Origin of the sequence: Pseudomonas sp. JS425 (assembly GCF_018223845.1) — a bacterium.
Lineage (GTDB): Bacteria > Pseudomonadota > Gammaproteobacteria > Pseudomonadales > Pseudomonadaceae > Aquipseudomonas > Aquipseudomonas asiatica.
The window spans coordinates 2,841,181-2,952,332 of record NZ_CP073661.1; the positions used below are offsets into that span (position 1 = coordinate 2,841,181).

At 62.6% G+C, this 111,152-nt stretch carries 113 protein-coding genes, 2 pseudogenes and 1 riboswitch (2 of these 116 only partly in view); of the genes and pseudogenes, 75 read left to right on the forward strand and 40 right to left on the reverse strand.

Annotated elements, in window-relative coordinates; all coding sequences use genetic code 11:
- From KDB76_RS13160 to KDB76_RS29790, 15 genes are all read left to right on the forward strand, one after another.
- On the forward strand, window positions 1-25 hold the 3' portion of the coding sequence (locus tag KDB76_RS13160) for a phage holin family protein (protein WP_029886756.1). The gene continues 257 nt to the left of window position 1, outside the view; only the last 25 of its 282 coding nucleotides appear in the window; its start codon lies off the left edge, out of view; its stop codon occupies window positions 23-25.
- An 86-nt stretch (window positions 26-111) separates the two neighbouring features.
- Complete coding sequence (locus KDB76_RS13165; protein WP_038409520.1) at window positions 112-657, forward strand: terminase small subunit; 546 nt, start codon at window positions 112-114, stop codon at window positions 655-657.
- Complete coding sequence (locus KDB76_RS13170) at window positions 644-1,945, forward strand: terminase family protein (RefSeq protein ID WP_038409522.1); 1,302 nt, start codon at window positions 644-646, stop codon at window positions 1,943-1,945. The genes KDB76_RS13165 and KDB76_RS13170 overlap by 14 nt, the downstream gene beginning before the upstream one ends.
- Window positions 1,946-1,953: 8 nt before the next feature.
- Window positions 1,954-3,378 carry a DUF4055 domain-containing protein gene (locus KDB76_RS13175; RefSeq protein WP_038409524.1) on the forward strand — a complete coding sequence of 475 codons (1,425 nt, stop codon included), beginning with the start codon at window positions 1,954-1,956 and terminating at the stop codon, window positions 3,376-3,378.
- On the forward strand, window positions 3,368-4,414 hold the full coding sequence (locus tag KDB76_RS13180; RefSeq protein WP_038409525.1) for a minor capsid protein: 1,047 nt from the start codon (window positions 3,368-3,370) through the stop codon (window positions 4,412-4,414). Before KDB76_RS13175 ends, KDB76_RS13180 begins: the two co-directional genes overlap by 11 nt.
- Before the next feature lie 117 nt (window positions 4,415-4,531).
- Window positions 4,532-5,251, forward strand: a complete 720-nt coding sequence (locus KDB76_RS13185) for a hypothetical protein (RefSeq protein WP_038409527.1) — start codon at window positions 4,532-4,534, stop codon at window positions 5,249-5,251.
- Window positions 5,252-5,261: 10 nt separating this feature from the next.
- A complete protein-coding gene (locus KDB76_RS13190) occupies window positions 5,262-6,209 on the forward strand; it encodes a major capsid protein (RefSeq protein ID WP_038409528.1) in 948 nt (315 codons plus the stop codon).
- A 49-nt stretch (window positions 6,210-6,258) separates the two neighbouring features.
- The gene (locus tag KDB76_RS13195; protein WP_038409530.1) at window positions 6,259-6,864 is read left to right on the forward strand and encodes a hypothetical protein; all 606 of its coding nucleotides are present in this window, start codon (window positions 6,259-6,261) and stop codon (window positions 6,862-6,864) included.
- A gap of 39 nt (window positions 6,865-6,903) precedes the next feature.
- On the forward strand, window positions 6,904-7,296 hold the full coding sequence (locus KDB76_RS13200) for a hypothetical protein (RefSeq protein ID WP_038409532.1): 393 nt from the start codon (window positions 6,904-6,906) through the stop codon (window positions 7,294-7,296).
- A gap of 2 nt (window positions 7,297-7,298) precedes the next feature.
- A complete protein-coding gene (locus KDB76_RS13205) occupies window positions 7,299-7,679 on the forward strand; it encodes a hypothetical protein (protein WP_038409534.1) in 381 nt (126 codons plus the stop codon).
- 2 nt (window positions 7,680-7,681) lie between these two features.
- Window positions 7,682-8,071, forward strand: a complete 390-nt coding sequence (locus tag KDB76_RS13210) for a hypothetical protein (protein ID WP_038409537.1) — start codon at window positions 7,682-7,684, stop codon at window positions 8,069-8,071.
- Complete coding sequence (locus tag KDB76_RS13215) at window positions 8,068-8,490, forward strand: phage tail terminator-like protein (RefSeq protein ID WP_038409540.1); 423 nt, start codon at window positions 8,068-8,070, stop codon at window positions 8,488-8,490. Before KDB76_RS13210 ends, KDB76_RS13215 begins: the two co-directional genes overlap by 4 nt.
- A 67-nt stretch (window positions 8,491-8,557) precedes the next feature.
- Window positions 8,558-9,721, forward strand: a complete 1,164-nt coding sequence (locus KDB76_RS13220; RefSeq protein WP_038409542.1) for a phage tail tube protein — start codon at window positions 8,558-8,560, stop codon at window positions 9,719-9,721.
- 79 nt (window positions 9,722-9,800) lie between these two features.
- The gene (locus tag KDB76_RS13225; RefSeq protein ID WP_038409545.1) at window positions 9,801-10,289 is read left to right on the forward strand and encodes a hypothetical protein; all 489 of its coding nucleotides are present in this window, start codon (window positions 9,801-9,803) and stop codon (window positions 10,287-10,289) included.
- On the forward strand, window positions 10,286-10,534 hold the full coding sequence (locus KDB76_RS29790; protein ID WP_049870851.1) for a hypothetical protein: 249 nt from the start codon (window positions 10,286-10,288) through the stop codon (window positions 10,532-10,534). Before KDB76_RS13225 ends, KDB76_RS29790 begins: the two co-directional genes overlap by 4 nt.
- On the opposite strand, the gene KDB76_RS13230 is transcribed toward KDB76_RS29790, so the two are convergent.
- Window positions 10,531-11,139 carry a hypothetical protein gene (locus KDB76_RS13230; RefSeq protein WP_038409547.1) on the reverse strand — a complete coding sequence of 203 codons (609 nt, stop codon included), beginning with the start codon at window positions 11,137-11,139 and terminating at the stop codon, window positions 10,531-10,533. The two genes, KDB76_RS29790 and KDB76_RS13230, sit on opposite strands and share 4 nt — an antisense overlap.
- Window positions 11,140-11,354: 215 nt before the next feature.
- Here KDB76_RS13230 and KDB76_RS13235 point away from each other — a divergent pair, with 215 nt between their 5' ends.
- The 8 genes from KDB76_RS13235 (at window position 11,355) to KDB76_RS13270 (ending at window position 20,242) form a co-directional block, all read left to right on the forward strand.
- The gene (locus KDB76_RS13235; RefSeq protein WP_038410427.1) at window positions 11,355-11,717 is read left to right on the forward strand and encodes a DUF2513 domain-containing protein; all 363 of its coding nucleotides are present in this window, start codon (window positions 11,355-11,357) and stop codon (window positions 11,715-11,717) included.
- Between the two features lie 89 nt (window positions 11,718-11,806).
- Window positions 11,807-12,610, forward strand: coding sequence for a hypothetical protein (locus KDB76_RS13240; protein WP_038409549.1), 804 nt, complete (start codon window positions 11,807-11,809; stop codon window positions 12,608-12,610).
- Window positions 12,594-12,983, forward strand: a complete 390-nt coding sequence (locus tag KDB76_RS13245) for a hypothetical protein (RefSeq protein ID WP_038409554.1) — start codon at window positions 12,594-12,596, stop codon at window positions 12,981-12,983. Before KDB76_RS13240 ends, KDB76_RS13245 begins: the two co-directional genes overlap by 17 nt.
- Before the next feature lie 61 nt (window positions 12,984-13,044).
- The gene (locus KDB76_RS13250; RefSeq protein WP_038409556.1) at window positions 13,045-13,341 is read left to right on the forward strand and encodes a hypothetical protein; all 297 of its coding nucleotides are present in this window, start codon (window positions 13,045-13,047) and stop codon (window positions 13,339-13,341) included.
- A 58-nt stretch (window positions 13,342-13,399) separates the two neighbouring features.
- Window positions 13,400-18,190 carry a phage tail tape measure protein gene (locus KDB76_RS13255; RefSeq protein WP_049870819.1) on the forward strand — a complete coding sequence of 1,597 codons (4,791 nt, stop codon included), beginning with the start codon at window positions 13,400-13,402 and terminating at the stop codon, window positions 18,188-18,190.
- Entirely contained in the window at window positions 18,187-19,152 is a 966-nt protein-coding gene (locus tag KDB76_RS13260; RefSeq protein ID WP_038409558.1) for a hypothetical protein, read from the forward strand. The genes KDB76_RS13255 and KDB76_RS13260 overlap by 4 nt, the downstream gene beginning before the upstream one ends.
- Complete coding sequence (locus tag KDB76_RS13265; RefSeq protein ID WP_049870820.1) at window positions 19,152-19,880, forward strand: hypothetical protein; 729 nt, start codon at window positions 19,152-19,154, stop codon at window positions 19,878-19,880. The genes KDB76_RS13260 and KDB76_RS13265 overlap by 1 nt, the downstream gene beginning before the upstream one ends.
- Window positions 19,877-20,242, forward strand: coding sequence for a hypothetical protein (locus tag KDB76_RS13270; protein WP_212632273.1), 366 nt, complete (start codon window positions 19,877-19,879; stop codon window positions 20,240-20,242). The genes KDB76_RS13265 and KDB76_RS13270 overlap by 4 nt, the downstream gene beginning before the upstream one ends.
- Window positions 20,243-20,387: 145 nt before the next feature.
- Here KDB76_RS13270 and KDB76_RS13275 read toward each other — a convergent pair whose 3' ends face one another.
- Window positions 20,388-21,692 carry an IS1380-like element ISPa33 family transposase gene (locus KDB76_RS13275; protein WP_038409882.1) on the reverse strand — a complete coding sequence of 435 codons (1,305 nt, stop codon included), beginning with the start codon at window positions 21,690-21,692 and terminating at the stop codon, window positions 20,388-20,390.
- Window positions 21,693-22,121: 429 nt separating this feature from the next.
- Here KDB76_RS13275 and KDB76_RS13280 point away from each other — a divergent pair, with 429 nt between their 5' ends.
- The 15 genes and pseudogenes from KDB76_RS13280 to KDB76_RS13345 all read left to right on the forward strand — a co-directional run bounded on the left by KDB76_RS13280 (window position 22,122) and on the right by KDB76_RS13345 (window position 38,605).
- The gene (locus tag KDB76_RS13280; protein ID WP_038409561.1) at window positions 22,122-24,725 is read left to right on the forward strand and encodes an SGNH/GDSL hydrolase family protein; all 2,604 of its coding nucleotides are present in this window, start codon (window positions 22,122-22,124) and stop codon (window positions 24,723-24,725) included.
- Window positions 24,726-24,899: 174 nt separating this feature from the next.
- A complete protein-coding gene (locus tag KDB76_RS13285) occupies window positions 24,900-25,733 on the forward strand; it encodes a hypothetical protein (protein WP_038409563.1) in 834 nt (277 codons plus the stop codon).
- A 50-nt stretch (window positions 25,734-25,783) separates the two neighbouring features.
- A complete protein-coding gene (locus KDB76_RS13290) occupies window positions 25,784-26,230 on the forward strand; it encodes a structural protein P5 (protein WP_038409564.1) in 447 nt (148 codons plus the stop codon).
- A complete protein-coding gene (locus KDB76_RS13295) occupies window positions 26,227-26,589 on the forward strand; it encodes a hypothetical protein (RefSeq protein ID WP_038409566.1) in 363 nt (120 codons plus the stop codon). The genes KDB76_RS13290 and KDB76_RS13295 overlap by 4 nt, the downstream gene beginning before the upstream one ends.
- A gap of 179 nt (window positions 26,590-26,768) precedes the next feature.
- Complete coding sequence (locus KDB76_RS29795; RefSeq protein WP_049870852.1) at window positions 26,769-27,032, forward strand: hypothetical protein; 264 nt, start codon at window positions 26,769-26,771, stop codon at window positions 27,030-27,032.
- Window positions 27,033-27,065: 33 nt separating this feature from the next.
- Window positions 27,066-27,290: a hypothetical protein gene (locus KDB76_RS13300; protein ID WP_038409568.1), complete on the forward strand. Its 225-nt coding sequence runs from the start codon at window positions 27,066-27,068 to the stop codon at window positions 27,288-27,290.
- Between the two features lie 75 nt (window positions 27,291-27,365).
- The gene (locus KDB76_RS13305; protein WP_038409570.1) at window positions 27,366-27,674 is read left to right on the forward strand and encodes a hypothetical protein; all 309 of its coding nucleotides are present in this window, start codon (window positions 27,366-27,368) and stop codon (window positions 27,672-27,674) included.
- A pseudogene (locus KDB76_RS13310) lies at window positions 27,664-27,852 on the forward strand (hypothetical protein); the annotation flags it as partial. The gene KDB76_RS13305 and the pseudogene KDB76_RS13310, both read left to right, overlap by 11 nt.
- Window positions 27,853-27,982: 130 nt before the next feature.
- A pseudogene (locus KDB76_RS13315) lies at window positions 27,983-28,969 on the forward strand (LysR family transcriptional regulator).
- Window positions 28,970-29,273: 304 nt separating this feature from the next.
- The gene (locus tag KDB76_RS13320; RefSeq protein ID WP_013972439.1) at window positions 29,274-30,815 is read left to right on the forward strand and encodes an altronate dehydratase family protein; all 1,542 of its coding nucleotides are present in this window, start codon (window positions 29,274-29,276) and stop codon (window positions 30,813-30,815) included.
- A gap of 34 nt (window positions 30,816-30,849) precedes the next feature.
- Window positions 30,850-31,908, forward strand: coding sequence for an Ldh family oxidoreductase (locus KDB76_RS13325; protein WP_013972440.1), 1,059 nt, complete (start codon window positions 30,850-30,852; stop codon window positions 31,906-31,908).
- Window positions 31,909-31,928: 20 nt separating this feature from the next.
- Window positions 31,929-33,146, forward strand: coding sequence for a fumarylacetoacetate hydrolase family protein (locus KDB76_RS13330; RefSeq protein WP_038409573.1), 1,218 nt, complete (start codon window positions 31,929-31,931; stop codon window positions 33,144-33,146).
- 98 nt (window positions 33,147-33,244) lie between these two features.
- Window positions 33,245-34,552, forward strand: a complete 1,308-nt coding sequence (locus KDB76_RS13335; RefSeq protein ID WP_013972442.1) for an MFS transporter — start codon at window positions 33,245-33,247, stop codon at window positions 34,550-34,552.
- A gap of 145 nt (window positions 34,553-34,697) precedes the next feature.
- Window positions 34,698-36,347: a VRR-NUC domain-containing protein gene (locus KDB76_RS13340; protein ID WP_038409575.1), complete on the forward strand. Its 1,650-nt coding sequence runs from the start codon at window positions 34,698-34,700 to the stop codon at window positions 36,345-36,347.
- Window positions 36,344-38,605, forward strand: coding sequence for an ATP-dependent DNA helicase (locus KDB76_RS13345; RefSeq protein ID WP_038409577.1), 2,262 nt, complete (start codon window positions 36,344-36,346; stop codon window positions 38,603-38,605). The genes KDB76_RS13340 and KDB76_RS13345 overlap by 4 nt, the downstream gene beginning before the upstream one ends.
- Before the next feature lie 49 nt (window positions 38,606-38,654).
- Here KDB76_RS13345 and KDB76_RS13350 read toward each other — a convergent pair whose 3' ends face one another.
- Window positions 38,655-39,836, reverse strand: a complete 1,182-nt coding sequence (locus KDB76_RS13350) for an NnrS family protein (protein WP_038409578.1) — start codon at window positions 39,834-39,836, stop codon at window positions 38,655-38,657.
- A 213-nt stretch (window positions 39,837-40,049) separates the two neighbouring features.
- Between KDB76_RS13350 and KDB76_RS13355 the strand changes: the two genes are divergently transcribed.
- Entirely contained in the window at window positions 40,050-40,964 is a 915-nt protein-coding gene (locus KDB76_RS13355) for a tyrosine-type recombinase/integrase (protein WP_038409584.1), read from the forward strand.
- Window positions 40,965-41,212: 248 nt separating this feature from the next.
- On the opposite strand, the gene KDB76_RS13360 is transcribed toward KDB76_RS13355, so the two are convergent.
- Window positions 41,213-42,166 carry an IS110 family transposase gene (locus KDB76_RS13360; protein ID WP_013970314.1) on the reverse strand — a complete coding sequence of 318 codons (954 nt, stop codon included), beginning with the start codon at window positions 42,164-42,166 and terminating at the stop codon, window positions 41,213-41,215.
- 556 nt (window positions 42,167-42,722) lie between these two features.
- Here KDB76_RS13360 and KDB76_RS13365 point away from each other — a divergent pair.
- From KDB76_RS13365 to ureG, 8 genes are read left to right on the forward strand one after another with little or no spacing between them, the layout of a single operon-like run.
- Window positions 42,723-43,556 carry an urease accessory protein UreD gene (locus KDB76_RS13365; RefSeq protein WP_013972447.1) on the forward strand — a complete coding sequence of 278 codons (834 nt, stop codon included), beginning with the start codon at window positions 42,723-42,725 and terminating at the stop codon, window positions 43,554-43,556.
- Between the two features lie 9 nt (window positions 43,557-43,565).
- On the forward strand, window positions 43,566-43,868 hold the full coding sequence (locus KDB76_RS13370; RefSeq protein ID WP_003256923.1) for an urease subunit gamma: 303 nt from the start codon (window positions 43,566-43,568) through the stop codon (window positions 43,866-43,868).
- Between the two features lie 19 nt (window positions 43,869-43,887).
- Entirely contained in the window at window positions 43,888-44,205 is a 318-nt protein-coding gene (locus tag KDB76_RS13375; RefSeq protein WP_015270155.1) for an urease subunit beta, read from the forward strand.
- Window positions 44,202-45,905 (forward strand): urease subunit alpha, encoded by a 1,704-nt coding sequence (gene ureC / locus KDB76_RS13380; protein WP_038409585.1) that lies wholly within the window; start codon window positions 44,202-44,204, stop codon window positions 45,903-45,905. The genes KDB76_RS13375 and ureC overlap by 4 nt, the downstream gene beginning before the upstream one ends.
- 10 nt (window positions 45,906-45,915) lie before the next feature.
- Window positions 45,916-46,419, forward strand: coding sequence for an urease accessory protein UreE (gene ureE, locus KDB76_RS13385; protein WP_024087024.1), 504 nt, complete (start codon window positions 45,916-45,918; stop codon window positions 46,417-46,419).
- Between the two features lie 17 nt (window positions 46,420-46,436).
- Window positions 46,437-46,982 carry a HupE/UreJ family protein gene (locus KDB76_RS13390; protein WP_023663411.1) on the forward strand — a complete coding sequence of 182 codons (546 nt, stop codon included), beginning with the start codon at window positions 46,437-46,439 and terminating at the stop codon, window positions 46,980-46,982.
- Complete coding sequence (locus KDB76_RS13395; RefSeq protein WP_013972452.1) at window positions 46,982-47,656, forward strand: urease accessory UreF family protein; 675 nt, start codon at window positions 46,982-46,984, stop codon at window positions 47,654-47,656. Before KDB76_RS13390 ends, KDB76_RS13395 begins: the two co-directional genes overlap by 1 nt.
- 11 nt (window positions 47,657-47,667) lie before the next feature.
- Window positions 47,668-48,291, forward strand: a complete 624-nt coding sequence (gene ureG, locus KDB76_RS13400; protein WP_010953755.1) for an urease accessory protein UreG — start codon at window positions 47,668-47,670, stop codon at window positions 48,289-48,291.
- 145 nt (window positions 48,292-48,436) lie between these two features.
- Here the strand turns inward: ureG and KDB76_RS13405 are convergent, their stop codons facing one another.
- From KDB76_RS13405 to mcpP, 11 genes are all read right to left on the reverse strand, one after another.
- Window positions 48,437-49,165: a thioredoxin family protein gene (locus KDB76_RS13405; protein ID WP_023660795.1), complete on the reverse strand. Its 729-nt coding sequence runs from the start codon at window positions 49,163-49,165 to the stop codon at window positions 48,437-48,439.
- A 94-nt stretch (window positions 49,166-49,259) separates the two neighbouring features.
- Window positions 49,260-51,461 carry an LTA synthase family protein gene (locus KDB76_RS13410; RefSeq protein ID WP_024087026.1) on the reverse strand — a complete coding sequence of 734 codons (2,202 nt, stop codon included), beginning with the start codon at window positions 51,459-51,461 and terminating at the stop codon, window positions 49,260-49,262.
- Between the two features lie 135 nt (window positions 51,462-51,596).
- Window positions 51,597-52,877, reverse strand: coding sequence for a transporter (locus tag KDB76_RS13415; protein ID WP_024087027.1), 1,281 nt, complete (start codon window positions 52,875-52,877; stop codon window positions 51,597-51,599).
- Between the two features lie 46 nt (window positions 52,878-52,923).
- Window positions 52,924-53,676, reverse strand: coding sequence for a hypothetical protein (locus KDB76_RS13420; RefSeq protein WP_023660798.1), 753 nt, complete (start codon window positions 53,674-53,676; stop codon window positions 52,924-52,926).
- 46 nt (window positions 53,677-53,722) lie between these two features.
- Window positions 53,723-54,403 carry a C39 family peptidase gene (locus KDB76_RS13425; RefSeq protein WP_013972457.1) on the reverse strand — a complete coding sequence of 227 codons (681 nt, stop codon included), beginning with the start codon at window positions 54,401-54,403 and terminating at the stop codon, window positions 53,723-53,725.
- A gap of 62 nt (window positions 54,404-54,465) precedes the next feature.
- Window positions 54,466-55,917, reverse strand: a complete 1,452-nt coding sequence (locus KDB76_RS13430; protein ID WP_024087028.1) for a hypothetical protein — start codon at window positions 55,915-55,917, stop codon at window positions 54,466-54,468.
- Window positions 55,918-55,965: 48 nt separating this feature from the next.
- Complete coding sequence (locus KDB76_RS13435; protein WP_013972459.1) at window positions 55,966-56,544, reverse strand: hypothetical protein; 579 nt, start codon at window positions 56,542-56,544, stop codon at window positions 55,966-55,968.
- A gap of 1 nt (window position 56,545) precedes the next feature.
- Window positions 56,546-56,980 carry a hypothetical protein gene (locus KDB76_RS13440; protein WP_013972460.1) on the reverse strand — a complete coding sequence of 145 codons (435 nt, stop codon included), beginning with the start codon at window positions 56,978-56,980 and terminating at the stop codon, window positions 56,546-56,548.
- A gap of 298 nt (window positions 56,981-57,278) precedes the next feature.
- Entirely contained in the window at window positions 57,279-57,848 is a 570-nt protein-coding gene (locus KDB76_RS13445; RefSeq protein WP_013972461.1) for an AAA family ATPase, read from the reverse strand.
- The gene (gene pnuC / locus KDB76_RS13450; RefSeq protein ID WP_013972462.1) at window positions 57,845-58,411 is read right to left on the reverse strand and encodes a nicotinamide riboside transporter PnuC; all 567 of its coding nucleotides are present in this window, start codon (window positions 58,409-58,411) and stop codon (window positions 57,845-57,847) included. Before pnuC ends, KDB76_RS13445 begins: the two co-directional genes overlap by 4 nt.
- A gap of 294 nt (window positions 58,412-58,705) precedes the next feature.
- Window positions 58,706-60,340 (reverse strand): methyl-accepting chemotaxis protein McpP, encoded by a 1,635-nt coding sequence (gene mcpP / locus KDB76_RS13455; RefSeq protein WP_013972463.1) that lies wholly within the window; start codon window positions 60,338-60,340, stop codon window positions 58,706-58,708.
- Window positions 60,341-60,639: 299 nt separating this feature from the next.
- On the opposite strand from mcpP, the gene KDB76_RS13460 reads away from it, so the two are divergent.
- Both KDB76_RS13460 and KDB76_RS13465 read left to right on the forward strand, forming a co-directional pair.
- Window positions 60,640-61,470, forward strand: coding sequence for an undecaprenyl-diphosphate phosphatase (locus KDB76_RS13460; protein WP_003258998.1), 831 nt, complete (start codon window positions 60,640-60,642; stop codon window positions 61,468-61,470).
- Window positions 61,463-61,876 carry a DUF1294 domain-containing protein gene (locus KDB76_RS13465; protein WP_023660800.1) on the forward strand — a complete coding sequence of 138 codons (414 nt, stop codon included), beginning with the start codon at window positions 61,463-61,465 and terminating at the stop codon, window positions 61,874-61,876. Before KDB76_RS13460 ends, KDB76_RS13465 begins: the two co-directional genes overlap by 8 nt.
- A gap of 121 nt (window positions 61,877-61,997) precedes the next feature.
- Here KDB76_RS13465 and KDB76_RS13470 read toward each other — a convergent pair whose 3' ends face one another.
- Both KDB76_RS13470 and KDB76_RS13475 read right to left on the reverse strand, forming a co-directional pair.
- Window positions 61,998-62,357 (reverse strand): MmcQ/YjbR family DNA-binding protein, encoded by a 360-nt coding sequence (locus KDB76_RS13470; RefSeq protein WP_038409588.1) that lies wholly within the window; start codon window positions 62,355-62,357, stop codon window positions 61,998-62,000.
- Entirely contained in the window at window positions 62,350-63,252 is a 903-nt protein-coding gene (locus KDB76_RS13475) for a LysR substrate-binding domain-containing protein (RefSeq protein ID WP_013972466.1), read from the reverse strand. The genes KDB76_RS13470 and KDB76_RS13475 overlap by 8 nt, the downstream gene beginning before the upstream one ends.
- Window positions 63,253-63,385: 133 nt before the next feature.
- Between KDB76_RS13475 and KDB76_RS13480 the strand changes: the two genes are divergently transcribed.
- A complete protein-coding gene (locus tag KDB76_RS13480) occupies window positions 63,386-63,997 on the forward strand; it encodes an FMN-dependent NADH-azoreductase (protein ID WP_003258995.1) in 612 nt (203 codons plus the stop codon).
- Window positions 63,998-64,162: 165 nt separating this feature from the next.
- On the opposite strand, the gene KDB76_RS13485 is transcribed toward KDB76_RS13480, so the two are convergent.
- The 3 genes from KDB76_RS13485 to KDB76_RS13495 all read right to left on the reverse strand — a co-directional run bounded on the left by KDB76_RS13485 (window position 64,163) and on the right by KDB76_RS13495 (window position 68,026).
- Entirely contained in the window at window positions 64,163-65,365 is a 1,203-nt protein-coding gene (locus KDB76_RS13485; RefSeq protein WP_038409590.1) for an NAD(P)/FAD-dependent oxidoreductase, read from the reverse strand.
- 69 nt (window positions 65,366-65,434) lie between these two features.
- A complete protein-coding gene (locus KDB76_RS13490; RefSeq protein WP_015270174.1) occupies window positions 65,435-66,034 on the reverse strand; it encodes a cupin domain-containing protein in 600 nt (199 codons plus the stop codon).
- Window positions 66,035-66,073: 39 nt separating this feature from the next.
- On the reverse strand, window positions 66,074-68,026 hold the full coding sequence (locus KDB76_RS13495) for an FAD-dependent oxidoreductase (protein WP_013972469.1): 1,953 nt from the start codon (window positions 68,024-68,026) through the stop codon (window positions 66,074-66,076).
- Between the two features lie 176 nt (window positions 68,027-68,202).
- Here KDB76_RS13495 and KDB76_RS13500 point away from each other — a divergent pair, with 176 nt between their 5' ends.
- The 6 genes from KDB76_RS13500 (at window position 68,203) to KDB76_RS13525 (ending at window position 72,235) form a co-directional block, all read left to right on the forward strand.
- Window positions 68,203-69,246 carry an ABC transporter substrate-binding protein gene (locus KDB76_RS13500; RefSeq protein WP_038409592.1) on the forward strand — a complete coding sequence of 348 codons (1,044 nt, stop codon included), beginning with the start codon at window positions 68,203-68,205 and terminating at the stop codon, window positions 69,244-69,246.
- 23 nt (window positions 69,247-69,269) lie between these two features.
- The gene (locus KDB76_RS13505) at window positions 69,270-70,025 is read left to right on the forward strand and encodes a class II aldolase/adducin family protein (protein WP_038410432.1); all 756 of its coding nucleotides are present in this window, start codon (window positions 69,270-69,272) and stop codon (window positions 70,023-70,025) included.
- A gap of 146 nt (window positions 70,026-70,171) precedes the next feature.
- Window positions 70,172-71,056 carry an EamA family transporter gene (locus tag KDB76_RS13510; RefSeq protein ID WP_023663280.1) on the forward strand — a complete coding sequence of 295 codons (885 nt, stop codon included), beginning with the start codon at window positions 70,172-70,174 and terminating at the stop codon, window positions 71,054-71,056.
- A 79-nt stretch (window positions 71,057-71,135) separates the two neighbouring features.
- Window positions 71,136-71,456: a YbjQ family protein gene (locus KDB76_RS13515; RefSeq protein WP_038409594.1), complete on the forward strand. Its 321-nt coding sequence runs from the start codon at window positions 71,136-71,138 to the stop codon at window positions 71,454-71,456.
- A gap of 138 nt (window positions 71,457-71,594) precedes the next feature.
- A complete protein-coding gene (locus tag KDB76_RS13520; RefSeq protein ID WP_023663279.1) occupies window positions 71,595-71,783 on the forward strand; it encodes a hypothetical protein in 189 nt (62 codons plus the stop codon).
- 140 nt (window positions 71,784-71,923) lie between these two features.
- Complete coding sequence (locus KDB76_RS13525) at window positions 71,924-72,235, forward strand: hypothetical protein (protein ID WP_023663278.1); 312 nt, start codon at window positions 71,924-71,926, stop codon at window positions 72,233-72,235.
- A gap of 46 nt (window positions 72,236-72,281) precedes the next feature.
- Here KDB76_RS13525 and KDB76_RS13530 read toward each other — a convergent pair whose 3' ends face one another.
- Both KDB76_RS13530 and ampC read right to left on the reverse strand, forming a co-directional pair.
- The gene (locus KDB76_RS13530) at window positions 72,282-72,614 is read right to left on the reverse strand and encodes a hypothetical protein (protein WP_013972474.1); all 333 of its coding nucleotides are present in this window, start codon (window positions 72,612-72,614) and stop codon (window positions 72,282-72,284) included.
- Window positions 72,615-72,915: 301 nt separating this feature from the next.
- Window positions 72,916-74,058, reverse strand: coding sequence for a class C beta-lactamase (ampC, locus tag KDB76_RS13535; protein WP_038409596.1), 1,143 nt, complete (start codon window positions 74,056-74,058; stop codon window positions 72,916-72,918).
- A gap of 119 nt (window positions 74,059-74,177) precedes the next feature.
- Here ampC and KDB76_RS13540 point away from each other — a divergent pair, with 119 nt between their 5' ends.
- Window positions 74,178-75,170: a bile acid:sodium symporter family protein gene (locus KDB76_RS13540; protein WP_023663275.1), complete on the forward strand. Its 993-nt coding sequence runs from the start codon at window positions 74,178-74,180 to the stop codon at window positions 75,168-75,170.
- A 62-nt stretch (window positions 75,171-75,232) separates the two neighbouring features.
- Here KDB76_RS13540 and KDB76_RS13545 read toward each other — a convergent pair whose 3' ends face one another.
- Both KDB76_RS13545 and KDB76_RS13550 read right to left on the reverse strand, forming a co-directional pair.
- Window positions 75,233-75,826 carry a DUF4157 domain-containing protein gene (locus KDB76_RS13545; RefSeq protein ID WP_024087033.1) on the reverse strand — a complete coding sequence of 198 codons (594 nt, stop codon included), beginning with the start codon at window positions 75,824-75,826 and terminating at the stop codon, window positions 75,233-75,235.
- On the reverse strand, window positions 75,813-76,376 hold the full coding sequence (locus tag KDB76_RS13550; protein WP_038409597.1) for a TetR/AcrR family transcriptional regulator: 564 nt from the start codon (window positions 76,374-76,376) through the stop codon (window positions 75,813-75,815). The genes KDB76_RS13545 and KDB76_RS13550 overlap by 14 nt, the downstream gene beginning before the upstream one ends.
- A gap of 89 nt (window positions 76,377-76,465) precedes the next feature.
- Between KDB76_RS13550 and KDB76_RS13555 the strand changes: the two genes are divergently transcribed.
- Together KDB76_RS13555 and KDB76_RS13560 are read left to right on the forward strand one after the other, a co-directional pair.
- Window positions 76,466-77,197 carry an SDR family oxidoreductase gene (locus tag KDB76_RS13555; RefSeq protein WP_038409598.1) on the forward strand — a complete coding sequence of 244 codons (732 nt, stop codon included), beginning with the start codon at window positions 76,466-76,468 and terminating at the stop codon, window positions 77,195-77,197.
- A 31-nt stretch (window positions 77,198-77,228) separates the two neighbouring features.
- Window positions 77,229-77,840, forward strand: a complete 612-nt coding sequence (locus KDB76_RS13560; RefSeq protein ID WP_038409603.1) for a 2-hydroxychromene-2-carboxylate isomerase — start codon at window positions 77,229-77,231, stop codon at window positions 77,838-77,840.
- A gap of 94 nt (window positions 77,841-77,934) precedes the next feature.
- Here KDB76_RS13560 and KDB76_RS13565 read toward each other — a convergent pair whose 3' ends face one another.
- The 4 genes from KDB76_RS13565 to KDB76_RS13580 form a co-directional block, all read right to left on the reverse strand.
- Window positions 77,935-78,480, reverse strand: coding sequence for a cupin domain-containing protein (locus KDB76_RS13565; RefSeq protein WP_003248033.1), 546 nt, complete (start codon window positions 78,478-78,480; stop codon window positions 77,935-77,937).
- 81 nt (window positions 78,481-78,561) lie between these two features.
- Window positions 78,562-79,767 carry an MFS transporter gene (locus tag KDB76_RS13570; RefSeq protein ID WP_038409604.1) on the reverse strand — a complete coding sequence of 402 codons (1,206 nt, stop codon included), beginning with the start codon at window positions 79,765-79,767 and terminating at the stop codon, window positions 78,562-78,564.
- An 84-nt stretch (window positions 79,768-79,851) separates the two neighbouring features.
- Window positions 79,852-80,385, reverse strand: coding sequence for a cytochrome b (locus tag KDB76_RS13575; RefSeq protein WP_013972482.1), 534 nt, complete (start codon window positions 80,383-80,385; stop codon window positions 79,852-79,854).
- Window positions 80,382-81,434 carry a catalase family peroxidase gene (locus tag KDB76_RS13580; protein WP_038409605.1) on the reverse strand — a complete coding sequence of 351 codons (1,053 nt, stop codon included), beginning with the start codon at window positions 81,432-81,434 and terminating at the stop codon, window positions 80,382-80,384. The genes KDB76_RS13575 and KDB76_RS13580 overlap by 4 nt, the downstream gene beginning before the upstream one ends.
- 124 nt (window positions 81,435-81,558) lie before the next feature.
- Between KDB76_RS13580 and KDB76_RS13585 the strand changes: the two genes are divergently transcribed.
- Together KDB76_RS13585 and KDB76_RS13590 are read left to right on the forward strand one after the other, a co-directional pair.
- Window positions 81,559-82,080: a sigma-70 family RNA polymerase sigma factor gene (locus tag KDB76_RS13585; RefSeq protein ID WP_013972484.1), complete on the forward strand. Its 522-nt coding sequence runs from the start codon at window positions 81,559-81,561 to the stop codon at window positions 82,078-82,080.
- Window positions 82,077-82,823, forward strand: a complete 747-nt coding sequence (locus tag KDB76_RS13590; protein WP_038409606.1) for an anti-sigma factor — start codon at window positions 82,077-82,079, stop codon at window positions 82,821-82,823. Before KDB76_RS13585 ends, KDB76_RS13590 begins: the two co-directional genes overlap by 4 nt.
- Window positions 82,824-82,930: 107 nt before the next feature.
- Here KDB76_RS13590 and KDB76_RS13595 read toward each other — a convergent pair whose 3' ends face one another.
- On the reverse strand, window positions 82,931-83,938 hold the full coding sequence (locus tag KDB76_RS13595) for a GlxA family transcriptional regulator (protein WP_013972486.1): 1,008 nt from the start codon (window positions 83,936-83,938) through the stop codon (window positions 82,931-82,933).
- A gap of 160 nt (window positions 83,939-84,098) precedes the next feature.
- On the opposite strand from KDB76_RS13595, the gene KDB76_RS13600 reads away from it, so the two are divergent.
- Entirely contained in the window at window positions 84,099-84,569 is a 471-nt protein-coding gene (locus KDB76_RS13600) for a hypothetical protein (RefSeq protein WP_013972487.1), read from the forward strand.
- A 110-nt stretch (window positions 84,570-84,679) separates the two neighbouring features.
- A complete protein-coding gene (locus KDB76_RS13605; protein WP_013972488.1) occupies window positions 84,680-84,892 on the forward strand; it encodes a PLDc N-terminal domain-containing protein in 213 nt (70 codons plus the stop codon).
- Between the two features lie 44 nt (window positions 84,893-84,936).
- Here KDB76_RS13605 and KDB76_RS13610 read toward each other — a convergent pair whose 3' ends face one another.
- Window positions 84,937-85,260 carry a hypothetical protein gene (locus tag KDB76_RS13610; protein WP_015270192.1) on the reverse strand — a complete coding sequence of 108 codons (324 nt, stop codon included), beginning with the start codon at window positions 85,258-85,260 and terminating at the stop codon, window positions 84,937-84,939.
- 211 nt (window positions 85,261-85,471) lie between these two features.
- Here KDB76_RS13610 and KDB76_RS13615 point away from each other — a divergent pair, with 211 nt between their 5' ends.
- On the forward strand, window positions 85,472-85,882 hold the full coding sequence (locus KDB76_RS13615; protein WP_023663024.1) for a RidA family protein: 411 nt from the start codon (window positions 85,472-85,474) through the stop codon (window positions 85,880-85,882).
- 108 nt (window positions 85,883-85,990) lie between these two features.
- Window positions 85,991-86,863: a DMT family transporter gene (locus tag KDB76_RS13620; protein ID WP_038409607.1), complete on the forward strand. Its 873-nt coding sequence runs from the start codon at window positions 85,991-85,993 to the stop codon at window positions 86,861-86,863.
- Here the strand turns inward: KDB76_RS13620 and KDB76_RS13625 are convergent.
- A complete protein-coding gene (locus tag KDB76_RS13625; protein WP_023663023.1) occupies window positions 86,860-87,579 on the reverse strand; it encodes a TorF family putative porin in 720 nt (239 codons plus the stop codon). The two genes, KDB76_RS13620 and KDB76_RS13625, sit on opposite strands and share 4 nt — an antisense overlap.
- A gap of 81 nt (window positions 87,580-87,660) precedes the next feature.
- Entirely contained in the window at window positions 87,661-87,912 is a 252-nt protein-coding gene (locus tag KDB76_RS13630) for a hypothetical protein (protein WP_013972493.1), read from the reverse strand.
- Between the two features lie 122 nt (window positions 87,913-88,034).
- On the opposite strand from KDB76_RS13630, the gene KDB76_RS13635 reads away from it, so the two are divergent.
- The 3 genes from KDB76_RS13635 to KDB76_RS13645 all read left to right on the forward strand — a co-directional run bounded on the left by KDB76_RS13635 (window position 88,035) and on the right by KDB76_RS13645 (window position 91,368).
- Window positions 88,035-88,694 carry a VIT1/CCC1 transporter family protein gene (locus tag KDB76_RS13635; protein WP_013972494.1) on the forward strand — a complete coding sequence of 220 codons (660 nt, stop codon included), beginning with the start codon at window positions 88,035-88,037 and terminating at the stop codon, window positions 88,692-88,694.
- A gap of 326 nt (window positions 88,695-89,020) precedes the next feature.
- Window positions 89,021-90,478, forward strand: a complete 1,458-nt coding sequence (locus KDB76_RS13640) for a DUF3300 domain-containing protein (RefSeq protein WP_013972495.1) — start codon at window positions 89,021-89,023, stop codon at window positions 90,476-90,478.
- On the forward strand, window positions 90,475-91,368 hold the full coding sequence (locus KDB76_RS13645) for a DUF2950 domain-containing protein (RefSeq protein ID WP_023660937.1): 894 nt from the start codon (window positions 90,475-90,477) through the stop codon (window positions 91,366-91,368). The genes KDB76_RS13640 and KDB76_RS13645 overlap by 4 nt, the downstream gene beginning before the upstream one ends.
- Window positions 91,369-91,392: 24 nt before the next feature.
- Here the strand turns inward: KDB76_RS13645 and KDB76_RS29800 are convergent, their stop codons facing one another.
- From KDB76_RS29800 to KDB76_RS13660, 3 genes are all read right to left on the reverse strand, one after another.
- The gene (locus KDB76_RS29800) at window positions 91,393-92,163 is read right to left on the reverse strand and encodes a DUF6708 domain-containing protein (protein WP_230397110.1); all 771 of its coding nucleotides are present in this window, start codon (window positions 92,161-92,163) and stop codon (window positions 91,393-91,395) included.
- On the reverse strand, window positions 92,160-95,345 hold the full coding sequence (locus tag KDB76_RS13655) for a T6SS effector BTH_I2691 family protein (RefSeq protein WP_038409608.1): 3,186 nt from the start codon (window positions 95,343-95,345) through the stop codon (window positions 92,160-92,162). The genes KDB76_RS29800 and KDB76_RS13655 overlap by 4 nt, the downstream gene beginning before the upstream one ends.
- A 179-nt stretch (window positions 95,346-95,524) precedes the next feature.
- On the reverse strand, window positions 95,525-96,379 hold the full coding sequence (locus KDB76_RS13660; RefSeq protein WP_013972498.1) for a LysR family transcriptional regulator: 855 nt from the start codon (window positions 96,377-96,379) through the stop codon (window positions 95,525-95,527).
- Window positions 96,380-96,471: 92 nt separating this feature from the next.
- On the opposite strand from KDB76_RS13660, the gene KDB76_RS13665 reads away from it, so the two are divergent.
- On the forward strand, window positions 96,472-96,900 hold the full coding sequence (locus KDB76_RS13665; protein ID WP_024087038.1) for a multidrug/biocide efflux PACE transporter: 429 nt from the start codon (window positions 96,472-96,474) through the stop codon (window positions 96,898-96,900).
- 254 nt (window positions 96,901-97,154) lie between these two features.
- Here the strand turns inward: KDB76_RS13665 and KDB76_RS13670 are convergent, their stop codons facing one another.
- The 3 genes from KDB76_RS13670 to KDB76_RS13680 form a co-directional block, all read right to left on the reverse strand.
- The gene (locus KDB76_RS13670) at window positions 97,155-98,174 is read right to left on the reverse strand and encodes a branched-chain amino acid aminotransferase (RefSeq protein WP_013972500.1); all 1,020 of its coding nucleotides are present in this window, start codon (window positions 98,172-98,174) and stop codon (window positions 97,155-97,157) included.
- Between the two features lie 136 nt (window positions 98,175-98,310).
- On the reverse strand, window positions 98,311-99,888 hold the full coding sequence (locus KDB76_RS13675; protein ID WP_038409609.1) for an ATP-binding cassette domain-containing protein: 1,578 nt from the start codon (window positions 99,886-99,888) through the stop codon (window positions 98,311-98,313).
- A gap of 325 nt (window positions 99,889-100,213) precedes the next feature.
- Window positions 100,214-100,573, reverse strand: a complete 360-nt coding sequence (locus tag KDB76_RS13680) for a hypothetical protein (RefSeq protein ID WP_038410433.1) — start codon at window positions 100,571-100,573, stop codon at window positions 100,214-100,216.
- Between the two features lie 98 nt (window positions 100,574-100,671).
- Window positions 100,672-100,884, forward strand: a riboswitch (cobalamin riboswitch).
- 99 nt (window positions 100,885-100,983) lie between these two features.
- On the opposite strand from KDB76_RS13680, the gene cobW reads away from it, so the two are divergent.
- The 4 genes from cobW (at window position 100,984) to KDB76_RS13700 (ending at window position 107,508) form a co-directional block, all read left to right on the forward strand.
- Complete coding sequence (gene cobW, locus KDB76_RS13685; RefSeq protein ID WP_013972502.1) at window positions 100,984-102,051, forward strand: cobalamin biosynthesis protein CobW; 1,068 nt, start codon at window positions 100,984-100,986, stop codon at window positions 102,049-102,051.
- 3 nt (window positions 102,052-102,054) lie between these two features.
- The gene (gene cobN / locus KDB76_RS13690; protein WP_013972503.1) at window positions 102,055-105,816 is read left to right on the forward strand and encodes a cobaltochelatase subunit CobN; all 3,762 of its coding nucleotides are present in this window, start codon (window positions 102,055-102,057) and stop codon (window positions 105,814-105,816) included.
- 1 nt (window position 105,817) lies between these two features.
- Window positions 105,818-106,840 carry an AAA family ATPase gene (locus tag KDB76_RS13695; RefSeq protein WP_015270206.1) on the forward strand — a complete coding sequence of 341 codons (1,023 nt, stop codon included), beginning with the start codon at window positions 105,818-105,820 and terminating at the stop codon, window positions 106,838-106,840.
- A gap of 101 nt (window positions 106,841-106,941) precedes the next feature.
- Window positions 106,942-107,508 carry a VWA domain-containing protein gene (locus KDB76_RS13700; RefSeq protein ID WP_038409610.1) on the forward strand — a complete coding sequence of 189 codons (567 nt, stop codon included), beginning with the start codon at window positions 106,942-106,944 and terminating at the stop codon, window positions 107,506-107,508.
- A 108-nt stretch (window positions 107,509-107,616) separates the two neighbouring features.
- On the opposite strand, the gene KDB76_RS13705 is transcribed toward KDB76_RS13700, so the two are convergent.
- Complete coding sequence (locus KDB76_RS13705) at window positions 107,617-107,883, reverse strand: hypothetical protein (RefSeq protein WP_013972506.1); 267 nt, start codon at window positions 107,881-107,883, stop codon at window positions 107,617-107,619.
- A 342-nt stretch (window positions 107,884-108,225) separates the two neighbouring features.
- On the opposite strand from KDB76_RS13705, the gene KDB76_RS13710 reads away from it, so the two are divergent.
- Window positions 108,226-109,551 carry a sigma-54 dependent transcriptional regulator gene (locus KDB76_RS13710; RefSeq protein ID WP_013972507.1) on the forward strand — a complete coding sequence of 442 codons (1,326 nt, stop codon included), beginning with the start codon at window positions 108,226-108,228 and terminating at the stop codon, window positions 109,549-109,551.
- A 123-nt stretch (window positions 109,552-109,674) separates the two neighbouring features.
- Here the strand turns inward: KDB76_RS13710 and yghU are convergent, their stop codons facing one another.
- Complete coding sequence (gene yghU / locus KDB76_RS13715; protein ID WP_013972508.1) at window positions 109,675-110,517, reverse strand: glutathione-dependent disulfide-bond oxidoreductase; 843 nt, start codon at window positions 110,515-110,517, stop codon at window positions 109,675-109,677.
- Window positions 110,518-110,717: 200 nt separating this feature from the next.
- Here yghU and KDB76_RS13720 point away from each other — a divergent pair, with 200 nt between their 5' ends.
- On the forward strand, window positions 110,718-111,152 hold the start of the coding sequence (locus KDB76_RS13720; RefSeq protein ID WP_024087042.1) for a dienelactone hydrolase. The gene runs 612 nt beyond the window's last position; the window shows 435 of its 1,047 coding nt (coding positions 1-435); the start codon lies at window positions 110,718-110,720; its stop codon lies beyond the right edge, outside the window.

The window sequence follows — 111,152 nt, forward strand, 5'->3', positions numbered from 1 at the left end:
GGCCAAGATCGTGCGCGTTGACTGACCCGCGCCACAAATTCGAGATGCGCTGTTTTGTGGCGCGCAAATTCATGACCCTCATAGCGAGGCATCAAGTCTCAAGGATTCTCTATGGCGCTGACAGCAAAACAGCAGCGCTTCGTCGACGAATACCTGAAAGACCTGAATGCCACGCAGGCCGCTATCCGCGCCGGGTACAGCAAAAAGACAGCCGCTTCCATCGGGCAGGAGAACCTGAGAAAACCTGAGATTGAAAAGGCTCTCAGGTCGGCCACGCAGGAGCGCTCAAAACGAACGGCGATAACGCAGGATTATGTGCTGTCCGGGATCGTCGAGGTCGTTGAGCGTTGCCGCCAGGTCGCCCCGGTGCTCGACAGGTCAGGCGAACAGATCCTGGTGGAGACGCCCACTGGCGAACTTGCTCCGGCATTCGAGTTCGATGCCAAGAACGTGCTAAAGGGCCTTGAGTTGCTTGGCAAGCACCTGAACCTCTTCGCTGAGAAGGATGCGCTGGATATTGAGCTCAAGCGGCTTGAAGTCGAAAAGCGCAAGGCAGAGATCAAGCGCCTGCAGGATGGTGGCGGTGATGATGGCCTAACCCCGCAGCGGGTAGAGGTGATTGTCCGGGACGCGAGGAAGCCAGATGCCGACGCTTAACGTCCCGCAGTCCAAATTCATCAACATGCCGCATAAGTTCCGTGGCTTCGTGGCTGGCTTCGGCTCAGGAAAGACCTGGGTGGGCTGCGCAGGCATCTGCAAGCACGTATGGGAGTGGCCTCGGATCAACTCCGGCTACTTCGCCCCGACGTACCCGCAGATTCGCGACATCTTCTTCCCGACCATCGAGGAGGTCGCCTTCGACTGGGGCCTTAAGGTCAAGACGAAGGAGAGCGACAAGGAGGTCGAGTTCTACAGCGGCGGCCAATACCGCAGCACAACCATCTGCCGCTCGATGGAGAAGCCGCAGACCATCGTGGGCTTCAAGATCGGGCACGCCCTGGTCGACGAGCTCGATGTTCTGCCCGCGCTCAAGGCCGAGCACGCCTGGCGCAAGATCATTGCCCGGATGCGCTACAACGTGCCTGGGCTGAAGAACGGCGTGGATGTGACGACTACCCCCGAGGGGTTCAAGTTCGTCTATCAGCAGTTCGTGAAGCAGCTGCGCGAGAAACCGGCCCTGCAGGGCATGTACGGCCTGGTGCAGGCCAGCACGTTCGACAACGAGCTGAACCTGCCGCCCGACTACATCCCGTCGCTGATGGAGTCCTATCCGGCCCAGCTCATCCTAGCCTACCTCAACGGCCAGTTCGTCAACCTGAACTCCGGGTCGATCTACCACGCCTACGACCGGAAGCTGAATTCCTGCTTCGACACCGTAGAGCCTGGAGAACCCCTGTTCATCGGCATGGACTTCAACGTCGGCAAGATGGCGGCGATCGTCCATGTGAAACGGCCTGACGGAAAGCCAAGGGCCGTGGATGAGCTGATCGACGGCTTCGACACCCCGGACATGATCCGGCGCATCAAGGAGCGCTACTGGCGGCACAACGGCAGGGACTATGAGAAGACCTGCGAGATCAGGATCTATCCCGATGCCTCGGGAGGATCGCGCAAGTCGGTGAACGCCAGCGAGACGGACATCGCCATCCTGCGCCAGGCCGGGTTCAGCGTCATCGCGCCCGACGCCAACCCGCCAGTGAAAGACCGGATCAACGCCATGAACGCGATGTTCTGCAACGCGAATGGCGAGCGGCGTTACCTGATCAACCCGCTGCGCTGCCCGACCTACGCAGATGGCCTGGAGCAGCAAGTGTGGGCGGCCAACGGTGAGCCCGACAAGAAATCTGGCGTGGACCACGCGAACGACGCGGGTGGCTACTTCATCCACCACGACTACCCGATCAGCAGGCCGGTTACCCACGTACCAATCACGTTCACTTTCTGAGGCCACCCATGCCGAACTTCATTCCCCGGGCAGAGTACTCGGAGGCCTTGCCCGGCTGGCTGCTGGTCAAGCGCTGCGTGGCCGGCGCCCGTGAGGTGCGCAAGCACGACGAATACCTGCCGATGCCGGACCCGGAGAACAAGTCTCCCGAGAACCTGGCGCGGTACAAGCAGTACAAAAAGCGGGCGATGTTCCTGAACGTCACCGGGCGTACGCGTACCGGTCTGTTGGGCGCGGTGTTCCGCAAAACTGCTGAGCTGACCCTTCCGACCGGCGTGGAATACCTGAAAGAGAACGCCAGTGGCGATGGCACGAGCCTGGAGCAGCTTTCCAAGGATGCCGTTGGCGAATGCCTGGATGCCGGTCGGGGTGGGTTCCTCGTGGACTTCCCTGCGGTTGAGGGTGTGTCCTCGATGGCAGACATGCAGGGCCGCAGTGCGCTGATCCATCACTACGGCGCCGAGTCGATCATCGACTGGGACGAGCAGGTGGTCGATGGCGTGAAGCGCCTGGTCTACGTGTGCCTACTGGAGTGCGTGTCGGTGTTCAGCCCAGAAAGCCTGGAGCGAACCACGGACACCCAGTACCGGGTCCTGCTGCTGGTTGATGGCCGCTATGTCCAGCGCATCTACGGCAAGGACGGCATCAACTACACCGAATTCTCGCCGCTCGACAAGAACGGCCAGGCCTTCGATCACATCCTTTTCAGCTTCTACGGCGCGCAGAACAACGACGCCAGCGTCGACAAATCGCCTCTTGAAGACCTGGCCGACGTGAACATCCTCCACTATGGCAACAGCGCCACGGTGGAGGAGAGCGGGTTTATCAGTTCGCAGCCCACGCTGTTCATCACCACCGACATCAGTGCCGACGAGTTCGCCAAGGTGAACCCGAACGGCATGCACATCGGTTCGACCCGGGGCTACAACCTCGGAAAGGCCGGTACTGCAACCCTCGTCCAGGCAACCGAGAGCCAGCTGGCTCGAACGCTGCTGAAGGACAAGGAAGAGCAGATGCTGATGATCGGCGCCCGCATCGTCCAGAAGGCAGGAGGCGCCGAGACGGCTGAGGCCGTTCGCATCCGCTACAGCTCGGACAATAGCGTACTGGGCACCATCGCCGGCAACGTGTCTGAGGCCCTGAAACGAGCCATCCTCGACGCTGAGCGCTTCATGATGGGCGAGCCGGACGAGGACGGGACTGTCTTCTGGCTCAACCAGTCGTTCTTCGACGAGACCATGACCGCCCAGGACATCCTGGCCCAGATCCAGCTGTGGCAGCAGGGCTTCATCGCCAAGCGGGATGTTCGGGTCAATCTTCGTCAGGGTGGCGTGCTGGAGGCGGACCGCAGTGACGAGAAAATCGACGATGACCTTGCCCAGCAACCGCCGGTGACCGGCAACGACACCGGAGGCGGCGAGGATGAGCAGTGACGGCTACCTGTCCGACGCAGCGACTCGCCACCAGGTGCACGTGCAGCGCTACGCTGGGGGCAGCCTCAAGCGCCTGGCCAAGTTCATCACGAAGGCAATCAGCACCGCCAAATCGCGCGTATCAGGGGGATTGAGCCGCTACGGCACCCAACGGTACGAAAAGCAGATCCAAGAGCTGCAGGGCGAGCTGGCGGGCGTATACGGCGAGATGAAGCAGCAGGCCGTGCTCGACCTGACGGAATTCGCCGGGTATGAGGCCGAGTTCAACATGACCCTGCTGGGCAAGGTCGTGAAAACGGTGGTCCAGCTGAACAAGCCCAGCATCGAGCAGGTGGCCGCCGCAGCGCTGGCCGATCCGCTTGATCTGGAGGTCGGCAAGGGGCGACAGCGCATCAGCATCGCCGGCGCGCTCGACCAGTACGGCACCAAGAAAAGCGCCGAGATCATCAGCGAGATTCGCATGGGGTCGGCGCTGGGCGAAACGACTGGCCAGATTACCCGCCGGCTCACATCGCTCGGCGTGCAGCAGCGCGACCAGGCTGGCGCACTGGTGCGGACCATGACCAACCATATCGCCAGTTCGGCGAGGTCGCAGGTCATGGCCGACAACGACGACATCCTGAAGGGTAAGCGCCGGGTCGCCACGCTGGACGGCAGGACCACGCCGCTCTGCCGGGCTCTGGACGGCACGGTGGTGCCGATGTCCGCGCCGTCGCCGCCGTTCCACTGGAACTGCCGGACCACCGAGATCCCAGTCCTCAAGGATGAGTTTGCCCGAGATATCCCTGGCTCAACTCGCCCAGCGGTAGGCCCGGACGGTGCCGAGCAGGTCAGCAGCAAGACCACCTACGGCGAATGGCTTGCACGCCAGCCGGCAGCGTTCCAAGAGGATGTGCTCGGCCCGGCTCGCTACAAGCTGTTCAGCAAGGGCCAGCTCACCATCGACCGGTTTGTCGACGATGACGGCCGCACCCTGACCCTCAAGCAGCTGCGCGAGCGTGAGCCGATGGCATTCGAGCGGGCCGGCCTGAACTGATCCGCGCCACAAAACACGGCGCCTCTATTTCGTGGCGCGAAATTTCCAAGCCCTGGCTGAGCCGGGGCTTTTTTGTATCCGCAGGCAGGGCCTGCTCAACGTCTCTGGGAGACAGCAATGACCTTGAAATTCCAACTGGACAGCCTCGAAGGCGTCGAAGAATCGGTAGCAGCCCTGTACGTCGAGAAGGACGGCAAGTTTGTCCTGGGCATCGATGGCCTTCCGCAGCAGGAAGACGTCACCGGCCTGAAGGCCAAGGTGGAGGAGCTCCTGGGCGAGAAGAAGGCCGCCGAGAAAGCCCGCCGCGAGGCCGAAGAAAAGGCGCGCGCCGAGGCTGAGGAGGCCGCCCGCAAGTCTGGCAACGTCGAGGAGCTCGAAAAGTCCTGGTCCGAAAAGTACAACCGCCGCGAAGCTGAGCTGACCGGCACCCTCGAAAGCGAGCGCGCCACCCTGCAAGGCCAGATCCGGGATCTGACCGTGGGCCGCACCGCTACCGAGATCGCGACCGCCCTGGCCGTTCCTGGCAGCGCCAAGGCATTGCTTCCCCATATCGAACGCCGACTGAGCGTCGAGCAGCGCGACGGTAAACCCACCGTTGTCGTGCTGGACGCCGCCGGCAAGCTCTCGGCGGCAACGCTGGACGAGCTGAAAGCAGAATTCACCAACGATCCGGCCTTTGGCCCGCTGATCGCTGGCAGCAAGGCATCTGGCGGCGGGGCCGGCGGACACCAAAAAGGCGGCGGGGCCGGCCTGAAACGATCCGAAATGTCCCCCGTGGCCAAGCGCGAGTACATCCAGGCGCATGGGCAGGACGCTTTCCTCAAATTGCCAAAATAGGGAGTAGCCCATGGCGACCACCGTTAACTCGGACCTGATCATCTACAACGATCTGGCCCAAACCGCCTACCTGGAGCGTATCCAGGATGTCATCGACGTGTTCAACGCATCGTCGAATGGCGCCATCATCTTCGACAACGAACTGATCGAAGGCGACCTGCGTAAACGCTCGTTCTACAAGATCGGCGGCGCCATGGAACACCGTGATGTGAACTCCAGCTCGACAGTGACTGGCAAAAAGATCGGCGCTGCTGAGATGGTTGGCGTGAAAGTGCCGTTCAAGTACGGCCCGTACGAGACCACCGAGGAGGCGTTCAAGCGCCGTGCCCGCTCTCCGGAGGAGTTCTCCGAGCTGCTCGGCCAGGACTATGCCGACGCGGTGCTGGAAGGTTACGTGCAGTACGCCATGGCCGCCTTGATGGCGTCCATTGGCTCCAATGCCGACATGGTAGCTGCTGCCAGCTTCGCGACCGACGGCAAGAAGGCGCTCACCAAGGGCATGCGCAAGTTCGGCGACCGATTCGGCCGTATCGCCCTGTGGACCATGGACTCGGCCACCTACTTCGACATGGTCGATCAGGCGATCACCGAAAAGATCTACGAAGAAGCGGGGGTCGTCATCTACGGCGGCCAGCCGGGCACGATGGGTAAGCCAGTGCTGGTGGCCGACTCGATGCCAGCAGAAACCATCTTCGGCCTGCAGTCCGGTGCCGTGAAGGTCACCGAGTCCCAGGCACCGGGCTTCCGCTCGTACAACATCGACAACCAGGAGAACTTGGCGATCGGCTTCCGTGCTGAGGGCACTTTCAACCTGGACGTCATGGGTTACAGCTGGAAGGACTCGACTGGTGGGGTCAACCCGAACCTGGCCGCGGTTGGCGCTGCTGCCAACTGGAACAAGTACGCCACCAGCAACAAGGCTACCGCTGGCGTCCTGATCGACCTGTCCGCGCCGTAATCGGCTCACTGCAAAGGCGGGCCCTTAGGGCCTGCCCTGGAGGCATTCGATGGAACTGATTTATACAACCCAACGGAGCGGCTTCGACCCGGGCAAGCGCTACCGCAATCCGCTGCACTTCCAGCACGCCGAAGATGGCGTCGAGGAAGTTGTCGTGATTGGCGACTGGCCGAAGGTAGTGGAGGCCTATGAAGCGGTAGGTGTCGAGGTTACCGTGGTTGAGGCGCTGAAGCGTGCTGCTGTGGTTGTAGGCCCGGACTCTGCGGCTTTTGAGCGTCTGGTCGCCGAGCTGGCCATGGTAGGCGTGATCGTCGAGTCCTTCGCATCGCGGAGCCTGGAGCGTCCTGAGGGGGAACTTGGCGAGACCGCTGGCCGGCTCTTCCAGGTGCTGGATGCGGTCAATGCTGGCATCGTCAGCCTGCAGCGTGAGCGCGACGGCGAAGCTCAGAAGGTTTCCGGCCTGGAGCAGGAGAAGGCAGACCTGCTGAAGCAGAATGCCGAACTGCTCAAGCAAATCGAATCCCTCAAGCCAGCAAACGCTGACCCCGAGGTCGAGGCCCTGAAAGCCAAGCTCGACGCCGCGAACGTCTCCTACCGCTCCAATGCCTCGAAAGAAGCTCTGCAGAAGCAGGTCGCTGACCTCGACAAGCAGTAATCCCGGGGCTGAGGCCCCAATCATTCAAGCGGAGGCCGGATGGCTACCTACATCACTGTGGCCGACGTAGACGCCATCCTTGGGCCTGACTGGGCAGCTCCAGAGCTGAAGGACGAGGCGGTCTTCGAGGCGAATGCCTACCTCACTGCGCTCAACCTGGTCGGCATCGACATGGACAACATCCCTGACGATGTGAAACAGGCAGGCGCGCGGCTGGCCAAGTGCGCTTCCCAAGGAAAGCTTTACCAGCAGCAGACCGAGGGCTCGCTCGAGGCGAAGACGGTCAAGGCCGGATCGGTATCGACCAGCAAGACCTTCGGCTCGATCGACAAGACCAGCACTGTAGCCCAGCCAGCCTGCGTACAGCTGGCCCTGGCGCTGCTTACGCCATGGCGCAGCAATCCGTTCGCCTTTGCTGTGAAGAGGGGATAGCCATGGGGCTCCGCGACGACATCCAGGCAGACCTGGCCGAGGCCTTCGACGAAGACCTGGCCGACGCGGTATCGACGTTCGCCGGTACCTACATGGGGCCCGGCGTCTGGGACCCGGTAAACGAGACCACCACGGCGCAGCCAGTGACCTACACCGGGCGCGGCGTGCTCGACAGCTACGACAGCCGGCGCATCGACGGCCTGAACATCCTGGTGGGCGACGTACTGCTGATCTGCCTGGCCAACGAAGTCACCGACAGGCCGGCCGTCGGGCACCAGATAACGGTCACGGACCTGATGACAGGGCAGCCTGCTGTATATCGCGTGGTCAGCCCGGCGCCTGATCCAGCAAAGGCGCACTACGAAGTCCAGCTGAGGAAGTAGCCATGGCCAACGGAAGAGGGTGGAGCACACCGCCGAGCCTGTTCGCGGGCGTGGTTGAGGAGGAGCTCACCCAGCGCGTCCGGGTTATCGCTCTAGCAATGCTCAACGAAATCGTACTGCGGTCGCCGGTCGATACTGGTCGGTTCCGGGGCAACAACATCGTGAGCGTCGGGGCGCCGGTCTACACATCCATCAACAGCGTAGACAAGAACGGAAACGAGACGATCCAGCGAGGCTTGTCCGTCATGAGTGGACTTGAGCCGTTCACGCAGGTGTTCATCCAGAACAACCTCCCATATGCAGAGCGTCTCGAGAACGGCCACTCCAAGCAGGCTCCGGATGGCGTATTCGGCTTGGCCTTCACCGGCGTGGCAGAGGCGTATTCGTCATGACTTACGAGCAGATTCGGCAGGCTGTAGTGGCCCGAATGGTGTCGTTCACCGGTATCGAGCAGGCGAGAATTCTTTATCCGAACGCTCAGATTCCTTCAACAAGCCAAGACACCTCTGGCGCGTTCAAGCCGCCCGCAACCGGCCTCTGGTGCCGGCTGCATATCGGCCACGCTACGGCCTTCATGGCAGGCATGGCGGACCGCCCGCATACCCGTAAGCCCGGAATCATCACCGTGCAGTGCTTTGCGCGACTGCAGGCCGGCATCAAGGGCTTGAATGAGCTTGCAGACGCGCTGGAGGCGCACTTCGCCTACTGGAGCACAGGAGATCTTGAGTGCATCGAGACCAGTCAAGTCGATGCAGGAGAATTCGAGGGCTTCTACCAGATCAACGTGAATACCCGGTTCCGCGCCGGCTGAATGCAAGACCCCACTGAACCTGCCCGCCGCGAGCGGGTTTTTTAATGCCCGCAGATAGGAGACTCAAATGAGTTCTGGCGCCCGGCAAACAACGTACTTGATCCCGGAAGTCACTCCGGGCGTAACCCCAACAACCGGCGCATGGGATACGCTGCGCCTCACTGGAAACACCCTGTCGCCCACCGTCAACACCCAGGCAAGTGACGAGATCACCGACCAACGTATCAGTCAGGGATCGGTTGCAACCAGTGTCGACATCCAGGGCGACCTGTCTGCCGAATTGTCCTACGGGACCTTCGATAAGCTGCTGGAGGCGGCCTTCTACGGCACTTGGGCTGGCAACGTGCTGACGGTTGGCAGCACTCGCCGGACCTTCACTCTCGCCAAGAACTTCGATGACGTGAGCGTATTTACCCTGTTCAAGGGCATGCACGTCTCGACCTTCGGCCTGGATATCCCGTCCGACGGAAAGATCACCGCAACCTTCAACCTGATGGGCCTGGACTACGCTGACGGCGACGCCAGCACCGTAGGCACCATCAACCCGCCGACCACCACGCCGTTCATGTCGAACGCCAACGTCGGCACCCTGCTGGTGGACGGACAATCGCTGGAAGGCCAGGCCTGCGTCTCGGCACTGTCGATCAACCTCGACAACACCCTGCAAACGCAGCGCTGCCTTGGAACCAACCGTCTCGGCCCTGGCGCGCACATCGCCACCGAGGCCGCGATCACCGGAAGCATCACCCTGGCATGGTCGCAGCGAGCTTGGTCGATCTGGAAAAATTCGTTCACTCGAAAACCGGTGGCTGTGCAATTCCCGATTACCGACTCGCTTGGCAACCAGTACGTTCTGAGCTTCCCGGCTGTGGAGGTCGACGGCGACCTGCCGAATGGCGGGAAGCGCGACCTGATCGAAGTCACGCTGAACTACACCGTCGCTAAGCAGGCCCCAACCATCACTCGCGTGCCAGTCGTTCCGGTCAACAGTGTTGCGGTGACTCCGACTACTGCGTCAATTGTCGTGGCAGCAACCCGCCAACTGACCGCGTCTGCGCTGCCATCTGGCGCCGCCCAGAACGTAACGTGGAGCAGCTCGGCTCCGTCGATTGCCACAGTCAACTCGTCCGGCCTGGTCACTGGAGTAGCCGCTGGGTCGGCAGTCATCACCGCCACCAGCGTATCGGACCCAACCAAGACCGCTACCTCGGCGATCACGGTCACCGCATAACCTACATCACTTTTGGTCGCCCCGGTTTCAACGCCGGCCGGGGCGGCCTTTTTATTGGCGTGGCGTAAGGAATTCAAAAATGGCCCTGAAGCTGAGCAAGAAACCGGAAGCTGTAGGCGCAACCAAGTGGCTCGACTACGACAAAGACACCAAGGTCGAGGTCGCCGGCCTCGACAATCCCGAATACCAGGTCGCCTTGGAGCGTGCTCGTCGCCGCCTGCGTAAGAACGACGAACAGTTCGAGCAGGGTGACGTAGGCGTGGTGAGTGGTGAGAAGACCGAGCACAGCACCCAGTGCATGCTTCTGGCTCACTTCATCCTCAAGGACTGGAGTGGCGCTCAGGACGAGAACGGAAACCCTCTGAAGTACTCGCCAGATGTAGGGGCGCAGATGCTCGAGGGCGATGTCGAATTCTTCCTGTTCGTGCTCAGGGGCGCCGCCGAATTCTCAGCAGAGAGCAAACAGGAGCTCGACGAGATCGTGGGAAAGCCGTCGACCGCTTCGGGTGGGAGCGGGAGTTCGGCGGCGAGAACCCGGAAAAGCGCGCAGAAACCTACCGGCGACTGAAGCTACCTGTCCCGATAGAGCCGGATCGCGATCCGATCACGGCTTACCTGCTCAGTACCTTCCGTAACGTCTGTCGTGGCCGACGATACCTGTCCACGATGACTGGTGCGCATCCGCTCCGGTTGTCGGCTCGGGAGATCAGCGACTGGCTGGAAGCTCACCCTGCGCCCATGCCAAGGCACGAGGTTGATGAGGTGATGTTTGCGCTGGATGAATTGGTCATGAGCGAGAAGGACGAGGGCTAGCCATCAAAATCATACAGCTTCATTGATGCGGAGAAGTTCCGCATAAGCTGAATGCCCACAATCTGACCGCCGATATATAGTCGCCCGTCTTCATGGCTGATTTCATCTTGTAGCTTTCGCTGCTGCAGCATAAGCGTTATCGCTCGGGAGATCGGTTCCATGCCGTCAGGATAGGGGCCAGATCTGGGTTTGCGAATGATTGCGTCCGGCAGTTGTTCAGCAACGAACCCGGCTCCGGAGTGGAGCTGGTAGCCCTTTAGCAAGTCATCACATTCGGAGAATCCGACGTGGAAAATAGTTGTGGTCTGGAGATCAGCGCTGGCACCCCACCTTGCAAGTTCAGACTCAAAGATACGCTTGAGGCGATGTGGGGCTTCAGCGTTGAGCCCCTCAATGCCGAGGGGACTCAATTCCTCATTGATACATCCAAGCCAGGCAGAAAGTATTCCGGCTACCCCCGTCCCGGCCACAACAAGGTTCAAGTGCGGGATGCAAAATGCCTTCGATGTGGTTCCGACTGCTTGGCCTGCCATATTGACGACAAGGGTGTCAGTTGCGATCAGGGCCTGATCGGGATCGCTCAGATCAATAATGATGGCTGACACTTGGTCTCTCCCTAGCAAAAGGCATAACGCTACTACGCCGCCGCCAGAGCCTGCCACTGGCTTTGCATCCACGATGGATGGATGGTCAGCAGGTCGATGGCCAGGAGGAGTATGGCGCCAAACCCAGGCAGGAGCCGAGCCCTGCCCACGCGGGGCTTTGGCTCTTCCTAGCTGCCAGTCGTAGAATGTCATCATCCAAATATACCGAGGGCAGCATGAAGAGAGATTGGGAGCTGGTCAGGAAGATTCTGATAGCTGTTGAAGGGCTGGAGGGGCACGGCCAGGCCGTAGAGGGCTCCAGCATTGCCGGGCACGACGCCGTCCTGGTCTCGTATCACATATTCCTGATGAAGGAGGCCGGGTTGGTTAGAGCCGTTTGCTCAAGCCCTCTCAGCGAGCCTCGCCAATGCTTCGCGCAAGAGATGACTTGGGCAGGGCATGAGTTCCTCGACCAAATCCGATCGCAGACGGTTTGGAACAAGACCGTTGGCTTGCTTCGGGAGAAAGGACTGGATCTGTCGTTCGATACGATCAAAGCGGCGGCGGCCGCAGTTGCCGCGGGCTTGCTCAGCTTCTAGTGGTTTTGGCGCTGACTGGATAACTGTCCAGCTCAAAGACATGCTGGCTACGTGCTACAGTCGTGGCATATCGAGCTAGTGAGAATGCCATGGCGGGCCCAGTCAAAAAAACGATCGCTCAGGAAGTCGCTGAGGCGCGTATATTGGTCGAAGAAGATCTCTATAAGACCTACATCGTCGACGAATTTTCCATTGAGCGGATCAAACGAAAAGCCAGAGTGTCGCTTGGATCGAATAATACTCCTGGCAAGGTCAGACTGGTCATGCACCACGAATTGGCCTATCTCCTCGGGCTCCAAGGCAGATATCAGGAGTCGATGGAGAACCTAGATTTGTCCGAGGCCTGGGGTCTTGATCCGATCGCGAAGGTTTTTTCTGCCGCGCACATTTCGATTCTGAATGGGCAAATGTTGAGAGCCAGGGAGTTTGTGGAAGGACAGAACTTCACCGCTCAGATCAAGCCAGAATCGAAGTCGCTGCTAGCGTCTATACAGGTGAACCTTGGGATTATGGAGAAAGCTTTGATCGCCACCACTCCAAACAAGTCAGAGTTCAAGCACGTTCAGGCTGCAGCACGAGTCCTTGAGTCCATTGGCGTATCAGACCTCGAGCTCACTAAGCGGCTTGATACAGCTTGCCGAGTAATCAGAGAAAGCATCACTCATCCCATCCTGGGATTCAAAGTTTTCGCAATGGAAGGCGAGGGCATTCTCTACCGCTTTCTGGTTCGAGCCTCAATCGATGAAGTAGTTGAGCTGAATGATAAGGTTCTTGACGCCCTTATAGATAATCATGATGGCCCTCTTGACCGGGAGCTTTCGATTCGCGTAACGCCATGGACCGTAGACGACAAGCCTGATCGCGAGGAAGCGTACTATGTCGGTATCGCCTGATGAATTTCACGATCAGGCCGTCCGCCTGGTAAGCCAAAAATCCGAGATAGACAGCCGCTCGGCCATCAGTCGCAGTTACTATTCCATATTCCACCGCGCTATTGAGGCTGCCGCGAGTTTAGGGCTGCCAGAATGCGAGAAGCGTGATGCGGGTGCTCATGAGCGTCTTTTCTGGAGGTTTGAGTCCCAGGGCAAGGCACTCAAGAAAATTGCAAGGCGGCTTCGAGATAAAAAGCGCATGAGAAGCATGGCCGACTATGATCTCGATGAGGACGTTCCTGTCAGCGATGCTGAAACATTCATTCGGGAGGCCAAGCTGCTAGCGGCAGATCTGCAGAGTCTCGGCTCGGGCCAGCACGAAGCCCGCCAATAGAACAACTTTGGCGCTTCCTGCTGATGGTGGTAGATTGCTGCCATCATGTTGGAGGATTGCCATGGAGATGTTGATTGTCTGGCTTGCTGTAGCTGCAGTTACGGCTTATTTCGCGAAACAAAAAGGGCGCAGCGCTGGCGCGTGGTTTGCTCTGGGCTTTCTGTTCTCGATTTTCGCGCTTATAGCAATTTGGCTGGTTAATCCTATTGGCGTTGACGACGCCAAGAGCATAGAGATCGCTAGGAAATATGGATCATCCTCAAGGTATCGAAAGTGCCCTTATTGCGCCGAGGTGGTGCAGCGCGAAGCCATAAAATGCAAACACTGCTCATCTGATCTACAACCGGTTCCCGACTGAGCTGAAATTAAATAGAAGCCCGCCTAGCGCGGGCTTTTTTGTGCCCGGAGAAAAGGCGATGAACCAAACGTCCCGCCTGTCGATTGAGATCGATAGCCGAAATGCAGAGCAGAAGGCCTCGGATGTAAAGAAAGCGCTAAATGCGCTGGAAGACGCCGGACTCAGCATTAAGCCAGCCATGGATCGGGCGGGTGACGCCATGGGCAAGGCGGGCGAAAGCGCAAAAGGCTCGTCCCTCAATGTCGCGGCGATGGAGCGTCAGGTAAAGTCGCTATCTGGAGTGCTGATTGGGCTGGCAGGTCCGCTGGCGGCTGCGTTCAGCGTGCAAAAGATCGCCGCTGCCGCACAGCAGTACGCCGACCTTACCAACCGCCTGCGATTGGTGACTGACGGCACGGCACAGTTGGCACAAGCGCAGAATGATGTGCTTCGGGTGGCGCAGGCCTCGCGCCAGTCGCTGGAGTCCACGTCGACCATTTACCAGCGTATTGCCCAAAACGGCAGGGCGCTGGGGTTGAGCTTCGCCGATGTGGCCAAGGTGACTGAAACCGTAGCAAAGTCTGTAGCCATGAGTGGGGCTTCAGCTGCCTCGGCTGATGCTGCGCTGGTCCAGTTCGGTCAGGCGCTCGCGTCTGGTGTGCTGCGCGGCGAAGAACTGAATTCGATCCTTGAGCAGACCCCGGCGCTTGCGCAGACCATTGCGCGCGGTTTGGGCGTCACGGTTGGACAGCTTCGCGCCATGGGTGCCGAGGGTCAGCTTACTTCTGAAAAGGTCATCAAGGCCATTGAAAATCAGAAGGACGCCGTCGACAAACTCGCAGCAAGCATGCAGGTCACAGTCAGCCAGGCGATGACTGCCTTCACCAATTCACTTACAACGACCATCGGGAAGCTGGATGAGGCTACCGGGGCCAGCAGCAGGCTGGCGGCCGGTATTCTCGGGATTTCCGAAGCCATGGATCGCTATCGATCTGGCGAGTTCATGGACTTCTTCACGGCAGATAAAAAGACCGTTGAGGGCTTCAATAACGAGATAAGCACATCTCTGGCAAGGCTTCGCGACCTGGATCAGGTCCGCTCGAAGCTTAATAAGAGCGACCCGTCAGACACCGTATTTTTCAACTTCAAGTTCTACAACAAGCAGGAGCTGGATGCCGAGATCGCCGGCCTGAACAGCAATATTGGCAAGGCACAAGCGGCCATCAAGATCTTGCAGAAAAGCTCTGCTGACCTCAGTGCGCAGGCCCCGAAAGGCGAGGCGGCAGCCGCAGGACTTTCCGCGGCAGCAAAAAGCTACACCGACTCCCAGCAGAAGGCTCTCGCCAAGCTGCAGGACAACAGTGATGCGGTCAAGGAGGCTAACCGCTACATTTCTGAGCACACAGAGCTGACCGAGGCCGACAAGGCTGCGATCCTATCTAATGCTTACGCCGCTGAGGCGCAGAAGAAGGCCAACAAGGCGGCGGCGGCGGCAACCCGCGAGGCGAATAAGGCCTACCAAGAAAACGCCGGGCAAAAGATGCTCGACGACGCCCGCCAACGTTACGCGGTCCTGATGCAGCAGAAATCGGCCATTGATGACCAGGGGAAGGGGGCGCGTACGCTTGGCGTGGAAGCCAAAAAGCTGATCGAACTCGAAACCGAGATCGCCCAGCTCAAGGAGAAGAAGACGCTGACGGCAGCGCAGAAGCAGGTGCTGGCCATGGCCGACCTGAACCTGGCGCAGCAGAAGCAGAACGCGGCGCTCGAGCAGGCGAACAAGCTGGACCAGCAGCGACTGGAGAACGCCGCCAAGCTGCTGTCGTTCCAGGATCAGCTGAATGACTCTCTCGAAACCGAGCAGCAGGGCCTGGACTCGCAGATAGCCGGCCTTGGCTCCGGCAGCAAACTTCAGGCTCGGATTCGAGAAGACCTGAAGATCCGCCAGGACTACCAGAAGCAGCTTGCCAAGCTGCAGCGCGACTACCAGCGCATCGTCAATCCTACCGCTGAACAGACCGACCTGTACGAAAAGGAGACCAAGGCGGTAAAGGATGCGCTTGGTCAGCGCCTTTCCATGCAGGAGGACTACTACAAGCGCCTTGATGCGGCCCAGTCGGATTGGGCCGTAGGGGCAAATGACGCATGGTACGACTACCTAGATGAGGCCTCTGACATCTCTGGTCAGACCTACGATCTGTTCTCCAACACCTTCCATGGCATCGAAGATGCGATCGCAGAGGCGGCCAGGTCTGGAAAGCTTTCGTTCAAAGACCTGGCTGATTCGATCATTGCGGATCTGGCGCGTATGGCTGCCAGGGCATATGTCACCATTCCATTGCTCAGTGCCCTTGGTCTTGGCGGATCATCTGCTGCCGGCCTGGCCGGCTCCGTATTGTCTGGAGGCGGCGGTGGCGGCATGAGCCTGTCGAGCCTATGGAATGCTGGAAGCGGCGCATATAGCGCTGCTACGTCCGGATTTGGCAGCGCGGTGACGGCTGGCTGGAATGCTGGTCAGGGCTTCTTAGGGGGGATGCAGGGTGCAATCAGTGGCGGCTACAACTACATAAGCAATGGCCTGAGCGGGCTGTTCAGTAGCGGGGCAGCAGCTGGCAGTGGCTCGACCATAGCTGGCTATACCAGCCCGGCATTCCAGAACTGGGTCGGTGCACAGCAGGCTGCAGCTTATCAGGTTAGCGGCTTGACGCAGGCGATGGCTGGCATTGGTGGCGCGATATACGGCTACGGCCAGTCTGGGTTAAAAGGCGCGGTGACGGGCGGGCTCGGGGGCTGGGGTGGTTCGTTGGCGGGCGCCGCTGCAGGCACCGCAGCCGGTACCTATATCGGCGGCACGCTCGGGTCGGTGCTGCCGGGGATCGGCACTGCCATTGGGGCTGCATTGGGCAGCTACCTCGGCGGATCGCTGTTCGGTGGTAGCTGGCAGACCAAAGACGTAGGCCTTTCGCTTGGCGTCACTGATGGCGAGTTCATCGGGCGGCAGTTCGAGTACCAGAAGAAGAAGGGCGGGCTTTTCGGCAAGAACAAGAAGCGGACTCGATACTCCGCGCTTGATCCGGAGACACAAGAGGTGCTCGATAACACTTACGACGCCACGATTGGCGGAGTTGAGTCCCTTTTCGAGCAGCTGAACGTTTCCCTGAATGACGGCGTTCTCGACGGCCTTGATATTTCCGATGTGAAAATCAGCACCAAGGACAAGACCACTGAAGAGATCCAGAAGGAGCTGGATACGTTCTTTGGCGATGTTGCACAGAAGGCGCTGAATGCCATATCTGATGCCACGGGTTCTGGTATCAGCGGCGTAACCGTAGAGCAGCTCACTGCGTTCGTGAACAATCTGTACGCGGTGAATGGCGCCATCAAGCACCTCAACATCGGGCTTTATGAAACCTCGATTGCAGGCGGCAAGCTGGCCGAACAGCTGGCAGCAGCGGCTGGCGGGCTTGACGTGCTCACTGCATCGGCAGCCACCTACTACGATGCGTTCTACACCGACACGGAGAAGGCGGGGAACATTCTCTCCGACGTTCGCGAGCAATTCGCCAAGCTCAATCTGGCCCTGCCAGAGACGCGTGAGGGCTATCGAGGCTTGATAGAGAGCCTGGACAAGTCTACGGAGTCAGGGCGCAATGCAATCGCGGCATACCTAAACCTCTCCGGCGCCGCTGATCAGATGTACGACATTCTCGAGGCGAGCGCAGCTGCGGCTAAAGCCGCGTTCGCGACCGCTCTCAGTGATGCGGTAAGCGGTGCGATGGCTGGCGTACAACGCGCTGTAGCGGCTCAGCGTGATGCGATTTCCAAGGCCTACACGGCCAGAACGGAATCTCTGAACGACATGCTGTCCACTGCTCAGCGATCAGTAACTGATCTTAATGGCGTCAGCAGCACGCTTGAGGGGGCGCTGAAGTCGTTGCGAGGCACCTCCGACGATGCCGTCAAAATGCTGCGCAGCCAGGCGCAGGCAACGCTGGAATATGCCCTGACCGTCGCCCGCAAGGGCGGATCAATCTCCGGTATCGACGGGCTCAGCGATGCCATCAGCACGATCAGCAGCAACAACACGGATCGATACGCCTCGCTTGAGGAGTATCTGCGTGACCAGGGGCGGGCGACCAATCTGCTCGGCGAGCTAGAGGCGATCAATGGCAAACAACTGAGCAATGCTGAAAAGACTGTAAAGGCATTGGAGAGCCAGCTCGAGACTACGAAGAAGCTATACGATTCCCAGATCAGCGCGCTGGATGATCAACTGGCACTGGCTCAAGGGCAGATCGATGCTATCAATGGCGTCGACAACTCAGTTAAGAGCGTTGCAGACGCCGTATTGACAATGAGTGATTCGATCTTGGCAACGCTGTCTCTGCAGAATCCTGGCGCGGCAGCAGTCAACACGTACGAGAACAACGAAGCCATCGTGAAGGCGGTCTATCGGTCCGTTCTCGGTCGTGATGCTGAGGCCAAGGGCCTGGCAGATTGGGCTGGCGCCTTGAGTGGCGGGCTAGTGAGCTATCAGAACCTGGTCGAAAGCATCACTCGTGAGGCCAGGGCGAACGGTGAGAAAACGATCCGAGTTCCTGGGTTTGCTAGCGGCGGTGATTTCGGCGGTGGAATTCGTCTCGTCGGGGAGCGCGGGCCTGAGCTTGAGCTCACCGGGCGCAGCCGGATCTTCAATGCCCAGAAGACGGCAGACATGCTGATGGGGTCGGGCGGCGGCGCGGCGAGCGAGATTCGCGCCTTGCGCGAGGAGATGAAGGCAGCGCTGTTTGCCATTGCCAAAAACACCTTTAAGGCCGCGAAAAACACGGATCTCCTGCCAAGAAAACTCGAAGAGGAACTGTTCGCGTGAGAATCATCGAGCCCATCGAGATCACGCCTGACCACGCCGAGCTCGCCGTCATGGGACCTCTGCTGGTGGAGCCTGATTCAGATCCGTTCATTGTCCAGGTTGGTCAGCAGTTCCAAGTGGCCAGCCTGGTAACCAATGTGCCCGTGGACAACTACCCGGTGTGGGTGGCTGGCACCTACGCGCTTGGCGCAAAGGTGATCTACCAGAACCACATCTATGAGTCGCAGGCAGAGAGCAACACCGCTGCGACAACCGATAAAACCAAGTGGCTGGATCTGGGAGCGACCAATCCATGGAGGATGTTCGACGGAAAGACTGGGGTAGCAACGACAAACCCGGACTCGATCGTCCTCAAGATCGTGCCCGGGCGGCCTGTCGATGCGCTGGCATTCTTCGGGGTTGACGCGGCCAGCGTTTCGGTCCGCGCGGTTGACCCGTACCTGGGCATTGTCTACGAGAGCAGTCTTTCGCCGGTCTCAAACGACGATGTGCACGACTGGTATTCCTACTTTTTCAGCGAAGTGCAGGTCGTCGAGGATTTCGTGGTTCTGGACATCCCGGCCGGCAGCTATGGATCAATCGAGATTACTGTGTCGAAGCCCGGCGGTATCGCCAAAGTTTCGGAATTGATCATCGGCAAAATGGCCGTTCTCGGGGTGGCGCTCTTCGGCACTTCCGTGGGAATCACCGACTACAGCCGGAAGGACCGGGACGAGTTCGGGAATCCAGAGGTCATTGAGCGTGGCTACTCCAAGCGGGCGGAGTTCGACGTCTCGGTGCCAACCCCAAGGCTTAGCTTCGTGCAGCGCACGCTGGCCAAGTACCGGGCCAAGCCGATCGTCTGGATAGGCGCCGAAACACACGACACCACCATCATTTACGGCTACTACCGGGAGTTCAGTCTGGTGATAAGTAACGTCGCAGTCTCCGATTGCTCTATTTCTGTGGAGGGTCTTGTCTGATGGCTGCTCCTACTATTACTCAACTGCCGGCTGCTCCTAACCGTCAGAATGCTGCTGGCACATTCTCCGCTATGGCGGATGAATTTCTAGGTGCGCTGCCGGCCTTCGGGGCTCAGGCGAATGCTGTTGCTGACTTTGCTGAGCGGTGCGCCTCGGATGCCGAGGCTAGCGCCTCTAAAGCGACAGAAAACGGAAAGGTGCAGGCTGACAATGCAGCTAGCAGTGCTCAGTCGGCTCGGCTGTCTGCAGAATCAGCCGCCACCCAGGCCGGGAATGCCAAAAGTAGCGCTGACACGAGCAAGGTCTATCGCGACTCCGCTCAGGCCGCGGCTGCGGCTGCACAGGATAGCGCTGGGCTTCCCGCGCTTACTGGCAAGGGAGGCCTACCACTGGTGGCCAAGCAGGATGGAACGGGTGTCGAGTACTCGTCTAGCCTGAAGCGCTACGACCTGGACATCTCTACTTCCACGACAACCCTAAACATGGCCTCGGCCCAGGTGTTTCAAGTCGATGCCAGCACGCCGCGCACCCTTTCCATCAGCAATGCGCCGCTCGCAACCCGGGCAATGACTGCCATCATCAATATCACAGGAGCTGCAACGATTACTTGGCCATCCAGTATCAAGTGGGACGCCGGGCGATTGCCGCTGTTGGGGCCACTATGGACGGTGGTCGTGTTGATTTGGGTAGGAGATGGCTGGGTTGGGAAGGTGGGGGCGAGCTCATGATTGAGGCTGCAATGCTTCTCGGAAAGTCATCCAACTCGCTTTCAATGTGGGAGTACATAGACTCAACAGAGCTGCTCACTACATCATCAGCTATCGCCGTCCTGCAGATCCCTGCCGGGGCACAGGTGGGTGATTTGCTAGTTGCGGTTATTTCCCCGGGCAATGAGTCGATCAAGACGGAGATGATCTCTGGCGGCTGGCAGCGCTTAACGAGTGGAGACCAGGATTACGTCTGCGTTACAAGGCTGACCAGCTTCACTGAAAGGCCGTCCTACAGGAAGGCTGCGGCCAATGCGGTGTACGCTACGCTGGCTGCATTCAGATCCTCAGGGTGGTCCTCGGTTAGCCCGGATTTCTCATGAGGCCGGCAGGCGTGGCCGGTGAAGCCTCGGTGTATCAACAACCTGCCTTCCACCGCTAAAAATTGATCGTTTTTTATTCAATTCCCGCGTATGGGGCGCACTGCCCCCTTTCCCCCATTGAGCCGGGCCGGGGGCGCCCGCCTGTTCAGGTCGGCTTGAGGCGGGCAACCAGCCCCGCAAAGAGTTCCTGATGCGGATAGGCCTCGCTGATCAGCACGCGGATGCGCCGGCTGTTGCGAATGATCACCGCACCGATCTTGAGCAGTTTCAAGCGCAGGTTATGGATGCTCATGCGCGCCAATGCGGTGCCCTGGAGATGATCGCGTAGCCGTTCGAACAGCACATAGGCAAAGGCCGACAGCATCAGCCGCCACTGGTTGGTCCACCAGCGTGGGCTGGAGGTGCGGTCGGCGAACAGATCCAACTGTTGGTCCTTGATCCGATTCTCCATGTCGCCACGGCCGCAGTAGTCTTCGTAGTACTGCTGGGCAGCATCCTCGGCAAAGCGGGACACGACGATGAAGCGTGGATTGGCACCCTGCTCGCCATGTTCCAGGCGCGACACGACCAGGCGGCGCCTACGCCAACTACCGGCCTGATAGAGGAAGCGATACACGCCGGACATCTTCTGCCCGGTTTCTTGGTAGGCCTCGGCGACAGCTTGCATGGCCGGCGCCGCCATCCGCTGCAGGCGGGTGTTGCGGGCCAGACCCACCACATAATCCACCTGCTTGCGGTCACACCAGTCGAGCATGCGATGTCGGCAAAAACCGCCGTCACCGCGGAACACGATGCGGGTCTCTGGCCAGAAGCGGCGAATGAACTTGACCAGCAGTGCCAGGATGGCCCAACTGTGTCGGGCGCCATCGATGTTGCTCGGGCGCAAATAGCTCACCAGCAGATGGCGACCACAGAACACATAGAGCGGCAGGAAGCAGTAATGGTCGTAATAGCCATGGAAGAAGCGCCCTTCCTGATCACCATGCACCGGCACATCGGTCGCATCGAAGTCGAGCACGATCTCAGCCGGCGCCTGGTCATGCTGGGCGATGAAGTGCTCCCACAGCAGGCGATGGGCTTGCACCACCGTTTCGCGATCGGCTTGCTGTTCCAGGCGCCCCAGAGTGGATTTGCCGGCCAGCGGTTGCAGGCGGTTGACCGCAGTCTGCAGCGCGTAGTCATGGCGCAGGCCGTCATGATCGTTGAGATCCTCGTAGCCGGCGGCCAGTGCATAGATACGCTGGGCGAGCAGTGTCTGCAGTCCGTGCTGGACACGCCCAGGATCACGCCGATCGGGAACGATTTTGGCCAGGCGGCGGGTCAAGCCATGTTGCTGGTCGACCTCGCGCAGCAGCAACAAGCCCGCATCCGAGGTGATGTGACCACCGGTGAAAGAGGCCTCGACGAGGCGGCGAGAGAGGGGTGAAAAGTGGAGTTTTTCTGGTAGCATTTTGTGCGCGGCTGAAGACTTATGGGGCTTTGTTTGGCGACAAGAATCATAAGGCTTTCAGCCGTTTTTGTTTATGCGGTCATGAGAAATCCGGGTTAGCCTTGTCGCACATAACTCCCCATACAAATCCGAGTCGGTTGAAACCGTTAGCAATAACAACCTGATTCTAAGCATCGCAACCACGCCAGGATTTGCTGGCTCGTGGACTGCTCGCATGAATGGAGGCTCGCAGGTCCCTAGGCGACTTAGGGTGAATTCACCAGCCATGGCTATCTACTCAGCAAACATATCTCAACAGTCCCTTGTAACTAATATTTCGGTGGATGCTCGAGATGGAAGTGAGCGTAACATCATTCTGACTGTTTCCTGACTTCGCATAATTCACCCAAACCGGCGCAAGCCGGTTTTTTTGTGCTCGGAGAAAAGTTCATGGCTTACAACAGCGCCCATACCGGCCCAGAAATCGACGCCGCAGTTCAAATGCTGGGCCAGATCCAAGAGGCCCGCGACTCTACTAAGGAGGACCTGACCGAAGTCAAATTCCTAGCCTCTCAGGTAGCCTCGAATGCCATCCAGGTTCAGGATGACAGTGACAAAGCCAGGGATGATGCCGAGAGCGCCAGGAACAGCGCCAATGCCGCAGCTCTACTGATCGAAGGCTATGGGAATAAGCGCTACGCGACTTACGCTGAAATGGTGGCCGACGCCCAAACCCGTAACGCCATTGTTGGTATCGTAGACGCTGATTCGAATGCAAGCTTGAACGGTTGGTATTCTTGGGACAACACAGCAAAGCTATGGAGTCGCTTAGTAGAGCAGCCCGCACGCGATGTTGAAGCGCGCTTCGGTCTACTTCCAGTTCTTTCGTACGATGCCAGGAACCCCGATTTCTTCGGTAACGTCTCGGGGTTCGTGCGGACTGTAGTCGATGGAAAGATCCAGTTCACGCCGAATGGGTCAACTACCTCTGTCGGCTACTTTTCAAAAAGCCTGCTCTCTTCAGAACGCATTGACCCAGTAGCAAGCAGTCGCCTGCGCTACAGGATCCGGAGGACTACTGGCGACCTCAGTCGGCTGTACGTCGTCCAGGTCAGGGATAGTACGGGGGCCTCCTCGATCTACTATCCGTATTCCGCCACGCCGAACAACCTGGTGGATGGCAGCGGATGGACCACCTACGAAGTTGATCTATCAAGAAAGCCGGATGGCGCCGCATGGGCGGCCGGCGTGCTTTTGGACCAGATCTTGGTTCCACTTTCCCTTGGGAACGGCAACAGTGCCTGGCAGCTCGACTGGCTCGCTGTGGGTTCGGCCAGGTCGGACGCCGTATACAGCGCCGAACTCAAGCGCCAAATCGCTGTCATCGACTCCAACGCGACAAAGCGCAACGCTTATGGATTCATTCCGGTCGTGGAAGCCCTTGGTGGGGTGACCTCATTTTGGACCGGCCTGTCAGGGTTTACCGTCTCGGCAGTCGGAGGCTATACGGTCTTTACCCCAGACGGCACTACAACTAGCGTCGGTTATGTCAGTCGCACGCTGTCTGCCGGTGAGAAGTTTGATCCATCCGTCAACTCATCGCTCAAATACAGAATCAAAAAATCCGGCGGAGCAGCGCAGCGAACGTATCTGGTATACCTCCGTGACTCCTCGGGTGCGGGTCATTACTACCTCGCCAGTGCGAATCCGAAATACAGCCTTGTAGACCGCGCGGATTGGGTTACCTATGAGGTGAGCATCGGCACAAAACCAGATGGCTCGGCCTGGGCTGGTGAGCTTATCGAGCAGGTGTGGCTGTCTCTCACCAAGGGTACCGAGGGCATCACCTGGACAGTGGACTGGCTGGCCGTAGGCAAGCCAGTGAATAACCAGGTTGCAAACAGCGATCTTCTTCGGATCACAGAAAAGGTCGATGAGATAATCGGGCAGCAAAAGTCAAACTTGAATGCCCTGATCAGGCTGAAGGCTGCGCTGCACCATCCGCTGCACTCGATCTACATTGGGCTAATCGGTGACTCCATCACGTTTGGGGTTGGTGCAGAAACCCCGAGCAAGACCTGGGCGAATCTTCTTCACCGCTGGTTGGGGGAGAGCTTCGCAGATGGCGTGGTAACTCAGGACGGCCAAGTATCAACCTATTCGACAGACCTGTTTGTCCCGCTTGAAAATCCGTTTATTCCAGGTGATGGACCAATCTTCCATATCACCAACAACGGTGAGCGGATCACACCGGCGAGCCGGTATAACGTGTCTGCTTACACCAGCTACTACTACGCGTTCGATAAAACTTCAGCGGGGGCGACAGGCAACTACAACCAGCCCGTAACGTTCGAGCTGACCGGCGATAACTTGACCGTGATGTACTGTGCGATTAATACCGCCGACCCCGATGGCTCAATTGTCGAACTTCGTGGCAATGGAACGCTTCTTGGAAGCTTTTCCTACTACGGGCCCGAGTCTTTCTCGAAGCTCGCCGAAATCACCTTCCCGTTCGGCAAGTACCAGATGACCCTGACGAACAAGTCGCTGACTAACCAGTTCAGGCTTGAGGGGTTCAGGTTCAAGAAAAAGGTCATTGTCGCGAACGACGGCATCAGCGGCAGCGGCACCGGGTCTTGGCTGCCAGGTTCAACGCCTCTGAATAACGCAATCGCAAGGAAGAGCGAATTTGTGACGGTGATGCTCGGGACGAACGATCGCGTGGGCAAGTCATCGTTCATCGTCTACTTCTACCTGGCGAGGATCGTGAAGGCGCTCACGGACGCAGGCAAGGACGTGATCCTGATGGCGGCCAACGCAACTACGGCTGCGGTAGAGGCGCCAAATGGTGGTCGTGGTTTCGGTCAGCGAGAGGTTGCAGCGGTTACCAAGCTGCTGGCAGACGAGCGTGGTTTAGCCTTCATCGACAACCACCAGGCAACCGTGATGGCAAAGGTCAAGGGCGAGACATGGACGGCGGATGGCTTGCACCCCAACGACTATGGCTACGGGCTGATGTTCGAAAACATTAGATCGGCAATTCTGGGGGAGTGATTTCCACTGGATAGCGTAGATCGAATAATCCTGCCCGCTTAGTGCGGGCGGGCTAATTGTATAGCCTGCGGTCTCTTTCGAATCAGTCTTGGTGATTGTAGTAGGTGAAAGGTGTATTTCTCTCAGCGATGGGGTATGGTAATTTTTCTAACGGGATAGGGTTCTTTATTAAAAATGGAATATTTCAAAGTGTCTTACTCTGCGCTGGCTATTGTGTCTGGTTTGGTCTTTTTGCTGTTGGTGTACTTTGCGTATTCATGTTTTTTGAAAGGCAAAGGAAAGGAAATCCGGCTTTATGGGGAGAATAAAGTAATATTTTCATCTGGTGTTATATGTATTTTTGTTGTGGCGATGTTTCTATTTTTTAAGGAGAATGCGCTGGAGATACCTGATGGACTAGGTCAGGTAGGAGATTTTATTGGTGGTTTAACAAATCCAATTTTAAGTTTTGTAGCCCTCATTGTTCTGCTTAGGTCATCCGCCATACAAACTAATGTCATAAAGAGTCAAGAGGAAACTCAGATTTTGGAAAGTTTCCTTTCTGAGTTTTATAGGTTGTTGGATAATATCTTTAAAAGTTCTGAGAGAATGAATAAAGATGATGGGTATGTAAATGGGTTGTTTAATCAGTTTCGAAGTGAAAGGGCTGTGCTTGCGGAATTGGCTACGAATAGTGTTGTCTATGAAGTTATGGCTAAGAATTATGTCTTAGAGGCCATAAAGTTTAAAGGTTTTTCTCGGTTTGCCTTGACTGTCAGGATGGCAATGCATCATTTGGTGGTTTCGAAGCCAAAGCAGATGTATCGATACGCGACAATGATCAAGGATTCCATGAGTGATCAAGAGAGAGTCATCTTTTTGACCTGGATTTATTACGGTTGGCCGATCGCTCGTGATTGGTTCAGAGAGTACGTGGGGGAAAGCGGGCAAATACATAACTACGGATACACCGAAGGACTCGAAGCTAAAGACTTTATCAGCGATGAGGTCTATAAGTTCTTCTCATAACAGACTCTCATGGCCCGCCCAGCGCGGGCTTTTTTTCGCCTGGAGAAACCATGTCTGCACCACGAGGCATCCGCAACAACAACCCCGGCAACATCGACTATAACCCCCGCAACGCCTGGCAGGGCCAGCTCGGTCTAGAAGTGGGCGTGGCCAAGCCCCGCTTCGCCCGGTTCGACACCCCTGAGAACGGCATCCGCGCCCTGGCCAAGCTGCTGCTCAACTACCGAGGCAAGGACGGCATGCCCGGCGTGGGCGGGAAGGGCATCGATACCGTACTCGAAACCATCAACCGCTGGGCGCCGAGCAACGAGAACAACACCAAGGCCTATGCCGAGGCCGTGGCCAAGCGCATAGGCGTGCGCACCACGGACCCGATCAACATCAAGGACCCGGGCACGCTACGCGGAATGGTGATCAGCATCATCATCCATGAGAACGGCGGCAATCCGTACACCCCGGCGATCATCGACGAAGGCGTGCGGAGGGCGCTGGCGTGAATGCTTGGTTGCTGCGGGCCGCTGGCGCCGGCCTGCTGATTCTGTTCGGCATGGTGGCGGGAACCTGGTTCACCACCAGCCACTTCCGGCCGGTTCTCGACGAGGAGCAGGCCCGGGTGGCGGCGTGCACCGCGGCGCGCGACAACCTAGCAGGCCTGGCTCAGGAACAGGGCAAGGCCCTGGGCGATCTCACCCTGGCGGCGAATGCTCGCCAGGCCGGGGCCGAGCAGGCGGTGGGCGAAGCCAAGGCCAGCGCCGATCTCGACTACGCCGCGGCGAACCGCTTGCAGCAGGAGCGCACCGGTGGCGACCAGTGCTCGGCCGCCAACTCGGTTATCGATAAGGAGCTTGGCCTATGACGCTGGTGGTGAACTCGCACCGCTGTGGGAGCGGAATGGGCCTATTTCTGACTGCAAGCCGCGCAATCCGTGGCTTTGCCTGTGGGAGCGGGGCGGTGGTGGCCTGGCCCTGCAGGAGCAGCAAAAAGGTGCAGGTCTTCCGGAAAAGTGCAGGATGTGCAGGGGGTGTTTGTCGAAACCTGCGAGCGGTGGGGGGGCTCGCAGGCATTGCGCTGCTGGCCGCCTGCGCGGGGAGGGTCGAACCCCAGATCCAATACGTCCGCGTTGAGGCGCCCGTGCAGGTGCCGTGCCGCGCGCCGGAGGTTGCGGTACCTCCGTGGGCGGCTGCCGGCCTGCGCAAGTCCGACAGCTTGGAGGTGAAGGTGAGGGCGCTGCTGGCTGAGCGCAGGCAGCGAATCGGTTATGAGAAGCAGCTTGAGGCGGCGGTACGGGCGTGTCGCTGACTATACTTTCCCATCTGAGCATCGGAGTGGGACATGGACAAGCGGACCTTCATTGGGATGGTCGAGGCAGGCGAACCGCTGATTCAGCAAGCTGTCGACGCCGTGCGTGACTATCACCAAGCTCAGGATCGTTGTGCGCCGCCTGAAGAGGTCGAGCGCCTACGCTTGATGGCTGAGTCGCTATTCCAAGCTGTCTCCGATTACCAGCTTCGCGTAATTGCCACGATGCGCGGCAAGGAACTGCCCCCGCTGCACTGATCCGCTGACCGGCAGTTGCCCAGGTGCTGCCTTGGTGGATACGATACTGTATCGATATACAGTATTTGGTGCAGCATGTACTTTCTCCTCGTTCGCCGCCGCGTGAATGGCGTGGCCATCCCTTCCGATCAGCTGCGGAAGGTCCAGCCCCTGCGGGCCGACATCCACATCGGTGACCATCACAGTGAGCCGCTGGGCCGGGTTTCGACCCAGGCGTGGGTGTTCAACCCATCACCTGGACCCGACATCATCCCCCGGCTGCATGACGCCAAGCTCAATGGCATGGCCCAGCTCGGCCTCAACATCAACGGGGTTGAAGAAATCGACGGTGCCCTTTACGCCCAGTCATGGTGGTGCAGGGCGGTGGGCGATTATGGCAACTGAGCTTCCGCAGGCCTGGCTGTCCGAGCTGAACGACCAGGTTGCCCTGGTGGCTGATCCTGATGGGCGCGCAGCGGTGCTCGATGAGATGGCTTATGCCGCGCGCCGGCGGCGAGAGGTCGATGATGGCGACCTGGTCGACATGCTGGAGATCGTCGAGTCGGCCAGGCTGTGGGCGCTGGAAGGCGCCGATCTGTGAGTAGCTATATAAAGGAAGGGGAATCGGTCGGCAGAACGCCGGGGGCTGGAATAGTTGCGTTGTCATAAAGCTGGCATTATCGAGCCATTCAGGCCCCAATAGGACCTAAAGGATGACTTTCCGAAACGATGCAGCCCCCGTGGTTAAAGGGCTGCAACTTAGTCACGCAAGCTTTTGCAACTGGATCCGCTACAAGCACCTGGTGCTGATCGACACCTTGGCGCGCACCCGCAACATGCACGCCACCGCCACGCGCATGAACCTGAGCCAGCCGGCACTGAGCAAGATGTTGCGTGACCTTGAGGAGCAGTTCGGCTTCGCCCTGTTCGAGCGCCTGCCGCGGAGCATGCCACCCACCGAACTGGGTGAATATGTGGTGCGTTATGCCCAAGGCGCGCTGGCCGAGTCGCAACAGTTCGTCGACCAGGTAAACCGCCTGCGCAATGGCGGGCACGGCTTTATCCGCGTTGGCGGGATCTTTGCCGCCACCGCGCTGGTGTTGCCGCAGGCCATCGCCGCGATCAAGGCGCGCAGCCCGTTGCTGTCGATCGAAGTGGTGGAGCATTCCAGCGATCACTTGTTGACCATGCTGGAGCAGAACAAGCTCGACATCATGATTGGCCGCTTCACCGAAGAACGCTTCAGCCAGCTGTTCGACTTTCAGCCCCTTGAGCCGGAACCGTTCAGCCTGGTGGTCAACAGCGAGCACCCGCTCAACCAGCTGGAAAGCACGCCGCTGACAGCGCTGGGCGACTGGCCGTGGGTGCTGTAGCCGGTGGGCACGCCGATCCGCAACCGCCTGGAGCAGGCCTTCCGGATTGCCGGCATTGCCACGCCTGCCGACAGCGTTGAAACCATCTCCATGCCGATGTTCCTGCAATTGCTGCAGGCGGCGCCGATGATCGCCATGTTGCCGCGCTCGATGGTTGCCGCGCAGTTGGCCAGCGGCCAACTGAAAGAATTGCGCAGCCCCTTGCACCTGGCGGCGCTGGAGTACGGCGTAGTTACCCGCAAGGACGAGCCGCTGAGCGCTTCGGCCCGTGCGTTTGTCGAGATTTTGCTGGAGGGCGCGCGGCGCCGTCAGCAGGAACAGAGATAAAGCCCATGGGGCCGCTCCCACAGCGATCGCGCCAGCTTGTGGAATTTGAGCAAGACAGTTGCTCCCGCAGGGACAGCGCATGGCTTGATGTCAATGCAGTCGGTGTGGGAGCTGGCTTGCCTGCGAAGGGCTGCGCAGCGGCCCCAATGGCCCTCAAAGTGATTGATAAACGCGCTCTGATACCTACTTTTGATAACCCAAGGTTATCGCACGATCGGATCATCTCATTGGGAATGTTGCCCAAGGCTTCTTACAGTGGTCGCAGCCATAACAAGAAGCCAGCCGCACCGCCCTGAGAGGTCCCATGCAACTGATTGCCAAATCCGGTGACCTTGCCGTCATCCGCCTCAACCCGCTGGACAACGTGCTCATCGCCCGCCAGGCCCTGCCGCAAGGCATGCGCCTGGACGCCGAGGCGATTACCGTGCGTCAGCCGATCCCCTCGGGCCACAAGCTCGCTACCGAGCGTGTAGAGCAGGGCCAGCCCCTGCGCCGTTACGGGCAGATCATCGGTTTTGCCTCTCAGGCCATCGACGCCGGCGAACACGTGCATGTGCACAACGTGCAGATGGGCGATTTCGCCCGTGACTACGCCTTCGGTGTCGACACCCGCAGCCAGCCCGGCCGCGAGGCACAGTTCCAGGGCATCGTGCGCACCGATGGCCGGGTCGCCACCCGCAACTACATCGGCATCCTCACCTCGGTGAACTGCTCGGCGACCGTGGCCCGGGCCGTGGCCGACCATTTTCGCCGCGACATCCACCCTGAAGTGCTGGCTGATTACCCGAACATCGACGGCGTGGTGGCGCTGACCCACGGCGCCGGCTGTGCGGTGGACCCCAGCGGTGAAGCCCTGGGCCTGTTGCGCCGCACCCTGGCCGGGTACGCCGTACACCCCAATTTCGCTGCCGTGCTGATCATCGGCCTGGGCTGCGAAACCAACCAGATCGAAAGCCTGCTGGAAACCCAGGGCCTGCAGGCCAGCGCCCAGCTGCGCGCCTTCACCATCCAGGGTATCGGCGGCACCAGCAAAACCATCGCCGCCGGTATCGAGCAGGTCAAGGCGCTGCTGGCCGAGGCCAACCAGGTGCAGCGACAGCCGGTCAGTGCACGGCACCTGGTGGTCGGCCTGCAATGTGGCGGTTCCGATGGCTATTCCGGCATTACCGCCAACCCGGCGTTGGGCAATGCCGTCGACCGTCTGGTGGCCGCCGGCGGCACCGCAATCCTCTCCGAGACCCCGGAAATCTACGGTGCCGAGCACCTGCTCACCCGCCGTGCGGTCAGCCGCGAGGTTGGCGAAAAGCTGGTGGCCCGCATCCGCTGGTGGGAAGACTACTGCCAGCGCATGAACGCCGAGCTGAACAACAACCCCTCGGCCGGCAACAAGGCCGGGGGCCTGACCACCATCCTCGAGAAGTCCCTCGGTGCGGTGGCCAAGGCTGGCTCCAGCAACCTGGTCGATGTGTACCAGTACGCGGAAGCGGTGCACGCCCAGGGCCTGGTATTCATGGATACCCCCGGTTACGACCCGGTTTCGGCCACCGGTCAGGTCGCTGGCGGTGCCAACCTGATTGCCTTCACCACCGGCCGTGGCTCGGCCTACGGCTGCGCCCCGGCGCCGTCGATCAAGCTGGCCACCAACAACCGGGTGTTCGAGCACCAGGAAGAAGACATGGACGTCAATTGCGGCGGTATCGCCGACGGCTCCACCAGCATCGAGGAGCGCGGCGCGTTCATCTTCGAACAGATGCTGCGCATCGCTTCCGGTGAGCGCAGCAAGAGTGAGCTGCACGGCTACGGGCAGAACGAATTCGTGCCCTGGCAGATCGGTGCCGTGACCTGATCGCCAGCCCTGTCCCATTTCCGAGGCAACCGCAATGACTCAAGCCACACATTACAACGTGCAAACGCTCACCACCTTCGTCGAGCGGCTGTTCGAAAAGGCCGGCGCCGACGCCGAAGTCGCCCAGGTAGTGACCCGGGTACTGCTCGAAGGCGAATTGCTGGGCCATCGCACCCATGGCCTGAATCTGGTCAGCCGCTACATCGACGGCATGCTCGGCGGCCAGGTCAAGGCCCGCGCTCAGGTACTGGAGCAGGTGTCGGACAGTGGCATTTCCAGCCTGTTCGATGGCCACTACGTGTTGGGGCCGTACTGCGTCAGCCGTGCTCTGGACTGCGCGGCAAAGGGCGCCACTTTGCAGGGTATCGGTATCGCCGTTGTGCGCCGTGCCGCGCATATCGGCTGCCTGGCAGCCTACCTCAAGCCTTACACCGACCAGGGCCTGGTAGCCATGCTGTATTCCTCGGACCCGTCGGTAGGGCTGGTCTGCGCCCATGGTGGCGTCGACCCGGTGTACACCCCCAACCCGATTGCCGCGGGCATCCCGACCCAGGGCGAGCCGATTCTGCTGGACGTGAGCATGTCCACCGTCACCCTCGGCCTGGTCGGCCAGTGCCGCGACGCCGGCAGCCGCCTGCCGCACCCGGTGCTGGTGAGCAATGACGGGCAACTGAGCGACGACCCGCGCGACTTCTTCACCAGCCCGCAAGGCAGCATCCTGCCCTTGGGTGGCCAGGCTTTCGGCCACAAAGGTTTCGCCCTGGCGCTGCTGGTAGAAGCCCTGACCTCGGGGCTGGCCGGCCATGGCCGCAAGGACGCACCAGACCAGTGGGGTGCCTCGGCCACCGCCGTGGTCATCGACCCGCGTTTCTTCGGCGGCCTGCAAGCGTTCACCGACGAAACCAGCTTCCTCGGCCGGCTGGTCCTGGCCAGCCGGCCACTCGACCCCGAGCGCCCGGTGCGCCTGCCTGGGCAGGCTGGCCTTGCCTTGCGCCGCCAGGCCCTGGAGCAGGGCGCAAGCCTTTCGTCACAGCTGGTGGCCGACCTTGACCGCCTGGCCGGGCAGCTGCAACTGCCGGCACTTTCCCAATGAATGACAGTAAGGGTACACACATGACTGATCGAGCGAACGGCAAGCGACCGCTGCCACTGAATCACGATGCCAGCGCGTTCGACAGCGGCAGTTGGGTAGGGCGGGTCTGGCTGCCGGAGCAGGGCCCTGCGGTGGTACTGGTGAAGGCCGGTGCCGTGCACGACATCAGCGCCCATGTAGCCACCGTCTCGGCCCTGCTGGAGTTGGCCGACCCGGTGGCCTACCTGCGCGGCCTGCCGCTGGCCGAGCCACTGATCGGGCTGCCAGCCTTGCTGGGCAACAGTGACCCGGCCCGACGCGACCCGCGCCAGCCATGGCTGCTGGCACCCATCGACCTGCAGGCGGTGAAGGCCGCTGGGGTGACCTTCGCCACCAGCCTGCTGGAGCGCGTGGTCGAAGAGCAGGCCAAGGGCGACCCGGCCAAGGCCGATGCCATCCGTGACACCCTGGCCAGCCGCATCGGCGCCGACCTGTCGCAGATCGTGCCGGGCTCGGCCCAGGCCGAGGCGCTGCGCAAGGTGCTGGTGGAGCAGGGCCTGTGGTCGCAGTACCTGGAAGTGGGTATTGGCCCGGATGCCGAGGTGTTCACCAAGGCCCAGCCGCTGTCGGCGGTCGGCCACGGCGCCGACATCGGTATCCACCCCAAGTCGAGCTGGAACAACCCCGAGCCGGAAGTGGTGCTCGCGGTGTCGAGTGATGGTCGCATCAAGGGTGCGATGCTCGGCAACGACGTCAACCTGCGCGACTTCGAAGGCCGTAGCGCCTTGCTGCTGTCCAAAGCCAAGGACAACAATGCCTCCACCGCGGTTGGCCCGCTGCTGCGCCTGTTCGACGAAAGTTTCGGCCTGGACGACGTGCGCGCCGCCGAGGTGGACTTGCAGGTGGTGGGCGAAGACGGTTTCATCCTCGCCGGCCGCAGCTCCATGCGCCAGATCAGCCGCGACCCGCAGGACCTTGTGCAGCAAACCCTCAACGAGAACCATCAGTACCCCGACGGCCTGGTGCTGTTCCTCGGTACCTTGTTCGCCCCCAAGCAGGACCGCGACCAACCGGGCAACGGCTTCACCCACAAGCCGGGCGATGTGGTGAGCATCAGCAACCCGCAACTGGGTACCCTGTGCAACCGCGTGACCACCAGCGACCTGGCACCGCAGTGGCACTTTGGCCTGCGTGCGCTGATCGACAGCCTCGGCCGACGCGGGCTGCTGGAAGTTGCAACCACCGCGCGCCAGCCTTGAGCGGCGCGCTGCGTCAGGGAGGGCGCAGCTTGAACGAAGGACCGCCAAGGCGCTGACAGCGCGGCAACAATAATAATAAAGGTCATCACATGAACCCTATGAAGAAGTACCAACGCATCACCGTCGTGTTCCTGCTGTTGATCGGCATCGTCAACTACCTGGACCGTAGTGCACTGTCGATCGCCAACACCTCGATCCAGAAAGACATGATGATCAGCCCGTCGCAGATGGGCATCCTGTTGTCGGCGTTCTCCATTGCCTATGCCTTTGCCCAGCTGCCGATGGGCATGATCATCGACCGTCTGGGCAGCAAGATCGCCCTCGGCGCTTCGCTGCTGGGCTGGTCGTTGGCCCAGGCAGCGTTCGGCATGGTCAACAGCTTCGCCGGCTTCATGGGCCTGCGGGTGCTGCTGGGGATTGGCGAGGCGCCTATGTTCCCGTCGGCGGCCAAGGCCCTGTCGGAGTGGTTCGATGCCAATGAACGCGGTACCCCGACCGGCGTGGTCTGGTCCTCGACCTGCCTCGGCCCGTGCCTGGCGCCACCCTTGCTGACGCTGTTCATGGTCAACTTCGGCTGGCGCGGCATGTTCATCATCACCGGTGTGATCGGCGTGGTGCTGGCGCTGTGCTGGCTGACCTTCTACAAAAGCAAGGCACGTTACCTGGCGGAGCTTGCTGCCGAGGGCAAGCCGTTGCCGAGTGGGCAGCAGGTGCCTGCAGCCACTGCACATGCGCCGAAGGCCTCGTACTTCGCCGGCTGGCTCGACCTGTTCAAGCACCGCAGTACCTGGGGCGCGGTGCTCGGCTTCATGGGCGTGATCTACATGCTCTGGCTGCACCTGACCTGGCTGCCTGGCTACTTCGAGCGTGAGCACGGCCTGGACCTGTACAAGACTGCCTGGGTAGTGTCGCTGGCCTATGGCTTTGGCGCAGCGGGCACGATCGTTGCCGGGCGCTTCTGCGACTTGCTGGTCAAGCGCGGCATGAGCGTGCTGGCCAGCCGCAAGTTCAGTGTCATCACCGGCCTGGTGCTGGCGGCGCTGTTCACTTTGCCGCTGTCGTTCGTCACCGGCCTGACCGGTTGCATCATCCTGCTGTGCCTGGCGCTGTTCAGCATCAACATGGCCAGTGCCACCGCCTGGATGATCGTCAACACCATCGTCGACAGCCAGCGCGTGGCCTCGTTTGGCTCGATCCAGAACTTCGGCGGCTACATTGCCGGCTCGGTGGCGCCGATCGTCACCGGCTTCAGCATCCAGTATTCGGGCTCGTTCACCACGGCGTTCATGATCAGTGCGGTAGTGGCGCTGTGTTCGGCGGTGGCCTACTTCCTGCTGCTGCAGGCGCCGATTGGCAGTGCCAAGGTCAAGGCGGCGGAGATAATCGGGGCGACGGAACAGGTGTGAATTCCGGGGGGGCGCTTTGCGCCCCAATCGCGACGCAAGGCAGCCCCCAAGCCGATAGCCAATTGTTGAGCGACCCACGGCACTTGCCAGGCATACTGGTCTGTATGTATAACCAGTATCCATTCCAGCCGCCTGACCCCAGCCCGTGATCGCCCATTCCGTCGACGACCCGTTCTACTACCTGCACAACTTCCGCCAGGTGCTGCTGTGGGTCGAACAGCGCTACGAAGACCTGCTCGACGACCAGGAACTCGCTTTCATCCGCACCTTCGGCCAACTGGACGCCCCGGCACAGGCCCTGATGGTGCGCATGGTCATGCGCAAGGGCGAGCTGTTTCGCAGCGACCGCCTTGACTATGCCGAAATCGGCGATACCGGGCAGGCCCTGCAGCCGTTGCTGGCCCTCGGCTGGGTACGGGAGCCCGCGCAACTGGAACTGGAGCAACTGTTCGCCCTGTTGCGCAAGGACGAATTTGCCCGTTGTTTTGCCCCACAGCTGAGCCGCCCTCGCGCCGCCAAGCATGACCTGCTTGCACAGCTGCAACCTCTGGGCCTGCAAGCCCGTTCACTGGTCGAGTGGTTCCCGGACAGCGGCATGCGCATCCTCCATTGGTGCCTGCAACCCTTGTGCGACCGCATGCGCCTGCTGTTCTTCGGCAACCTGTACCAGGACTGGTCGGACTTCGTCCTCGCCGACCTTGGCTTGTTGCGCTACGAACAGGTGCCGTTCAGCCCCGATTCGCGTGCCCTTCAACAACGTGCCGAAGTCGACCTGGCCATGGCCTTGCACAGTTGCGCCGAGCGCCTTGAGCAAGGCGACGACCCGCAGGCGATCCTGGCAGCCATGCAGGGCCTGCACAGCGACAACCCATGGCTGGCCCGGCGCCATGCGCGCCTGCAATTCGCCTTGGGCCAGCAATGCGAGCGTCTGGGCGACTGGGCGCAGGCCATGGCTGTGTACACGCAGTGCAGCCACGCCCAGGCGCGCATCCGCCAGGTGCGGGTGCTGGAGCGCAGCGAGCAGTGGCACCAAGCCCATGCGCTGGCGCTGCAACTGGCCGCGGCACCGGCCAACGCCCTGGAAGTGCAGGCGCTGGAACGCATGTTGCCACGCCTGGCACGCAAGCTCGGTGGCCCGCCACAGCGGCGCCAGCGTGTCGCGCCGCTGGAACTGATCGAGCTGGAGCTGCCCCGGGAACAGGCAGCGCTGGGCGTGGAGGAGGCGGTACGCCAGTACCTGGCCGAAGCCGGTGGGCCGGTGCATTACGTGGAGAACACGCTGTTCAACAGCCTGTTCGGCCTGCTGTGCTGGGAGGCGATCTTCGCCCCGGTGCCTGGCGCCTTCTTCAACCCATTCCAGGCCGCCCCGCAGGACCTGCACGACGGTGATTTCCAGCAACGCCGCAGTGCTCTGTTCGACCGTTGCCTGGGGCGACTCGACGATGGCAGCCATCACAGCGCGATTCTCGACTGCTACACCGCCAAGCAAGGCCTGCAGTCGCCGTTCGTGTTCTGGTCCGTGCTCAGCGAAGAGTTGCTTGAGCAAGCCCTGGCCTGCCTGCCGGCGGCCCATTTGAAACAGTGCTTCCTGCGCCTGCTGCAGGACATCCGAAACAACCGCGCCGGCATGCCCGACCTGATCCAGTTCTGGCCCGAACAGGGCCGCTACCGCATGGTCGAGGTCAAGGGGCCCGGCGACCGCCTGCAGGACAACCAGCTGCGCTGGCTGGAGTTCTGCCGGGCGCACGGTTTGCCTGTCGCGGTGTGCCATGTACGCTGGAGCGAAACGCCTTGAGCTATAGCGTGGCGGTACGGGCCTTGTGCGAGTTCAGCGCCAAGGTAGGCGACCTGGACCTGCGCTTCACCCCATCACCCACCGCTCAGGAGGGGATCGAAGGGCATCGGCGCGTGGTGGCGCGACGCGCCGCGGGCTACGAGTCGGAAATTACCCTCGAAGGCCAGTTCGAAACCCTGAAAGTGCGTGGCCGCGCCGACGGTTACGACCCCACCTGCAACCGCCTGGAAGAGATCAAGACCCACCGTGGCGACCTGTCGCGCCAGCCGGCCAACCATCGCCAGTTGCACTGGGCGCAGGCCAAGGTCTATGGCTGGTTGATGTGCCAGGCTCGGCAACTGCCGGACATCGAGGTGGCGCTGGTGTACCTGGACGTGGACAGCGATGGCCAGACGCTGATCAGTGAACACTGCACGGCAGCCGAACTGCAGGCCTTCTTCGAAACCCAGTGCCAACGCTTTCTGGCTTGGGCACAAGAGCAGGAGCAGCGCCTGGCCGAGCGTAACCAGGGCCTGCAAGCGCTGGGCTTCCCCTATCCGGCGTTCCGCCAGGGCCAGCGACAACTGGCGGAAACCCTGTACAAGGCCGTGAGTACCGGCCGTTGCCTGATGGCCCAGGCCAGTACCGGAATTGGCAAGACCCTCGGTACCTTGTTCCCCCTGCTCAAGGCCATGGTGCCGCAGCAACTGGACAAGCTGTTCTTTCTCACCGCCAAGACCCCGGGCCGGGCCCTGGCCCTGGATGCCATGCGCCAGATCACCCATGCCACGCCGCAGCCGGCCTTGCGCACGCTGGAGCTGATCGCCCGCGACAAAGCCTGCGAGCACCCCGACAAGGCCTGCCATGGCGAATCCTGCCCCTTGGCCGCAGGCTTCTACGACCGCCTGCCGGCCGCGCGCGCTGCGGCGGCAGCGTTGCCCATGCTTGACCGCGCCCAGCTGCGCGAAGTGGCATTGGCGCACCAGGTATGCCCGTATTACCTGGGCCAGGAGATGGCGCGCTGGGTAGACGTGCTGGTGGCTGATTACAACTACTACTTCGATGCCCATGCCTTGTTGTTCGGCCTGACCCAGGCCAACCAGTGGCGGGTCGCGGTGCTGGTGGATGAGGCGCACAACCTGGTCGAGCGCGGCCGCGGCATGTACAGCGCCAGCCTCGACCAGGGGCAGTTGCAGGCCCTGCGCCAGAGCAAACCGCCTGGGCTGGTTAGTGCGCTGGACCGGCTGAACCGGCAGTGGAACGCCCTCTACAAGGAGCAGCGCGCGCCGTACCAGGCCAGCGAGTCGCTGCCAGATGCTTTGCTGCGTGCCCTGCAGCAATGCATCGGGCTGATCCAGGAACAGATGAACCAGGCACCCGCGCAAATGGACCCGCAGGTGCTGCAGTTCTTCTACCAGGCGTTGCAGTTCAGCCGGGTCGCCGAGCTGTTCGACGAGCACTTCCTGTTCGACATCAGCCAGCGCCAGGGGCCACGCAAGCGGCGGCTGGCGACCCTGTGCCTGCGCAATGTCACCCCGGCGCGCCTGTTGGGCCCACGCATGCAGGCGGCGCGCAGCGTGACGCTGTTCTCCGCCACCCTGAGCCCACGGCATTTCTACAGCGACCTGCTGGGCATGCCGGTCGATACCGCCTGGCTGGAAGTGGCCGCGCCGTTTCGCGCCGAACAGCTGGAGGTGCGCATTGCCAGCCACGTATCCACCCGCTACCAGCAACGCCAGGCTTCGCTGGCGCCGATCGTCGAGCTGATTGCCCGGCAGTACGAGCGGATGCCGGGTAATTACCTGGCGTTCTTCAGCAGTTTCGAGTACCTGCAACAGGTGGCCGGGCTGCTGGCCGAGCGGCATCCACAGATACCCATGTGGGCCCAGGAACCGGGCATGGACGAAGCGGCCCGCCAGGGCTTTCTCGATCGCTTTGTGGCGGATGGCCGTGGGGTGGGCTTTGCGGTGCTGGGTGGTGCATTCGGGGAGGGGGTGGACTTGCCGGGCACACGGCTGATCGGCGCGTTTGTCGCCACCCTCGGGCTACCCCAGGTCAACCCGGTCAACGAGCAGTTCAAGCAGCGCCTGGGGCGGCAGTTTGGTGCGGGGTTCGATTACGCCTATCTCTACCCGGGCGTGCGCAAGGTTATCCAGGCGGCAGGCCGGGTCATCCGGGGCGACCAGGACCGTGGAGTTCTGGTCTTGATCGACGAGCGCTTCGCCGAACCCCGAGTGCAGCAGATGTTCCCGGGGTGGTGGCCGGCGCCGGGAGGTTAACGCGGCCCCGGCGATGGGCCGCAAAGCGGCCCCAATCTAGGCATCAAGGCTAGCCCGGCATACCGTCAGCCCGTGGCCGCAGCAGGATGGGCAGGTAGTGGCGCAGGAACAGCAGCAGCGCCAGGCTCCAGCACACCACCGAAAGGCTCACCCCCAGCGGCGTGAACAGCGGCAGCACCACCCGCGCCAGCGTCGCCAGTTGGATCAAGGCAAAGGCCCAGGCAATGCTGGTCGGCACCTGCAGCGGCCTGCCGGTGTGGCCCAGGCTGACCCGTGCCATCATCGCCAGGATCAAGCCGCTCATGGCGCCCACGGTCAGGGCGTGGGTCACCAGGCTCGGGCCCAGCGCCACCCCGGCATGCCACAGCGCCATGCCCAGGCAGGCAATGGCAATCCAGGCATAGGCCAGATGCAGCGACCACAGCAGGGGCACACGCCACAGGCCGCGGTCATGCCACAAGGCCAGGCGGGCTGTATGCAGGGCAAACAAGGTGCCGAACAGCACGGCCAGGCCGATACGCGGCGTATCGGCCAAACCCGAAGCAAAGGCCAGCGGTACCGCCACGCTCAGCAGCAGGCAGGCCCGGTCCAGCCAGGGGCGGGCAGGGGCCGGTGCCATGTTGCCCAGGCCGCGCCGGGTAAAGAACGGGATCACCCGCCCGCCAAGCACGGTCATCATCGCGGCCACCAGCCACAACCCGGCAAACACCCCGCGGCGCTGCCACAATTCGTCCTGGCGCAGCCAGCCGACCAGGGTCAGCCACTGGCAGGCGGCGATCAACAGCACCAGGCCGACGATCGGGTAGTTGTTACGCAAGCGCCGCTGCACGATCGGCCGTGCCAGCGCCAGCCCCACCAGCGGCAGGAAGCTGCCCTCGATCACTACCAGCACGCTGCCCGGTAGTGGCAGGAACCAGCTCACCCGGCCCAGCAGCCAAAGCAGGAACAAGCCCTGTAGCGCGCGCCCGTTCAAGCCTGGGATGCCGCTCCAGTTCTGCACGGCGGTCAGCAGGAAACCCGCGATGATGGCGGCAGCAAAGCCATAGAGCATTTCGTGGCGGTGCCAGGCGAGCATGCCGCCGGGGGGCGTGGGCTCCAGCGCACCGGCCAGTACGCCGCCCCACAACAGCAAGGCGAGCAGCGCAAACAAACTGCCACCCAAGAAGAATGGGCGGAAACCCAGGCCCCAGACGGCCTGGCGTGGGCGTGAATCGATCGGCTGCACAAGCATGGCTGACCTTCGTTCGTTCAGTGGGCTCAATTGGGGTAAGATCACGATCCGTGCCAGCTCCGAACCCCTTGTATATCAAGGTGATGGCACTTCTCCGGGTCCGAATGACATGTGTATTCCGCTGTTATTTGGACCTGTTTGTATGTCGTATTGACTTGCTTCAGGGTCTGGCCGGTTCGCCGCTGGCCAACGCTTCGCTACAGGATTCACGTTTTGTCCGACCTCTCGAAAAATCCGCTGCTGCAGTACATGGCCCGCCTGGCCCCATCCAGCCAGCAAACCATGCGCTACATCCTTCAGGACGCCGCCGATCGGCTGGGTTTTGTCGACTGCAATATCGTCGATGTGCCCTGGCATCGGCTCGAGCCCGGCCATGTGATCGCCCTGGTGGCGGCGCTGCGTGCGGATGGTTACGCCCCCAACAGCTCGTCGCTGTACGTCAACGCCATTCGCGGTGTGATGAACGAAGCCTGGCGCCAGGGCCTGATCGATCACGAGCAGTTGCTGCGCATTCGCGAAGTCAAGCCGGCCACCGGCAGCCGCCTGCCGCCGGGGCGCAACCTGCGCCGCAGCCTGATTCGCGAGCTGATGGATGTGTGCGCGGCCGACTCACGGCCGCAGGGTGTGCGTGACGCGGCCATCATCGCCTTGCTGTACGGCACCGGCATGCGCAAGTCGGAATCGGTGGACATCGACCTGGACCAGGTCGACTTCGAGGCGCGCAGCCTGCAGGTGCTGGGCAAGGGCAACCGCCAGTTGATCAAGTACGCCCCGCCATGGGCGTTCGAGAAGTTGCAGGCGTGGCTGGACCTTCGCCGCCAGGACTTGCCCGCAGGGGCCGAAGACGACCCGTTCCTGTTCAACCGCATCCGCCGTGGCAACCATATAACCCGGGCGCGTATCACCAAGCATGCCATTTACTACATCGCCCGCCAGCGTGGTGCGCAGGTGGGCGTGAAGATCATGCCGCACGACTTCCGTCGCGCGTTCATCACCCGGGTGATCGAAGAGCACGACCTGTCCATTGCCCAGAAGCTGGCGCATCACGCCAATATCCAGACCACCGCCATCTATGACCGGCGTGACGACAACGAACGCCGGCGTGCGGTGGACCGCTTCGATTACTGAGGCCTTGTCGCTGTATAAAGGGCTTGCTCTAACCCTGTGGGAAATCGCCCAGTCCTTTGGGCTGCGCTGTCGCGTAGAGAACTGAATCCGCAAGCAGTACGCGTACCCTGTGGGAGCGGCTTTAGCCGCGAAGAATCCAACGCGGTGCATGGCACCGGCTGCGCCGGTGTTCGCGGCTAAAGCCACTCCTACAGAGTCCCTGCTAATTCAATGAGTTCTGTGCAGTTCTGTGGGAGATTCTATGGTTTTCAGCAAGCCAGTTTCGCGCCTTTAGTGACGTATTCGTCCTGATTTTTCATCAGGGCGAATGCCACCCGCGCGAGCTTTCTTGCCAGGATTACCAACGCTTGGGTTGTTGCTTTACCACTGCTCCGATGCTGTTCGTAAAGCCCTTTCCAGGCTGCCGATCTGCTGGCCGCCATCGCAGCGTTGTGCAATAAGCGACGAATTTCTGAACAACCTCGCTTGGTGAGGCGACGTCGCCCATTCTTCTGTCCGGAATCACTGACTCGTAAATCCATTCCTAGGAATGCAATGTACGAGTCACTGCTTTTGAACTCGCCCCTTGTAAAAGCCATCACCAATGCTGCGGCGGTGAGAAAACCAATGCCCTCTACTGCCTGGCAGCGAGCGACTTGTTCCTGCAGCCCAGCGTCTCGCAGTACTTCTTTAATCTTCTTTTGAATCAACTGATCCAGCCGATCTATCGACTTCACAAAAGTTTCGAAGGCGGCTTTCAAAAGGCTTTCGTTAGCCCAGCTCTGAGTCATTGCAGTACGAGCAGTCACCAAGGCGGCTCTGCGTCGCAAGAGGCTCTGAAGCTTGCCGTAGACAGCGGGAGGCGGGCTCCAAGGGCGAAGGTCCTCGCCTTCATTTTTTAAAAAACGGGACAGCAACCGAGCATCGGAGGGGTCGGTTTTAACCCGTCCCCCAACACTCTTCCGGTAGTTGCTCAATTGAAAACCATCGATGACATAGACCTCGAAGCCTAGGCTGTGGGCCAATTCAACCAGGTCCAAGTGATAGACGTTGGTCGCCTCAACAGCGATAGCGGTGTTGAGGGGTTGTTGCTTGAGCCACCTTCTGATCTCGAGTTTGGAGTTTTTGAGCCTGATGATCTCGTCGCGATCATCGTGGTGGATAACCAGCTCAGCTTTCGCGACATCCGCACCCACGATCAACTTACCTACCTGCATTGCCATGGGCCGCTCCTCACGTTATGGTTTTTCGGCTTGAAGGGGTTTCACCAAGAGGCGCTGGCTTGTTTCTATCGTCGCTTGCAAACGATGCATTCTTTATCGGCGCTTTGGTGGAAGGGGTGGGGCGATGTCTCCCACGGTCTGTACTGCTGTGAACAGTCAGAATCGGGCATTTAGTCCCACCACCCCTTCAAGTCTAACCATACAAGCGGGTTCACCCGCGAACACGGGCGAAGCCCGTGCCATGCACTGGGTTGGATTCTTCGCGGGTAAACCCGCTCCCACAGAGGCCGTGTCGCAGCATCGGGTAATTTTTGCCTTGGGATCCCAGCACCGAAACAGGGCCGAAGCACGCCCCTGTCTTGTGCGCCATCTCCCTCTATGCCCGATGCCAGAGCGGCCATGGCAAATCCTTCATCTTCGTCCACCTGCGGAGTTGGCCCGCAACCTGCTATATCCAGCCTGCGAATTTGATCGAGTGGTCAGGGCGCGCACGCCATAGCCGTGCGTGCCTGCCACTCTAAACGGCCAGCAGGCCACGGATTTCAGGGGCCGCAGGATGTCGCTCGCGGAGCAGATCGAACAACAACACGACGATGCCGGCTGGAGCGCTCACCTGCAGTTGCGCTTCGTCAAACGCGACAAGGTGACCCGCCTTGGTGCGTGGCGGCATTTCGGACCTCTTTTGGTGCAGCGGCCATTCTATCCCGAAGGTGCACCGTGCCATGTCTACGTGCTGCACCCGCCCGGAGGGATCGTCGCTGGCGACCGCCTGGAGCTGGATATCCAGCTGGAGCCGGGCAGCCACGCGCTGCTGACCATGCCCGGCGCCAGCAAGTTCTACCGCAGCATCGGCCCGACCGCGCGGCTGGTCCAGCGTTTTCACCTGGGCGCCGACAGCACCCTGGAGTGGCTGCCGCAGGACAGCATCTTCTTCTCCGGCGCCCGCGCCAGCCTCGACAGCCGTTTCACCCTCGAAACGGGGGCGCGCCTGCTGGCCTGGGAAACCCTGTGCCTGGGGCGCCCGGTGATGAGCGAACGGTTCGATCACGGAGCCCTCGACAGCCGCTTGCACATCGAACTGCCCGACGAAGTGGGCCTGCACGAGCGCCTGCGCGTCGAAGGCGGGCGCCTGAGCAAGCTTGGCGGGCATCCGCTGCTGGCCACCTTCTGCGCCGCACCCGCCGACCAGGCCGTGCTGGATCTGGTGCGCCCGCTGCTCGACGAGATGGCCAACCCGGCCGGCGCGACCCTGCTCGGGTCGTTGCTGGTGATTCGCGTGCTCGACCATGACAACCAACACCTGCAACGCACCCTGCAACGCCTGTGGCATGTGCTGCGCCCGGCCGTCCTCGGCCTGCCGGCCTGCCCGCCGCGTATCTGGGCCACCTGAGAGAGCGCCATGGAGCTGACCCCGAGAGAGAAAGACAAACTGCTGCTGTTCACCGCCGCGCTGCTGGCGGAGCGGCGCCTGGCCCGTGGCCTGAAACTCAACTACCCGGAAGCGGTGGCGTTGATCAGTGCCGCCGTGCTCGAAGGCGCCCGTGATGGCCGCACCGTCGCCGAGCTGATGAGCCTGGGGCGTGAAGTATTGAGCCGCGAGCAGGTAATGCCTGGCATCGCCGAAATGCTCCACGACGTGCAGGTTGAAGCGACCTTCCCGGATGGCACCAAGCTGGTGACCGTGCATGACCCCATCGTTTGAAATTGCCCAGGAGCCCCGCATGATCCCAGGTGAAATCCAGGTCGCCGCCGGCGACATCGAGCTGAACAGCGGCCGCGCGACAGTAAGCGTCAGCGTGGCCAACCATGGCGACCGGCCGGTGCAGGTCGGCTCGCACTACCACTTTTACGAAGTCAACGAGGCGCTGGTGTTCGAGCGCGCGCCTACGCTGGGCTTTCGTCTGGACATCCCCGCGGGTACCGCCGTGCGCTTCGAGCCTGGTCAGGCGCGTACCGTGCAACTGGTGGCATACGCCGGCAAGCGCGAGGTCTACGGCTTCCAGGGCAAGGTGATGGGCGCGCTGGAGGGCAGGGCATGAGCCGCATTTCCCGCCAGGCCTATGCCGACATGTTCGGCCCCACCGTGGGCGACCGCGTGCGCCTGGCCGACACCGCGCTGTGGGTCGAGGTGGAGCACGACTTCACCATCTATGGCGAAGAGGTAAAGTTCGGTGGCGGCAAGGTCATCCGCGATGGCATGGGGCAGGGCCAGATGCTGGCTGCCGAAGCCATGGACCTGGTACTGACCAACGCCCTGATCATCGACCACTGGGGCATCGTCAAGGCCGATATCGGCATCAAGCACGGGCGTATCGCGGTGATCGGCAAGGCTGGCAACCCCGATGTGCAGCCGGGCGTGAACGTGCCGGTGGGCCCCGGCACCGAGGTGATCGCGGCCGAGGGCAAGATCGTCACCGCCGGTGGTGTCGACTCGCACATCCACTTCATCTGCCCGCAGCAGGTGGACGAGGCGCTGAACAGCGGTGTCACCACCTTCATCGGCGGCGGTACCGGGCCAGCCACCGGCACCAACGCCACCACCTGCACGCCCGGCCCCTGGTACCTGGCGCGCATGCTCCAGGCTGCCGACAGCCTGCCGATCAACATCGGCTTGCTGGGCAAGGGCAACGCCTCGCGGCCGGAAGCGCTGCGCGAGCAGATCGCAGCCGGCGCCGTGGGCCTCAAGCTGCACGAAGACTGGGGTTCGACACCAGCAGCCATCGACTGCTGCCTGGGCGTGGCCGAGGAAATGGACATCCAGGTGGCGATCCACACCGACACCCTCAACGAGTCCGGCTGCATCGAAGACACCCTGTCGGCGATCGGCGACCGCACCATCCACACCTTCCACACCGAGGGTGCTGGTGGCGGTCACGCCCCGGACATCATCCGCGCGGCAGGCCAGGCCAACGTGTTGCCTTCCTCGACCAACCCGACCCTGCCGTACACGGTCAACACCGTGGACGAGCACCTGGACATGCTCATGGTTTGCCACCACCTGGACCCGAGCATCGCCGAAGACGTGGCCTTTGCCGAGTCGCGCATCCGCCGCGAAACCATCGCCGCCGAGGACATTCTCCACGACATGGGCGCCTTTGCCATGACTTCGTCCGACTCCCAGGCCATGGGCCGGGTTGGCGAGGTGGTGCTGCGCACCTGGCAGGTGGCCCACCAGATGAAGCTGCGCCGCGGGCCACTGGCGCCGGACACCAGCTACAGCGACAACTTCCGGGTCAAGCGCTACATCGCCAAGTACACCATCAACCCGGCACTGACCCACGGCATCGGCCACGAAGTGGGCTCGGTGGAAGTTGGCAAACTGGCCGACCTGGTGCTGTGGGCGCCGGCGTTCTTTGCGGTCAAGCCGGCCCTGGTGATCAAGGGCGGAATGATCGTCACCGCGCCCATGGGGGACATCAACGGTTCCATCCCCACGCCGCAACCGGTGCATTACCGCCCGATGTTCGGCGCCCTGGGCGCGGCGCGGCATGCCACGCGCATGACCTTCCTGCCCCAGGCGGCGATGGACCGTGGCGTGGCCGAGGAGTTGAACCTGCGCAGCCTGATCGGCGTGGCCCACGGCTGCCGCCGGGTGCGCAAGCCCGACATGGTCCACAACACTTTGCAGCCGCTGATCGAGGTCGATGCGCAGACCTACCAGGTGCGTGCCGACGGTGAACTGCTGGTCTGCGAACCGGCCCGCGAACTGCCGCTGGCCCAGCGTTACTTCCTGTTCTGAAGGAGCACCGATGATTGTCTTGACCCGCCGTATCACCGAGCCCGGCACGCTGGGCGAAACCGGCACCGTTACCCTGGACGTGGACAGCCGCATCAAGAGCCGCCTGCGGGTGACCCTGGATGATGGTCGCGAGGCCGGGCTGATGCTCGAACGCGGCCACCTGCTGCGCGGAGGCGAACTGCTGGCCGATGCCGAGGGCACCCAGCTGATCCGCGTGCTGGCAGCGCCCGAGGCGGTGTCCACGGTGCGTTGCACCGACCCGCACCTGCTGGCCCGCGCCGCCTATCACCTGGGCAACCGCCATGTACCGCTGCAGATCGAACCCGGCCTGTTGCGCTTCCAGCACGACCACGTGCTGGACGACATGTTGCGTGGCCTGGGCCTGACGGTAGAGGCCGAACAGGCACCGTTCGAGCCTGAAGCGGGCGCCTATCAGAGCGCACCGCACAGCCACAGCCATAGCCACACCCACGGCCACGATCACCCGTTCGTGCGCCTGCCTGCCCATTCCTGAACTGCCTGGAGCAACCGATGAAAAAGACTTTCGCCCTGTTTCTGCTGATGCTGGCTCTGCCTGCCTTCGCCCACCCCGGGCACGACGCCAACCCGCTGCAGGACGGCCTGCTGCACCCGCTGACCGGTCTTGACCACCTGCTGATGCTGCTGGGCACCGGTGTGCTCGCCGCGCTGACCCGGCGCAACCTGACGCTACCCCTGGCAACCCTGGCGGCGATGTTTGGCGGCGCGGTGTGCGGCCACCTGTTCGGCGATGTACTGGGTATGGAAACCCTGATCGCCCTGTCGCTGCTGGTGGCTGCGGGTGCAGTGCTGCTGCCCAGCCGCCAGCTGCTGCTGGCAATGGCCATGCCGGTGTTCGCCCTGTTCCATGGCTGGGCCCATGGCGTGGAAGCCACGCCAAGCGCGTTCTGGCAGTTCAGCGCCGGCTTCGTCACGGTCAGCGGCCTGTTGCTGGCGGCCGGCTTTGCGGTCGGTTGCCTGTTGCGCAGGCATAGCGGCCTGCAGAAGGCCTTTGGCGGCGGCCTGCTGGCCGGCGCCGCGCTGGTACTGGCTGGTTGATGGACAGCGACCTGGCGCTGTTGCGCCTGCTGCAGCTGGCCAGCCCTGGCTTGCCGGTGGGTGGCTTCACCTACTCGCAAGGCCTGGAATGGGCGGTCGAGGCGGGCTGGGTACGGGACGTAGATGGTTTCGCTGCCTGGCAGCGCGAGCAGATCGACGACACCCTGGCCTGCCTCGACTGGCCGGTGCTGGCGCGCTTGTACCACGCCTGCCAGGCCGAGGACGCCGAAGCCTTCTGCCACTGGAGCCGCTTTCTGCTGGCCAACCGTGAAACCGCCGAGCTGCGCCTGGAAGAACAGCAGCGCGGCGCGGCGCTGGCACGGCTGCTGGACGGCTGGCAACTGGGCCAGGCGCCGGCCTGGCGGGCCAGCCTCGAACTCACCCAGCTGGGCGGTATGGCCTGGCTGGCTGCGCATTGGGCGATCCCTCTGCGCCAGTTGGCCCTGGGCCATGGTTTTGCCTGGCTGGAGGGCGCGGTAATGGCCGGGGTCAAGCTGGTGCCGTTCGGCCAGCAGGCCGCCCAGACCTTGCTGCGCGACCTGGGGGCAGGGCTGCCCGCGGCCCTCGACCAGGCACTGGGCCTGGGCGATGACCAGCTTGGCGGCGGCCTGCCGTTGCTGGCCATTGCCTCATCGCGACACGAAACCCAATACACCCGTTTGTTCCGTTCCTGAGGACTGCCTGCATGCAAAGCTATCAACAACCCCTGCGCGTCGGTGTCGGCGGCCCGGTCGGCTCCGGCAAGACGGCGCTGCTCGAAGCCTTGTGCAAGGCCATGCGCGACCATTACCAGATCGCAGTGGTCACCAACGATATCTACACCAAGGAAGACCAGCGCATCCTGACCGAAGCCGGGGCCCTCGAGCCGGAGCGCATCGTCGGCGTGGAAACCGGCGGCTGCCCGCACACGGCGATACGTGAAGACGCCTCGATGAACCTGGCGGCGGTCGAAGCACTGGCGCGCAAATTTGGCAACCTCGAGGTGATCTTTGTCGAAAGCGGCGGTGACAACCTGAGTGCCACCTTCAGCCCTGAGCTGGCCGACCTGACTATCTACGTGATCGACGTGGCCGAAGGCGAGAAGATCCCGCGCAAGGGTGGACCAGGGATTACCAAGTCGGACTTCCTGGTGATCAACAAGACCGACCTGGCGCCCTATGTGGGGGCTTCGCTGGAAGTGATGGAGCGCGATACCCAGCGCATGCGCCCGCAGCGGCCATGGACCTTCAGCAACCTGAAGAAGGGCGAGGGGCTGCAGGCGGTGATCGACTTCATCGTCGAGCGCGGGATGCTGGGTGTGCGCGGGTGATGTAACGGGTTGAACGCAGTCTTGACCATGGCGCAATTCCTGTGGGAGCGGGTTTACCCGCGAACACCGGCGCAGCCGGTGCCACCCACCGCGTTGGCTTCTTCGCGGCTAAAGCCGCTCCCACAGGGATATATGTTGCCTCACGTTATGTATGGCAGCAGTGAGGTTTATCCGGCTGCCCGTCATAACGGTCATGGTGCCGCACCCAGTCCATGGTCCCGGCCTCGTTGCGCCCCAGTGGCGCGATGTCGAGGAAGTTGTAGGTGTTGACCAGGATGTCCAGCCCGCGGGCATAGGTCGAGTAGGTGTGGTACACGCTGCCGTCCTGCTCGCGGTAGAACGCACTCAGCCCGGGAAGCTCGCTTTCATCGCCCTCATATGGCTCATAGTTGTACTGCCGCTGGCCCTCGCTGCCGACGCTGACGCCAAAGTCCTCGTTGAAGCCGCTGCCATGTGACGAATACCAGGGGAACTGCCAGCCCATGCGCCGGCGGAATGCCTGGAACTCGGCATACGGCGCACGCGACACCGCCACCAGCGACACGTCGTGATGGGCCAGGTGCAGGTTGGCGCCGTCAAAGTGGTCGGCCAGGAATGAGCAGCCGTGGCAACCTTCGCTCCAGCCTTCGGCGAACATGAAGTGGTAAACCAGCAGTTGGCTGCGGCCTGCGAACAGGTCGGCCAGGCTCAGTTCGCCGTCCGGTCCCTGGAAGCGATAGTCGTGCTCCACCTTGACCCAGGGCAGGGCGCGACGGGCTGCGGACAGCGCGTCGCGGTGGTGGGTGAAGGCCTTTTCGTGCAGCCACAGCTGCCGGCGGGCCGCCAGCCACTGGCTGCGGGAAACCACCGGGTGCCTGCTTTCGCTCGTGCTCATGGTGTTATCTCCACATTGGGGGGATTCACACACTAGTCGAGCACGGGCGGGTTGAATCGACAGGTCGCGGCGGCCCGGCGATGAGTGGTACCGTTCAGCCCGAATGGGCGATATGCCCTTCGGTCAGCTCATCCGCTGCTTCGTCTTCCCCTGGCAGTGCGGTTATCACACTGAAGTCGCTGATTTCCACCTGGCCACCACCATAGCCCAGCAAATGGAAGGAAAACGCCTTGCGCGCTGTCGGGTTGTCGAAGCTGAACTCCATCTCCAGCGGCTCGTCGGCAGTGACTTTCACTTCGTAAGGCAAGCCCAGCGGTACGTCCTGCTCCAGCTGCTTGGCCTTGAGCTGGATATAGGCTGCGCGCTTGGGGTCCAGTGAACGTACCTTGACCCGTACGCGGGTATGCGAACCCTCGGGCATTTCCAGGTACTGGGCGCCGATCAGGTTGTCGGCCCAGTCATCTTTGATGCGCTTGCGCAGCTGGATCGGCGATGGGCCGCCGAACTGGTAACGCAGGTTGAGCGGTGTCTGCAGCAGGGACTGGTCGAGCACCCCGGCGAGGGCACCGATCTGCTGGCCCAGCAGGTTGTCGCCGGGGCCAAGGTAACGTGCCTGGTCGGTGATGAAGCCCTCGCTGGCGTAACGCCGGCAGCGCTGCTGGAAGTCGCATTCGGTGAACACACCCCGGCCGTCGTGATAGCGCAGCATGCCGTTGGTGTAGGAGATCATTTCACGACCGCTGTCGTAATCGCGGTACAGCGAGCGACCGCCGAGCGCCATGGGGATGGGCAGCGCAAAGTAGTCGAGCAGCGAGGTGGCCAGGTCGATATGGCCGTAGGTGCCCCGCTTGATCCGTGGCAACTGCGCCTGCTCCGGCGCCAGGGTGAGGTTGAAGCCCCAGGACGAGGCCAGGCGCACACCGTCGATGCCGTGGGACTCGTCCGAAGTCACTACCACCAGGGTGTCCTTGAGTACACCCTGGCGTTCGAGGTTGTCGAGAAATGCACCGAGTGCATCGTCCAGGTAGGCGACTGCCGCCTGTTTCGGCGTGTCGTAGCGCTCCATGTACTCGAACGGCGCCGAGTAGGGCTGGTGGGTGCCCACGGTGAGCAGGGTCAGCATCCATGGCTTGTCCTGCTTTTGCAGCTGGCCGACGTAGTCCAGCGCACCCTCGAAGAAGGAGCGATCATCCTTGCCCCAGGGGAAGTCCAGGTAGTTCTTGTTGCGGAACCACTCCTGGCCGTGCACCGAGTCAAAGCCGATGTGCGGCATGATGCGGTCCTTGGCCATGAAGCGCAGGCCGGCACCCTGCAGGTAGTGGGTAGTGAAGCCGGCCTGGCGCAACTGCGCTGGCAGGCAGGCCTGGTTGCGTTCGTTCTGGGTCAGCAGTTCCATGCCCTTGGGCGTGCCGTTGGCCAGCTTGTCATAGTCACCGCAGAGCATCGCGTAAAGGCCACGGATGGTCTGGTGGGTATGCAGCACGTAGTCCGGGGTGTTCATGCCGCGCTCGGCCCACTGGCTGAGCTTTGGCATCAGCTCTTCGTCGAAGCGACTGTGCAGGGCCTGGCGGTTGGGCCGCAGGTAGGCCCCGGGGATGCCTTCCACGGTGATGATCAGCAGGTTGCGGGCGTTGCCTGGCCCGGCGAGCAGCCGCTGGCCATGCAGGTCGGACTGGGTCAGGCCGGTACTGGCCAGAGGGGTGAAGGTTTGTGTGCGGCCCATCCAGCCTTCGACCTGGCGCTGCAGGTTGCCGGCCCCGGCCGAAAGCAACTGGTGGGTGAGGTTGTATTGCCGCCATTGGTCGGCGTCGGAAGGTACCAGTTGCTGGCTGCCCCAATGGGCGCCAAACAGCAGCAGCGGAATGGCCCAGGCCTTGCGTGGCAGCGGTTGGCTGCGTTGGCTACGGCTGCGCCAGGCGATGGCCAGCCAGCCCAGCAGGCCGGTGCCCATGATCCAGGGCAGCCAGGCATGGGCCAGGCCGCCACCGGTCGAGTTTTCCATGAACTGCGGGTCGAGCAGGTATGTCAGGTCAGCGCTGGTGGGCAAACGGCCGACCGCGCTGACCAGTTCGGCCGAAGCCACCCAGAGGGCCGCCCAGGCCAGCAATACGGGGAGCGCCAACCACCACGGCCGACGGTGCAGCAGCAAGACCAGCAGGCTGCCGAGTGCGAGGTCGGACAGGTAACCGAGCGGGTTGGACCAACCCAGCATGGCGCGCGTACCCAGTGGGATCACCAGTACCAGGGTCGCCAGGGCGACAAGCCGGGTACGTGGGTGGTCTGACAGGTTCTTCACGAAAACATCCCTTTTGCCATTAAATCGTCATGCAACTGTGCTTGATGATAACAGGCCGTGGCATGGAAGGCGGTCCGGGACAAGACTGGTAACCAAAGCCGGGCCCCTTCGCGCGGGCCCGGCCGAGGGCAAGTATCAGAAGTAGTAGGGGAATTTCAGGCTGAAGGAAAAGTCGGGCGCGTCATCGGTCAGACCAATGGACAGGTTGGGCACGATGGTCAGGTTGTCGGTGGCGGCGAAGGTCATGCCGATGTTGAAGTTGGCTGCGTTGTAGTCGCTGTTGGAAATCGACTGCCAGTCACCGCCATCCGGCTTTATCTTGCTCTTGCGGGCGAACTGGTCGGACACCGAGAACGACATGCTCATCTTCTCGTTCAGGGCAAAGGCGATACCGCCGCCGATCTGCCAGGAGTCGCCCAGCTTCACGTCGCCGGGCACCTTGCTGTTGACCTGTGGGCTGATGTCGCTGAACGAGTCTTCCATGTTGTAGGTGTACGACAGGCTGCCGAACAGCACGGCCGGGTCGAACGTCTTGACCAGCGAGATGCCCGGCGTGATAGACCAGACGCCGTTGCCGGTCGGCAGGCTTTCTGGTACCGACAGGTTGTCGTTGCCCTCGACCTGGCGCAGTTTGATGCCATACGGGTCTTTGCCGGTCGGTGCCTTTATGCGCAAGGTAGCGACGGCGTCAGGCCAGGTCTCGTCTTCGTCGAGGAACTTGTAGGCGACGCCGACGTTGACGTCGCCAATTTCCGGGTCGCGGGTTACGGTTTCGTCCGAGGTGCTCGCCCCGGCTCCCCCCGCACCGCCGGAAGAATAAGTGGATTCGCGGTACACCACCGGGACGTTGATGTCGAACTGCCAACGCTGGGCGAGGTTGTAGCGGGCAGTCATGTCCAGGGTCCAGTTATCTGCCTTCACCCGGTCAAGGTTGATACTGCCGAGGAAGATCGAGTCCAGTGCCAGGAAGCCGTTGAGCACCAGCGCCCGAGTATCGTAGTGGGTATAGGTGACACCGGTCTCGAAGCTGAACTTGCCGCCGCCGAAGAAGCCGCTGGCCTCGTCATACAGGTTGGACACGCTCTGTGCCGGTTCGGCGTCGGCGGTCAGCGCCTGGCCATAGGAGCTGCCGGTGGTGCCCGGTGCGCCCGATGCCACCGTCTGTGCGCCCTTGACCCCTTCGGCCGGGGACCTGACCAGGCGTTTGGGCGGTGGTGCTGCCGGGGTTTCCTCGACCTGGCGTACGCGCTGCTCCAGCACCATCAGCGCTTGCTGCTGGGCTTCGTAGCGACGTTTCAGTTCCATCAGTTCCTGCTTGAGGGCCTCAACCTGTGGGTCGGAGGCGGCGTAGAGCAATGTGGCCGGGGCCAAAGTGGTCAAACACACAAAAGCTTTGAGCGATAAAGATCGGTGCATGGAATTGCCGTCCCTGCCGACTACTTTTGATGAGACTGAGCGTAGATCAGTATCCGAATGTGCGAAGACCTTTGAGCTGATCGAGGCTACCGTTCAGCGACGCGGCTGTAGGCACGCTTTCACGCATCACCACATTGAGCGTGGTGACGTTGCTCACCCGGTTGCCATTGCCCAGCAGCGTCGAATTCTGCATCAGGCCACCCTGCGCCAGGCGCTGTACGCTGCTGCCCTGGTTGTTGCTGGCATTGATATTGAACTGCACCCCTACGCCGCTGGCAGACACACTCAGCGCACCTGCGCCGTTTTCGCCCGTCAGCGTCTGGCCGTTGGCCAGTGTTTGGCCCTGAGGCTGCACGGCGGGCGCCTGGTTGGCCTTGGAGACATTGATGGCGACATCGTTGTAGGCGGTGTTGTTGTCGCCAGCGGCGCGTACCACCTGGGTAACACCCTCTGTGGTGTTGAGGCCGGCACCGCCCGTGACGGTACCGGTACCTGGTGCGGTGGTTCCAGCTGACGCTGTGCCAGTGCCGCTTTCGTCGATCAACGACACATAGAATTGCGGTTTGATGGTCGACTGCTGAATCTGCATCGTGCTCGTGGCACCGATCACGTCCCCTTTGGCATTCTGCCAGGTGCTGGACATGACAATGCCGAAACTCACGATCCGCCCCGGCATCACGTAGCGGCCACGCAGGGTCGCCAACTCATGGTCCTTCAGCTCGATGGGCTTGAACGTTTCGGCATGGGTGGGAAGGCTGACGGCCAGGCATGCGATCGCGAGCCAGAATGGGTTCTTCATTGGGGTGCTCCCCGGAGCCTCGTGCTCCTTGTCGTTGCAAGAGTCGTTAGAAGAAGTCGCTTTTGATGAAACCGAAGTCCAGCAGCTCTGCATCCTGCACCGGGGTGAAGTTGTTCACCCGGCCCTTGGCGGTCAGCGGCAGGGGCGGGTCGAGCAGGATGTTGTTCTTGTCGTAGCCTTGGCCGATGACGGCGAAGATGATGCCGTTCCAGCCCTTGAGAAAATCTTCGACCTTGTAGCGCTTGTGACCCAGTACCGGGTCACCGATATACACCCAGCCCTTGTCGACCTTCTGCATGACCACGAAGTGCTTGTAGCCGCGCACGTCCATCAGCACCACGACCGGGATGCGCACGCTGTGCAGGGTCTCGGGTGCCACCCGGTAGCCGCGGGCACGCATCCCCAGGCTTTCCACGTAGCGTTTCATGTCGAGCATCGAGAAGCCTTGCGTGCGCACCAGGTCCTGGTCGGCGTGGGCCAGCATGCCTTCGATGATCTGTTGCTCGTCCACATCCAGCCAGTAGGCCTGGCGCAGGATGGTGGCCAGCGCGGCGGCGCCGCAGCTGAAGTCGGTTTTCTGTTGCACCAGGTCGGCGAACTTGCGCTCGCGTATGCTCTGGATGGGCTTGAACACCACAGCGCCGCCCGGCAGGACGGACAGCGGCATTTGTGCAGCTTCGCTCATGCTGGCCAGGCACAGCAAAAACGCCAGGGCAATGATGCGCATGATCGGATGCCTTCCGGTTCTGTTGAAGAAAGGCCCCCCGAAGGGGGCCTCAAGCACAGCGATCAGAACGAGGTGTTGGAGATGGCCAGCGAGTTGCTCTGCTGGTTGCCCACACCGGCTGCCACGTTCACGCCCAGGTTGCCACTGCCGCCATTCACCGAACCACTAAGGGTTGCAGTGTTGGTAACAGGGTTTGCCCAGCCGGTCGGGGTCAGCACTTGGAAGGACACGGTATTGCTCAAGTCGTAGGCACTGCTTTCGCTGTAGCTCTTCGACACGTCGTTCGACGATTGAGACGATTTCTCGCCAGACTTTTCAAACGCCGATTCCGATGCATTGGCATAGGACGACTCGTGAGCCTTCTCATACGAGGAGTCGCGAGACTTCTCGTAGCTCGATTGGCGAGCCTTGTCATACGACGAGTCGAATGCCTTCTCGAACGACTTGTCGTAAGAGCTTTCCCGCGAGTGGTCGACATCCACATTGAGCGATGCATTGAGCGAGGCATCGAAGCTGTCGGTGCGAGTGCGCTCGTGACGGCCGTAATCGGTGGTCGTGGTGCGGGTCGCATCGGCTGCCGCGGCCAAGGAGGCGCTCAGGCTGGCACTGCTGGACGAACTGGCGTTGCCGGCCATCGAACCACTGGCGTTCCAGCTGTTGGAGCCGCTGGCAGTGGAACTGTGCGAACCACTGGCGTTCATGCTGCTCGAACCGCTGGAGTTCCAGCCACTGGAGCCACTGGAGCTGGCACTTCGCGAGCCGGCCACGCTGAAGCTCGATGACGAGCTGCGGTCGTCGGTCGAATTGAACGTGCCCTCACGCGAGCTGGAACCGCTCTTGGTGGTGGTGATGGTCAGCGTATCCACCCGGTAGGTGCGGTCGGCGCCGTTGTTCACCGTCAGGCCTGGGCCGTTCTGGTCGGCAGAGGCGGTGGCAGTGGCATTGCCCAGCGGGGCACCGGTGTTGGCGATGGCCATGGTGTTCTTCTGCTGGTTCAGGTCGCCGCCAGCGATGTTGATGCCGACGTTACCCTCCGCACCATCGGCCGAGCCGGCCATGACTGCCGAGTTCTGGGTGGACCAGTTGTCGACACGGTTGTTGTTGCTGAACTGGCGAACGTCAGCGGTGGCTTCGGCGGTGCCGAACACGAAGCTGTTGTCCAGGCTGGACTCGGACGATGCATTGGCAATAGCCGCAGCATTGTCCTGCTGGTTGCCGTTACCGGCTGCCACGTTGACACCCACGTTGCCGCTTGCACCTGTGGCCGAGCTGCTCATTTCGGCTTCGTTGATGGTGCCTTGGTTGGTGATGGTGTTACCCGTGCTGCGTTGGCTGTCCATGGCGTTGGCTGTGGCATACACAGGGATCCGGGTGGGAGGAGGGGTGTGATGCCCGTTATTGTGGTGACCATTGTGGTGCCCGCCACGCCGGTCGTTCTGATCAGCTTGTACAGCAACAGCCATGACCGCAGCAATTGCGAAAACCAGAGGCTTGATTGCCATCGAGGGTTTCATGGTGATTCTCCGTACTTTTAGGTTAAGTGTTGTTCTTAACTGGATGGGTCAATCCGCGACCCGGATGCTCAAGGTGTTGGCCATTCGGTTTCCCACCCCGGCACTCTGGTTCAACTGAATCACTCCACGGCTACCGGTGAAGGCCTGGTCACTGGTGGTGACCTGGCGATTGCCAGTTGAAGTGTCAATCGGACCGGAGTTGTTGAGCAGCGCCACGTTCTGTTGCATGAGGACGCTGTCGTCGATGCTTTGCGGCTGGGCACCGAGACTGATGCTCAGTGCGTTCGCTTGCTGGGTGTTGGCGCCGGCGCTCTGGTTGACCCCCAGGGCGCCGCTACCGTTGCTGAAGGCGTCGCCCTGTATGGTCGAGCGCGCGTCCATCGCGGAAGTTGCGGGGGCGTTCAGCCGTTGGCGGATCTGCGTGGTGGCGCCAGCCTCGGGCCCTGCGGCGAAGGCGCGCGCGTTGGCCTGTTGCTGTAGGTCGCCGGCTGCCTGGTTGACCGACAGGTTGCCCTGGTAACGGCTGCCCGAGCTGTCGATGTCGGCGTTGTTGATCACGGGGACCGGGGATTGCGCGAAGGCCGATGTACTGCACAGCGTGACCAGGATCAGCAGCGTGTGCTTCATCTCACTTGCCTCCGGTCAGGATCTGCAGCGGCGCCAGGCCGCGCTGCACACTCGAGTTGACCATGTTCGAGATGCCATTTCCCGAGCCTGTACCGCGGCCACCGGCCAGGTTGGGCAGTTGGGATTGGTTATTGAGGTTGCCGCCCAGGTTGTTGGTCTGCTGGGTAATCAGGGTGCTGATGCCCGCACCGCTGCTGATGTTGGCGAAGTCGCCATCACTCAGTTCGTTGGTTTGCTTGAGGATGTGAGCGGAAGGATTGGCATTGACGGTGGTGGGGTTGGGGTCGGGTCTTAACGGCGGGACCATAGCGTTGCGTGTCTGCACATCACGGGTTATCACGATGATGCCGTTGTCGGCCTGGGCCGTCAGGCTCAACGAACCCAGCACATAGCCCATCAGCAGCAGGTGATAAAGGCGTTTGTCAGTTTTCCTCACGACGGCAACTCCTTCAATGAGCGCTGGCCCTGTTCAGCGATGTGAACGACGGAGCAGAAGGTGTGCCGCTTTCGAGAAGCGGTTTCAGATCAAAAGGTTAAGGTAGGCACCATGACAAGCTGCGGCATATTCTGTCTCAGGGCTGAAACAGGCACCCGCGAGTGGTGCAGGCAAAGTCAGTGCTGGCCTTGATTGGAAGGGTTTTTGCAAGAGTGTTTCAGCGCCTTGACATTACTTTCGACGCCCCGCAAGACCTCATGTTTTCAGGGGCTTCGCCCCACAAGGGTGTGTCAGTGGGTTAACACTCGGTGGGGCAGGATGGCGTATTGCTATCAATGAGCTTAGCGACTGTTTGCAGTGCCAGCAACTGGCGTTGTGGCCAATTGCCCTCAATTATTTTGTACGCTTGCTCATGCCGTTGCAGCCAGTGCAGGCTGTCGTCGAAAAAGCGCTGGCGGTCGCGCAGTTCGGGCTGGCTGCGCTGGCCATCGGCAACCCAATCCACGCCTTGCGGGCTCAGCAGCAGGTGCAGGTGGTAATGCCGCGCCAGCAACGACTGTTCCAGCCAGGCCGGGCAGTCGCCGAACAGGGCGTGGCTCCAGAGCATGTTGCTGAGCAGGTGAGTGTCGAGAATCAGTAGCGACGGTGCCTGCTCACGGGCCTGGTCTTCCCAGGCCAGCTGACCACGAGCGATGGCAGGGATATCGGCATAGCAGGTGTCGCGGCGTTCCTGATCGATGAAGTGGCGCACGTATTCGGCCACCACCACGCCGCCGAAATGCGCCTGGATCACACCGCTCAGCCAGCTCTTGCCGCTGGATTCCGGGCCGCACAGCACCAGTACTTTCATGGATTGTGCCGCGCTCATGGCTGCACCAACGCCGGGTCACGGCGCCATTCCAGCCAGCCGCGCACGGCAATCAGTGTGAGCACGGCGAAGAAACCGGCGGTGAAGTACAACTGCTGGTGCAGGTACTGGCCCACGTAGACGATATCTACCACTACCCACAGCGGCCAGCACTGCAGGCGCTTCTGCGCCATCCACAGTTGTGCCACCAGGCTGAAGCCGGTCAGGGTGGCGTCCAGCCAGGGCAGGGCGGCGTCGGTCCAGGTTGCCATCGCCGCGCCCAAGGTGGCGCTCAACAGCACCCCGCCGGCCAAACCGACGAGCAATGCCGGGCGCTGCAGGCGGGTGACCTGGCGGGCGTCTTCAGCATGGCCCGGGCGCTTCCATTGCCACCAGCCGTAGACCTGCAGGATGGCATAGGCCAGTTGCAGCAACATGCCGGAGTACAGCTTCACCTCGTAGAACAGCCAGCCATAGATCAGCACCATGACCAGACCAATGGGCCAGCACCAGGCGTTCTGCTTGACCGTGAGCCAGACAGCGGTGACGCCGAGGACGGCGGCGATGAGTTCAAGGCCGGACATCGGCGATCCTTGGAGACTACGAGGAGGGGCGCGATTGTAGCTGGTCGGCCAAAGAAGGTGTAGGGCGTTGGGGCCTTTGGGGCCACTCCCATAGGACTGCACATAACTTTGAGTCAGCAGGGATCCTGTGGGAGCGGCTTTAGCCGCGAACACCGGCGCAGCCGGTGCCAAGCACTGCGCTGGGTTCTTCGCGGCTAAAGCCGCTCCCACAGGGTACGCGGATTGCTTGCAATTTCAGTTATCTAGGCGACAGCGCAGCCCAAAGGGCTTGGCCATCTCCCACAGGGGCTGGCCTTATACCCGGAACTGCCGCAACAGCTGCTCCAGCTCTTCGCTCAGCTGCCCCAGCGCCATCCCGGCATCGCTGGACTGCCGCGCCGCATCGGCGGTCTGCTGAGACAACCCGGCAGTATCCAGCACGTTGCGGTTGATCTCTTCTACCACGTGCGACTGCTGCAAGGTGGCGCTGGCGATGGAGGCATTCAACGCCGTGAGGTTGTTCAGTGATTGGTTGATGGCATCCAGGCTGGCACCGGCCTCGCGGGCCTGCTCGACCGTCTGGCGCGAGGCCTCGCTGCTGGTGTCGATGGCTTTGACCGCAGCGTCCGACTGGCTTTGCAGGTGCTCGATCATGGTATGGATCTCGGCAGTCGACTGCGCCGTGCGCTGGGCCAACAGGCGCACCTCGTCGGCGACCACGGCAAAGCCACGGCCCTGCTCTCCGGCCCGCGCCGCCTCGATGGCCGCATTCAACGCCAGCAGGTTGGTCTGTTCGGCGATGGAGCGGATCACATCCAGTACACCACCGATGCGCGTGCTGTGCCCGGCCAGTTCACGGATCACCTGCACGGCCTGGTCGATGGTCAGCGACAGCCGGTCGATCTGCGCCAGGCTGCCGTGAATGGCCTCCTGGCCGTGTGCCACTTGCTGTTGCGCGGTACGCATTTCACCAGCGGCCTGCTCGGCGGTCTTGGCCACGTCTTGCACGGCGTAAGTCACTTCGTTGACCGCAGTGGCCACCTGGTCCATCTGCAGCGACTGTTGGGCGCTGTGCTGCTGCGCGGCACCGGCGTTGTCGCCGACATGCCCGGCGGACCGGGCCAGGGCATGGGCCGCGCCTTGTAACTGGCCGACCACGCCTTGCAGCTTGCCATTGAAGCGGTTGAAGTGCTCGCCCAGGTGGGTGATTTCGTCACGGCCGTGAGTATCCAGGCGTCGAGTCAGGTCGCTTTCTCCACTGGCGATGTTGCCCATGGCCTGCACTGCTTCCTGCAACGGGCGGGCGATGCTGCGCGCAATCAGCATGACCACCAGCGCCATCAGCAGGGCGATGGCCACGCCCACCAGCGAGGCGTCGCGCAACTGGCGGGTGAATTCGGCCTGCACGTCATCGACGTACACGCCTGAGCCGATGATCCAGCCCCAGGGCTTGAACAGCTGGATGTAGGACGTCTTGGCCACCGGCTCGCTGGCACCGGGCTTGGGCCAGCGGTAGTTGACCGGCCCGGCGTCCTGCTGCCGGGCCAGGGCGACCATCTCGTTGAACACGGCAAAGCCGTCGGGGTCGCGGATGGCCGACAGGTCCTGGCCGTCGAGCTTGGGGTTGGCCGGATGCATGATCATCTTCGGCCCCAGGTCGTTGATCCAGAAGTAGTCATCGTGGTCGTAGCGCAGCGCCCGCACCACTTGCAGCGCCTGTTGCTGGGCCGCTTCACGGCTGAGCGTGCCGGCTGCCTCCAGGCCTTGGTAATAGGCCAGCACACCGGCTGCGGTCTGCACCACGTGGCGGGTTTTCTCCGCTTTGGCCTGGTACAGGTCACCGTGGATCTGGCGCAGCATCAGCAGGCCCAATACCACCAGCATGGCCACCGCCACCAAAAGGATCAGCCACAGACGGCGGCTGATAGACATCGATCTCAGGGTTTTCATACCACAGCTCCCGCATTGTTCTTTTTATTCAGGCGCATCCAAGCATGCTTTGCGCGAGGCCCCCACACGACTAATGGCTAAGTGCTATCCATTCAATAGTCTGCAGCAGCTTGTACAAGGTGATTGCGAAGGCGCTCTGCTAGGATTTCGGCTGCGCAAGATGAAACCTTTAGGCGGCGTGAACTTTTCTACTGGCATTACGCCCAACAGTCGCTGTAAAACAGCCGGGCCGCGCGCGGCAATTTCAAGCAAATCAAGAACAAGGGGCCTGCAACGAGCAGTGCTCCATCGGGGGAACGATGGATTTTTGGACTGCCTTCCAGGCAATCATCTTAGGCGTGGTCGAAGGGCTGACGGAGTTTCTGCCAATCTCCAGTACCGGTCACCAGATCATCGTCGCCGACCTGATCGGGTTTGGTGGCGAACGGGCCATGGCTTTCAACATCATCATTCAGCTGGCGGCGATCCTGGCGGTGGTGTGGGAGTTTCGCGGCAAGATCTTCGACGTGGTCTTCGGCCTGACCAGCCAGCCCACGGCGCGGCGTTTCACCGGTAACCTGTTGCTGGCGTTCCTGCCGGCAGTGGTGCTGGGCGTGCTGTTCGCCGACCTGATTCACGAATACCTGTTCAACCCGATCACCGTGGCGGCTGCGCTGGTGGTGGGCGGGGTGATCATGCTCTGGGCCGAGCGCCGCGAGCACCGTGTGGAGGTGGACCACGTGGACGACATGCGCTGGAGCCACGCGCTGAAGATCGGCTTCATCCAATGCCTGGCGATGATCCCGGGCACTTCGCGCTCCGGTTCGACCATTATCGGTGGCCTGCTGTTCGGCCTGTCGCGCAAGGCAGCGACCGAGTTCTCGTTCTTCCTGGCGATGCCAACCATGGTCGGTGCGGCAGTGTATTCGGGCTACAAGTACCGCGACCTGTTCCAGCCTGGTGACCTGCCGGTATTTGCCATTGGTTTCGTGACTTCGTTCATCTTTGCCATGATCGCCGTGCGTGGCCTGCTCAAGTTCATTGCCAACCACAGCTACGCGGCGTTCGCCTGGTATCGCATTGCCTTTGGCCTGCTGATTCTGGCGACCTGGCAGTTCGGCTGGGTCGACTGGGCGACGGCCCATGGCTGAGGTGGCACGGGGGCAAAGGGTGGAGGGCGTACGTAATGTGCGCCTGAAGCTGCTGCTGTTGGGCCTGCTGTGCCTGCTGCCCGCCCTGGGCGCGGCGCGCATGGCCTGGGTCGACCAGGCCTGGTGGCCGCTGGCGTTGTACCCGGCAATGAGCCTGATCAGCCTGCTGCTGTATTGGCAGGATAAACAGCAGGCGCGTACCCAGGCCTGGCGTACGCCCGAGAAGGTGCTGCATGCCAGTGAGCTGCTGGGCGGCTGGCCTGGGGCGCTGCTGGCGCAGCAGCTGTATCGACACAAGACTCGCAAGGTGTCGTACCAGCTGGTGTTCTGGGGGATTGTGCTGGTGCACCAGGTGTTCTGGGCGGACTGGCTGTTTCTTGGCGGGCGGTATCTGCCCTTCAGTTGATATGTGATTGTGCCGGCCCTTTCGCGGGTAAACCCGCTCCTACAGGTACAGCACAAGACTTCAGCCCAGTGGAGAACCCTGTGGGAGCGGGTTTACCCGCGGAAGGGCCAGCACAGGGAATTCACAATAGCAATCCCACCTGCAACCGCTTCGGCAACCGCCGCACCACCAGCTGGTGCGAGCGTTGCAACAGATCACACAGTTCATCACGCCCCAGCGGGTAGGGTGATGCCATGCTGATCCACCGCGCCCGTGCCAGATACGGCGCAGGCCGCACCCCTGGGCGGTCGCAGTAGCCAAGAAACAGTTCGTCGGCCACTTTGAACGATAACCCCGCACCCGCCAGGTCGAGCACCGCGAACATCTTGTTGCCTGCCACGGAGAACACCCGGATGCCGCCCCATTTGTAGTCTCCCCGTGCACCCGGCAGGCTCAGGCAGAACGCTGCCACCTGGGCTTCGCTCATGTTTCGCTCAGACATACTTTTCTCCACAGGCCTCGAACGACGCCGCCAGGTGGTCGATCCATACCCGTACCGCAGGCAGCAAGCCGCGCCGGTGCGGGTACACCGCCTGCAGGTAGCCACCCGGCAGCGACCAGTCCGGCAGCAGGCGCACCAGTTCGCCGCGCGCCAGTTCTTCTTCACAGAACATGCTGGGCAGCGCGGTAAACCCGAGGCCTGCCCGTACAGCAGCATTACGTACTACGAAATCATCGATGGCAAGGCGCGGTTCCAGGGCGATTTCCTGCTGTTTTCCATGGGGGCCGAACAGGCGGAAGTGTACCAGCCGGTCCGCCTCGGCAGCGCCCAGCACCGGCAATGATGCCAGTTGGCCCGGTTCGCGGATGTGGTCGGCGAAACCGGGCGCTGCAACCAGTTGCATCTGCGCCTGGCGCAGGCGGCGGGTGACCAGGGCCGGGTCTTCATCGCCCAGGTCGCGTACGCGCAGGGCCACGTCGATACCTTCGGAAATGAGGTCTACCCGGCGGTTGAGCAGCACCATGTCCAGTTGCACCAGCGGGTACTGCGCAAGAAAGCGGCTGATCACATCCGGCAGAAAGGCGTGGGCCAATGCCACCGGGCACGACACCCGCAAGCGCCCACGCGGTTCGCTGCTCATGCTGGCCACGGCTTCGTCGGCGGCTTCGGCTTCCAGCAGCATGGCCTGGCAGTGATGCAGGTAGCGCTCGCCCACCGCGGTGAGCTTCAGTTGCCGTGTAGTGCGTTGCAGCAGGCGCGTGCCCAGGCGTTCTTCTAGCTCGGCGATACGCCGCGAAAGGCGCGATTTGGGGATGCCCAGCTGGCGGCCGGCTGCGGCGAAACCGCCGGCTTCGACTACTCGGGCGAAGTAGAAAAGGTCGTTGAGGTCTTGCATGGGAATGTCTCACTGTTCCACCAGCAGGACAAATTAACGCATTTTTGCTGCCTTATCAGCCATTGTTGATGTCGGTAGGATTCTCCCCATCGTGATCGCCCAATGTCGCGGTCTTCATTCACAGGAGAATCCCATGAAACTGTTGCACATCGATTCGAGCATCCTGGGCGACAATTCCGCCTCCCGCCAATTGAGCCGTGAAGTGGTCGAAGCCTGGAAAGCCGCCGACCCGAGCGTGGAAGTGGTGTACCGCGACCTGGCCGCTGACGCCATCGCCCACTTCTCCGCGGCTACCCTGGTAGCGGCTGGCACCCCGGAAGACATGCGCGACGCAGCCCAGGCCTTCGAAGCCAAGCTGAGCGCGGAAACCCTGGAAGAGTTCCTGGCTGCCGATGCCGTGGTGATTGGTGCGCCGATGTACAACTTCACCGTGCCGACCCAGCTCAAGGCCTGGATCGACCGCGTTGCCGTCGCCGGCAAGACTTTCCGCTACACCGAAGCCGGCCCGGAAGGCCTGTGCGGCAACAAGAAGGTAGTGCTGGTGTCCACCGCCGGTGGCCTGCACGCTGGCCAGCCGACTGGCGCCGGGCATGAGGACTTCCTCAAGGTATTCCTGGGCTTCATCGGCATCACCGACCTGGAAATCGTCCGCGCCCATGGCCTGGCTTATGGCCCTGAGCACCGCAGCCAGGCGATCGATGCTGCCCAGGCGCAGATTGCCAACGAGCTGTTTGCTGCTGCCTGATCCTGCTGTCTTGCGCAAGCTTCAAAGGCTTGCGCGAACTCTGTGGGAGCGGCCTTGTGTCGCGAAAGGGCCGCAAAGCGGCCCCAGAGATCTCGGTGTAAACGCTGACATCCTGGGGCCGCTACGCGGCCCTTTCGCGACACAAGGCCGCTCCCACAATCAACCTCAGGCCACTGGAATAGCCGGGTCAGCCGCTGCCAGCGCCGCAGCACGTTCGGCCGCCGGCGGATAGATCCACACTGTATTGATCTGCGCCTTCAACACCTTGGCTTCGGCCTTGTCCTCCGGTGGCGACACCGTGCGTTCCCACCCTTCGGTATACACCGCCCCCCAGGCCCCAAGGTCCAGGCAGGTCACGTACTTGGGCTGGCTGTAGGTCTTCGGTGCCACGCCAATCAGCTCGGCTGCCGCATTGTTGCCCGCATGACGCCCCAGCGGAATCGCATGCTGGCAGGACATCACCGCATGATTGCCAGCCTCGTCGCAGGCGGCGTAGGCCACATCACCCGCCGCGTACACGGCATCATTGCCTTTCACCTTGAGATTGCCATCGACATGCAAGCGGCCCTGACGGTCGCGCTCGCCACTGATCTGTTCGGTGAGCGGGTTGGCCTTGAAGCCCACGGTCCAGATCACCGTGCTGGCGTCGATGCGCTTGCCGTTGTCCAGCACCACGCCGGCAGAATCGACCGAGGCTACCGTGGCACCACAGATCCACTCCACGCCAAGGGCCTCGGAGGCCTGTTCGATGGCTGGGCGGATGCCGTCACCCAGGGCCGCACCAATCCTCGCGCCACGGTCGACCACCACCACGCGCAATGCCGCGTCCTCGCCGAGGATTTCGCGCAGGCGGGCCGGCAGTTCGGTGGCGGTCTCGATGCCGGTAAAACCTCCACCGGCCACCACCACGGTATTGCGCGCCGGTGTGTCGGGCAGGTTGGCCAGTGACTTCAGGTGGGTTTCCAGGCGCGCGGCGCTGTCGAGCTTGTCGACATCGAACACATGCTCGATGCCGACCATGTCGGGCCGGTTGAGCACGCTGCCGCAGGCCATGATCAGGCGGTCGTAGGGCAGGGTGCATTGGGTTCCGCTGCGGGTGCGATAGCCCACACGGCGGGCCGCTTCATCTATATGAAAGGCCGTGCCCTGCACGAAGCGGACGTTGGCGGCATCGAACAGCTCCTGCAACGGCGCGGCCATGGTATGTACGTCGGGTTCGTAGAAGCGCGGGCGCACATGCAGCTCGGCCTGGGGTGCAAGCAAGGTGACCTCGACATCCTTGCGGCCATGGAGGTCAAGCTGGCGGGCGGCGCTGAGCGCGCTCCACAGGCCGGCAAAGCCCGCGCCTATGATCAGGATCTGCTTCATGGTTGTGCTCCTCTAAAGTTCGGTTAACAAGGTAGACCCTGTTGCTGGATGTTGGGGAGCGAGCATGCTTCAGAATGTTGGCGGCGTGATCACCCAGATCACCACGGCATCGACTTCACCGGGGTTGCCGTAGCGGTGCGGTTCCTGGCTCGAGAAGCTGAAACTGTCCCCTTCACCCAGCTGGAAATGCCGCTCGCCCACCCACAGCTCGAAGCTGCCGCTGAGGATGTAGCCGGCCTCTTCACCGTCGTGGCTGTAGCTCTGTTGGCTGTAGCTGCCCGGAGGGAAGCGCGAATGCAGGATTTCCAGCTGACGGTTGGGCTGGGGCGTGAGCAGTTGATCGACGATACCGTCTTCGTAATGCACGCTCAGGCGGCTGTTGCGTCGTACCACATAGCCCTGGTCTTCGGGCGCAGTGATGGCTTCGCTGGCGAAGAACCACTGGATGGTCACCCCCAGGCTGCGGGCGATGTTGAACAGCGCCGGAATCGATGGATAGGAGAGGTTGCGCTCCAGCTGGCTGATGTAGCCGGCGGTCAGCTCACTGTGCGCGGCCAGCTCCGCCAGGGTCATGCCACGGCGCTTGCGCAGGCCGCGAATGCGGCTGCCGAGAAACTGCGGCGCGGCGCCCCCGGCTTCGCTGGCGGGGGGCTGGGGGAGTTGGCTCATGCATGTCGGTCCATCGTAAAAGCCGCAGTATGTACAGCCTCAGAGCGCCCAGGCAACCGTCAGGCCATCGTGAATCGCTTCTTCGGCGGTACGCGGCGCCAGGCAGTCGCCAATGCGGCGCACCTCGACCAGGCCGGCCAGCTCCGTTGCCAGGCGGTCTTCCGGTTGATGGCCCTGGCACAGTACCAGGGTGTCGATTCCTTCGAAGATCATCGGCTCGCCGCTGGCGGTGTGCTGCAGGTACACCGTGTTGTCGTCGCAGCCATACAGGCGGGCATACGGTGTGATGGGAATACCCAGGCGATGCAGCTCGCCGGCCAGTTGGTCGCGCACGTACAGCGGCAGGCTTTCGCCGCAATGGGTGCCATTGACCGCCAGCTGCACTTGGTGGCCGTCGCGTACCAGGCGTTCGGCGATGCCGGGGCCGATCCAGTCGCAGCGCCAGTCGATCACCAGTACCGAGCGGCCCGGTTTTGCTTCACTGCGCAGTATTTGCCAGGCATCCACCACCTGTAGATCACCGGTGCGCTCGAAGGCCGGCCAGTAGGGGGTGGCACCGGTGGCGGCGATCACCAGGTCGGGGCGTTCCCGTTCGACCAGTGCGCGGTCGACCCGGGTGTTGCGCACCACTTCCACGCCCGCCAGGGCCATTTCCCGTTGCAAGTTGGTGCTGGCGCCACCGAACTCGCTGCGCCGTGGCAGCAACTGGGCCAGCAGCACCTGGCCACCGAGCTGCGGGCCAGCCTCGTACAGCGTGACCTGATGCCCGCGCGCAGCGGCCACGGCGGCGGCTTTCATGCCTGCGGGCCCGCCACCGGCCACGAGGATGCGCTTGGGGCGGGTGGTGGGTGGCAGTTGCTCGTACTGCAACTCGCGGCCAGTCTCCGGTCGCTGGATGCAGGAAATGGGCAGGCCGCGGTGGAAATGGCCGATGCAGGCCTGGTTGCAGGCGATACAGGCACGTACGTCCTCGACCTGGCCATGCTCGGTCTTGTTGGGCATCTGCGGGTCGCATATAAGCGCGCGGGTCATGCCGCAGACGTCGGCCTGGCCACGGGCCAGGATCAGTTCGGCTTCCTGGGGCTGGTTGATACGCCCGGTGACGAACAGCGGGATGCCCAGGTGTTGTTTGAAGGTGCCGGCCTCACGGGCCAGGTAGGCCGGTTGAATGGCCATCGGCGGCACGATATGCACGGCGCCGCCGAGGGACGCCGACGTGCCGGCAACGATGTGCAGGTAGTCGAGCTGGCCTTGCAAGGCAACCGCTGCGGCCAGCGATTCGTCCTCGCTCAGCCCCTGGCTGTCGCGCTCGTCGGCACTGATGCGCAGGCCGATGATGAACTGCTCGTCGGTAGCCGCGCGGACGGCGGCCAGCACTTCGCGCAGGAACCGCAGGCGCTGCTCCAGCTCACCGTTGTAGCCATCCGAGCGCTGGTTTACCCGCGGGTTGAGGAACTGCGCAGGCAGGTAGCCATGGCTGGCCACCACTTCAACGCCATCCAGCCCGGCCTGGTGCAGGCGGCGGGCAGCGCTGGCATAGCCCTGGACGATCTCGTCGATCATCGCCTGGTCCAGCGCGCGCGGCATCACCCGGAAGCGTTCATTGGGTACCGCGGACGCCGAGTAGGCCACCGCCAGCAAGCCGTCCGCCGACTCCATGATCTCCCGCCCGGGGTGGAACAGTTGCGACAGCACCACGGTGCCATGCTCATGGCAGGCCTCGGCAAGCTGGCGGTAGCCGTCGATGCAGGCATCGTCGGTGGCCATCAGCACATGCGAGGTGTAGCGAGCACTGTCATGCACCCCGGCCACCTGCAGCACGATCAGGCCGACGCCACCGGCGGCGCGGGCGCGCTGGTAGGCGATGAGCTTGTCGTTGACCAGGTTGTCGGTAGGCAGGCAGGTGTCGTGTCCGGTGGACATGATGCGGTTCTTCAAGCGTTTGCCGCGGATCTGCAAGGCTTCGAACAGATGAGGGAAGGCGGTCTGCATACAGGCGGCTCCGGTGCGATGTTGTTCTTGTTTTTTTATAAAAGTGTAGCGCCAGTAAAAAATCAACTTGTTTTTTTACTGATCGGCGACTAGGTTTTTCTCACCCTCGTGGCGAGGGCGTGACCTCACAACAACAAGAAAACGGGCCCCTCGGGCACCGGCAGGAGGCAACTACGATGCAGGTATTCCCACGTGTAAGCAGCCTTTGCGCAGCGTTGCTGGCCATGGGCCTGGGCAGTGCGCAAGCGGCACCGCAGATGGTGGTGGTCGGCTATGGTGGTGCCGGCCAGAAAGCTCAGGACGAGGCGATCTTCAAACCGTTCAGTGCCCAGGATGGCAGCAAGCTGATCCAGAGCGAGTACAACGGCGAGATGGCACGGATCCAGGTAATGGCCGACACCGGCAATGTCGACTGGGATGTGGTGCAGATCGAAGGGCCTGACCTGATGCGTGGCTGCGACGAGGGCATCTACGAGCAGCTGGACTGGCAGCGCATGGGCCATGCGGATGAACTGATTGCCGATGCCGCACAGGCCTGCGGCTCGGCCGCGCTGGAATGGAGCGTGGCCATTGCCTATGACCGCAGCAAGCTGGCGCAGGCGCCTGCATCGTGGGCCGACTTCTGGGACGTGAACAAGTACCCGGGCAAGCGCGGCCTGCGCAAGCGTGCGGTGTACAACCTGGAGTTCGCCCTGATGGCAGATGGGGTGAAGGTCGAGGATGTGTACCAGGTTCTGGCCACCCCGGCAGGGGTCGAGCGTGCCTTTGCCAAGCTCAGCGAGCTCAAGCCGTATATCCAGTGGTGGGACGCCGGCGCCCAACCTGCCCAGTGGCTGGCGGCGGGAGATGTGGTGATGACCTCGACCTATAGCGGGCGCATCGCCGTGGCGGCCCAGCAGGGCAGCCCGCTGGCGGTGGTCTGGCCTGGCAGCCTTTATGGCATGGATTACTGGGCGATCATCAAAGGCTCGCGGCATGTCGACCAGGCCAAGCGGCTGATTGCCTACGCCAACCAGCCGGACACCCAGGTGCGTTATGTGCAGCAGATTCCCTATGGGCCGACCAACACCCAGGCGGCGGCGAAGCTAGACTCGTCCCTGGCCAGCTGGGTGCCTACTTCGCCGCAGAACCTGCAGGGGGCGTTGGCGATGAATGTGGAATTCTGGGTCGACCATGGCGAAGAGCTGGAACAGCGCTTCAATGCGTGGGCCAGCAAATAGCGTACTGCAAAGGTATAACGATGATGACCACAACGGAACAAAGCCTGCGCCAGGAGCTGGCCGCCTGCTATCGGCTGATCGCCCATTTCCGCATGAGCGACCTGATATTCACCCATATTTCCCTGCGCCTGCCGGGGCCGGAGCACCACTTCCTGATCAATCCGTACGGCTTGCTGTTCGATGAGATCACGGCCTCCAGCCTGGTGAAGATCGACCTGCAGGGCCGGCCGGTTGAAGCGGCGCCGCACCCGGTCAACCCGGCCGGTTTCGTCATCCACAGCGCCATCCATGCTGCCCGCGAGGATGCCCATTGTGTGTTGCACACCCACACCCGGGCAGGTTGTGCGGTGGCGGCGCTGGAATGTGGGCTGCTACCGCTCAACCAGATGTCCATGGAGTTTTATGGCAAGGTGGCATACCACGCCTATGAAGGGATTGCGCTGGACATGGATGAGCAGCGAAGGCTGGTAGCCGACTTGGGCGACAAGCCAGTGATGATTCTGCGCAACCATGGCCTGCTGACTACCGGGCGCAGCGTGGCCGAAGCATTCCTGCGCATGTACTACCTGGAAAAGGCCTGCGAGATCCAGTTGGCGGCGCAGAGTGCGGGGCAGGTGATTTTGCCGCCGGCCGAAGTGTGTCGGCATACCGAGCGGCAGTTCAATGATCCGGGACGGGGGTTGAAGCAGGGCGAGCTGGCGGATCCGGATGCGTTGCAGCTGGCATGGGCGGCATTGTTGCGGATGCTGGAAAAGGTTGCACCTGGATACCGGAGCTGACGCGCTCCACCAATCACCTCGGCAACCCTTGCACGATAACAGTCACTGTTGCGCACCTCTGGGCCGCAACTGTGCTGGTCCCTGTCAAAGGAATAGCCTTATGCTGTAACGAAATATGTCTAGAAAGCTTGAAGAAGGATGTCGCAATGCCACTCAAGGATCTGCTCATCGCCCTGGTGGTGATTGTCGCCTGGGGAGTCAACTTCGTGGTCATCAAGGTTGGCCTCGATGGCTTGCCGCCGATGTTGCTGGGGGCATTGCGCTTCTTGTTGGTGGCGTTCCCGGCGATCTTGCTGGTCAAGCGGCCGAAGTTGCCCTGGCGCTGGCTGATCGCCTACGGCGCGACCATTTCGTTGGGCCAGTTCGCTTTCCTGTTCCAGGCCATGTACAGCGGCATGCCGCCAGGGCTGGCCTCGCTGATCCTGCAATCGCAGGCGTTCTTCACCCTCGGCTTCGCCGCGTTGTTCCTCGGCGAGCGGCTGCGCCTGGCCAGCGTACTGGGGCTGCTGGTGGCCGCCAGCGGCCTGGCGCTTATCGGCAGCGAAGACGGCGGCCATGTACCGATGTTGGCGCTGGTACTGACCCTGTGTGCCGGCGCCATGTGGGGCATGGGCAACATCATCACCCGGCGCTTTGGCTCGGTTGACCTGGTGGCGCTGGTTATCTGGGGCGGGCTGATCCCGCCACTGCCGTTCCTTGCGTTGTCCTGGTGGCTGGAGGGGCCGGAGCGCATCGGCCACGCCATTGCCAATATCAGCTGGAGTTCGGTATTGGCCCTGGCTTACCTGGCGTTTGTCGCCACCATGCTCGGCTACAGCCTGTGGAGCAAGTTGCTGTCGCGCCACCCGGCCGGCAAGGTGGCGCCGTTCTCGCTGCTGGTGCCTGTGATAGGCCTGAGTTCGTCGGCGTTGTTGCTGGGCGAGCGTCTGACCGCGACCCAGGGCTGGGGCGCATTGCTGGTGATGGCCGGGTTGCTGGTGAACGTGTTTGGCGCAAGGCTTGGGCGCCGTTTAAGGGCTGTCAGCGCGTAGCCGCTCCCACAAATGCGCGTTGCAAACAGGGTGCTCTGTTAGAATCGGCCTCTTTTGCCAGGCCAATGGAGCGCACCCCATGATCATTTCCACCACCAGCCAGCTCGAAGGCCGCCCGATTGCCGAATACCTGGGTGTGGTCAGCTCCGAATCGGTGCAGGGCATCAATTTCGTGCGCGATTTCTTTGCACGTTTTCGCGACTTCTTCGGCGGGCGTTCGCAAACCCTGGAAAGCGCACTGCGCGAAGCCCGCGAGCAGGCCACCGAAGAACTGAAGGCGCGGGCACGCCAGTTGCGAGCCGATGCGGTAGTGGGAGTGGATTTCGAGATCAGCATGCCGTCGGTACAGGGCGGCATGGTCGTTGTATTTGCTACTGGTACAGCGGTGCGCCTGAAGTAGAGCGTCTGCCGCTGGTCGGGTCCAAGGCTTCGGTCTGGGCGGTCCGCAAATGACCAGCTAGTCTCACTTTCACAGGTCGCGTTTGGTAGAGCAACTGTTCTGGTTGCCGACGCGTCCGCCACTGGAGGGAGACAGGGCATGAGCGAATCCTTTTTCGAAGACCTGAACGACGCGTTCCCGATCAACAGCCAGGTGCGTTGCGGCCAAGCGGCATTTCGCCTGGGCTTCGCCCACATGACGCTGGATGATTCCGAACAGCTCCAGCCTGCACATCTGCAGCGCAGCAAAAAAGGCCGCTTCATGCCGCGGGTTCCGCTCAGGAAGTGATCCCGCTCCAGCACAACCCCGCCGAATGGCGGGGTTTTTATTGCCATTTCTTGATCCGCCTCATGGCATTGCCGGGTTGCGCTCGCAGGATGGCCAAGGCTGTGGTTTTCTTGCGCGGCATTCCAGCAACGGAGGATTGAATGCTCATGCGAGTCAGGGAAGAGACCTATTGGCAATGGGCCGACGCACAGCTGCACAGCCGCTGCCACGACGAAGCACTCAGTGACGGCACCACGCTCGACGTGCAGGTGCGCCTGTCGCGCCTGGGGGCGACCCAACTGTTTTTGGGGTTGTACGCCGGTGATGGGCGAGCGTTGCTGGAGGAGTATTACCCCGCACGCCCAGGGGAGACCATGACCCGCGCCCTGGTGTGGGGTGTAGACCGCGCCCGGGCGATGGCAACCGGCGCCTTGCCGCTGCCGGAACCCCGCAGCCAGCGGCGCCAGGCATGAAAAAGCCCGGCCTGTGCGGGCCGGGCTCTGGTAAAGGTGGGAACCCTCAGTTGAGCGGTTCGATCACCTTGACTGACTGCTGCTCACGGGCAGCGGGCCATTCTTGTTGCAGGGTCTGCAGAACGCGGCCGACGAACTCGGTGTCGGCGGCGGCCTTCTTGCCGACGTAGCCTTGGCCACGGCGGTAGACCTTGAAGCGGGCACGCATGCTGGGCAGGTGCTCTTCGAATTCATCTTCGACGGTGTTCGGTGGCAGGCGGTCGAGGCGCACTTCACCGGTCTGGCTTACCCACAGCAGATGGTCGTCAAGGCTGTCCTTGCGTACGGCGAACAGCTGGGCCAATTGGTCGATAGTCGGATTGTTGTTCAAGTTCATCATAAAGCCCCCATTACCCATTCGTAGGTGATTTTTCACAGTTGGCGCTACTACGGTGTAGCGCACTACCAAGGCTGCTACAGCAGCATCGCAACAGGGGCTTTCTCACGCTGCCTTTTGGACAGTTTCCCTCTCCACGGACGGCCTGCGTTACCGCGCAGGCCGTCTGGAACACCCTTGCCACCGCTCCCGATCAGGGAGACGGCTTCATCATGCCCAAGGGCGATGAACGGCGTCAACCATTTTGTAGTGAATATTTTTCCTCACTACATTGTGTCGTTTTGTTCGACAATCGCTGCCCGCACTACAGCCCGGAGAGAATGTCGAAGGCTGCGCGCACCCGGGCTTCGTTCGGGTAGTTTCGGTTGGCCAGCAACACCACGGCCAGTTGTTCGGCGGGCACGAACGCGGCGTAGGCGCCGAATCCATTGGTCGAGCCGGTCTTGTTGTACCAGGCTGCCGGCAGCGGCGGCAGGGCTGGTTGCAGGCGTGTGGTTGCCTGCGGTTCACGGATAAGCTGCGGGCCGTTGCCATCGACCAGTGTGGCCAGCGTGACCGGGTAGGGGTAACGCTCCCAGCCCAGGCCCTGGGTCATGGCGCCGACCTGGAAGTAGCCCCGCTGAGTGATGGCGGTGGCTTGTGCCAGCGCCGGTGGCAGCCCCTCCGGCTGCATGTGCAGGCGCACATAGCGCAGCAGGTCGCTGGCGCTGGTCTTGATGCCGTAGGCTTCGTCGGCGTAAGGGCCGGGGCCGACACGCACCGGCTTGTCGGCACTGTCGTAACCTTGGGCATACAACCCCTGGGCGCTGGCCGGGACCTGCAGATAGGTGTTTCGCAGGCCCATCTGTTTCAGCAGGCCCTCGCTCATCAGCGTGGAAAACGGCTGATGCTGCGCGCGGGCGGCCAGGTCACCGAACAAGCCCAGGCTGGGGTTCGAGTAGCAGCGCTGGGTGCCGGGTTTGGCGCGGGGCTGCCAGTGACGGAAGAAATCGACCACCTGCTGCGGCGTCTGCACCGCATCCGGGAACTGCAACGGTAGGCAGTCGGCACTATAGGCGCCCAGCTCCAGCACGCTTGCGTCGCCGATGGGGGCCCCGGCAAGGGCCGGGTGATAGCGCTTGGCCGGGGCATCGAGGTCCAGCTTGCCTTCGGCACTGGCCAATGCGGCCAGGGTGGCGGTGTAGGTCTTGCTCAGCGAACCGATCTCGAACAGCGTGTCGCGGCTGACCGGCACATTGTCGGCCTTGCTGGCCACGCCATAGCTGAAGTAGTGCGCGTGGTTGCGAGCATAGATGGCCACGGCCATGCCGGTGATGCCTTGCTCCTGCATCAGCGGGCGGATGATCTGGTCGACCTTGGCCTGCAACTGGTCGTCGGCCTGGGCGGCACTGTAGCCCAGGTTGAGAGTGATGGCGGCTGCAAGTGCAGCCAGGCGGGAGAGGGGCATGAGCGGGTCCTGTGCTGGAGCGTGTCCGTTGAGCGACACCGGTGGGGGTTCCGGCGTTAGCGGCGAAAAGCCGAAGACCTTATCGTCTGCCCTTGCACAATGACAAGACGGAAACTGTGATGAAGTATTTGCGCATGTTATTCGACAATTTCACCCTGGCCTTGCTCGGGGTGGTGCTGATTGCCACCGTGCTGCCTTGCTCGGGCGACGGCGCAGTGTATTTTGGTTGGCTGACCAACCTGGCCATCGGCCTGCTGTTCTTCCTGCACGGCGCCAAGCTGTCGCGCGAGGCGATCATTGCCGGAGCGGGGCACTGGCGCCTGCACTTGCTGGTGTTCTCCTGCACCTTCGTGCTGTTCCCGCTGCTGGGCCTGGCGTTCAAGCCACTGTTCGTGCCGCTGGTGGGCAACGAACTTTACCTGGGCGTGCTCTACCTGTGTGCCTTGCCGGCTACCGTGCAGTCGGCCATCGCCTTCACTTCGCTGGCGCGTGGTAACGTGCCGGCGGCCATTTGCAGTGCGGCGGCATCCAGCCTGCTGGGTATCTTCCTCACGCCGTTGCTGGTAATGATGTTGCTGGGGGCCAGCGGTGATACTGGTTCTGGTCTGGATGCGGTGCTGAAGATCACCCTGCAGCTGCTGGTGCCGTTCGTGGCCGGGCAGGTCGCCCGGCGCTGGATCGGTGCCTGGGTCAAGCGCAATGCGCGCTGGCTCAAGGTGGTGGACCAGGGTTCGATCCTGCTGGTGGTCTACACCGCGTTCAGCGAGGCGGTGGTCACCGGGCTGTGGCACACGGTATCGCCGCAGCACCTGGCCGGGTTGTTTGCCGTGTGCGGAATCTTGTTGGCGGTGGTGTTGTACGGTACCCGGCTGCTCGGCAAGCTGGCGGGCTTTGACCTGGAGGACCGCATTACCATCCTGTTCGCCGGTTCGAAGAAGAGCCTGGCCACCGGGGTGCCAATGGCGCAGGTGCTGTTCGTCGGCAGTGGCATTGGCGCGATGATCCTGCCGCTGATGCTGTTCCACCAGATTCAGCTGATGGTCTGTGCGGTGCTGGCGCAGCGTTATGCCAGCCGTGAGCAGGTGGCTGAAGAAGCTTCGGCGGCGTCCTGACACCTGGTTTGGCCACTGATGCGGTCGCCGCTCCTACACGGCGACCGCGCAATGACCAGAAATTATCTGGCCTGCCCTGAACCACGCTCGCGCAGCGCCTTGCCTACCTCGGCCTCGATCTTGTAGGCCGGCGCTTCCAGGTCGTCGTAGTTGCGCGTGTAGCGCCGGGCGAACTCTTCCACACCCAGCTGCTGATACTGCTGCACATGCTTGAGCTCATGTGCCCACAACGCCACGTTGTCCTCGGCATCGGCGGGGCGGCGGAAAATGATCGTGTCGATCAGCGTCACGGCGTTCACATCGGGGTTCTGCAGCAGCGCATTGGCCGCGCTCATTTGCTGTTCGTCACCCACCCGGAAGCGCGCCGCGTCGAGCACGGCAAAGTCGTACCAAGGTTCGAGTTGCGCACGGATATGCAACGGGATCGGCTCGACGCCGCTGGCGGTGGCTTCGTCGCGGGCCTGCTGCAAGGCGTAGGTCAGACTGGACGAAGCCAGTACTTCCACGTCCTTGAAAATCTGCCCGGCCTGGCCGGGGTCGATGGGCGCACAGAAACATCCCATCAGGCACACCTGGTATTGCCCTGGCGGGCAGGCCTGTTCGGCGAGTGCAGGCAAGCTCATCAGTAGCCCCAGCAGTAGACTAATCCGCTTCATGCAGGGCCTTCTCGACAAAGTGGCGGCTGGCGTCCAGTACCTGCGACTGCACGCTTTCCGTGGCCAGCATGCGCCCGACCAGCAAGGCACCGACGCACTGGCTGATCAGCACCCAGGCCAATTCGCTGTCTTCCAGGGTCGCGCTCCAGGCCTGGTGCAGCTCCAACAGCCAATGCTCGGCCACTGCACGCACCGGTGCTTCGGCCCGGGCAATCTCCACCCCCAATGGCGGCAGCGGGCAGCCACCCTCGGCATTGTGCAGGTGGGCCAGGCTTAGGTACTGCTGCAGGCAACGGCCCAGGCGTTCGCGACTGGCGCCCTGGTTGGCCAGGCGCGCCAGTGGGCTGTTGCACAATTCCTGCCGCACTACCTCGGTGAACAGGTCGTCCTTGGACGGGAAGTGGTTGTAGAAGGCTCCGCCGGTCAGGCCGATCGCCTTCATCAGCCCGGCTACGCCGGTGCTGGAAAAGCCCCCGCGTTTGGCCAGCGCGCCGCTGCTGGCCAGCAGCCGCTCGCGGGTTTGCTGTTTGTGTTCGTTGGTGTAACGCATTCAGTTGCCTCTGCAGGCGGGCTTGACGGTGGCGGCGATCATAACATAGCGTTCGTTTACTAAACGATCATTTACTAATAGAGGCTGGCATGACAGAACAACAAAAAGTGGTGCTCGTGATTGGCGCGGGGGATGCTACCGGCGGCGAGATCGCCAAGCGCTTTGCCCGTGAGGGCTACATTGCTTGTGTTACCCGGCGCCAGGCTGCCAAGTTGCAGCCGCTGCTGGACGAAATCCGTGCTGCCGGCGGCCAGGCCCACGGGTTTGGCTCCGATGCGCGCAAGGAGGAGGAGGTGGCGGCGCTGGTCGAAACCATCGAGCGTGATATCGGCCCGATCGAAGCGTTTGTGTTCAATATCGGTGCCAATGTGCCCTGTAGCATTCTTGAGGAAACCCCGCGCAAATACTTCAAGATCTGGGAGATGGCCTGTTTTGCCGGTTTCCTTACCGCCCAGGCGGTGGCCCGGCGCATGGTCCAGCGCGAGCGTGGCACCATCCTGTTCACCGGCGCCACCGCTGGCACTCGTGGCGCGGCGGGCTTTGCGGCATTCGCCGGGGCCAAGCACGCTTTGCGCGCCCTGGCCCAGAGCATGGCGCGCGAGCTGGGGCCGCGGAACATCCATGTCGCCCACGTGGTGGTTGACGGAGCCATCGACACCGCCTTCATCCGTGACACTTTCCCCGAGCGCTACGCCCTCAAGGACCAGGATGGCATCCTCGACCCGGCCCACATCGCCGACAGCTACTGGTTCCTGCATGCCCAGCCCCGCGACGCCTGGACCTTCGAGCTGGACCTGCGCCCCTGGATGGAACGTTGGTAAGCCCCTTTTACCGAGCAAGGACCGTAACCACATGAACAAGACTGTCGATTTCTTTTTTGACCTGGGCAGCCCGGCCAGCTATCTGGCCTGGACCCAACTGCCTGGCCTGTGTGCGCGCCAGGGTGCCACGCTGCGTTACCGGCCGATGCTGCTGGGCGGGGTTTTCCAGGCCACCGGCAACGCCTCGCCGGTGATGATCCCGGCCAAGGGCCGCTACATGTTCACCGACCTGGCGCGCTTCGCCGAGCGCTACGGGGTACCGTTCGGGTTGCCGCCGGGGTTCCCGGTCAATACCTTGACCCTGATGCGCGGGGCAATGGGCATCCAGCTGCGTTCGCCGGAGCGCTTCGAGGCGTTGCTGGCGGTGCTGTTCAATGGTCTGTTTGCTCAGCGCCGCAACCTGGGCGACAACGCCGTCCTCGACGACACGCTGAGCCAGGGCGGCTTCGACCCGCAGGCATTTCGCGCGCTGGCGGGTGACGACGAGGTGAAGTCCGCGCTCAGGCACGCGACCGAAGCTGCAGTGGAGCGCGGGGTGTTCGGCGCGCCGACCTGTTTTGTCGGTGGCGAGATGTTCTTCGGGCAGGACCGTTTGGACTTTGTTGAGGAGGCCCTGCGTCAGGGCGCCGGCAGCCCTACCTGAAGGCGCCTCTCCCACAGGGTTGGCGCGTTTCCTGTGGGAGCGGCTTCAGCCGCGAACACCGGCAAAGCCGGTGCCATCTCCATGCATAAAGCAGTCAGAAGTTCGCCGGGGTGTTGGCGCTGATGATTTCGGCCTCGTCCGGGCCGATGTTCTTGAAACTGTGCGGCAGGGTAGTGGGGATGTAGTAACCGTCGCCCGAGTTGAGCACGCTCACCTGGCCATCGACCCACAACTCGACGGTGCCGCGTGTGACCAGGCCACACTCCTCACCCTCGGCATGCACGATCGGCTCGCCCGAATCGGCACCCGGTGCATACAGTTCACGCAGCATGCGCATCTGCCGGCCTTCGACGCTGGCGCCAACCAGCAGCATGCGCAGGCCGTTGCGGCCCAGGTCTGGCTGCTCGCCGCCACGGAACACGTAGCGCTCTTCGCGCACCGGCTCGTCGAAACTGAAGAACTCCGCCAGGCTCATCGGAATGCCTTCGAGCAGTTTTTTCAGGGAGCTGACCGAAGGGCTGACGCGATTCTGCTCGATCTGCGAGATCGTCGAATTGGTCAGCCCGCTGCGGCGGGCCAGTTCCCGTTGGGAGAGGTTGTTGCGTTCACGCACCAGTTTGAGTCGCGTCCCCGTGTCCATAGCCGCCTTGTAATCAGAGGTGTCAATAATAATGAGCGATGCGCATTAAAACACACTCTGCGCGCTTGCGCGCTGTGCTTGTCAGGCCCGCTGATCGCGCGGCATCGGCCATGACCCGACCAGCAGCAACAGCGCCGCCACCGCCAGGAATGGCAAGCGTGGATCGACGGCATAAACCAAGGTGCCGGCCAGCGGCCCGATCACTGCGCCCATGCCCTGGGCAGCACCGATGGAGCCGGCTGTGGCGCCTTGCTCGGAGGCGTGCATGGCATTGGCCGCCAGCGCCGAAAACGCCGGGAAGACAAAGCCCATGCCCGCCGCCGCGACAAAGTAGCAAGCCCACAGCCAGGGCGCCGTGGTGGCCAGCGAGCCGCAGGCAAAGCCCAGGGCCGAAACTGTGGCGCCGACCCGGATCATCTTCAACGGCGGCCATTCCAGCTGGCGCAGCAGCACCTGCGCCAGGATCAGCGCCACACCCACCGTGGTCAGGGCGATGCCAGCGGCCTGCGCAGCCTCGGCAGGGCCCAGGTGCAGGCGGTCGAGGGCAAAGAAACCGACGATGATCTGCGATACCGTGACGCTGAGCATGGCGCTGAACGCCACCAGCAAGGGCCGACGCAGGCGTGGGTCGTTCAGGCGCACCGGGCTGGGAGCATGGCTGTGCGGCAGCGCCTGCGGCTTCAGGGTGAACAGCAGGACCAGAAAGGCACTGGCCGGCAGCAGCGACATGATGTGGAACGGCAGGCTCAGGCCATGCCGCGCCAGCAGCGCTGCCAGCGCCGGCCCCACCACCAGGCCGACGGCGTTGGCCGCCCCCAGCGAGGCCATGGCCCGGGCCCGGCGTTGCGGTTCGACATGGTCGGCGATCAGCGCATTGCAGCCCACCGGGATGGCAGCATAGAAGGCGCCGATACAGCCGCGCGCGACCATCAGGCCGATGAAGGCCAGGGTCGCCCCCGGTAGCCAGCGCAGCGCACCTTCTACGAACAGGCACAGCAGCCAGTAGGCCAGGGTGAAGCCGGCGCTGCCCAGCAGCAGGATGCGCCGACGGCCCAGACGGTCTGCGGCGCGCCCCCAAGGCCGGGCCAGCAGCACCCAGACCACGCCCGCCACGGTCACGGCGGCACCGGCTTGCCAGGTGGCCATGCCGAGCTGGCGGGCGATCGGGCCGATCAGGGCGACGAAGGCCATCATCGACATGGTGCAGGCCATGTTGGCCAGCAGCAGGGGGCGCAAGTCCAGAGTACTGGCGGGTGCGAGTGTGGCAGGATCCTTTGCGACATTCATAGGGCAGTCCAGGGCGGTACGGCAAATAGAAAGCCGATCTTGTTGGGAATCGTTATCGGTGTCGAGCCCCCGGGCTGCCGAGTGTCATTGGCTGCGGCGCAGCGGGCCAGGCCACATGCTACGCAACACGCCATCGCGGCGCACCCACGCGTGCATCAAGGCCGCACCCACATGCACCAGCACCGTGGCGAACAGCAAGTAGCCAGCCCAGCCATGGGCCTGGCGCAGTACTGCATACAGTTGCAGGTCATGGGGGGCAATGGCCGGCAAGCCCAGGGGGCGGGGGTAGCCACCGGCCGACAGCATGGCCCAGCCCAGCAGCGGCATGGCAAGCATCAGTCCGTAGAGCACCAGGTGCGAAGCCCCGGCGCCCCAGCGTTGCAGTGCAGGCAGGTCGCGCGGCAGGGCTGGGTGGGGCAGGGCCAGGCGAACGGCGATGCGCAGCAGCACCAGCACCAGCAGGGCCAGGCCGGTTGCCTTGTGCAACCCGATCAGCACGGGGTGGCGCGGCGACAGGTCGGCGACCATGCTCACACCGATGAACAACATGGCCAGGATCAGCACGGCCATCAGCCAGTGCAACAGGCGGGCGAGGGGGTGGAAGGCGTCGGTTTTCATGGGTGGGCTCCGGTGTCGAGCGATTCGCGGCTGCGGCGGTTGAAGGATTCCGAGTAGGCGGCCGAACGGGCGGCGAGAATCGGGTCGGCAGAGGCCTGGATGCCCCGGGGTAGAATCAGCGGGTCGAAGTTGATGTCGCGGCAGGCCCCTTGCTCGGGGCCGTCGACCTGTTCCAGTACCAGCGTGCCGGCGTCCACGCTGCGTCGGTCGGCAGGCCACGGGCTGGCAGGGTCGTCCACTGCATCGCCGGGTTCCGCCAGTACCAGGCGCAGCGTCCAGCGCAGCGGGGCCTGGGCCAGCCGTTGCTGCAGGTCGTGCTGCAGGAACTGTTTGTCATCGACTTGGGCAGGCAGGGCGGCAAACGCTGTCTGCGGCTCCAGTTGCCAACGCACGGGGTGGGACACGCCGCTTGCGTCGATCAGGCGGAAGGCGTTGATGCTGTGGTACTGCGTGCTGGCGAAGCTGTTGCTGGGCTTGTACCCCGCCGCCCATTGGCGAAACGCCGCGCTTTCCGGGTGGGCGGCGAAAAACGCCTGCAGTTTGCCCGGGTCCGGTTTGCCGGTGGCCGGGTCGGGTGCCCCCGCCAGTACCTGTTCATAGAAGGCTTGTGGCGTGCTTACCGCCAGCACCGGCGGGTTGTTCATGCCGGTACGCCAGACTTGCCCGTCGTCGGTGCTCAACTCGATGGCCAGGCTGCGCACCGGTATGCCGGTATCCGGCGCGAACGGGTTGGCGCCGCCGATGGCGAAGCGGCCGATCACTGGCACCCGCGGCTGGCTGAACGCCCGCGCCGTGGACAGGCTGACGGCCTGCCCGCTGGGCTGGAAGTAGCCGCTGACGCACAGGCCCTTGGCGTGGTTCTTACGGTAACCCGGGTAATGCCCGGCCTGGGCTTCGAAGGTGTCGATGATGCGTTGTGGGGTCAGGCGGGTATCGCCAACCCAGCCGGCGGCATAGGCAAAGGCCGCGCCCGCGCCCAGCATCACGACGCCGATGGCGGCCAGGCGCAGGGCCTTGGCCGGGCCGTGCAGGGGTGAGTTCATGGTCATTGTCCGGTTCAGTGAAGGTGCCGGTACGACGGCGCAGAGAAAAACTTATTCCCTTGCCGGGAATAGATTTTCCTCGCAGGCGTCTGCCTCTTACACTGACAACCCCAGAGGCCGGGACCTTGCCATGCATGATCTGGACGACCACCAGTGGCGCGAGCTGCTGGCCCGCCTGCGCCGCTTTGCCGTGTGGCTGACCCGCGAGCCGGGCAGCGCCGACGACCTGGTACAGGCAACGGTCGAGCGGGCCTTGAGCCGGCGCGACCAGCAACGTGATGCCGATGCCCTGCGGGCCTGGCTGTTCACCATCCTTTATCGGCTGTTCCTCGATGGAAAGCGCCGTGAGCGCCTGCACGCGCGATGGCTGTCCTGGTTCGGCCGCGGCGAGCGCGATGACGAGCCGGTTGGTGGCAACCTCGAGGCCATTGTCCTGGCCCAGGCCGACCTGCAGGCTTTCGCCCGGCTCACGGCAGAACAGCGTGCGTTGTTGCTGCTGGTCAGCATTGAAGGTTTGAGCTACAAGGAGGCCGCCCAGGCCCTGGGCATCCCAATCGGCACTGTGATGTCGCGCCTGTCACGCGCCCGCAATGCCTTGCGCGAACTGACCGAGGGCAGCCCCCAGCCCCCGGCCTTGCGGAGACTGAAATGACGCGCCTGATCCCCAGCGAAGACGAACTGCACGCTTATGTCGACGAGCGCCTGGAGCCTGCGCGCCGGGCCGAGGTTCAAGCCTGGCTGGCGGCCAACCCGCAGGCTGCGGCCAAGGTCGAGGGTTGGCGTGCCGACGCCCGCCGCCTGCGTACGGCGCTGGCCGGGTTTGGCGAAGTGCCGGTGCAGCTGGACCTGGGGCAGTTGCGCAGGCAAGTGCGCCAACGCCGCCAGCGCCGCTGGGCCACGGCGGCGGTGCTGCTGCTGGCGTTTGGCGTAGGTGGCCTGGGAGGTTGGCAGGTGCGCGATGCGACCTTGGCGCGTGCCGAGCTGCCAATGGCCGATGCCGTCCAGGCGCACCGCTTGTTTGCCGGTAGCCAGACGTTGGATATCCAGGCCAGCGACCCAGGCCAGTTGCGCGACTGGCTGGGGCGCCACTTCAGCCGCGTTGGCCACTTGCCGGACCTGGCGGGCTACGGCTTCAAACCGGTGGGCGCGCGCCTGCTAAGCAACGAGCAGGGGCCGGCGGCATTGCTGGTGTTCGAGGATGGCAAGGGCCAGCGCATCAGCCTGTTCCTGCGCTCACCAGGTGATCATTATCGGCGCATGCCGGACGGGCAGCGCGTGGACGGGCAGCTGGAGGCGCGGTACTGGTCGCATGGGGCCTACAACTTTGCTCTGGTCAGCGCGGTGGACGATTTGCGTGGGGCGGGGGTGGGGGAGGCGTTGCGCTTGGGTTTGTGAGCCCGCTCTCGCCGGGATCGCGCGTGGATGCTGTGGTGATCCTGTGGGAGCGGGCGCGCCCGCGAAGAGGCCTCGCCAGGCCACACATTCCTGCCATTTTCCCCTGCTCACTCGCCCAACCGCTGCTCACGCGACGGCGGGTAGCCAAAGTAAGCCGCATAGCATTTGCTGAAGTGCGACACCGAAACAAACCCGCAGGCCACTGCCACCTCCATCACCGACAGGTCGGAATACTGCAGTAGGCGGCGGCTTTTGGTGACGCGCAACTCCATGTAGTAACGCCGCGGCGAAGTGCCCAGCTGGGCCTGGAACAGGCGGTCGATCTGTCGGCGCGAGCGCCCGCTGTAGGCGGCCAACTGGTCGAGGCTGAGGGTTTCCTCGAGGTTGTTCTCCATCAGCTCGACGATGGTGCGCAGGTGCAGGCTCATGGACTTCTTCGCGCCCGGGCCGACCTGACGATAGCGGGCACCGGAGAACGACAGGATCTCCTCGACGCCTTCGGCCAGGCCGTCGCCATACAGCCGGCGCACCAGGCCGAGCATCAGCTCCATGGCACCATTGGGGCTGGCAGCGCTGAGGCGGTCGCGGTCGAGAGTGAAGCTGGCTGGGGTGATCCGCGTCTGCGGGCTGCGCTCGGACAGGCTGGCGCGTTGCTCGGGGTGGATACTGCAGCCATAGTCGTCCAGCACCCCTGCGCGGCCGAGGAACCACGCGCCGTTCCACAAGCCGCCCAGGGCCATGCCGTGGGCCGCGCAATCGCCCAGCAGGCGGTCAAGCTCGGGGTACTTCAATGGCGTGCGCAGGCCGCCACAGATCACCAGCAGGTCCAACTCCTTCAGGGCCTCGGCGGATAACTCGGTAGCCACCAACTCCAACCCCAGGTCGCTGAGCACGCGGTCGCCTGCAAGCGACAGTGGGGTGAATCGAAAGCTGTCGGCGCGCAGCAGGTTGGCCGTGACCAGCACGTCCATGGCCACGGTGAAGCTGGCCATGGAGAAGTGTTCGAGCAATACGAAATCGACCCGATAGGGGGCTTGGGCATTGGCGCTGGTGGACTTCAGCCGCAGCATGTTGCTGGTACTGGTCTTCTTGCTGAACTGGCGTGGCGTGGGCACTCTGGACTCCGCTTCCTGGCTGGCCTTGAGAGTGTGGCGGGTGGCCGGGGGAAAGACAATCTCCTAGGTGGCCGTGTCGTATTCCAGGTCGTGTTCAGGCAACCTGTCTGGCTTGGCCCGTTGCCGCTATGCTGATGCTCCTGTCACTGAGGATACCTTGATGAAGTACGCCGCTGCCCTGTTGCTTTGCCTGATGCCATTGTTGGCCAATGCCCTGGAGCAGGGCGACAAGCTCGCCCCGTGGACGCTGCTCGACCAGTACGACCAGGCCTATAGTCTCGCCGCCGGCACGCACATCCTGCTGGTGGCGCGCGACATGGATGGTGCAAAGCTGGTGAAGGCGGCGTTGGCCGAACAGCCCAAGGGTTACCTGGAGGCGCGCGATGCGGTGTTCGTTGCCGACATCCAGCGCATGCCGGCGCTGATCAGCAAGCTGTTCGCCATCCCCGCCATGCGCGATTACAACTACCGCGTACTGCTCGACCGCGACGGGCGCGTGGCCAGCCGTTATCCAGGGCAGGATGGCCAGGTGCAGTGGTTGCAACTGGAGCAGGGCAAGCTGGTGAGCCAGCGGGCATTTGCCGATGCACCGGCGTTGAAGGCGGCGTTGGAAGCTGCACCACGGCATTGAGAGCTGTCACTGCTCCCTGTAGGAGTGGTGCCATGCCGCCAGCCAAATCAATCTGAACCCTCGGCAGCCTCTGCAACCCAACCCATTACATGCCAAATGGGAGAGCGCTCATGGAAATCGGAACGATCTGGATCATCGTCGCGGCCTTTGTAATCCTGCTGGAAATCTGGGCCATCTGGCACATCATCGGCAGTGACCGGCGCGCCGAGCGCAAGATGCTGTGGATCGTCTTCGTGGTCTACGCACCGTTCCCCGGCTTGCTGTTCTGGGCCTGGCGCGGGCCTCGGGCGGTGAAGGGCAGGGCGGTACTGCAGGAAAAATGATGGAGAACGGCCTCAGGCGCGGGGGCGCCTGAGGCCGTCGATGTTCACTTGGGCAGGATATCGAAGCGAATGGCTGACCCCAGCCCGTCCACCATCAGGCAACCGTAGAACTTCACGGTCGACAGCACACACAGATGCTTGAGCGCTTCATGGATGTAATCGTGAAGCAGCTTTTCGGCATCGCGCCTGCGGTCTGCGAGCGTGGTGCTGCTGAGAGTGATCACCCCGAGCAAGGTGGTTTCAATGTGTTCGACGGTGTCCAGGCCAATTTTTTCGCGCAGGTGCAGGCGCGCCTTTGCCGCATCGTCTTCATCTCGTGCGGTTTTGGGCTTGATGGTATAAGCCAGCTGAAAATCATATTTGCTCATCGCTTTATCCTTGATACGTGCAGGCCTCCATGCCGGGCCTCGCAATCTAGCGCCTGGCAGCCACCGCGCATACAAACGCGTGGTTCACGCAAGCCAGCGCGCTGTGCGAAACGTCCTACGCAGGCAAGCCCGTTTTTACGATGCATGCTTGACCTCGAGTTAACTCAAGGTTCGATACTCCGTCCCTCTTCCAACTGATCGAGGGTTTACCGTGAGCCATTCAACCGCGTTCCAGCTGAGCAACCCCGAAGGCCTGTACGACCCCAGCGGCAATGCCTACTCTCATGTCGCCGAGGTTCATGCCGATAGCCGCCTGTTGTTCATCGCCGGCCAGGGCGGGGAGGACCGCAACGGGCAGCTGTCGCCGCTGTTCGCCGAGCAGGCGCGCCAGGCACTGGCCAACCTTGAGATTGCCCTGGCGTCGAAAGGCGCCAGCTTGGCCCATGTGTTCAAGCTGACCCTGCTGATCGTCGAGCATTCCGAAATGCGACTGCATGAATGGGTAGCCGAGGCTGACAGGGCCTGGGGCCGTTGCATGAAACCGACCTGCACGCTGATACCGGTACCCCGGTTGGCGCTGGACGGCATGCTGGTGGAGATCGAGGCAGTGGCGGCTGTATAGGTCCGGGCGATTCGGTGGTGGCGGCAGATAAGCGCTATGTTGTATATCGGTGCTGGCCCAACCAGCACGGCCGCTATAACAACAATTGACCTCAAAGGTGACCACACCATGAGCACCGGCACCACCACGCTTGCCGACCCCAAGGCTCGGGCCTGGATCTGGCCGGCACTTTTCAGCCTGGTGGCCTTCGCTGCCAACTCGGTATTCTGCCGGCTCGCGCTGAAGGATGGGGCCATCGACCCAGCCTCCTTCACCGTGGTGCGCCTGGCCAGTGGTGCACTGTTCCTGCTGCTGTTGATCCGCCTGCGAAAACCCGCGCTTGCCATGGGGGGTAGCTGGCGCGGCGGCTTGGCCCTGTTCCTCTATGCATTCCTGTTTTCTGCGGCATATCTGCAACTGGGCGCAGGCGCGGGTGCGTTGCTGCTGTTCGGCGCGGTGCAGATCACCATGTTCGGCTTCGCCTGGTACAAAGGCGAACAAATCACCGCGCGGATGCTGCTGGGCATGCTGATCGCCTTCGTCGGCCTGCTGGTGCTGCTGTTGCCCGGTACTGCGGCGCCACCTTTTGCCAGCGCCTTGCTGATGGCCCTGTCTGGCGTGGCCTGGGGCGTTTACACGCTGCTGGGCAAAGGTTCACCCAGGCCGCTGGCCGACACTGCCGGCAATTTCACCCGGAGCCTGCCGTGCCTGGTGCTGCTGGCGCCGATGCTGTTGCTGGGCGCCGACTTGCACCTGAGCCCGCTCGGCGTGCTGTATGCGCTGGGTTCTGGTGTGCTGGCGTCCGGTGCTGGCTATGCCGTGTGGTACGGCGTGGTCAGGCAAGTCAGCGCGCAGCAGGCGGCGACCATGCAGCTCAGCGTCCCGGTGATCGCGGCGTTGGGCGGGGTTGGCCTGATCGGCGAGCCATTGTCGTTGCGCTTGCTGGTGGCCTGCGTGGTGGTGCTGGGCGGTATCGCCCTGGCGCTGGCGTCGCGCCGTTAAAAGAAACGGCGTTGCGCCTTGAGCGTGACCATGCTGTCGCAATAGGTGTTGATGCCCGAATACGCATCACACCCGCCACCACTGAGGTTTGAGTTGCTGTAGACCAGGTTCAGGTCGATGCCGAGCCAAGGCCGGGATAGTTCCAGCGACCAATCGGAAAAGGCATTCACCTCGCTGCCATCACCAATGGTGAATGGCGTACCTAGGCGGTGATGGGCGAGCTTGACGCTCAGGTCGACATCAAACAGCGGCAGTTGGCCGAAGTCGGCGAATAGCGTGGCGGTGCGGTTGTCGGGATTGTCGCGCAGCGCTCCACCGAAACGGCTGCCCAGCACCGAAACACCACCGTACAGGGCATAGCTGTCGGGGCCCGCAACGTTTGGCTGACTATAATGGATCAACCCCACCTCGTAGCCCAGGCTACTGTCGAACCGGTGCTTGTAGCCCAGGTAACTGTCCAGCCGCAGGGTGGAGTCGGGCGTCACGCCCATGCTCGGGGCGTACTGGCCAAGGTACCAGCCGCTGGGGTGGCTGAAGTCGAGGCCACCGTGGAACGCACCGATGGCGCTGGGCGATATCAGCCCCTGGGCCATACTGCGTGAGGGGGTGGTGCCGAGTGTAAAGTCGAAGTCGCCCAGTTCGCGTTTGATCTGTTGGGCCAGCAGCATGGGGCTGAACAGCAGGGCAGCACTCAGCAACAGAAGGGGCCTGGTCATGGTCTCCGTCCTGGAAGGCTTGCGGTTGAGCGGTAAAGCATACCTGTGCAGATAACGTGAGGGAACCGCCGGCTAGCCCATTCAGCCTTTGGTCGAACGGTCGGCGTCTGCAGCTTCGGTCACCACGGGCAGGTTGCCGGCACGCTGGATTACCCGCCGTTGCTGCTCGTAATCTTCCAGCGACAGGCCACGGCGTTGCAAGGCTTCCAGTTGCAGTTGACGGGTTTCTTCGGCGGTGTAGGGACGCAGTTCGGGGTGGCTGGCACAGCCGCTGGTGATGGCGATGGCAATGACGGCAAGGGTGGCGGACAGCAGGCGGGCCAAGGTGTTCATCAGATAGCTCCAGGGGCCGGTGTGGTGGGCGGCGAGTCGATGGAGCTAGGTTATTCGGCCATGTCGTTCGGCAGAAATTGCCATTCTCGATAGTGATTATCGATGGTTCCTGGGAGGGTGCGATGGGGCAAGACGAGCAACCGCGAAAATGGGGCGTGCTGGAACCGATCGACCGGATCACCGAAGTCATCTTCGGCCTGTTGATGGCGATGACCTTCATCGGCTCGCTGAGCGTGGCCACGGCAGGGCGCGAAGACGCGCGGCTGATGCTGATTGCCGCACTCGGCTGCAACCTGGCCTGGGGCCTGGCCGATGCCGTCATCTACCTGCTGCGTACCTGGACCGAACGTACCCGCAGCCGGACCTTGCTGGCCCGCTTGCAAGCAGGTGATATCAACCAGGGGCGCAGGCTGATTGCCGATACGCTGCCAGAGCGCATCGGCCTGGCACTGGATGAAGACGGGCTGGAGATGCTGCGTGGGCGCATGCTGCGTGATGCTGGCCGCCCGCTGCCGGCACGCCTGGGGCTGGATGATTTCAAGGCGGCGCTGGCCACTTTCCTGCTGGTGGTACTGGCAACTTTCCCGATGGTCATTCCGTTCCTGCTGATCGAGACCACCGGTACGGCCATCCGTGTATCGAACCTGGTCGCCCTGGCCATGCTCTTCCTTGCGGGCTGGCTGCTGGCACGCTATTCCGGTGGCCGCGCCCTGTTGACCGGCGTGGTTCTGGCGGTAGTCGGGGCGTTGCTGATCGTGGCGATCATCGCCTTGGGCGGTTGAGCACCGCCCGCTCAGTATTTCATGTCGCGGGCGCGCTCACGGCCTTGCTGTGGATACGGCCTTGTGCATGCGCCGGCCTCTTCGCGGGCACGCCCGCTCCCACAGGATCACCACAGGTTTGAACATTGTGGAGTACCTGTGGGAGCGGGCGTGCCCGCGAAAGGGCCGGTACAGTCAATTACAGATCTCAACCCAGCCCTGACATAGATTCAAAAGCAGCAACCACCCCACCCTTAGAGCGCGAAAAGTTTGCGCCCCCGTATCTGGCCAAAAGCAGCGCCATTGCTACCCTTAACCCACGCGGCCTGATCTCACGGAGAGATGCGATGCGCATGCCATTGTCAGCGGTCCTGTCGGTGATCCTGTATCTGAGTGCCACGCCCGGCCTGGTGCTGGCAGAGGATGTACCGGCCCCCGACCCGGCACCACAAACCGACACGGTCGCGGCCAAGGACCCGGTGTTCACCCAGGAGCAACTGGATCAGATGCTGGCACCCATCGCGCTGTACCCCGATGCGCTGCTGGCACAGGTATTGATGGCCTCCACTTACCCGGGGCAGGTGAGCGAAGCTGTGACCTGGTCCAAGGCCAACCCCAAGGCCACCGGCGACGATGCCGTCAAGAAGGTGGCGAACCAGCCCTGGGACCCGAGTGTACAGGCGCTGGTGGCCTTCCCGCAGGTACTGGCGACCCTGGGGCAAGACCCGGTCTGGGTGCAGCGCCTGGGTGACGCCTTCCTTGCGCAGCCCGACGATGTCATGGGCGGCGTGCAGCGCCTGCGCCACCAGGCCCAGGCCGCCGGCAACCTGCAGAGCAACCAGTACCAGAACGTGACCGTGCAGACCGCCCCGGCACCGGCCTCCAGCGGTAGCAGTACCCAGGTGGTTACGGCCAGTAGCCCGCCCACCACCATCATCATCGAGCCAGCCGACCCGCAAGTGGTGTACGTGCCCAGCTACAACCCGACCACCAGCTACGGCACCTGGGCCTACCCGGCCTCGCCGCCGGTGTATTACCCGCCACCGCCCATGTATTACCCTGGTTCTGCACTGGTGGCGGGCCTGGCCTTCGGTACCGGCGTGGCGATCGTAGCCTCGCTGTGGGGCGACTGTGACTGGGGCAACAACGACATCGACATCGACGTCAACCGCTACAACAACATCAACGCCAACAACCGCATCACCAACAACCAGAACAAATGGCAGCACAACGCCGCCAACCGCGACGGCGTGCCCTACCGCGACTCTCGCAGCCGCCAGCAGTACGGTCGCCAGCTGGACGGTGCCACCCAGCGTACTGCCTTCCGCGGTGACGACACCCAACGCGCCCAGGCGCGGGACAAGGCCCGGGCGTCGATGGACCGGGCCGGCATCGAACGTCCGGCCACCAGCAACCGCCAGGCACGCCAGCAGATGCGCGAGGCGCAGGCAGGCAATTCGGTCGGCAACCGCATGCAGCCTCGTAGCGACAACCCCAGGGCAACCGACCGTCGACAGGAAACCCGCAACACCCAGGCTCGCCAGCAGAACAGCCAGGTGAACCAGCGCAGGCAGGGCGAAGGCCAGGGGCGGCAGCTGGCACAAAATCGGCCTTCCAATACCGCTGGCCGCGCGCGTAACAATGCCTTCGACGGCGTCCGTTCACCCTCGCGCACCAGCGTGCAGGCCAGCCGTGGCCGCACCAGCCAGTCGTTCGCCCAGCGACCGAGCGCATCACGTGCCGCCGGGCACCAGATTTCCCGGCCCAGTGCGCCCGCACGCCGCGGGGGAGGTGGCCGTCGATGAACCGTCAAATGATAGCGGCACTGGTAATCGCAGCCGGTATGACATGGTCATCCCTGGCCGCTGCGCAGGAAGCCTTCCCGACACCGGAGAAGGCCGTGGAATCCTTTGTTGCGGCGCTGGGCGAGGAGAAACCTGATGAAGCCCGCCTGGCCCGGTTGCTGGGTGATGACTGGCGTGCCTACATACCGCGCGGTGGTGTGCAACGCAGTGATGTGGACACGTTCCTTGCGCAGTATCGCGCGCAGCACAGCATCAACCTGTCGGGTACAAACAAGGCCATCCTTGCGGTGGGCAGTGATCACTGGACGTTGCCTATTCCGTTGACCAAAGGCGACCAGGGTTGGCGTTTCGACCTCAAGGCCGGCAGCGCCGAAATCCGCGCCCGGCGCATTGGCCGCAACGAGCTGGGTGCCATGCAGTCGATGCTGGCCTATCACGATGCGCAAATGGAGTACGCCACCCAGGACCACAACGGCAACGGTGCGCTGGAATACGCGCAGAAGATATTCAGCGAGCCCGGCAAGCATGACGGGCTGTACTGGGACGACGATGGCGATGGCCAGGTCAGCCCGCTGGGCCCGTTGTTCGGCCAGGACCGGGTTGGCGACGACTGGTATGGCTACCACTTTCGTATCCTCGATGCACAGGGCCCATCCGCCCCTGGCGGTGCCTACAGTTACCTGATCGGCAACCAGATGAGCCGTGGCTTCGCCATGGTTGCCTGGCCGGCCAGGTACGATGACACCGGGGTGATGAGCTTCATGATCAGCCATGACGGCGAGGTGTTCGAGAAAGACCTCGGGCCGCACGGTGACAAGCTGGCCAAGGAGATGAAACGCTTCGATCCGGATGACAGTTGGAAGGTGGTGGATGTACCGACGGGGGATTGAGCCGCTCGTATCACCCACCCCCTTTCAGGGGGCTGTTCTCGATTCCAGATCCATCTCTGACGGCCAGTTTACCTTCGGTGCCAAACGCAGGGCGAACTCACACCAGAGCACATCGTTGTGGTCTTTGGGTTCGCCTGGTGGTGGCAGGGCTGAGGGGCCTTCCTGCATGTAGGTGCAGATGTAGGCCCAGGCATGTTCATTGGCGCCCATCGTGACCAGAGGAAAACGGTCGATGACATTGTTTGTGCCTGGTGCAACGATGGAGAGTGTGACACCCCATTTGAAAATTAACCCACCGTTTGGCAGTGCGCCGGTTTGGGACCAGCGCTCGGCGCGGACTTGGGACCAGTCGTAACTGACCGGCACGACCTTGCCTTTGTCGAAGGGGTTCCACCATTGATGCTTGAAGTTGTAGGCGTAGATTTTATTACGGGCCCGGTTGAATCGAATGGGCAGGTCTCGGGGCGCTGAGAGGTCTGCCCGGAACAGGACAACGGTGCACCATGCTGACAATGAGAGCATGATAATTTCCTGAAGAACACTTTCTATGTCCGTTGGGTCCGTATGCCTGATCACCCAAGGAAGGTCAACCAGGATCGAAATCAGAAAGATAAGTGCCAATATCGAAACGATCCCACGATACGCCATTGCTGAGCGACAAATCTCGAGGTAAATATCATCTTGAAAGTTCGGCGTGTGGGGAGCCAAACCAGGTTCTAGAATCGGTGCATCGAAGGGCGATGGCAAGTCTTCTTGCCAGCCAGTGCAGGGTGGGATCAGTCTTGGGCGGCTCATTGATTTTTGCTCTTGTTGGTGCGTATCTCATTCTCTATTAATACAATCTGAGCGAGTGTTGTTTTGTCGTCTTTGTCAGGCCAGAAGTTTAGGGTGAATTCTATTGCCTGGATGGTGTGGTGGTCGGACAATGGCAGCGCTCCTTGAATGGTGAGGGCTTTAGTCATTGGGTCGACCTTTGCGAGTGGCTGCATATCGGGTGGTCTGGAGAAGAGCTTATTGGTCGCTCTGTCTTGAGCTTGCAGTTTCAACGGCGAGGAACTGTCTGCGGACAGTACAGCTAATTCACTACCTCTAGGTCCGTGGTACAGGCTTAAGCTCCACTCGTAATGCGACAGGTGCTGATTGAAATTTGGAATGCGAATAAAGAAAATCAGGCCGACGCTTGCCGGGACCGCATTACCATCACTGGTAAATATCGTTGACGCATTTTCTTTGTGGATGGAGTGATTGATTTCGAATTGGATTTGAATCGAGACCTCCGCCTCCAAACCGAGGAGGGACGCATTGAGGGCGGCAATGGCCGCGTCCATATCGGCGTTGGTCATCCATTGGCGATGTGATTCCGGTAACCCCCACTTGGCATTTCTGGCCCAAATCTGCGTTGCTGATGATTCTTTGTGCTTGGCTGAAGTTGCAAGCAGATAGGCTGCTATGCCCAAGGTGATGCTTATGCCTATCGGGCCAAGTAAAGCGCTGGAGCCAAATGCGGCCCAGACGCCAAATGCTGCGGCCCCGAATGAAGTGGCACTTGCGAACCGGTAGAGGCGAGCTGCAGAGCCATCTCCCACTCTCTCGGATCTAAGGTTTGCATACCTGTACTGAACCGCATCCATGACACCAGCAAGCGCAGAAATCCCCGAGCCGAATCTGGCAATACCGGTTCCCAATGAGATTGTTGTCACCGTCCCCGGCCACGGTATCTTCGGACGCACAAGCGCAACAACCAGTCCCGCCGCTTCGACGCTGGCACCCAACAACCCAAGCGAAGAAGACCAGATCGCCGCAAGCGCCTCCGGGTTGTCCTGATGCGTCTCTTGCAACGCTCGATAGTTCTTGCCCAGGCTGTCCTGATGGAACCACATGCTGCCCAAGGCAAATAGCAGCCCGACGCTTCCGCTACTCGCTGCAGCATCCCGCAGGCTGCGCATGGCATCGCTTGCCACGCTTTGCGCGGCCGTAGAACTGATCTTCAAACCACCCGTAACCTGCGCACGCAGCGTACCCGCACCAATCGCAACATTGCGTACCAGCGCCCCGACGCCACCGGCTGCACCCTCGCGCAACTGCACCAACCGCGCCTGCAAACTCTCGGCGCTTTCGAGCGTCCAGAGCATCACCTCGATCATCTGGCTACGGTTACCCGCTGCCGCAATATTGATCGCGCCACTCAGCACCATGGCCCGCACCTTGCGGCCCAGGGGATCACGGAACTGCTTGTCTACCTGCTGTAGAAACGCATCGGTCCGCGCCTCCAGGGCTTCATTGAGCAGGCTCATGTATTCGCCCACTGTCAGCGACATCCGCAGCGGCGTTACCTGCTGCCCGGCGAACAGGGCAAACGCCGAGCGATGCACATGGCCGATCAGGGTCTTGGTCCGTTCACTGATGTGCTGGCTGAGCGCATTCCCTGCGCTGTTGGTCGCGGCCAGCAACTGGCCAACGGCATCCTGTATCGGCTTGATCATCAGCAGTTGGCCATCGGCGGTCCCGGCGATGCCCTTGATGATGTCGTACACCTTGCCGAAGTCGTCCCCGGACAGCGCGCTGGCCACCTGCTGCATCAGCTTCTGGTTCTTGGCCAGCAGTGCTTGGTAAAGCAGGCTGCGGTCGTCTTCCAGCAGCTGCTGCCAGATATGCTGGGTGATCCCGAGCGGCTGACCCTCCTGAGGCAAGGTTTCAGTGGGCCCGCCGGCCAGGCAGGCGGCCATCATCTGGATGAAGTACTCCACCGAAACGGGGGAGGTCGCGTCATAGTCGTAGTAGCCGATCTGCTGAAACGCCCGCTTGGCATAGTGCCGCGCATACAGATCGCCAACCTGGTCGATCATCGACTGCCAGTTTTTCAGTTCGCGGTCGTAATCGGCCTGGAACGCTGCGCGGGCGCTTTCGTCGTAACGCTCTTCCAGCCGCTCGCGGGCGTCCTGCTGTTTGCGCGCGGTGTTGCGTTCGGCCTGCGCGTCGATGTCCACCGGCGGCAGATACGCCTTGGCCGCGATCGGGCTGTCGTTCCACTGCTCGATCTGCCGGGCTTCCCGCTGCGCGTCCTCGGCACCCTGCACGGCCGCCATGGCCGCGTGCAGTTCGCGGATGCCCAGTAGTGCTTGCGAGGTGAAGTATTCGAAGTGCCGCTGCGGCTGCGCCCGCCATTCCTGCAGGGCTTGCACCCAGCCAGTGCGTTGCGCGTTGAGCTCCATGACCATGCCGACCGGGTCGGGTAGCGTCAGCGCCAGCAGGCCATTGGGCAGTTGTTCCTGCTGGATGACATTGCGTACATGCGTGCGGGTTTCATGCCAGCGGCCCAGGCGGCTGTAAAAGCCATGGACGCTGGTAAACCTGGCAGAAGAAAAGGTCGAGAACTCCAGCACCTGTTCCAGGCCGAAGCGGAAGCTGTCGGTCATGGCGATGCCGAGGCTGGCAGGGTCGTTGCGTGCGCTGTTCAGGTCCACTTCGACGAAGCGGGCGAGGGTGCCCGGGTCACTGTCGACGATGCCTTGCCGATAGCGGTCGAGTACCGCACGGGGCCAAGGGTCGTTGGCGAAGGCGATCCAGGCCTTGCGGTAGAGCAGGGTATCGATGTTGATGAACGAGGCAATCACATCGTGGCCTTCGGTGGCGCATACCTTGGGTAACGATCTGGGTGGCCCCAAGGGCATCTGCGACACCGGAAAGCGCTGCAAGGTACCTTCCGCCGCTACCTCGTAGGCCTGCCAGATTTCCTGGTCGAGCAGTACGTAGACATAACCCTGGCGCAAAAGGCGCAGCTGGTCGGTGTGCATCGGGTGGAAGATGATTTCGCTATCGTCTGCCAGGCGATAGGGGCGCCCTGTGTCCGGGCGTGGGGCGTAGGCCTCGCGCAGCAGCAGAATCGGCAGACCGGAGCGTTCGCAGGCATTGCAGGTGCCGTAGGTGTTGGGGATCTCTTCCTGCATGGCGATGTGGATGGCTTTGCTGATGCTCATCAAGAGTTCCTTTCCAGTGATTTGACGCAACGGCCAAAACACTAGCGAGGAACGCCTTCGCGGGGGAGCAATGGGCTTCCTAAAACGTTGTAGGATTTTTCGCTTTAGTCCCCCTATAGGAGCGGCCTTGTGTCGCGACTGCTGCGCAGGAGCCCCAGGATCTTGCCGGCAATAAAAGTCTATTGCCCCAACATCTGCCGCACTAGCCACTGCCCTGCCGGCCCGAGCGCGCGCCGGCTCGACCAGGCCACGTCCATGTCTACCCGTCGCGGATACCCGGCCACCTGCAACTCCACCAGCCCACTGCCAAACCGTGCCACCAGTGCCCTGGGCAGCTCGGCCCAGCCGAACCCGCGCACGGCGAACTCCAGCAGGGTGAGGTAGTCCGGTGCCGACCAGGCTTGGCCACGACCGTGGTGCAGGCTGGGAGCATAGGTCTTGATATACAGCTGCCGGACGTTCTCCAGGTGCTGCGTCTGCACCTGGGGCAAAGCCGCCAACGGATGCCCGCTGGCCACGTACACCCCAAACTCTGCCTGCTCGGGCAAGCGTGCCACGGCAACGTCAGCGGGGTAGCTGGGCTGGGTGGCAAGAATGCCGACGTGTGCCAGGCCCTGCTGGATCAGCTCGATCACATCGGCATCTTCCGATGGGCCGCAGCGCAGCTCGGTATGCGGGTAGTGCTGGGCGAAGCGGGCCATCACCGCGCCCTGGAAGGTCACGCTGTAGCTGTCCGACATCACCACCGAGACCAGTGCCTCGATGTTTTCCGCCAGCCGCACCGCCAGGGCATCGAGCTGGGCGCTGGCATCGAGTATCGCCTCGACATGGCTCAGCACCTGCCGCCCAGCTTCGTTCAGCGTGGGGTGGCGACCGCCACGCTCGAACAACGGGCAACCCACATCGGCCTCGAAATTGGCGATAGCAATGCTGATGGTGGACTGGCTCTTGCGCAACTTGCGCGCCGCAGCGGAAAACGAACCCAGCGATGCGGCTTCGACAAAGGCGACCAGAGCTTCGGGTGAGTAGCGCATGATATTGATAAAACCGATGGTAGCTATGTCGCGAGTATCAGTTCTATCAAAGAAAATAGGAAGCACGACTCACGTAATGGATGGAATTTGCCATGAAAAACGTTTCTTTCACCGAACGCCTGGTCCACGCCGTCGGTTATGAAGTGTTCGCCGTGCTGCTGTGTGCGCCGCTGTTGTCCTGGATCATGGGCAAGTCGCTGGCGACGGCGGGGGCGCTGGCGGTGACCCTGTCGGTGATCGCCATGCTGTGGAACATGGTCTACAACGCACTGGTCGATCGCTACGTGCGGGTCGAGCGCATCCACTGGAAGGCCAGCGCTCGCTTTGCACACGGCCTGGGCTTCGAAGCCGGGCTGGTGGTGTGGTGCCTGCCGGTGGCGGCGTGGATGCTGGAAATTTCGTTGCTGCAGGCGTTCATGGTGGAGTTGGGCTTCTTCGTGATCATCTTGCCCTACACCGTGCTGTACAACTGGGCCTTCGACAAAGCCCGGCACCTGCTGATGCAGCGTCGCCTTGCATGAAAACTACCAGCCTGCGCTGCTCCTCGATTTGTGCATTGCGCGGATATCCTGGGGCTGCTTCGCAGCCCTTTCGCGACACAAGGCCGCTCCTACAGGGATGGCGTAGGCTTCAGGCTTGCGCTGTACCTGTGGAAGCGGCTTTAGCCGCGAACACCGGCGCAGCCGGTGCCATCCTATAGTTGACCGCGTTTGCCCATAAAAAAACGGGGCATGCCATCGCTGGCATGCCCCGTTTTTCAAACCGTTAAAGCGCCTCAGGCAACCTTGACGATCCAGCCAGCCGGTGCTTCCACGTCACCGCTCTGGATACCGGTCAGCTCGTTGTAGAGCTTCTGGGTAACCGGGCCGACCTTTTCCAGGTCGTGGAACACGTGCAGCTTGCCGTTGTACTCGATGCCGCCGATCGGGGTGATCACCGCAGCGGTACCGCAGGCCCCGGCTTCGATGAAACGGTCCAGCTTGTTGATTTCCACATCGCCTTCGATCACGGTCAGGCCCAGGCGCGATTGCGCCAGTTCCATCAGCGACAGGCGGGTGATGCCTGGCAGCACCGAAGCCGATTTCGGGGTGACGAACTCGTTGTTGGCGGTGATGCCGAAGAAGTTGGCCGAACCGACTTCCTCGATCTTGGTGTGGGTCAGCGGGTCGAGGTAGATGGCGTCGGCGAAGTTGGCTTTCTTCGCTTCTGCACCCGGCTGCAGGCTGGCGGCGTAGTTGCCACCGACCTTGGCCGCGCCGGTGCCTTGCGGGGCTGCGCGGTCGAAGCTGGAGATCTGGAAGTTGTGCGGCTTCATGCCGCCCTTGAAGTACGAGCCAACCGGGATGGCGAAGATCGAGAAGATGAACTCGGGGGCGGTGCGCACGCCAATGTTGTCACCGGTGCCGATCACGAACGGGCGCAGGTAGAGGGCGCCTTTACCATGCGGTGGCACGAACTTCTCGTTGGCCTTGACCACTTGCTTGCACGCCTCGATGAACACATCGGTCGGCACCTGCGGCATCAGCAGGCGGGCGCAGCTGCGCTGCATGCGGGCGGCGTTCTGGTCCGGGCGGAACAGGTTGATCGAACCGTCCTTGCAACGGTAGGCCTTGAGGCCCTCGAAGCACTGCTGGCCGTAGTGCAGGGCAGTGGAGCCTTCACTGATGTGCAGTACGTTGTCTTCGGTCAGGGTGCCCTTGTCCCACTCGCCATTGCGCCATACGGACAGGTAGCGTTTGTCGGTCTTGATGTAGTCGAAACCCAGCTTGTCCCAATTAATGCTTTCGTTGCTCATGACACCCTCATTGTCTTGCAAGTGCCCGATTGCTCGGGCTGCTGTTATATGCGCACCACGCCACCATAATACATCCGTGGCAGATCGGGAACGGCCAGTCACGAATTGATAGCCTGCAATGCATTTATTGTGGCTTCTACAAGTGCAGGTATTCGTCCAGCGCCAGCCGGTCGAGCAGTACCTGGTCGTGGGACGCCACCACCAGCGCCCCGCGAAACTGCCCGAGCATGTGCTCCAGTGCGGCCAGCGACGGCAGGTCCAGGTGGTTGCCGGGTTCGTCCAGCAGCAACAGGTCGAGCGGCCGTTCGCGGTACAGCACGGCGGCCAGTGCTGCCTTCATTCGTTCACCGCCGCTGAGCAGGCCGCTGGGCAGTTCGATGCGGGCCGCATCCAGGCCAAGTTGTGCCAGGCGGCTGCGCAAGTCGCCCTGGGCCAATGTCGGGTTTGCCTGGTGCAGGTGGTCGAGCACGCTGGTATGGCCTGGTAGTGCGCTGCAGTGCTGGTCGAGCAGGGCGGTTTCACCACTGAGGCGCAGGCTGTCGGGCGGTGCTGGCAACTCGCCGTTCATCAGCTTGAGCAGGGTGGACTTGCCACTGCCATTGGCGCCGACCAGGCCCACCCGCTGGCCCAGGCACAAGCGCAGGTTCAATGGTTTGCGCGTGCCGCGGGGTAGGTGCAGCGCGTGCAAGGCCAGCACTTCGCGGCCCGGATGGCGCTGCGGCGTGGGTGCATGCAGGGTAATGGCGCAGTCCTGCTCGACTTCGCGAGCGGCGTCACGCACTTTGCCCTGCAGCGCCTGCCGGGCGTCGCGATGGTCGCGGCACTGCTTGCCCGCAGTGGCCTGGCTGCGTTCCTGCTGGCGGTCGACCAGGATCTTGGCCTGGTTGGCGTGCCTGGCGTTGCGCCCGGCGCGGGCTTGATGACGTTCCAGGTCTTCGCGCTGGCGCTGCAGTTCGCGCGCCTGGCGTTGCTGCTCCTGTTTCAGCCGGGCAAGTTGCTGTTGGGCCAGCGCCGTCTGGCTGGCTTTCTGGGCCGAATAAAAGCTGTAGTTGCCGCCATAGGCCTGCAAGCCCAGGCTGGACAATTCGACGATGCGCGTCATGTGCGCGAGCAGTTTGCGATCATGGCTGATCAACAGCAAGCCCCGGTCCCAGGCTTCGATCATGCTCAGCAGTTGGGCGCGGGCGTTGCTGTCCAGGTGATTGCTCGGTTCGTCGAGGATCAGGTAGTCCGCTTCGCTGAGCCAGGCGCCGACCAGCGCCACGCGCATGGCCTGGCCACCGCTCAGGCTGTGGGCGGGCTGGTGCCAGTCGAGCTGGCCCAGGCCGTGGCGTTGCAGGTGCCCCTGCAATTGCTCGCGGATATCCCAGCGTTCGCCGACGGTGTCGAAGTCACTGGGTGCGACGCTGCCTTGCTCGATGCGCTCCAGCGCAGCGAGCACCGCGCCCACCTGGGCCAGGTCGGCGACCGTGGCGCTGTGCTCGATCACCTGCTGGTCCAGAAGATGGATGCGCCCAAGGCGCCGACACTGGCCGCTGCTTGGTTCGCGCTGGCCGGCAAGTACCTGCCCGAGCAGGCTCTTGCCCACACCGTTGCGCCCGACCAGGCCGGTGCGGCGTTGGTCGAAGGTTTCGCTGAGGTTGGTAAATAACAGCCTGCCGTCAGGCAAGGCCAAGGAAACGCTGTCCAGCGTCAGGATCGACGTGTTCGTCATGCACAACTCCACAAATGCCGCGACATCTCCGGAGCGAACCGGAGGCTGAAGACTGGCCGTCGAAGGGACGGCGGCATCAATGGCGCATTGGACGAACACCTCGTGACAGGGGAATGCGTAGCCTAACGGATAGAGGCATCGTTGTCGCGGGAAAACAGATTCCGCGAGTGCGCCGCGTGCCCTGTAGGAGCGGGTTCACCCACGAAACAGGTGACGCGGTGGATGGCACGGGCTTCGCCCGTGTTCGCGGTTAAACCCGCTGCCACATGGTCGGCGTCGCCCTTAAAGCGTGCACTGGACCTGTAGGACCGCGCATGCCCCTGGTTCAGCGTCCCATCAAGCGCCTGGTCCAGTCGCCCCCGTGGCTCTGCTGGCAGGCCTCTTCACTGTCAAACCGCACATGCCAGGCCGGATGATCCAGCTGAATGCCGGCCTGCTCCAGCGCAAGGCCTGTCAGTGCCAGCATGCGCACCTTCGCGTCGCCCGCCACGGCGGCGGCCTTGTCGGCCTCTCGCTCGAACACCCAGGTAATACGCAGGCTGGCCGGAAAGTCCTCGGGCGCGAGACGATGGGTAAGCCAGCTGAAACCGACGATCTCCGCCTTGGCGGTTTCGCAGGCTTCGGTCAGGCAAACCACCAGTTCACGCTCCAGGCGTGCCATATCGCGCTTGTTCAGGGGTTTCACCGGGGGGCCTCGCTGCTCAAAGCCACCACTGTAACGCAGTTGCACCACTTGTTGTCGGCCAGCCCGACAGCAATGGTTGACCACCCGCCAGCCACTGCGTAGCCTTGCCACCTCGAGGTTCTTCGGCCAGGCCGAAGCTAAGACGGGAACGCGGTACAAGCCGCGGCTGCCCCCGCAACTGTAAGCACCGAAACGGATCGACACAGCCACTGCGCCCGCGCGCGGGAAGGCGTCATCCCGCCAGCCCGCTGCACCAGCGGGCACATGGAACGGTGCGAGCCAGGAGACCTGCCTCGTCACGTTTTCGACTTTCAACCGGGCGGGGTGATCCGGTGGCGAACAAGCCCGGCCGGCCTGGCCTGCGGCTGTCGTCCTGCATGCCCGCGCCAATCTGCCAAGGGCAATGCGACATGAAAACACTGGCCAAGCTCCCCGTCACCATCGTCACCGGCTTCCTCGGCTCGGGCAAGACTACCTTGCTGCGCCACATGCTCGACAACGCCCAGGGCCGCCGCATTGCGGTAATCGTCAACGAGTTCGGCGAGCTGGGCATCGACGGCGAAATCCTCAAGCAGTGCAGCATCGGTTGCACCGAGGAAGAAGCCACCGGCCGCGTCTACGAACTGGCCAACGGCTGCCTGTGCTGCACCGTGCAGGAAGAGTTCTTCCCGGTGATGCGCGAGTTGGTGGCACGCCGTGGCGACCTGGACCATATCCTCATCGAAACCAGCGGCCTGGCGCTGCCCAAACCGCTGGTGCAAGCCTTCCAGTGGCCAGAAATCCGCAATGCCTGCACCGTCGACGCGGTGATCACTGTGGTCGACAGCCCTGCGGTGGCCGCCGGCACCTTCGCCGCCTACCCGGACCAGGTCGATGCCCAGCGCAAGCTCGACCCCAACCTGGACCACGAGTCGCCACTGCACGAACTGTTCGCCGACCAGTTGGCCAGTGCCGACCTGGTGGTGCTGAACAAGGCCGACCTGATCGACGCCGAAGGCCTGGCCAAGGTCCGCACCGAGGTGGCCGAAGAACTGCCTCCGGCGGTCAAGGTTGTCGAGGCCAGCAGCGGCAAGCTGCCGCTGGAGGTGTTGCTGGGTGTGGGCGCCGAGTCCGAGGCGCACATCGATGGTCGCCGTACCCACCATGATTCCCACCATGACGGTGATGACCATGACGATCATGACCACGACGCCTTCGACTCCATCTCCATCGACCTGCCCGAAGCCGACGAAAGCCTGCTGCTCGATGCCCTGACCCAGCTGGTGGTGGAGTTCGGCATCCTGCGCGCCAAAGGCTTCGCTGCCATCCCGGGCAAACCGATGCGCCTGCTGGTGCAAGGCGTGGGTACCCGTTTCGACAAGCACTTCGACCGCGCCTGGCGCGCCGACGAGCCGCGCATCACACGCCTGGTGCTGATTGGCCAGGACCTTGACGCCGCCCAGCTGGAAGCGCGCCTGCGCCAGGCACTGGGCGCCTGACCCATGCACCTGCTGCGGACCCAGCCCGGCGGCTTCGTGCCGGATGACAGCATTGCCGACCTCGGCCAGACGCCCGCCGAGCTGGTGATTCTCTGCAGCGGCGATTCGCACCTGGCATTGCTCGCCGATACCGCCGAGCAATTGCCCGAGGATTACCCCAGCCTGCGCCTGGCCAACCCGATGCAGGTCCAGAACCATGCCTCGGTCGACCTGTACGTCGACCAGGTGCTGCGCCATGCCAAGGTCATCCTGGTGTCGCTGCACGGTGGCGTCGGCTACTGGCGCTATGGCGTCGAGCAGTTGGTCGAGCTGGCCGGACGTGGCGTGCAGCTGATCCTGGTGCCGGGTGACGACCGCCCGGACCCGGAGCTGACCAGCCTGGGCAGTGTCAGCGGCGAGCAGGCCGAACGCCTCTGGCACTACTTGCGCCAGGGCGGCAAGGCCAATGCCATCAACCTGTTCAACTGCCTGGCCAGCCAGTGGCTGGGCCGCGACTATGCCTGGGACGAGCCGCAGCCGCTGCCGCGCACTGCCGTGTATCACCCGGCCAAGGGCAGCGCCACGCTGGAGGATTGGTACACGCAGTGGCACCCCGAGCAGCCGGTGGCACCACTGTTGTTCTACCGCTCGCACCTGCAGGCGGCCAACACCGCGTTCATCGATGTGTTCTGCCAGCGCCTGCAGGCGGCCGGGCTCAACCCATTGCCGATCGCCGTGGCCAGCCTCAAGGAAAGCGCCTGCCTGGAACAGGTCGAAGCCTGGCTGGACGAGGTGGGGGCCGAAGTGCTGGTCAACACCACCGGCTTTGCCCTGTCCAGCCCCGAGCGCCCCAACCTGCGCCCGTTCCGTCGCGACATCCCGGTGCTGCAGGCCATCTGCGCGCAAGACAACCAGCCCGGCTGGGAAGCCAGCGAGCAGGGCCTGGGGGCGCGTGATCTGGCCATGCACATTGCCTTGCCAGAACTGGACGGGCGCATCATCACCCGCCCGGTCAGTTTCAAGGACATGGCCTGGCGCAGCGAGCGCAGCCAGTCCGACGTGGTCTGCTACCGCGCCCACCCCGAGCGCATGGACTTTGTCGCCGAACTGGCCCGCCGCTGGGTCGAACTGGCGCGCCTGCCAAATACGCAAAAGCGCGTGGCCCTGGTGCTGGCCAACTACCCGACCCGGGATGGCCGCATTGGCAACGGCGTTGGCCTGGACACGCCAGCGGCCGCGCTGAACATCCTCAAGGCCCTGCAGGCCGAAGGCTATCCGCTGGCCGACTTGCCGGGCAGCGGCACGCAGCTGATCCATCAGTTGCTCGGTGGCGTGACCAACGACCTCGACCATCTGGACCTGCGCCCCTGCGCGCAGAGCCTGAGCCTGGCCGACTACCAGGCTGCCTTCGAGCGCCTGCCAGAGGCAAACCGCCAGGCCGTGCTGGAACGCTGGGGGCCGCCGCAGCAGGACCCGATGTACCGCAGTGGCCGGCTGATGGTGGCCGGCCTGCGCTTTGGCTTGACCTTTGTCGGCATCCAGCCGGCGCGCGGTTACCAGGTGGACCCCAGCGCGGTGTACCACGACCCGGACCTGGTACCGCCGCACGGCTATCTGGCATTTCACTTCTGGCTGCGCCATGCCTTTGCCGCCGACGCGGTGATCCATGTCGGCAAGCACGGCAACCTCGAATGGCTGCCCGGCAAGGGCGTCGGGTTGTCGGCGCAGTGCTGGCCGGACGCCTTGCTCGGCCCGCTGCCGAACATCTATCCGTTCATCGTCAACGACCCGGGCGAGGGCGCCCAGGCCAAGCGCCGCACCCAGGCAGTGATCATCGACCACCTGATGCCGCCGCTGACCCGTGCCGAAACCTATGGCCCGTTGCGCCACCTGGAGCAATTGGCCGACGAGTTCTACGAAGCGCAGCTGCTCGACCCGCGGCGCGCTCGCGAGTTGCAGCGCGACATTCTCGAACTGGTCAAGGCCAACCACATCGACCGCGAACTGCAGCTGGAAGGCCAACTGGACGATGCCGCCGTGTGGCTGCCACGCCTGGATACCTACCTGTGCGACCTGAAGGAATCGCAGATTCGCGATGGCCTGCATGTGTTCGGCCAGTCCCCGGAAGGCCGGCTGCGGCTGGATACCTTGCTGGCGCTGTTACGGGTCGAGCGTGGCGACGGTCGCGGTGGCAATGCCAGCCTGTTGCGGGCCCTGGCCAAGGCGCTGGTGCCAGGCTTCGATCCGCTCGATTGCGAACTTGGCCAGCCGTGGCAAGGGCCACGCCCGGACCAACTGCAGGCCATGAGCAGCGAGCCTTGGCGCACCTGTGGCGATACCCGCGAACGCCTCGAACTGTTGGCGCTGCAGTTGATCGACCAGGCGCTGTGCGGCACCGTGCATTTACCTGCCCAGAGCGAATGGCAGCCGGTGCACGATGTGGTACGGACGCTGCGAGAATCGGTGGCACCCAGCCTGGACGCCTGCGGCAGCGCCGAAATGGATGGCCTGCTGGCGGCGCTGGCCGGGCGTTTCGTGCCCGCCGGCCCCAGTGGCGCACCCAGTCGTGGTCGCCTGGACGTGCTGCCCACCGGTCGCAACTTCTATACCGTGGACGTGCGCAACCTGCCCACCACCACCGCCTGGCGCCTGGGCTTCGCCTCCGCCAACCTAATCCTGGAGCGCCATCTGCAGGACCACGGCGATCACCTGCGCCAGCTCGGTCTTTCGGTGTGGGGCACGGCAACCATGCGTACCGGCGGTGATGACATCGCCCAGGCCATGGCGCTGATGGGCGTGCGTCCGGTGTGGGCCACGGGCAGCCAGCGGGTAGACGATTTCGAGATCCTGCCACTCAGCCTGCTCGACCGCCCGCGGGTGGATGTGACCTTGCGCGTTTCCGGCTTTTTCCGTGATGCCTTCGGCAACCTCATCCGCCTGTTCGATGCCGCAGTGCAGGCCGTGGCCGCGCTGGATGAGCCCGACGATCTCAACCCCCTGGCCGCCCGCGTGCGTAGCGAGCGTGCCGCGCTGCAGGCGCAGGGCGTGGACGCCGAGCAGGCCGCGCGCCAGGCTGGCTGGAGGGTGTTCGGTGCCAAACCAGGGGCCTACGGCGCGGGGGTGCAGAACGCCATCGACGGGCGCCTGTGGCACAGCCGCGACGACCTGGCCGAGGTCTACCTCAATCACGGCGGCTATGCCTACGGCGCCAGCGACGACGGAACCCCGGCCCGAGCCCAGTTCACCCAGCGCCTGGCCAAGGTGCAGGCGGTGCTGCAGAACCAGGACAACCACGAACACGACCTGCTCGATTCCAACGACTATTACCAGTTCCAGGGTGGCATGCTGGCGGCGTCGGAAACCTTGTCCGGTGCGGCAGTTGCCAGTTATCACGGCGACCATAGCCAGGCCGACCGGCCGCGCATCCGTACCCTCAAGGAAGAGCTGAACCGGGTCATCCGCGCCCGGGCGCTGAACCCGAAATGGATCGACGGGGCCAAGCGCCACGGCTACAAGGGCGCCTTCGAGATGGCGGCGACGGTCGACAACCTGTTCGCCTTCGACGCCACCACGGAACTGATCGACGACCATCATTACCAGGCGCTGGCCGATGCCTACGTGCTCGACCCGGCGACCCGCGACTTCATGCGCGAGCACAACCCCGAGGCCCTGCGCGACCTTACCGAGCGTTTGCTGGAGGCCCAGCAGCGCGGTCTGTGGCAGGCACCGGGTGACTACCGCGAGGCCCTCGAGGAACAACTGCTCGACGGCGAGGAACAGGCTTGAAATGAGTGAACCCGTGCAATTTCCACTGGCAGCCGTGGTCGGTGCCGATGACCTGAAACTGGCGCTGTGCCTGACCGCAATCGACCCGAAGATCGGCGGCGTGCTGATCGAGGGGCCACGTGGCATGGCCAAGAGTACTCTGGCCCGTGGCTTGGCCGACCTGCTCGGTGAGGGCCCGTTCGTGACCCTGCCACTGGGCGCCAGCGAAGAGCGGCTGGTCGGCACCCTCGACCTGGATGCCGCACTGGGGCAGGGCAAGGCGCAGTTCTCCCCAGGGGTACTGGCCCAGGCCGATGGTGGCGTGCTGTATGTCGATGAGGTCAACCTGCTGCCCGACACCCTCGTCGACCTGTTGCTCGATGTGGCGGCCAGTGGCACCAACCGTATCGAGCGCGACGGCATCTCGCACCGGCACAGTGCCCGCTTCGTACTGATCGGCACCATGAACCCGGAGGAGGGCGAACTCCGCCCGCAGTTGCTCGACCGCTTTGGCCTCAATGTGGCTCTGGAAGGCTTGCCCGAACCTGAGGCGCGCCAACAGATCATTCGCCGCCGTCTGGCCTTCGACAGCGACCCGCAGGCCTTTTGCGCGCAATGGGCCGAGGCCCAGGCGCAATTGCGCGAGCGCTGCCAGGCGGCGCGTCAGGCCCTGGCCGGCATTGCCCTGGACGACCAGGCACTGGCCTGGATCACCGAACGCTGCTATGCCGCTGGGGTCGACGGGTTGCGCGCCGATCTGGTCTGGCTGCGCGCCGCACGCGCCCACTGTGCGTGGCGTGGTGGCGAGGCCATCGAGGAGGCCGATGTCGATGCAGTGGCCGAGTTCGCCTTGCGCCATCGCCGCCGCGTTTCGCCCCAGGCCAACCCGCCTGCGGCGCCGCAGCAGCCTGAACAGCAACCCGGTCGACAAGACGCGGGCAACCCTGGCGAACAGGGCGGGCAGGGCGACTGGGGCGCAATGCCGGCGCAGCCTGTGGCCAGCGGCGCTCGCCGCGAGGTGCCGAACTGGGCAAAAAAGCCCTGAGCATCCCCCAGTCACCTGCCAAAGGGGCGGATGCCAACGCAGGCGCAGGTAAGCAATACGGTGCCAGCCGAGGCCGGGCGCGCAGTGCTGCGGCCGGGCGGGTGGCCTGGTTGCCGACCCTGCTCAAGGGGCGGCCACGCCAGCGCCAGGACCTGTGCTTGCAGCAACGCCAAGCCAGGCCCGCAGAACTGTGGCTGGTAATCGTCGATGCTTCGGCCTCGACCCGTCGCCACCAGGCGTTGGCGCAAACCAAAGGGCTGCTGGCGGCGCTATTCGACCAAGCCTACCGCCAACGTGCCCGGTTGGCCCTGCTTACCGCCAGCGGGCGCTCACCGCAGTGGCAGCGCCACGGCCTGAAGGCCTCGGCCGCCTTGCAACCGTGGCTGCAAGCCTTGGGAGCTGGTGGTGGCACGCCGTTGATCGCTGCACTGGAGCAGGCTCGGCACTGGTTGCAGGATCGGCAACGGGCCCACCCCGAAGAAGCGTTACGCTGCCTGGTGTTCACCGACGGTCGCCTGCAACACTGGAATACCGTGCAGCCGATGCCGTGCGCCACTCTGTTGGTGGACATGGAACTGGCGCCGGTGCGCCTGGGCCGTGCGCAGCGCCTGGCGCAGCAACTTCAGGCGGATTACCAGCACCTGCAACAGTTCAGGTTGGTGGATTGAAAAAGCACCGGTGCGACACTATGCCGCAATAAGAAAAAGTTGCCAGAACAGCAACCCGGAAGTTGTACAAGTGCGTGGCGACGCACGCACTTGGTTTGCCGGCCGATATTATTTCGGCATTGACCACGGCTGCAGGTCGTAACCTTTTTCGCACAGCTCGGCGCGCACTTCCTCGATCAGGCTGGCCCACTGGGCCGGGTCGGAATAGATGCGCGAAGACACTTGCTTGCTGCCGATGCGGGTGCTGGTCCGGTCGATCACTGCCAGGCTCAGTTCACCAGTACCGTTGGGTGCATCCCAGGCTACGCACTGGAAAGGTTCGAAGGCGTGGTCGGCAATCAGCAGTGCTTCGTTGACACGGAGCGGGGCATTCATGGTTCGGTCTCTCTATGGTCCCAAACATCCAGTTAAAGTCCGCGTTGCTTCGAAGTCGCCTCGGTTATCGCGAAGTGCAGCGCGGGGTTATGTGTACTGATGCTCGTTGTCCGGGGGCGAGTCACACATTGGTTGTAAAAAATTTTGCCAGGGTCGAATCCGTTCTTGCCCATGCCGCCATGTGATGTCGATAAAGTGCGAAAATTCCCGTCACGCATTGTAAAAAAATGATTCGGCAGACAGACGGTACTGGGAACCGTCAACTTAGTTGCTACTGTTAATCGGGCGCCACAACTTACTGTTTTATTTCAAAAAACTGAAAACTGGCGCCAAGGATTGGTCATGCAGCAGCCTGCCGCCCAACGCCGTTTGCTCATCGTCGACCCCTGCGATGACTGCCATCGTTTGTTACCCGGATTGCGCAGCGCAGGCTGGGATGTGCACAGCTGCATGCTCGGCGCCGCGTTGGATCACCCTTGCGATGTGGGCCTGTTGCGCTTGCAGGCGTCACACCTGAGGCGCCCGGACGGGGTCAAGGACTTGATCAAACGCAGCAACACCGAATGGATTGCCGTGCTCAGCGCCGAACAACTGCGTATGCCGGCCGTCGGCGATTTTGTTTGTGAATGGTTCTTTGACTTCCACACCTTGCCGTTCGACGTTTCCCGCGTTCAGGTCACGCTGGGTCGGGCCTTCGGAATGGCGCGCCTGCGCGGCAAAGGGATGGCGAGGGTGGATGAAGCAAGCCACGAACTGCTCGGTGATAGCCGCCCGATCCGCGAACTGCGCAAGCTGCTGGGCAAGCTGGCGCCCACTGAATCGCCGGTGCTGATCTGTGGAGAAAGCGGCACCGGCAAGGAACTGGTGGCCCGCACCCTGCATCGCCAGTCGCAACGCAGCGAGCAACCGTTCATTGCCATCAACTGCGGGGCAATCCCCGAGCACCTGATCCAGTCGGAACTGTTCGGCCATGAAAAGGGCGCTTTCACGGGTGCTCATCAGCGCAAGGCCGGGCGCATCGAAGCGGCTAATGGTGGCACGCTGTTTCTCGACGAAATTGGCGATTTGCCGCTGGAGTTGCAGGCCAACCTGCTGCGCTTTCTGCAGGAAAAGCACATCGAGCGCGTGGGGGGCAGCCAGCCGATCCCGGTGGATGTCAGGGTGCTGGCGGCTACCCACGTGGACCTGGAAAGGGCCATCGAGCAAGGGCGCTTTCGTGAAGACCTGTATTATCGCCTGAACGTGTTGCAGGTGGTGACCGCACCATTGCGAGACCGGCATGGCGACCTGTCGATGCTGGCCAGTCATTTTGCCCATTTCTACAGTCTTGAAACCGGGCGTCGACCGCGCTCGTTCAGCGAGCATGCCCTGGCGGCCATGGGCCGGCATGACTGGCCGGGCAATGTCCGCGAGTTGGCCAACCGGGTAAGGCGCGGGCTGGTGCTCGCAGAAGGCCGGCAAATCGAGGCACAGGACCTTGGGTTGCAGCCCCTGGACCAGGTACAGCAACCGCTGGGCACGCTGGAAGAGTACAAGCACCGAGCCGAGCGTCAGGCGCTGTGCGATGTACTCAGCCGGCACAGTGACAACATGAGTGTGGCGGCCAAGGTGCTAGGTATATCGCGGCCGACTTTCTATCGGTTGCTGCACAAGCACCAGATTCGCTGAGCAGCAGCCCTCGGCCGTGCCCGAGCCTTGTGGGAGCAGGCATGCCCGCGAAGCAGGCGCTGCGGTGGATGGCACCAGCTACGCCGGTATTCGCGGGTAAACCCGCTCCCACAAGAGGCCGTGTTATTCGTCCAGGTCTGCCGCTGCATGCCGCTCCGGCACCTGGCTGGCCTCATCCCCCCAGGTCCGGTTCACCCGTGTGCCACGCTGCACCGCCGGGCGCAAGGCAATCTCCTCGGCCCAGCGCTGCACATGCTTGTACTCGTCCACCGCCAGGAACTCCGCCGCGCCATACAGGTTGCCGCGCACCAGCTGGCCATACCAAGGCCACACGGCAATGTCGGCGATGCTGTATTCCTCGCCGCCCAGGTAGCGGCTTTCGGCCAGGCGCCGGTCGAGCACATCCAGCTGACGTTTGGCTTCCATGGTGAAGCGGTTGATCGCGTACTCGAACTTTTCTGGCGCATACACATAGAAGTGGCCAAAGCCCCCGCCCAGGTATGGCGCCGCGCCCATTTGCCAGAATAGCCAGTTCAGGCTTTCGGTGCGTGCAGCTGGCGCTTTCGGCAGCAAGGCACCGAACTTTTCCGCCAGGTACAGCAGGATCGAACCCGACTCGAACACCCGCACCGGCGGCTCGACGCTGCGGTCGAGCAGGGCAGGGATCTTCGAGTTGGGGTTTACCTGGACAAAGCCGCTGGAGAATTGGTCGCCCTCGCCAATGCGGATCAACCAGGCATCGTACTCGGCACCAAGGTGGCCCAGGGCAAGCAGCTCTTCGAGGGCGATGGTGACCTTCACGCCATTGGGCGTGGCCAGGGAGTACAGCTGCAGCGGGTGCTTGCCCTGCGGCAGGTCCTTGTCGTGAGTCGGGCCGGCAACCGGGCGGTTGATGCTGGCGAACTGGCCACCGGATGCGGCGTCGTTGCGCCAGACTTTGGGTGGCACGTAGGCGGGCTTGCTCATGCGTGAATCTCCTTAAATGGCGCGAAACGGTCACGTAGAGACGTGGACCTGCATCTATGCCACGGGTTCGACGAAAAGCGCAAATGCATAGGGCGCGGGCGTGAAGTGCATGACTTCGGTTTCATTCAGGTTTCATCCTGTGCAGCCCAGGCCGGTTCTATGCTGGGCTATCTCTTCGCCCTGCAAGGAACCGCCGGCCGATGACTCACTCTCGCTGCATGCTGGCACTGGCCCTGCTCGGTAGCCTTCTGGCCCATGCCGAGGCCGCACCCTGGGTTGCCGGCCTGCATCACATGACGTTGGCCGACCCGGTCGACGCCCGGCCCATGCAGGCGCTGGCGTTCTACCCGGCCATTGGCAAGACCCGCAGCAGCCGGATAGACGGCTACCCGGTCGATGTGAGTGAAGAGGGGCCGGTAGCATTGGGCCAGTTCCCGTTGCTGGTGCTGTCCCACGGCAATACCGGCAGCCCGCTGGCCTTGCACTACCTGGCGACGTCGCTGGCGCGCCAGGGTTTTATCGTGGTGGCGGTGGTGCACCCCGGCGACAACGCCCGCGACCACAGCCGCCTGGGCACCCTGAGCAACCTGTACGGCCGGCCGCTGCAAGTGAGTGCTGCAATTACGGCCGCCCGC

Bases quoted from the DNA above. Each gene is read 5' to 3' on its own strand.
- KDB76_RS13165 (WP_038409520.1), top strand. From the start codon at position 112: ATGGCGCTGACAGCAAAACAGCAGCGCTTCGTCGACGAATACCTGAAA.
- KDB76_RS13170 (WP_038409522.1), top strand. From the start codon at position 644: ATGCCGACGCTTAACGTCCCGCAGTCCAAATTCATCAACATGCCGCAT.
- KDB76_RS13175 (WP_038409524.1), top strand. From the start codon at position 1,954: ATGCCGAACTTCATTCCCCGGGCAGAGTACTCGGAGGCCTTGCCCGGC.
- KDB76_RS13180 (WP_038409525.1), top strand. From the start codon at position 3,368: ATGAGCAGTGACGGCTACCTGTCCGACGCAGCGACTCGCCACCAGGTG.
- KDB76_RS13185 (WP_038409527.1), top strand. From the start codon at position 4,532: ATGACCTTGAAATTCCAACTGGACAGCCTCGAAGGCGTCGAAGAATCG.
- KDB76_RS13190 (WP_038409528.1), top strand. From the start codon at position 5,262: ATGGCGACCACCGTTAACTCGGACCTGATCATCTACAACGATCTGGCC.
- KDB76_RS13195 (WP_038409530.1), top strand. From the start codon at position 6,259: ATGGAACTGATTTATACAACCCAACGGAGCGGCTTCGACCCGGGCAAG.
- KDB76_RS13200 (WP_038409532.1), top strand. From the start codon at position 6,904: ATGGCTACCTACATCACTGTGGCCGACGTAGACGCCATCCTTGGGCCT.
- KDB76_RS13205 (WP_038409534.1), top strand. From the start codon at position 7,299: ATGGGGCTCCGCGACGACATCCAGGCAGACCTGGCCGAGGCCTTCGAC.
- KDB76_RS13210 (WP_038409537.1), top strand. From the start codon at position 7,682: ATGGCCAACGGAAGAGGGTGGAGCACACCGCCGAGCCTGTTCGCGGGC.
- KDB76_RS13215 (WP_038409540.1), top strand. From the start codon at position 8,068: ATGACTTACGAGCAGATTCGGCAGGCTGTAGTGGCCCGAATGGTGTCG.
- KDB76_RS13220 (WP_038409542.1), top strand. From the start codon at position 8,558: ATGAGTTCTGGCGCCCGGCAAACAACGTACTTGATCCCGGAAGTCACT.
- KDB76_RS13225 (WP_038409545.1), top strand. From the start codon at position 9,801: ATGGCCCTGAAGCTGAGCAAGAAACCGGAAGCTGTAGGCGCAACCAAG.
- KDB76_RS13235 (WP_038410427.1), top strand. From the start codon at position 11,355: ATGAAGAGAGATTGGGAGCTGGTCAGGAAGATTCTGATAGCTGTTGAA.
- KDB76_RS13240 (WP_038409549.1), top strand. From the start codon at position 11,807: ATGGCGGGCCCAGTCAAAAAAACGATCGCTCAGGAAGTCGCTGAGGCG.
- KDB76_RS13245 (WP_038409554.1), top strand. From the start codon at position 12,594: ATGTCGGTATCGCCTGATGAATTTCACGATCAGGCCGTCCGCCTGGTA.
- KDB76_RS13250 (WP_038409556.1), top strand. From the start codon at position 13,045: ATGGAGATGTTGATTGTCTGGCTTGCTGTAGCTGCAGTTACGGCTTAT.
- KDB76_RS13255 (WP_049870819.1), top strand. From the start codon at position 13,400: ATGAACCAAACGTCCCGCCTGTCGATTGAGATCGATAGCCGAAATGCA.
- KDB76_RS13265 (WP_049870820.1), top strand. From the start codon at position 19,152: ATGGCTGCTCCTACTATTACTCAACTGCCGGCTGCTCCTAACCGTCAG.
- KDB76_RS13270 (WP_212632273.1), top strand. From the start codon at position 19,877: ATGATTGAGGCTGCAATGCTTCTCGGAAAGTCATCCAACTCGCTTTCA.
- KDB76_RS13275 (WP_038409882.1), bottom strand. From the start codon at position 21,692: ATGCTACCAGAAAAACTCCACTTTTCACCCCTCTCTCGCCGCCTCGTC.
- KDB76_RS13280 (WP_038409561.1), top strand. From the start codon at position 22,122: ATGGCTTACAACAGCGCCCATACCGGCCCAGAAATCGACGCCGCAGTT.
- KDB76_RS13285 (WP_038409563.1), top strand. From the start codon at position 24,900: ATGGAATATTTCAAAGTGTCTTACTCTGCGCTGGCTATTGTGTCTGGT.
- KDB76_RS13290 (WP_038409564.1), top strand. From the start codon at position 25,784: ATGTCTGCACCACGAGGCATCCGCAACAACAACCCCGGCAACATCGAC.
- KDB76_RS13300 (WP_038409568.1), top strand. From the start codon at position 27,066: ATGGACAAGCGGACCTTCATTGGGATGGTCGAGGCAGGCGAACCGCTG.
- KDB76_RS13305 (WP_038409570.1), top strand. From the start codon at position 27,366: ATGTACTTTCTCCTCGTTCGCCGCCGCGTGAATGGCGTGGCCATCCCT.
- KDB76_RS13320 (WP_013972439.1), top strand. From the start codon at position 29,274: ATGCAACTGATTGCCAAATCCGGTGACCTTGCCGTCATCCGCCTCAAC.
- KDB76_RS13325 (WP_013972440.1), top strand. From the start codon at position 30,850: ATGACTCAAGCCACACATTACAACGTGCAAACGCTCACCACCTTCGTC.
- KDB76_RS13330 (WP_038409573.1), top strand. From the start codon at position 31,929: ATGACTGATCGAGCGAACGGCAAGCGACCGCTGCCACTGAATCACGAT.
- KDB76_RS13335 (WP_013972442.1), top strand. From the start codon at position 33,245: ATGAAGAAGTACCAACGCATCACCGTCGTGTTCCTGCTGTTGATCGGC.
- KDB76_RS13350 (WP_038409578.1), bottom strand. From the start codon at position 39,836: ATGCTTGTGCAGCCGATCGATTCACGCCCACGCCAGGCCGTCTGGGGC.
- KDB76_RS13360 (WP_013970314.1), bottom strand. From the start codon at position 42,166: ATGGCAATGCAGGTAGGTAAGTTGATCGTGGGTGCGGATGTCGCGAAA.
- KDB76_RS13365 (WP_013972447.1), top strand. From the start codon at position 42,723: ATGTCGCTCGCGGAGCAGATCGAACAACAACACGACGATGCCGGCTGG.
- KDB76_RS13370 (WP_003256923.1), top strand. From the start codon at position 43,566: ATGGAGCTGACCCCGAGAGAGAAAGACAAACTGCTGCTGTTCACCGCC.
- KDB76_RS13375 (WP_015270155.1), top strand. From the start codon at position 43,888: ATGATCCCAGGTGAAATCCAGGTCGCCGCCGGCGACATCGAGCTGAAC.
- ureC (WP_038409585.1), top strand. From the start codon at position 44,202: ATGAGCCGCATTTCCCGCCAGGCCTATGCCGACATGTTCGGCCCCACC.
- ureE (WP_024087024.1), top strand. From the start codon at position 45,916: ATGATTGTCTTGACCCGCCGTATCACCGAGCCCGGCACGCTGGGCGAA.
- KDB76_RS13390 (WP_023663411.1), top strand. From the start codon at position 46,437: ATGAAAAAGACTTTCGCCCTGTTTCTGCTGATGCTGGCTCTGCCTGCC.
- KDB76_RS13395 (WP_013972452.1), top strand. From the start codon at position 46,982: ATGGACAGCGACCTGGCGCTGTTGCGCCTGCTGCAGCTGGCCAGCCCT.
- ureG (WP_010953755.1), top strand. From the start codon at position 47,668: ATGCAAAGCTATCAACAACCCCTGCGCGTCGGTGTCGGCGGCCCGGTC.
- KDB76_RS13405 (WP_023660795.1), bottom strand. From the start codon at position 49,165: ATGAGCACGAGCGAAAGCAGGCACCCGGTGGTTTCCCGCAGCCAGTGG.
- KDB76_RS13415 (WP_024087027.1), bottom strand. From the start codon at position 52,877: ATGCACCGATCTTTATCGCTCAAAGCTTTTGTGTGTTTGACCACTTTG.
- KDB76_RS13420 (WP_023660798.1), bottom strand. From the start codon at position 53,676: ATGAAGAACCCATTCTGGCTCGCGATCGCATGCCTGGCCGTCAGCCTT.
- KDB76_RS13425 (WP_013972457.1), bottom strand. From the start codon at position 54,403: ATGCGCATCATTGCCCTGGCGTTTTTGCTGTGCCTGGCCAGCATGAGC.
- KDB76_RS13430 (WP_024087028.1), bottom strand. From the start codon at position 55,917: ATGAAACCCTCGATGGCAATCAAGCCTCTGGTTTTCGCAATTGCTGCG.
- KDB76_RS13435 (WP_013972459.1), bottom strand. From the start codon at position 56,544: ATGAAGCACACGCTGCTGATCCTGGTCACGCTGTGCAGTACATCGGCC.
- KDB76_RS13445 (WP_013972461.1), bottom strand. From the start codon at position 57,848: ATGAGCGCGGCACAATCCATGAAAGTACTGGTGCTGTGCGGCCCGGAA.
- pnuC (WP_013972462.1), bottom strand. From the start codon at position 58,411: ATGTCCGGCCTTGAACTCATCGCCGCCGTCCTCGGCGTCACCGCTGTC.
- mcpP (WP_013972463.1), bottom strand. From the start codon at position 60,340: ATGAAAACCCTGAGATCGATGTCTATCAGCCGCCGTCTGTGGCTGATC.
- KDB76_RS13460 (WP_003258998.1), top strand. From the start codon at position 60,640: ATGGATTTTTGGACTGCCTTCCAGGCAATCATCTTAGGCGTGGTCGAA.
- KDB76_RS13465 (WP_023660800.1), top strand. From the start codon at position 61,463: ATGGCTGAGGTGGCACGGGGGCAAAGGGTGGAGGGCGTACGTAATGTG.
- KDB76_RS13470 (WP_038409588.1), bottom strand. From the start codon at position 62,357: ATGTCTGAGCGAAACATGAGCGAAGCCCAGGTGGCAGCGTTCTGCCTG.
- KDB76_RS13475 (WP_013972466.1), bottom strand. From the start codon at position 63,252: ATGCAAGACCTCAACGACCTTTTCTACTTCGCCCGAGTAGTCGAAGCC.
- KDB76_RS13480 (WP_003258995.1), top strand. From the start codon at position 63,386: ATGAAACTGTTGCACATCGATTCGAGCATCCTGGGCGACAATTCCGCC.
- KDB76_RS13485 (WP_038409590.1), bottom strand. From the start codon at position 65,365: ATGAAGCAGATCCTGATCATAGGCGCGGGCTTTGCCGGCCTGTGGAGC.
- KDB76_RS13490 (WP_015270174.1), bottom strand. From the start codon at position 66,034: ATGAGCCAACTCCCCCAGCCCCCCGCCAGCGAAGCCGGGGGCGCCGCG.
- KDB76_RS13495 (WP_013972469.1), bottom strand. From the start codon at position 68,026: ATGCAGACCGCCTTCCCTCATCTGTTCGAAGCCTTGCAGATCCGCGGC.
- KDB76_RS13500 (WP_038409592.1), top strand. From the start codon at position 68,203: ATGCAGGTATTCCCACGTGTAAGCAGCCTTTGCGCAGCGTTGCTGGCC.
- KDB76_RS13505 (WP_038410432.1), top strand. From the start codon at position 69,270: ATGACCACAACGGAACAAAGCCTGCGCCAGGAGCTGGCCGCCTGCTAT.
- KDB76_RS13510 (WP_023663280.1), top strand. From the start codon at position 70,172: ATGCCACTCAAGGATCTGCTCATCGCCCTGGTGGTGATTGTCGCCTGG.
- KDB76_RS13515 (WP_038409594.1), top strand. From the start codon at position 71,136: ATGATCATTTCCACCACCAGCCAGCTCGAAGGCCGCCCGATTGCCGAA.
- KDB76_RS13520 (WP_023663279.1), top strand. From the start codon at position 71,595: ATGAGCGAATCCTTTTTCGAAGACCTGAACGACGCGTTCCCGATCAAC.
- KDB76_RS13525 (WP_023663278.1), top strand. From the start codon at position 71,924: ATGCTCATGCGAGTCAGGGAAGAGACCTATTGGCAATGGGCCGACGCA.
- KDB76_RS13530 (WP_013972474.1), bottom strand. From the start codon at position 72,614: ATGATGAACTTGAACAACAATCCGACTATCGACCAATTGGCCCAGCTG.
- ampC (WP_038409596.1), bottom strand. From the start codon at position 74,058: ATGCCCCTCTCCCGCCTGGCTGCACTTGCAGCCGCCATCACTCTCAAC.
- KDB76_RS13540 (WP_023663275.1), top strand. From the start codon at position 74,178: ATGAAGTATTTGCGCATGTTATTCGACAATTTCACCCTGGCCTTGCTC.
- KDB76_RS13545 (WP_024087033.1), bottom strand. From the start codon at position 75,826: ATGAAGCGGATTAGTCTACTGCTGGGGCTACTGATGAGCTTGCCTGCA.
- KDB76_RS13550 (WP_038409597.1), bottom strand. From the start codon at position 76,376: ATGCGTTACACCAACGAACACAAACAGCAAACCCGCGAGCGGCTGCTG.
- KDB76_RS13555 (WP_038409598.1), top strand. From the start codon at position 76,466: ATGACAGAACAACAAAAAGTGGTGCTCGTGATTGGCGCGGGGGATGCT.
- KDB76_RS13560 (WP_038409603.1), top strand. From the start codon at position 77,229: ATGAACAAGACTGTCGATTTCTTTTTTGACCTGGGCAGCCCGGCCAGC.
- KDB76_RS13565 (WP_003248033.1), bottom strand. From the start codon at position 78,480: ATGGACACGGGGACGCGACTCAAACTGGTGCGTGAACGCAACAACCTC.
- KDB76_RS13570 (WP_038409604.1), bottom strand. From the start codon at position 79,767: ATGAATGTCGCAAAGGATCCTGCCACACTCGCACCCGCCAGTACTCTG.
- KDB76_RS13575 (WP_013972482.1), bottom strand. From the start codon at position 80,385: ATGAAAACCGACGCCTTCCACCCCCTCGCCCGCCTGTTGCACTGGCTG.
- KDB76_RS13580 (WP_038409605.1), bottom strand. From the start codon at position 81,434: ATGACCATGAACTCACCCCTGCACGGCCCGGCCAAGGCCCTGCGCCTG.
- KDB76_RS13585 (WP_013972484.1), top strand. From the start codon at position 81,559: ATGCATGATCTGGACGACCACCAGTGGCGCGAGCTGCTGGCCCGCCTG.
- KDB76_RS13590 (WP_038409606.1), top strand. From the start codon at position 82,077: ATGACGCGCCTGATCCCCAGCGAAGACGAACTGCACGCTTATGTCGAC.
- KDB76_RS13600 (WP_013972487.1), top strand. From the start codon at position 84,099: ATGAAGTACGCCGCTGCCCTGTTGCTTTGCCTGATGCCATTGTTGGCC.
- KDB76_RS13605 (WP_013972488.1), top strand. From the start codon at position 84,680: ATGGAAATCGGAACGATCTGGATCATCGTCGCGGCCTTTGTAATCCTG.
- KDB76_RS13610 (WP_015270192.1), bottom strand. From the start codon at position 85,260: ATGAGCAAATATGATTTTCAGCTGGCTTATACCATCAAGCCCAAAACC.
- KDB76_RS13620 (WP_038409607.1), top strand. From the start codon at position 85,991: ATGAGCACCGGCACCACCACGCTTGCCGACCCCAAGGCTCGGGCCTGG.
- KDB76_RS13625 (WP_023663023.1), bottom strand. From the start codon at position 87,579: ATGACCAGGCCCCTTCTGTTGCTGAGTGCTGCCCTGCTGTTCAGCCCC.
- KDB76_RS13630 (WP_013972493.1), bottom strand. From the start codon at position 87,912: ATGAACACCTTGGCCCGCCTGCTGTCCGCCACCCTTGCCGTCATTGCC.
- KDB76_RS13635 (WP_013972494.1), top strand. From the start codon at position 88,035: ATGGGGCAAGACGAGCAACCGCGAAAATGGGGCGTGCTGGAACCGATC.
- KDB76_RS13640 (WP_013972495.1), top strand. From the start codon at position 89,021: ATGCGCATGCCATTGTCAGCGGTCCTGTCGGTGATCCTGTATCTGAGT.
- KDB76_RS13645 (WP_023660937.1), top strand. From the start codon at position 90,475: ATGAACCGTCAAATGATAGCGGCACTGGTAATCGCAGCCGGTATGACA.
- KDB76_RS29800 (WP_230397110.1), bottom strand. From the start codon at position 92,163: ATGAGCCGCCCAAGACTGATCCCACCCTGCACTGGCTGGCAAGAAGAC.
- KDB76_RS13655 (WP_038409608.1), bottom strand. From the start codon at position 95,345: ATGAGCATCAGCAAAGCCATCCACATCGCCATGCAGGAAGAGATCCCC.
- KDB76_RS13660 (WP_013972498.1), bottom strand. From the start codon at position 96,379: ATGCGCTACTCACCCGAAGCTCTGGTCGCCTTTGTCGAAGCCGCATCG.
- KDB76_RS13665 (WP_024087038.1), top strand. From the start codon at position 96,472: ATGAAAAACGTTTCTTTCACCGAACGCCTGGTCCACGCCGTCGGTTAT.
- KDB76_RS13670 (WP_013972500.1), bottom strand. From the start codon at position 98,174: ATGAGCAACGAAAGCATTAATTGGGACAAGCTGGGTTTCGACTACATC.
- KDB76_RS13675 (WP_038409609.1), bottom strand. From the start codon at position 99,888: ATGACGAACACGTCGATCCTGACGCTGGACAGCGTTTCCTTGGCCTTG.
- cobW (WP_013972502.1), top strand. From the start codon at position 100,984: ATGAAAACACTGGCCAAGCTCCCCGTCACCATCGTCACCGGCTTCCTC.
- cobN (WP_013972503.1), top strand. From the start codon at position 102,055: ATGCACCTGCTGCGGACCCAGCCCGGCGGCTTCGTGCCGGATGACAGC.
- KDB76_RS13695 (WP_015270206.1), top strand. From the start codon at position 105,818: ATGAGTGAACCCGTGCAATTTCCACTGGCAGCCGTGGTCGGTGCCGAT.
- KDB76_RS13705 (WP_013972506.1), bottom strand. From the start codon at position 107,883: ATGAATGCCCCGCTCCGTGTCAACGAAGCACTGCTGATTGCCGACCAC.
- KDB76_RS13710 (WP_013972507.1), top strand. From the start codon at position 108,226: ATGCAGCAGCCTGCCGCCCAACGCCGTTTGCTCATCGTCGACCCCTGC.
- yghU (WP_013972508.1), bottom strand. From the start codon at position 110,517: ATGAGCAAGCCCGCCTACGTGCCACCCAAAGTCTGGCGCAACGACGCC.